The 107,971-nt window shown below is 57.6% G+C and carries 132 protein-coding genes (1 of these 132 cut by a window edge); 66 read left to right on the forward strand and 66 right to left on the reverse strand.

Translation table 11 applies throughout. The features are described 5' to 3' along the window. Positions 1 to 182, forward strand: a 182-nt coding sequence (locus AC2FI8_RS15940; protein ID WP_496780105.1) for a hypothetical protein, incomplete at its 5' end; no start/stop codon positions are given. A gap of 8 nt (positions 183 to 190) precedes the next feature. Here the strand turns inward: AC2FI8_RS15940 and AC2FI8_RS15945 are convergent. Both AC2FI8_RS15945 and AC2FI8_RS15950 read right to left on the reverse strand, forming a co-directional pair. Then, the gene (locus tag AC2FI8_RS15945; RefSeq protein WP_496740310.1) at positions 191 to 784 is read right to left on the reverse strand and encodes a hypothetical protein; all 594 of its coding nucleotides are present in this window, start codon (positions 782 to 784) and stop codon (positions 191 to 193) included. Positions 785 to 881: 97 nt separating this feature from the next. Next, positions 882 to 3,230, reverse strand: coding sequence for a DNA topoisomerase IV subunit A (locus AC2FI8_RS15950; RefSeq protein ID WP_496780106.1), 2,349 nt, complete (start codon positions 3,228 to 3,230; stop codon positions 882 to 884). Between the two features lie 202 nt (positions 3,231 to 3,432). Between AC2FI8_RS15950 and AC2FI8_RS15955 the strand changes: the two genes are divergently transcribed. From AC2FI8_RS15955 to AC2FI8_RS15980, 6 genes are all read left to right on the forward strand, one after another. Next, on the forward strand, positions 3,433 to 4,044 hold the full coding sequence (locus AC2FI8_RS15955; protein WP_496780108.1) for an SH3 domain-containing protein: 612 nt from the start codon (positions 3,433 to 3,435) through the stop codon (positions 4,042 to 4,044). Between the two features lie 69 nt (positions 4,045 to 4,113). Next, positions 4,114 to 4,941 carry an SDR family NAD(P)-dependent oxidoreductase gene (locus AC2FI8_RS15960; RefSeq protein WP_496767163.1) on the forward strand — a complete coding sequence of 276 codons (828 nt, stop codon included), beginning with the start codon at positions 4,114 to 4,116 and terminating at the stop codon, positions 4,939 to 4,941. A gap of 80 nt (positions 4,942 to 5,021) precedes the next feature. Then, positions 5,022 to 5,225, forward strand: a complete 204-nt coding sequence (locus AC2FI8_RS15965) for a twin transmembrane helix small protein (protein WP_058273252.1) — start codon at positions 5,022 to 5,024, stop codon at positions 5,223 to 5,225. After that, positions 5,226 to 5,798, forward strand: a complete 573-nt coding sequence (locus AC2FI8_RS15970; protein WP_058278922.1) for a cob(I)yrinic acid a,c-diamide adenosyltransferase — start codon at positions 5,226 to 5,228, stop codon at positions 5,796 to 5,798. Positions 5,799 to 6,062: 264 nt separating this feature from the next. Beyond that, a complete protein-coding gene (locus AC2FI8_RS15975; protein ID WP_058278923.1) occupies positions 6,063 to 6,821 on the forward strand; it encodes an electron transfer flavoprotein subunit beta/FixA family protein in 759 nt (252 codons plus the stop codon). After that, positions 6,821 to 7,750, forward strand: a complete 930-nt coding sequence (locus tag AC2FI8_RS15980) for an electron transfer flavoprotein subunit alpha/FixB family protein (RefSeq protein WP_496737205.1) — start codon at positions 6,821 to 6,823, stop codon at positions 7,748 to 7,750. Before AC2FI8_RS15975 ends, AC2FI8_RS15980 begins: the two co-directional genes overlap by 1 nt. Positions 7,751 to 7,810: 60 nt before the next feature. Here AC2FI8_RS15980 and AC2FI8_RS15985 read toward each other — a convergent pair whose 3' ends face one another. Continuing rightward, complete coding sequence (locus AC2FI8_RS15985; protein ID WP_496780110.1) at positions 7,811 to 8,632, reverse strand: DUF6473 family protein; 822 nt, start codon at positions 8,630 to 8,632, stop codon at positions 7,811 to 7,813. 162 nt (positions 8,633 to 8,794) lie between these two features. On the opposite strand from AC2FI8_RS15985, the gene AC2FI8_RS15990 reads away from it, so the two are divergent. Further along, the gene (locus AC2FI8_RS15990; protein WP_496780111.1) at positions 8,795 to 9,670 is read left to right on the forward strand and encodes a 3-hydroxybutyryl-CoA dehydrogenase; all 876 of its coding nucleotides are present in this window, start codon (positions 8,795 to 8,797) and stop codon (positions 9,668 to 9,670) included. 50 nt (positions 9,671 to 9,720) lie between these two features. Here the strand turns inward: AC2FI8_RS15990 and AC2FI8_RS15995 are convergent, their stop codons facing one another. From AC2FI8_RS15995 to AC2FI8_RS16025, 7 genes are read right to left on the reverse strand one after another with little or no spacing between them, the layout of a single operon-like run. Next, on the reverse strand, positions 9,721 to 10,620 hold the full coding sequence (locus tag AC2FI8_RS15995) for a lysophospholipid acyltransferase family protein (protein WP_496780113.1): 900 nt from the start codon (positions 10,618 to 10,620) through the stop codon (positions 9,721 to 9,723). Between the two features lie 39 nt (positions 10,621 to 10,659). Further along, positions 10,660 to 10,929: an HPr family phosphocarrier protein gene (locus tag AC2FI8_RS16000; protein WP_058273259.1), complete on the reverse strand. Its 270-nt coding sequence runs from the start codon at positions 10,927 to 10,929 to the stop codon at positions 10,660 to 10,662. A gap of 17 nt (positions 10,930 to 10,946) precedes the next feature. After that, entirely contained in the window at positions 10,947 to 11,339 is a 393-nt protein-coding gene (locus tag AC2FI8_RS16005; protein ID WP_170561187.1) for a PTS sugar transporter subunit IIA, read from the reverse strand. Further along, entirely contained in the window at positions 11,336 to 12,217 is an 882-nt protein-coding gene (rapZ, locus tag AC2FI8_RS16010; protein WP_496780115.1) for an RNase adapter RapZ, read from the reverse strand. Before rapZ ends, AC2FI8_RS16005 begins: the two co-directional genes overlap by 4 nt. Further along, positions 12,214 to 12,684: an HPr kinase/phosphorylase gene (locus tag AC2FI8_RS16015; protein ID WP_496780117.1), complete on the reverse strand. Its 471-nt coding sequence runs from the start codon at positions 12,682 to 12,684 to the stop codon at positions 12,214 to 12,216. The genes rapZ and AC2FI8_RS16015 overlap by 4 nt, the downstream gene beginning before the upstream one ends. Before the next feature lie 3 nt (positions 12,685 to 12,687). Continuing rightward, a complete protein-coding gene (locus tag AC2FI8_RS16020; protein ID WP_496780119.1) occupies positions 12,688 to 14,397 on the reverse strand; it encodes a sensor histidine kinase in 1,710 nt (569 codons plus the stop codon). Between the two features lie 32 nt (positions 14,398 to 14,429). After that, positions 14,430 to 15,134, reverse strand: coding sequence for a response regulator transcription factor (locus tag AC2FI8_RS16025; RefSeq protein ID WP_496727077.1), 705 nt, complete (start codon positions 15,132 to 15,134; stop codon positions 14,430 to 14,432). Between the two features lie 348 nt (positions 15,135 to 15,482). Between AC2FI8_RS16025 and AC2FI8_RS16030 the strand changes: the two genes are divergently transcribed. From AC2FI8_RS16030 to AC2FI8_RS16040, 3 genes are all read left to right on the forward strand, one after another. Further along, entirely contained in the window at positions 15,483 to 17,081 is a 1,599-nt protein-coding gene (locus AC2FI8_RS16030) for a phosphoenolpyruvate carboxykinase (RefSeq protein WP_496767165.1), read from the forward strand. Between the two features lie 369 nt (positions 17,082 to 17,450). Continuing rightward, positions 17,451 to 17,741: a hypothetical protein gene (locus AC2FI8_RS16035; protein ID WP_058273655.1), complete on the forward strand. Its 291-nt coding sequence runs from the start codon at positions 17,451 to 17,453 to the stop codon at positions 17,739 to 17,741. 111 nt (positions 17,742 to 17,852) lie between these two features. Then, positions 17,853 to 18,317: a hypothetical protein gene (locus AC2FI8_RS16040; protein WP_496727075.1), complete on the forward strand. Its 465-nt coding sequence runs from the start codon at positions 17,853 to 17,855 to the stop codon at positions 18,315 to 18,317. Here the strand turns inward: AC2FI8_RS16040 and AC2FI8_RS16045 are convergent. Further along, positions 18,314 to 19,078 carry a sulfite exporter TauE/SafE family protein gene (locus tag AC2FI8_RS16045; protein WP_496727074.1) on the reverse strand — a complete coding sequence of 255 codons (765 nt, stop codon included), beginning with the start codon at positions 19,076 to 19,078 and terminating at the stop codon, positions 18,314 to 18,316. The genes AC2FI8_RS16040 and AC2FI8_RS16045 overlap by 4 nt on opposite strands. 145 nt (positions 19,079 to 19,223) lie before the next feature. Here AC2FI8_RS16045 and AC2FI8_RS16050 point away from each other — a divergent pair, with 145 nt between their 5' ends. The 3 genes from AC2FI8_RS16050 to AC2FI8_RS16060 all read left to right on the forward strand — a co-directional run bounded on the left by AC2FI8_RS16050 (position 19,224) and on the right by AC2FI8_RS16060 (position 22,129). Beyond that, positions 19,224 to 20,915: an acyl-CoA dehydrogenase family protein gene (locus tag AC2FI8_RS16050; RefSeq protein WP_496727073.1), complete on the forward strand. Its 1,692-nt coding sequence runs from the start codon at positions 19,224 to 19,226 to the stop codon at positions 20,913 to 20,915. Between the two features lie 217 nt (positions 20,916 to 21,132). Further along, positions 21,133 to 21,687, forward strand: coding sequence for a hypothetical protein (locus AC2FI8_RS16055; RefSeq protein ID WP_496780121.1), 555 nt, complete (start codon positions 21,133 to 21,135; stop codon positions 21,685 to 21,687). 49 nt (positions 21,688 to 21,736) lie between these two features. Next, on the forward strand, positions 21,737 to 22,129 hold the full coding sequence (locus AC2FI8_RS16060) for an META domain-containing protein (protein ID WP_496780123.1): 393 nt from the start codon (positions 21,737 to 21,739) through the stop codon (positions 22,127 to 22,129). On the opposite strand, the gene recO is transcribed toward AC2FI8_RS16060, so the two are convergent. Further along, positions 22,113 to 22,838: a DNA repair protein RecO gene (recO, locus tag AC2FI8_RS16065; protein WP_496780220.1), complete on the reverse strand. Its 726-nt coding sequence runs from the start codon at positions 22,836 to 22,838 to the stop codon at positions 22,113 to 22,115. The genes AC2FI8_RS16060 and recO overlap by 17 nt on opposite strands. Positions 22,839 to 22,963: 125 nt before the next feature. On the opposite strand from recO, the gene AC2FI8_RS16070 reads away from it, so the two are divergent. After that, the gene (locus AC2FI8_RS16070; RefSeq protein WP_496727070.1) at positions 22,964 to 23,269 is read left to right on the forward strand and encodes a hypothetical protein; all 306 of its coding nucleotides are present in this window, start codon (positions 22,964 to 22,966) and stop codon (positions 23,267 to 23,269) included. A gap of 28 nt (positions 23,270 to 23,297) precedes the next feature. Here AC2FI8_RS16070 and AC2FI8_RS16075 read toward each other — a convergent pair whose 3' ends face one another. The 3 genes from AC2FI8_RS16075 to era form a co-directional block, all read right to left on the reverse strand. Then, positions 23,298 to 23,621, reverse strand: a complete 324-nt coding sequence (locus AC2FI8_RS16075) for a SemiSWEET transporter (RefSeq protein ID WP_496780125.1) — start codon at positions 23,619 to 23,621, stop codon at positions 23,298 to 23,300. 105 nt (positions 23,622 to 23,726) lie between these two features. Next, positions 23,727 to 24,056, reverse strand: a complete 330-nt coding sequence (locus tag AC2FI8_RS16080; RefSeq protein ID WP_496740295.1) for a DUF1491 family protein — start codon at positions 24,054 to 24,056, stop codon at positions 23,727 to 23,729. Then, complete coding sequence (era, locus tag AC2FI8_RS16085) at positions 24,053 to 24,961, reverse strand: GTPase Era (protein ID WP_058273275.1); 909 nt, start codon at positions 24,959 to 24,961, stop codon at positions 24,053 to 24,055. The genes AC2FI8_RS16080 and era overlap by 4 nt, the downstream gene beginning before the upstream one ends. 157 nt (positions 24,962 to 25,118) lie before the next feature. Between era and AC2FI8_RS16090 the strand changes: the two genes are divergently transcribed. Continuing rightward, positions 25,119 to 26,495, forward strand: a complete 1,377-nt coding sequence (locus AC2FI8_RS16090; RefSeq protein ID WP_496780127.1) for a multicopper oxidase family protein — start codon at positions 25,119 to 25,121, stop codon at positions 26,493 to 26,495. A gap of 27 nt (positions 26,496 to 26,522) precedes the next feature. On the opposite strand, the gene AC2FI8_RS16095 is transcribed toward AC2FI8_RS16090, so the two are convergent. The 10 genes from AC2FI8_RS16095 to folK form a co-directional block, all read right to left on the reverse strand. Next, on the reverse strand, positions 26,523 to 26,999 hold the full coding sequence (locus AC2FI8_RS16095; RefSeq protein ID WP_496727065.1) for a hypothetical protein: 477 nt from the start codon (positions 26,997 to 26,999) through the stop codon (positions 26,523 to 26,525). A 156-nt stretch (positions 27,000 to 27,155) separates the two neighbouring features. After that, on the reverse strand, positions 27,156 to 27,833 hold the full coding sequence (rnc, locus tag AC2FI8_RS16100; protein ID WP_058273658.1) for a ribonuclease III: 678 nt from the start codon (positions 27,831 to 27,833) through the stop codon (positions 27,156 to 27,158). Continuing rightward, positions 27,830 to 28,669, reverse strand: a complete 840-nt coding sequence (gene lepB / locus AC2FI8_RS16105; RefSeq protein ID WP_496767178.1) for a signal peptidase I — start codon at positions 28,667 to 28,669, stop codon at positions 27,830 to 27,832. The genes rnc and lepB overlap by 4 nt, the downstream gene beginning before the upstream one ends. Before the next feature lie 57 nt (positions 28,670 to 28,726). After that, on the reverse strand, positions 28,727 to 29,146 hold the full coding sequence (gene acpS / locus AC2FI8_RS16110) for a holo-ACP synthase (RefSeq protein WP_496780129.1): 420 nt from the start codon (positions 29,144 to 29,146) through the stop codon (positions 28,727 to 28,729). Further along, a complete protein-coding gene (locus tag AC2FI8_RS16115; protein WP_496767180.1) occupies positions 29,143 to 29,766 on the reverse strand; it encodes a LysE family translocator in 624 nt (207 codons plus the stop codon). Before AC2FI8_RS16115 ends, acpS begins: the two co-directional genes overlap by 4 nt. Further along, positions 29,763 to 30,509 carry a pyridoxine 5'-phosphate synthase gene (locus AC2FI8_RS16120; RefSeq protein ID WP_496780131.1) on the reverse strand — a complete coding sequence of 249 codons (747 nt, stop codon included), beginning with the start codon at positions 30,507 to 30,509 and terminating at the stop codon, positions 29,763 to 29,765. Before AC2FI8_RS16120 ends, AC2FI8_RS16115 begins: the two co-directional genes overlap by 4 nt. Further along, positions 30,502 to 31,200 (reverse strand): DUF2062 domain-containing protein, encoded by a 699-nt coding sequence (locus tag AC2FI8_RS16125; protein ID WP_058273282.1) that lies wholly within the window; start codon positions 31,198 to 31,200, stop codon positions 30,502 to 30,504. The genes AC2FI8_RS16120 and AC2FI8_RS16125 overlap by 8 nt, the downstream gene beginning before the upstream one ends. 16 nt (positions 31,201 to 31,216) lie before the next feature. Beyond that, a complete protein-coding gene (locus AC2FI8_RS16130; protein WP_058278948.1) occupies positions 31,217 to 33,349 on the reverse strand; it encodes a RelA/SpoT family protein in 2,133 nt (710 codons plus the stop codon). Between the two features lie 26 nt (positions 33,350 to 33,375). Beyond that, positions 33,376 to 33,729 carry a DNA-directed RNA polymerase subunit omega gene (gene rpoZ / locus AC2FI8_RS16135; protein WP_010437681.1) on the reverse strand — a complete coding sequence of 118 codons (354 nt, stop codon included), beginning with the start codon at positions 33,727 to 33,729 and terminating at the stop codon, positions 33,376 to 33,378. 94 nt (positions 33,730 to 33,823) lie between these two features. Next, complete coding sequence (gene folK / locus AC2FI8_RS16140) at positions 33,824 to 34,381, reverse strand: 2-amino-4-hydroxy-6-hydroxymethyldihydropteridine diphosphokinase (protein WP_496740284.1); 558 nt, start codon at positions 34,379 to 34,381, stop codon at positions 33,824 to 33,826. Positions 34,382 to 34,535: 154 nt separating this feature from the next. Between folK and AC2FI8_RS16145 the strand changes: the two genes are divergently transcribed. The 7 genes from AC2FI8_RS16145 (at position 34,536) to AC2FI8_RS16175 (ending at position 39,022) form a co-directional block, all read left to right on the forward strand. After that, positions 34,536 to 35,108 carry a LabA-like NYN domain-containing protein gene (locus tag AC2FI8_RS16145; protein ID WP_058278950.1) on the forward strand — a complete coding sequence of 191 codons (573 nt, stop codon included), beginning with the start codon at positions 34,536 to 34,538 and terminating at the stop codon, positions 35,106 to 35,108. Between the two features lie 193 nt (positions 35,109 to 35,301). Continuing rightward, on the forward strand, positions 35,302 to 36,252 hold the full coding sequence (ispH, locus tag AC2FI8_RS16150; protein WP_496767182.1) for a 4-hydroxy-3-methylbut-2-enyl diphosphate reductase: 951 nt from the start codon (positions 35,302 to 35,304) through the stop codon (positions 36,250 to 36,252). After that, entirely contained in the window at positions 36,249 to 36,701 is a 453-nt protein-coding gene (locus AC2FI8_RS16155; RefSeq protein WP_496723284.1) for a DUF3429 domain-containing protein, read from the forward strand. The genes ispH and AC2FI8_RS16155 overlap by 4 nt, the downstream gene beginning before the upstream one ends. Continuing rightward, a complete protein-coding gene (locus tag AC2FI8_RS16160; protein ID WP_496780133.1) occupies positions 36,698 to 37,285 on the forward strand; it encodes a class I SAM-dependent methyltransferase in 588 nt (195 codons plus the stop codon). Before AC2FI8_RS16155 ends, AC2FI8_RS16160 begins: the two co-directional genes overlap by 4 nt. Then, positions 37,278 to 37,745 carry a ribonuclease HI gene (gene rnhA / locus AC2FI8_RS16165; protein ID WP_108861286.1) on the forward strand — a complete coding sequence of 156 codons (468 nt, stop codon included), beginning with the start codon at positions 37,278 to 37,280 and terminating at the stop codon, positions 37,743 to 37,745. Before AC2FI8_RS16160 ends, rnhA begins: the two co-directional genes overlap by 8 nt. Further along, positions 37,742 to 38,365 (forward strand): trimeric intracellular cation channel family protein, encoded by a 624-nt coding sequence (locus AC2FI8_RS16170; RefSeq protein ID WP_058273289.1) that lies wholly within the window; start codon positions 37,742 to 37,744, stop codon positions 38,363 to 38,365. The genes rnhA and AC2FI8_RS16170 overlap by 4 nt, the downstream gene beginning before the upstream one ends. A 54-nt stretch (positions 38,366 to 38,419) precedes the next feature. Then, entirely contained in the window at positions 38,420 to 39,022 is a 603-nt protein-coding gene (locus AC2FI8_RS16175; protein WP_496780136.1) for a COG3904 family protein, read from the forward strand. A gap of 6 nt (positions 39,023 to 39,028) precedes the next feature. Here the strand turns inward: AC2FI8_RS16175 and AC2FI8_RS16180 are convergent, their stop codons facing one another. The 5 genes from AC2FI8_RS16180 to def (AC2FI8_RS16200) are packed head-to-tail and all read right to left on the reverse strand — an operon-like array spanning position 39,029 to position 41,453. Beyond that, a complete protein-coding gene (locus AC2FI8_RS16180) occupies positions 39,029 to 39,265 on the reverse strand; it encodes a GlsB/YeaQ/YmgE family stress response membrane protein (RefSeq protein ID WP_058273291.1) in 237 nt (78 codons plus the stop codon). Position 39,266: 1 nt separating this feature from the next. Beyond that, a complete protein-coding gene (locus tag AC2FI8_RS16185; RefSeq protein ID WP_058278955.1) occupies positions 39,267 to 39,521 on the reverse strand; it encodes a hypothetical protein in 255 nt (84 codons plus the stop codon). Between the two features lie 14 nt (positions 39,522 to 39,535). Then, positions 39,536 to 40,441 carry a methionyl-tRNA formyltransferase gene (fmt, locus tag AC2FI8_RS16190; protein ID WP_496780138.1) on the reverse strand — a complete coding sequence of 302 codons (906 nt, stop codon included), beginning with the start codon at positions 40,439 to 40,441 and terminating at the stop codon, positions 39,536 to 39,538. A gap of 2 nt (positions 40,442 to 40,443) precedes the next feature. Continuing rightward, the gene (def, locus tag AC2FI8_RS16195; protein WP_496780140.1) at positions 40,444 to 40,938 is read right to left on the reverse strand and encodes a peptide deformylase; all 495 of its coding nucleotides are present in this window, start codon (positions 40,936 to 40,938) and stop codon (positions 40,444 to 40,446) included. Beyond that, positions 40,935 to 41,453, reverse strand: a complete 519-nt coding sequence (gene def, locus AC2FI8_RS16200; RefSeq protein WP_058278958.1) for a peptide deformylase — start codon at positions 41,451 to 41,453, stop codon at positions 40,935 to 40,937. The genes def (AC2FI8_RS16195) and def (AC2FI8_RS16200) overlap by 4 nt, the downstream gene beginning before the upstream one ends. Before the next feature lie 94 nt (positions 41,454 to 41,547). Here def (AC2FI8_RS16200) and AC2FI8_RS16205 point away from each other — a divergent pair, with 94 nt between their 5' ends. Beyond that, complete coding sequence (locus AC2FI8_RS16205; RefSeq protein ID WP_496780142.1) at positions 41,548 to 42,720, forward strand: MalY/PatB family protein; 1,173 nt, start codon at positions 41,548 to 41,550, stop codon at positions 42,718 to 42,720. A gap of 36 nt (positions 42,721 to 42,756) precedes the next feature. On the opposite strand, the gene AC2FI8_RS16210 is transcribed toward AC2FI8_RS16205, so the two are convergent. Next, the gene (locus tag AC2FI8_RS16210) at positions 42,757 to 43,110 is read right to left on the reverse strand and encodes a hypothetical protein (protein ID WP_496740277.1); all 354 of its coding nucleotides are present in this window, start codon (positions 43,108 to 43,110) and stop codon (positions 42,757 to 42,759) included. Positions 43,111 to 43,321: 211 nt separating this feature from the next. Between AC2FI8_RS16210 and AC2FI8_RS16215 the strand changes: the two genes are divergently transcribed. Next, positions 43,322 to 44,311 carry a glutathione S-transferase family protein gene (locus AC2FI8_RS16215; protein ID WP_496780144.1) on the forward strand — a complete coding sequence of 330 codons (990 nt, stop codon included), beginning with the start codon at positions 43,322 to 43,324 and terminating at the stop codon, positions 44,309 to 44,311. Here AC2FI8_RS16215 and AC2FI8_RS16220 read toward each other — a convergent pair. Next, positions 44,293 to 44,655 (reverse strand): response regulator transcription factor, encoded by a 363-nt coding sequence (locus AC2FI8_RS16220; RefSeq protein ID WP_108861296.1) that lies wholly within the window; start codon positions 44,653 to 44,655, stop codon positions 44,293 to 44,295. The genes AC2FI8_RS16215 and AC2FI8_RS16220 overlap by 19 nt on opposite strands. Before the next feature lie 182 nt (positions 44,656 to 44,837). On the opposite strand from AC2FI8_RS16220, the gene AC2FI8_RS16225 reads away from it, so the two are divergent. From AC2FI8_RS16225 to AC2FI8_RS16235, 3 genes are read left to right on the forward strand one after another with little or no spacing between them, the layout of a single operon-like run. Further along, positions 44,838 to 45,803 (forward strand): threonine-phosphate decarboxylase, encoded by a 966-nt coding sequence (locus tag AC2FI8_RS16225; protein ID WP_496780146.1) that lies wholly within the window; start codon positions 44,838 to 44,840, stop codon positions 45,801 to 45,803. Next, on the forward strand, positions 45,800 to 46,720 hold the full coding sequence (gene cbiB / locus AC2FI8_RS16230; RefSeq protein ID WP_496780148.1) for an adenosylcobinamide-phosphate synthase CbiB: 921 nt from the start codon (positions 45,800 to 45,802) through the stop codon (positions 46,718 to 46,720). The genes AC2FI8_RS16225 and cbiB overlap by 4 nt, the downstream gene beginning before the upstream one ends. 11 nt (positions 46,721 to 46,731) lie before the next feature. Then, positions 46,732 to 47,895 (forward strand): lytic murein transglycosylase, encoded by a 1,164-nt coding sequence (locus tag AC2FI8_RS16235; protein WP_496780150.1) that lies wholly within the window; start codon positions 46,732 to 46,734, stop codon positions 47,893 to 47,895. A gap of 46 nt (positions 47,896 to 47,941) precedes the next feature. Here the strand turns inward: AC2FI8_RS16235 and AC2FI8_RS16240 are convergent, their stop codons facing one another. From AC2FI8_RS16240 to AC2FI8_RS16260, 5 genes are all read right to left on the reverse strand, one after another. Then, positions 47,942 to 48,280, reverse strand: coding sequence for an acyl-CoA thioesterase (locus tag AC2FI8_RS16240; RefSeq protein WP_113791500.1), 339 nt, complete (start codon positions 48,278 to 48,280; stop codon positions 47,942 to 47,944). 224 nt (positions 48,281 to 48,504) lie between these two features. After that, complete coding sequence (locus AC2FI8_RS16245) at positions 48,505 to 48,855, reverse strand: hypothetical protein (protein WP_496727045.1); 351 nt, start codon at positions 48,853 to 48,855, stop codon at positions 48,505 to 48,507. A gap of 54 nt (positions 48,856 to 48,909) precedes the next feature. Beyond that, complete coding sequence (locus tag AC2FI8_RS16250; RefSeq protein WP_496780152.1) at positions 48,910 to 52,365, reverse strand: chromosome segregation SMC family protein; 3,456 nt, start codon at positions 52,363 to 52,365, stop codon at positions 48,910 to 48,912. Between the two features lie 139 nt (positions 52,366 to 52,504). Beyond that, a complete protein-coding gene (locus tag AC2FI8_RS16255) occupies positions 52,505 to 52,900 on the reverse strand; it encodes a hypothetical protein (RefSeq protein ID WP_496767209.1) in 396 nt (131 codons plus the stop codon). Between the two features lie 45 nt (positions 52,901 to 52,945). After that, positions 52,946 to 54,145, reverse strand: a complete 1,200-nt coding sequence (locus tag AC2FI8_RS16260; RefSeq protein ID WP_496698514.1) for an aminotransferase-like domain-containing protein — start codon at positions 54,143 to 54,145, stop codon at positions 52,946 to 52,948. A gap of 156 nt (positions 54,146 to 54,301) precedes the next feature. Between AC2FI8_RS16260 and AC2FI8_RS16265 the strand changes: the two genes are divergently transcribed. Continuing rightward, the gene (locus AC2FI8_RS16265; RefSeq protein ID WP_496780154.1) at positions 54,302 to 55,072 is read left to right on the forward strand and encodes an FCD domain-containing protein; all 771 of its coding nucleotides are present in this window, start codon (positions 54,302 to 54,304) and stop codon (positions 55,070 to 55,072) included. Positions 55,073 to 55,075: 3 nt separating this feature from the next. On the opposite strand, the gene AC2FI8_RS16270 is transcribed toward AC2FI8_RS16265, so the two are convergent. The 7 genes from AC2FI8_RS16270 to AC2FI8_RS16300 form a co-directional block, all read right to left on the reverse strand. Next, the gene (locus AC2FI8_RS16270) at positions 55,076 to 55,858 is read right to left on the reverse strand and encodes a class I SAM-dependent methyltransferase (RefSeq protein WP_496780156.1); all 783 of its coding nucleotides are present in this window, start codon (positions 55,856 to 55,858) and stop codon (positions 55,076 to 55,078) included. Positions 55,859 to 55,861: 3 nt separating this feature from the next. After that, positions 55,862 to 56,722, reverse strand: a complete 861-nt coding sequence (locus tag AC2FI8_RS16275; protein ID WP_496780158.1) for a hypothetical protein — start codon at positions 56,720 to 56,722, stop codon at positions 55,862 to 55,864. A gap of 268 nt (positions 56,723 to 56,990) precedes the next feature. Then, positions 56,991 to 57,551, reverse strand: coding sequence for a F0F1 ATP synthase subunit B (locus AC2FI8_RS16280; protein WP_496780160.1), 561 nt, complete (start codon positions 57,549 to 57,551; stop codon positions 56,991 to 56,993). Positions 57,552 to 57,556: 5 nt separating this feature from the next. Then, positions 57,557 to 58,108 (reverse strand): F0F1 ATP synthase subunit B', encoded by a 552-nt coding sequence (locus AC2FI8_RS16285; RefSeq protein WP_058278974.1) that lies wholly within the window; start codon positions 58,106 to 58,108, stop codon positions 57,557 to 57,559. 86 nt (positions 58,109 to 58,194) lie between these two features. Further along, on the reverse strand, positions 58,195 to 58,419 hold the full coding sequence (locus tag AC2FI8_RS16290) for a F0F1 ATP synthase subunit C (RefSeq protein ID WP_005981269.1): 225 nt from the start codon (positions 58,417 to 58,419) through the stop codon (positions 58,195 to 58,197). 48 nt (positions 58,420 to 58,467) lie between these two features. Then, the gene (locus AC2FI8_RS16295) at positions 58,468 to 59,226 is read right to left on the reverse strand and encodes a F0F1 ATP synthase subunit A (protein WP_058278975.1); all 759 of its coding nucleotides are present in this window, start codon (positions 59,224 to 59,226) and stop codon (positions 58,468 to 58,470) included. A 2-nt stretch (positions 59,227 to 59,228) separates the two neighbouring features. Further along, positions 59,229 to 59,561, reverse strand: a complete 333-nt coding sequence (locus tag AC2FI8_RS16300; RefSeq protein ID WP_058273313.1) for an AtpZ/AtpI family protein — start codon at positions 59,559 to 59,561, stop codon at positions 59,229 to 59,231. A gap of 231 nt (positions 59,562 to 59,792) precedes the next feature. Between AC2FI8_RS16300 and AC2FI8_RS16305 the strand changes: the two genes are divergently transcribed. Next, entirely contained in the window at positions 59,793 to 60,128 is a 336-nt protein-coding gene (locus AC2FI8_RS16305; RefSeq protein WP_058273314.1) for an ArsR/SmtB family transcription factor, read from the forward strand. A 2-nt stretch (positions 60,129 to 60,130) separates the two neighbouring features. On the opposite strand, the gene AC2FI8_RS16310 is transcribed toward AC2FI8_RS16305, so the two are convergent. The 4 genes from AC2FI8_RS16310 to AC2FI8_RS16325 all read right to left on the reverse strand — a co-directional run bounded on the left by AC2FI8_RS16310 (position 60,131) and on the right by AC2FI8_RS16325 (position 62,781). Then, the gene (locus tag AC2FI8_RS16310; RefSeq protein ID WP_496767225.1) at positions 60,131 to 60,544 is read right to left on the reverse strand and encodes a universal stress protein; all 414 of its coding nucleotides are present in this window, start codon (positions 60,542 to 60,544) and stop codon (positions 60,131 to 60,133) included. 106 nt (positions 60,545 to 60,650) lie between these two features. Next, complete coding sequence (locus AC2FI8_RS16315; protein WP_496767227.1) at positions 60,651 to 60,929, reverse strand: hypothetical protein; 279 nt, start codon at positions 60,927 to 60,929, stop codon at positions 60,651 to 60,653. A gap of 62 nt (positions 60,930 to 60,991) precedes the next feature. Further along, the gene (locus AC2FI8_RS16320; protein WP_496780162.1) at positions 60,992 to 61,906 is read right to left on the reverse strand and encodes a DMT family transporter; all 915 of its coding nucleotides are present in this window, start codon (positions 61,904 to 61,906) and stop codon (positions 60,992 to 60,994) included. After that, complete coding sequence (locus tag AC2FI8_RS16325) at positions 61,903 to 62,781, reverse strand: LysR family transcriptional regulator (RefSeq protein WP_058273318.1); 879 nt, start codon at positions 62,779 to 62,781, stop codon at positions 61,903 to 61,905. Before AC2FI8_RS16325 ends, AC2FI8_RS16320 begins: the two co-directional genes overlap by 4 nt. Positions 62,782 to 62,899: 118 nt before the next feature. On the opposite strand from AC2FI8_RS16325, the gene AC2FI8_RS16330 reads away from it, so the two are divergent. Both AC2FI8_RS16330 and AC2FI8_RS16335 read left to right on the forward strand, forming a co-directional pair. Continuing rightward, positions 62,900 to 63,481 (forward strand): FMN-dependent NADH-azoreductase, encoded by a 582-nt coding sequence (locus AC2FI8_RS16330; protein ID WP_496780164.1) that lies wholly within the window; start codon positions 62,900 to 62,902, stop codon positions 63,479 to 63,481. 71 nt (positions 63,482 to 63,552) lie between these two features. Then, positions 63,553 to 64,293, forward strand: a complete 741-nt coding sequence (locus AC2FI8_RS16335; protein ID WP_496780166.1) for an aspartate/glutamate racemase family protein — start codon at positions 63,553 to 63,555, stop codon at positions 64,291 to 64,293. Here AC2FI8_RS16335 and AC2FI8_RS16340 read toward each other — a convergent pair whose 3' ends face one another. Further along, entirely contained in the window at positions 64,294 to 64,824 is a 531-nt protein-coding gene (locus AC2FI8_RS16340) for a prolyl-tRNA synthetase associated domain-containing protein (protein ID WP_496780167.1), read from the reverse strand. An 89-nt stretch (positions 64,825 to 64,913) separates the two neighbouring features. On the opposite strand from AC2FI8_RS16340, the gene AC2FI8_RS16345 reads away from it, so the two are divergent. The 13 genes from AC2FI8_RS16345 (at position 64,914) to AC2FI8_RS16405 (ending at position 72,956) form a co-directional block, all read left to right on the forward strand. Then, positions 64,914 to 65,432 (forward strand): hypothetical protein, encoded by a 519-nt coding sequence (locus tag AC2FI8_RS16345; RefSeq protein WP_496780169.1) that lies wholly within the window; start codon positions 64,914 to 64,916, stop codon positions 65,430 to 65,432. A gap of 161 nt (positions 65,433 to 65,593) precedes the next feature. Further along, positions 65,594 to 67,099: a signal recognition particle protein gene (gene ffh, locus AC2FI8_RS16350; protein WP_496767238.1), complete on the forward strand. Its 1,506-nt coding sequence runs from the start codon at positions 65,594 to 65,596 to the stop codon at positions 67,097 to 67,099. 41 nt (positions 67,100 to 67,140) lie between these two features. Further along, positions 67,141 to 67,653, forward strand: a complete 513-nt coding sequence (locus tag AC2FI8_RS16355) for a GNAT family N-acetyltransferase (protein WP_496780171.1) — start codon at positions 67,141 to 67,143, stop codon at positions 67,651 to 67,653. After that, the gene (locus AC2FI8_RS16360; protein WP_496767241.1) at positions 67,650 to 68,201 is read left to right on the forward strand and encodes a GNAT family N-acetyltransferase; all 552 of its coding nucleotides are present in this window, start codon (positions 67,650 to 67,652) and stop codon (positions 68,199 to 68,201) included. Before AC2FI8_RS16355 ends, AC2FI8_RS16360 begins: the two co-directional genes overlap by 4 nt. Then, entirely contained in the window at positions 68,198 to 68,749 is a 552-nt protein-coding gene (locus AC2FI8_RS16365) for a GNAT family N-acetyltransferase (protein WP_496780173.1), read from the forward strand. The genes AC2FI8_RS16360 and AC2FI8_RS16365 overlap by 4 nt, the downstream gene beginning before the upstream one ends. Next, positions 68,746 to 69,042, forward strand: a complete 297-nt coding sequence (locus AC2FI8_RS16370; protein ID WP_170561253.1) for a chorismate mutase — start codon at positions 68,746 to 68,748, stop codon at positions 69,040 to 69,042. Before AC2FI8_RS16365 ends, AC2FI8_RS16370 begins: the two co-directional genes overlap by 4 nt. Before the next feature lie 42 nt (positions 69,043 to 69,084). Beyond that, complete coding sequence (rpsP, locus tag AC2FI8_RS16375; protein WP_170350323.1) at positions 69,085 to 69,474, forward strand: 30S ribosomal protein S16; 390 nt, start codon at positions 69,085 to 69,087, stop codon at positions 69,472 to 69,474. Positions 69,475 to 69,486: 12 nt separating this feature from the next. Continuing rightward, positions 69,487 to 70,122 carry a 5,6-dimethylbenzimidazole synthase gene (gene bluB, locus AC2FI8_RS16380; RefSeq protein WP_496780176.1) on the forward strand — a complete coding sequence of 212 codons (636 nt, stop codon included), beginning with the start codon at positions 69,487 to 69,489 and terminating at the stop codon, positions 70,120 to 70,122. A gap of 6 nt (positions 70,123 to 70,128) precedes the next feature. Then, positions 70,129 to 70,278, forward strand: coding sequence for a hypothetical protein (locus AC2FI8_RS16385; protein WP_496767250.1), 150 nt, complete (start codon positions 70,129 to 70,131; stop codon positions 70,276 to 70,278). Beyond that, a complete protein-coding gene (gene rimM, locus AC2FI8_RS16390; RefSeq protein WP_058278985.1) occupies positions 70,271 to 70,774 on the forward strand; it encodes a ribosome maturation factor RimM in 504 nt (167 codons plus the stop codon). The genes AC2FI8_RS16385 and rimM overlap by 8 nt, the downstream gene beginning before the upstream one ends. Continuing rightward, positions 70,774 to 71,589, forward strand: a complete 816-nt coding sequence (locus tag AC2FI8_RS16395; RefSeq protein ID WP_496767252.1) for a hypothetical protein — start codon at positions 70,774 to 70,776, stop codon at positions 71,587 to 71,589. Before rimM ends, AC2FI8_RS16395 begins: the two co-directional genes overlap by 1 nt. Then, positions 71,586 to 72,395, forward strand: a complete 810-nt coding sequence (gene trmD, locus AC2FI8_RS16400; protein WP_496780179.1) for a tRNA (guanosine(37)-N1)-methyltransferase TrmD — start codon at positions 71,586 to 71,588, stop codon at positions 72,393 to 72,395. Before AC2FI8_RS16395 ends, trmD begins: the two co-directional genes overlap by 4 nt. Positions 72,396 to 72,593: 198 nt before the next feature. Further along, complete coding sequence (locus AC2FI8_RS16405) at positions 72,594 to 72,956, forward strand: hypothetical protein (protein WP_147235301.1); 363 nt, start codon at positions 72,594 to 72,596, stop codon at positions 72,954 to 72,956. Here the strand turns inward: AC2FI8_RS16405 and AC2FI8_RS16410 are convergent. Further along, positions 72,953 to 73,756, reverse strand: coding sequence for a glycoside hydrolase family 25 protein (locus AC2FI8_RS16410; protein ID WP_496780181.1), 804 nt, complete (start codon positions 73,754 to 73,756; stop codon positions 72,953 to 72,955). The two genes, AC2FI8_RS16405 and AC2FI8_RS16410, sit on opposite strands and share 4 nt — an antisense overlap. A gap of 378 nt (positions 73,757 to 74,134) precedes the next feature. Here AC2FI8_RS16410 and rplS point away from each other — a divergent pair, with 378 nt between their 5' ends. Together rplS and rpmE are read left to right on the forward strand one after the other, a co-directional pair. Next, positions 74,135 to 74,518, forward strand: a complete 384-nt coding sequence (rplS, locus tag AC2FI8_RS16415) for a 50S ribosomal protein L19 (RefSeq protein ID WP_058273331.1) — start codon at positions 74,135 to 74,137, stop codon at positions 74,516 to 74,518. Between the two features lie 11 nt (positions 74,519 to 74,529). Further along, positions 74,530 to 74,751, forward strand: coding sequence for a 50S ribosomal protein L31 (gene rpmE / locus AC2FI8_RS16420; protein ID WP_010437577.1), 222 nt, complete (start codon positions 74,530 to 74,532; stop codon positions 74,749 to 74,751). Positions 74,752 to 74,830: 79 nt separating this feature from the next. Here rpmE and AC2FI8_RS16425 read toward each other — a convergent pair whose 3' ends face one another. From AC2FI8_RS16425 to AC2FI8_RS16435, 3 genes are all read right to left on the reverse strand, one after another. Beyond that, complete coding sequence (locus AC2FI8_RS16425) at positions 74,831 to 75,295, reverse strand: GNAT family N-acetyltransferase (RefSeq protein WP_496780183.1); 465 nt, start codon at positions 75,293 to 75,295, stop codon at positions 74,831 to 74,833. 59 nt (positions 75,296 to 75,354) lie between these two features. Further along, positions 75,355 to 76,950, reverse strand: coding sequence for an MFS transporter (locus AC2FI8_RS16430; RefSeq protein ID WP_496780186.1), 1,596 nt, complete (start codon positions 76,948 to 76,950; stop codon positions 75,355 to 75,357). Positions 76,951 to 77,031: 81 nt separating this feature from the next. Further along, positions 77,032 to 77,919 (reverse strand): AEC family transporter, encoded by an 888-nt coding sequence (locus AC2FI8_RS16435; RefSeq protein ID WP_496780188.1) that lies wholly within the window; start codon positions 77,917 to 77,919, stop codon positions 77,032 to 77,034. A 217-nt stretch (positions 77,920 to 78,136) separates the two neighbouring features. Between AC2FI8_RS16435 and AC2FI8_RS16440 the strand changes: the two genes are divergently transcribed. Beyond that, positions 78,137 to 78,946, forward strand: a complete 810-nt coding sequence (locus AC2FI8_RS16440) for a division plane positioning ATPase MipZ (protein ID WP_496727013.1) — start codon at positions 78,137 to 78,139, stop codon at positions 78,944 to 78,946. Between the two features lie 321 nt (positions 78,947 to 79,267). Continuing rightward, complete coding sequence (locus tag AC2FI8_RS16445; RefSeq protein ID WP_108861328.1) at positions 79,268 to 80,734, forward strand: uracil-xanthine permease family protein; 1,467 nt, start codon at positions 79,268 to 79,270, stop codon at positions 80,732 to 80,734. 77 nt (positions 80,735 to 80,811) lie between these two features. Here the strand turns inward: AC2FI8_RS16445 and AC2FI8_RS16450 are convergent, their stop codons facing one another. Beyond that, positions 80,812 to 82,056 (reverse strand): adenylate/guanylate cyclase domain-containing protein, encoded by a 1,245-nt coding sequence (locus AC2FI8_RS16450; protein ID WP_496727012.1) that lies wholly within the window; start codon positions 82,054 to 82,056, stop codon positions 80,812 to 80,814. A 60-nt stretch (positions 82,057 to 82,116) separates the two neighbouring features. Beyond that, the gene (locus AC2FI8_RS16455; RefSeq protein ID WP_496780190.1) at positions 82,117 to 82,569 is read right to left on the reverse strand and encodes a MarR family winged helix-turn-helix transcriptional regulator; all 453 of its coding nucleotides are present in this window, start codon (positions 82,567 to 82,569) and stop codon (positions 82,117 to 82,119) included. Between the two features lie 57 nt (positions 82,570 to 82,626). On the opposite strand from AC2FI8_RS16455, the gene hmgA reads away from it, so the two are divergent. From hmgA to AC2FI8_RS16490, 7 genes are all read left to right on the forward strand, one after another. Further along, the gene (gene hmgA, locus AC2FI8_RS16460; protein ID WP_496780193.1) at positions 82,627 to 83,982 is read left to right on the forward strand and encodes a homogentisate 1,2-dioxygenase; all 1,356 of its coding nucleotides are present in this window, start codon (positions 82,627 to 82,629) and stop codon (positions 83,980 to 83,982) included. Positions 83,983 to 84,004: 22 nt separating this feature from the next. Then, a complete protein-coding gene (fahA, locus tag AC2FI8_RS16465) occupies positions 84,005 to 85,261 on the forward strand; it encodes a fumarylacetoacetase (protein WP_496767268.1) in 1,257 nt (418 codons plus the stop codon). Between the two features lie 10 nt (positions 85,262 to 85,271). Next, the gene (locus AC2FI8_RS16470; RefSeq protein ID WP_496780195.1) at positions 85,272 to 86,222 is read left to right on the forward strand and encodes an MBL fold metallo-hydrolase; all 951 of its coding nucleotides are present in this window, start codon (positions 85,272 to 85,274) and stop codon (positions 86,220 to 86,222) included. 137 nt (positions 86,223 to 86,359) lie between these two features. Further along, positions 86,360 to 87,970, forward strand: a complete 1,611-nt coding sequence (locus AC2FI8_RS16475; protein WP_496780197.1) for an FAD-dependent oxidoreductase — start codon at positions 86,360 to 86,362, stop codon at positions 87,968 to 87,970. 5 nt (positions 87,971 to 87,975) lie between these two features. Then, positions 87,976 to 88,173, forward strand: coding sequence for a DUF2783 domain-containing protein (locus AC2FI8_RS16480; protein ID WP_496780199.1), 198 nt, complete (start codon positions 87,976 to 87,978; stop codon positions 88,171 to 88,173). Positions 88,174 to 88,192: 19 nt separating this feature from the next. Next, on the forward strand, positions 88,193 to 88,831 hold the full coding sequence (gene maiA / locus AC2FI8_RS16485; RefSeq protein ID WP_496780201.1) for a maleylacetoacetate isomerase: 639 nt from the start codon (positions 88,193 to 88,195) through the stop codon (positions 88,829 to 88,831). An 87-nt stretch (positions 88,832 to 88,918) separates the two neighbouring features. Further along, positions 88,919 to 89,260 (forward strand): DOPA 4,5-dioxygenase family protein, encoded by a 342-nt coding sequence (locus AC2FI8_RS16490; RefSeq protein WP_496780203.1) that lies wholly within the window; start codon positions 88,919 to 88,921, stop codon positions 89,258 to 89,260. Here the strand turns inward: AC2FI8_RS16490 and AC2FI8_RS16495 are convergent. Then, positions 89,257 to 90,885 carry an acyl-CoA synthetase gene (locus tag AC2FI8_RS16495; protein WP_496780205.1) on the reverse strand — a complete coding sequence of 543 codons (1,629 nt, stop codon included), beginning with the start codon at positions 90,883 to 90,885 and terminating at the stop codon, positions 89,257 to 89,259. The two genes, AC2FI8_RS16490 and AC2FI8_RS16495, sit on opposite strands and share 4 nt — an antisense overlap. Before the next feature lie 218 nt (positions 90,886 to 91,103). On the opposite strand from AC2FI8_RS16495, the gene AC2FI8_RS16500 reads away from it, so the two are divergent. The 3 genes from AC2FI8_RS16500 to AC2FI8_RS16510 all read left to right on the forward strand — a co-directional run bounded on the left by AC2FI8_RS16500 (position 91,104) and on the right by AC2FI8_RS16510 (position 94,117). Further along, a complete protein-coding gene (locus AC2FI8_RS16500; RefSeq protein ID WP_496780207.1) occupies positions 91,104 to 92,501 on the forward strand; it encodes an aminotransferase family protein in 1,398 nt (465 codons plus the stop codon). A gap of 161 nt (positions 92,502 to 92,662) precedes the next feature. Beyond that, positions 92,663 to 93,124 carry a hypothetical protein gene (locus tag AC2FI8_RS16505; protein WP_496767282.1) on the forward strand — a complete coding sequence of 154 codons (462 nt, stop codon included), beginning with the start codon at positions 92,663 to 92,665 and terminating at the stop codon, positions 93,122 to 93,124. 174 nt (positions 93,125 to 93,298) lie between these two features. Continuing rightward, positions 93,299 to 94,117, forward strand: a complete 819-nt coding sequence (locus AC2FI8_RS16510; protein ID WP_496767283.1) for a DUF2189 domain-containing protein — start codon at positions 93,299 to 93,301, stop codon at positions 94,115 to 94,117. A gap of 131 nt (positions 94,118 to 94,248) precedes the next feature. Here the strand turns inward: AC2FI8_RS16510 and rplT are convergent, their stop codons facing one another. The 5 genes from rplT to pyk all read right to left on the reverse strand — a co-directional run bounded on the left by rplT (position 94,249) and on the right by pyk (position 98,705). Beyond that, positions 94,249 to 94,614, reverse strand: coding sequence for a 50S ribosomal protein L20 (gene rplT / locus AC2FI8_RS16515; protein WP_058273348.1), 366 nt, complete (start codon positions 94,612 to 94,614; stop codon positions 94,249 to 94,251). A gap of 14 nt (positions 94,615 to 94,628) precedes the next feature. After that, positions 94,629 to 94,829, reverse strand: a complete 201-nt coding sequence (gene rpmI, locus AC2FI8_RS16520) for a 50S ribosomal protein L35 (RefSeq protein ID WP_010443552.1) — start codon at positions 94,827 to 94,829, stop codon at positions 94,629 to 94,631. Between the two features lie 182 nt (positions 94,830 to 95,011). Then, positions 95,012 to 96,562 carry an alanine/glycine:cation symporter family protein gene (locus AC2FI8_RS16525; protein ID WP_496780208.1) on the reverse strand — a complete coding sequence of 517 codons (1,551 nt, stop codon included), beginning with the start codon at positions 96,560 to 96,562 and terminating at the stop codon, positions 95,012 to 95,014. Positions 96,563 to 96,576: 14 nt separating this feature from the next. Then, entirely contained in the window at positions 96,577 to 97,014 is a 438-nt protein-coding gene (locus AC2FI8_RS16530; RefSeq protein WP_058273350.1) for a universal stress protein, read from the reverse strand. A 245-nt stretch (positions 97,015 to 97,259) separates the two neighbouring features. Beyond that, positions 97,260 to 98,705 (reverse strand): pyruvate kinase, encoded by a 1,446-nt coding sequence (gene pyk / locus AC2FI8_RS16535; RefSeq protein ID WP_496726999.1) that lies wholly within the window; start codon positions 98,703 to 98,705, stop codon positions 97,260 to 97,262. A gap of 132 nt (positions 98,706 to 98,837) precedes the next feature. Between pyk and AC2FI8_RS16540 the strand changes: the two genes are divergently transcribed. From AC2FI8_RS16540 to AC2FI8_RS16550, 3 genes are all read left to right on the forward strand, one after another. Then, positions 98,838 to 99,575: an N-formylglutamate amidohydrolase gene (locus tag AC2FI8_RS16540; protein WP_496780210.1), complete on the forward strand. Its 738-nt coding sequence runs from the start codon at positions 98,838 to 98,840 to the stop codon at positions 99,573 to 99,575. A 65-nt stretch (positions 99,576 to 99,640) separates the two neighbouring features. Further along, on the forward strand, positions 99,641 to 99,880 hold the full coding sequence (locus tag AC2FI8_RS16545; protein WP_108861343.1) for a DUF6868 family protein: 240 nt from the start codon (positions 99,641 to 99,643) through the stop codon (positions 99,878 to 99,880). A 77-nt stretch (positions 99,881 to 99,957) separates the two neighbouring features. Continuing rightward, on the forward strand, positions 99,958 to 100,272 hold the full coding sequence (locus tag AC2FI8_RS16550) for a DUF1244 domain-containing protein (RefSeq protein WP_496767290.1): 315 nt from the start codon (positions 99,958 to 99,960) through the stop codon (positions 100,270 to 100,272). Positions 100,273 to 100,315: 43 nt separating this feature from the next. On the opposite strand, the gene AC2FI8_RS16555 is transcribed toward AC2FI8_RS16550, so the two are convergent. The 3 genes from AC2FI8_RS16555 to dgcN all read right to left on the reverse strand — a co-directional run bounded on the left by AC2FI8_RS16555 (position 100,316) and on the right by dgcN (position 103,229). After that, positions 100,316 to 101,176, reverse strand: coding sequence for a D-amino-acid transaminase (locus tag AC2FI8_RS16555; protein WP_496780212.1), 861 nt, complete (start codon positions 101,174 to 101,176; stop codon positions 100,316 to 100,318). Positions 101,177 to 101,187: 11 nt separating this feature from the next. Beyond that, positions 101,188 to 102,153: an N-acetyl-D-Glu racemase DgcA gene (dgcA, locus tag AC2FI8_RS16560; protein ID WP_496726995.1), complete on the reverse strand. Its 966-nt coding sequence runs from the start codon at positions 102,151 to 102,153 to the stop codon at positions 101,188 to 101,190. 74 nt (positions 102,154 to 102,227) lie between these two features. Further along, positions 102,228 to 103,229: an N-acetyltransferase DgcN gene (gene dgcN, locus AC2FI8_RS16565; RefSeq protein ID WP_108861347.1), complete on the reverse strand. Its 1,002-nt coding sequence runs from the start codon at positions 103,227 to 103,229 to the stop codon at positions 102,228 to 102,230. Positions 103,230 to 103,524: 295 nt separating this feature from the next. Here dgcN and AC2FI8_RS16570 point away from each other — a divergent pair, with 295 nt between their 5' ends. Continuing rightward, the gene (locus AC2FI8_RS16570; protein ID WP_496726994.1) at positions 103,525 to 104,484 is read left to right on the forward strand and encodes an L-malyl-CoA/beta-methylmalyl-CoA lyase; all 960 of its coding nucleotides are present in this window, start codon (positions 103,525 to 103,527) and stop codon (positions 104,482 to 104,484) included. 41 nt (positions 104,485 to 104,525) lie between these two features. Here AC2FI8_RS16570 and AC2FI8_RS16575 read toward each other — a convergent pair whose 3' ends face one another. Then, positions 104,526 to 105,101 carry a PA14 domain-containing protein gene (locus tag AC2FI8_RS16575; protein WP_109312215.1) on the reverse strand — a complete coding sequence of 192 codons (576 nt, stop codon included), beginning with the start codon at positions 105,099 to 105,101 and terminating at the stop codon, positions 104,526 to 104,528. A 115-nt stretch (positions 105,102 to 105,216) separates the two neighbouring features. Then, the gene (locus AC2FI8_RS16580; RefSeq protein WP_058273360.1) at positions 105,217 to 105,669 is read right to left on the reverse strand and encodes an Lrp/AsnC family transcriptional regulator; all 453 of its coding nucleotides are present in this window, start codon (positions 105,667 to 105,669) and stop codon (positions 105,217 to 105,219) included. 73 nt (positions 105,670 to 105,742) lie between these two features. Here AC2FI8_RS16580 and AC2FI8_RS16585 point away from each other — a divergent pair, with 73 nt between their 5' ends. From AC2FI8_RS16585 to AC2FI8_RS16595, 3 genes are all read left to right on the forward strand, one after another. Continuing rightward, entirely contained in the window at positions 105,743 to 106,339 is a 597-nt protein-coding gene (locus tag AC2FI8_RS16585; protein WP_496780214.1) for a LysE family translocator, read from the forward strand. A gap of 236 nt (positions 106,340 to 106,575) precedes the next feature. Continuing rightward, a complete protein-coding gene (locus AC2FI8_RS16590) occupies positions 106,576 to 107,259 on the forward strand; it encodes a hypothetical protein (RefSeq protein ID WP_496726992.1) in 684 nt (227 codons plus the stop codon). 101 nt (positions 107,260 to 107,360) lie between these two features. Next, positions 107,361 to 107,971 carry the 5' portion of an acetyl-CoA carboxylase carboxyltransferase subunit alpha gene (locus AC2FI8_RS16595; protein ID WP_108861352.1) on the forward strand. It continues 352 nt past the right edge of the window, so 611 of the gene's 963 nt are visible here — the first part of the coding sequence; it begins with the start codon at positions 107,361 to 107,363; its stop codon lies beyond the right edge, outside the window.

Here is a 107,971-nt window from a genome sequence, read left to right on the forward strand (position 1 = left end):
GTCTTGCCGTGGTCAACGTGGCCAATCGTGCCGATGTTGACGTGCGGCTTATTACGCTCAAACTTTTCCTTTGCCATTCCTCAGGCGCCCTTTTGCGATTTGGGGGACCCTTAGTCCCGTGGTTACATCTGCGCGCGCGAGATATTTGGTTCAAAGGGGAAAATCAAGCACATCCTGCGTGAAAAGCTGGTTAAGACGCCGGATTTTGGGTGACCTCGACGGAATCCAGCGGCTGGATCAAGTCCGGGCGCCGGTCAAACCAGCCATTGTCCTTGTGTTCCTCGGCAAGCCATTCCTCGACACGATCGGCAACCTTGAGCGCCAGGCCATCCATTTGCTCTTCTCTGGTGCGCGAGTGACCAGATCCCGTGAGTGCACTTTCACCGGTCGTGTCTTCTAGCACCTGAAACTGTTTTCCTTTGGCCAGGAACTCTTTTTTGCGCACGTCATAGACGTTAACCAGGACAATTGCCGTGCTTTTGGGATTGTAGATCACGGGCACACCCGGAGGTGCCAACATGTAGCCTTCCAGGCTGATACCAATGTCGTATTCCTGAGCGCCCTCATATCGGCCAAGCCGAATATTCACGGCGTTCTGAATGGCGTCTTCCCACTCTTTGGGCGTCGCATCCCGCGACACCGGCCCCTGCCGGGCCTTTTCGGCAAATGCGTAGTTGACGCGCAGTTTGAATTCGCCCAGCGATTCAGGCTCTTCGTAAACCTGTGTCTGCGTGCACGCGCCCATCAGGGCCAGTCCGGTAATCAGGGTCAAAGCTCGCAACATGTTCTCGTCTCGATATGCCTGTTTTTCTTTGATCTAGCGCAACGATACCGCTTGTGCCATGCCGTATCGGCAGAAATCCACTTGCAAGCGCGCTTACTCACAAAAATTTATAGTCGCGTGGGAAACCATAAGGCGCTTTTTTCCCAACGCTGGCCCGTTTGGCCAGCCACTGTGACATGTCCGCCTCGTGCCGGGTCTTGTCGCCACCCATGGACCATTTCAGGCCCTCTTCCCAATTGAAGGTGGTGATGTCGGACAGGCCACCATCCAGTTCCAGTGTGCCCTGCCGACCGCGCGCCATGTTGTATTTCTGCAGACGTACACCCTTGCCGCGCCCCATTTCCGGCAGCTCTTCCACTGGGAACACAAGGAACTTGCCGTTCTGCGACACGACCGCGACGTGATCGCCCGAAACGGGTTTACAGATCATCGCCGTCTCGTCAGCTTTGACGTTCAGCACCTGCTTACCGTTGCGGGTCTGGGCCAGCACGTCATCCTCGGGTACCATGAAACCGTTACCCGCGTCTGACGCCACCAACAGCTTGCGCCCAGGTTTGTGGATCAGGATGTCGATGATCTGCGCCTCGTTCGGCAGGTCGACCATCAGGCGCAGCGGTTCGCCCATACCGCGCCCGCCCGGCAGATTGGCGGCGCTGAGCGTGTAGAATCGCCCGTTCGAGGCAAATACCAGCAAACGGTCAGTCGTCTCAGCGTGGAATATGAAACGCGGGCCGTCGCCGTCCTTGAACTTTAACTCGCGCTTCAGGTCGATGTGACCCGTCATGGCACGAATCCAGCCCATCTGAGAGCAGACGACCGTGATCGGTTCTTTGTCGATCATTGCCTCAAGCGGTACTTCTTCAACCTGCCCGGCCTCGGCGAACTGAGTCCGGCGGGCGCCACCTTCATAGTCTTTGCCAAAGGTCTTCTTGGTCTCTTTCAGCTGCTCGGCGATTTTGGCCCATTGCAGGGCCGGGTCAGCCAGCAAGTCTTCGAGATTGGCGCGTTCCAGCATCAATGCGTCGCGCTCACGAACTAGTTCCATCTCTTCAAGACGGCGCAAGGACCGCAGACGCATGTTGAGGATCGCATCGACCTGAACCTCGGACAATTCGCCCTCGCCCGGCTTGGGCGAGACATAGTCCGCCTCGCTGGTGGCACGGACGTGGTCGATGCCCCAATCCTCGCGCATCAGCGCAGCTTTGGGGTCGTCGTCGTAGCGGATGATGTCGATCACGCGATCCAAGTTCAGGAAGGCGACGATAAAGCCTTCCAACACCTCCAACCGGTGGTCGATCTTGGCCATACGGTGACGCGAGCGTCGCAGCAACACTTCTTGCCGGTGATCAAGGAAAGCGCGCAGCACTTCCTTCATCGAGCAGACCTTGGGCGTCACCCCGTCGATCAGCACGTTCATGTTCAGGCTAAACCGAACCTCAAGATCAGAGTTGCGATAGAGCATCCCCATCAACACCTCGGGGTCCACATTCTTGGACCGTGGTTCAAGGATCAGGCGGATATCATCGGCGGATTCGTCGCGCACATCGGCGAGGATCGGGATTTTCTTGGTCTGGATCAGCTCGGCGATCTTTTCGATCAGCTTGGATTTCTGAACCTGATACGGAATCTCGGTGACAATGATCTGCCACTGGCCGCGGCCCAGATCTTCGACCTCGAATTTGCACCGCAGGCGGAACGATCCGCGCCCGGTGCGATAGGCCTGTGCAATGTTCTCAGGTGGCTCGACGATAATGCCGCCGGTCGGGAAGTCCGGCCCCGGTACATAGTTCAGCAACGTATCATCGCGCGCATCCGGCACCTTGATCAGATGCAGGCAGGCATCACACAGCTCGGCAATATTGTGGGGCGGGATGTTCGTCGCCATTCCCACCGCGATCCCGCTGGACCCATTGGCCAACAGGTTCGGAAACTGCGCCGGCAACACGACCGGCTCGGACAGCGTGCCATCATAGTTGTCGCGGAAATCGACGGCGTCTTCGTTCAGCCCTTCAAGCAACGCTTCGGCCACGATGGTCATCCGCGCCTCGGTGTAACGTGAGGCCGCAGGGTTATCACCGTCGATGTTGCCAAAGTTACCCTGCCCGTCGACCAGCGGGTAGCGAACGTTGAAATCCTGCGCCAGACGCGCCATCGCGTCATAAATCGCGGCATCGCCATGCGGGTGATAGTTACCCATCACGTCGCCGGAAATCTTCGCGGATTTACGGAACCCGCCCGTTGCGCTGAGTCGAAGCTCGCGCATCGCATAGAGGATTCGCCTGTGCACAGGCTTCAGCCCATCGCGCGCATCAGGCAAGGCCCGGTGCATGATGGTGGACAGCGCATAGGTCAGATAGCGTTCGCCAATCGCGCGGCGCAGCGGTTCAGCTATCTCGCCCCCATTGTTGGGGACCTCCATATTGGGGTCGTCGATCGTATCGTTCATATATGATGTGATACGCCGCAAGCGCGCGCTGGTAAAGCAATCAGCTTAGATTTTGCTGGGGACAAGTCGCGCTTTTTGCAACAGGGGGAGACAAGTCCCGGAATTCCCCCGGTTTTCGACTCGGACCGCGAAATATGGTAGGCTGTCTTCATTAGACTGCTGCCAATTTCTTGTACCTAACGATTGACCTGGGGGATGCGCCATGACGCGCCTTATTATTTTGACTTTCACTGCACTTGGCTGGTGTTTTTACGTTATGAGCGGCGGACCAGATTTCGAGCCGCGCGGCTTGCGAAGCGATCAACCTGTGCGCGTTGCCTCTGTATCCCAGCCTGCGGCAGTAGCACCCGCTCGGGTTGAAGAACTTGTGACCAATGTGGCCGTACGGGCACCATCGGTGCGTGCACAACCCCAACCTGAAACCGAAGAGATCGTGCAGATCGTGGCCGAACCCGCCAGCCTTCAATCTCTGTCCGGCATCTCGGTGTTCGATGATCAGAGCGCAAACATCACGCTTGCTTCGTTGGAAGACGGTGTAGCGGGTTTGCGTCAGACCGATGAAGCGCCCCTGCCGGAAACATCAGAGGCCGCGGCGATTCCCGAACCTGAAAAAGACATCCGCGAAATCTCAGGAACGCGGGTGAACATGCGCGATGGGCCCGGCACCATATACCCAATTGTCGGCAAAGCGGCCATCGGACAAAAGGTCGAAGTACTGAGCGATTCCGGAACCGGCTGGCTGCGCCTGCGCGTGTTGCCCGCGCAACAGGTTGGTTGGATTTCCGCCTCACTGGTTCGAAAAGTTCAAAACTGACGCTGCACCGTCATTGTCCTGCCCCGTACCTCGCAATAGTTATGACCTGAATTGAGGGTCAGGAAGATCATGCAGAAAACCATTCTTATCACCGGCTGCTCGTCCGGCATCGGTCTGGACGCGGCACACGGTATGCGTGCGCGCGGCTGGCGTGTCTTTGCATCCTGCCGCCAGCAGCGCGATTGCGACCGGCTGCGCGCGCAAGGCTTTGAAAGCCCGCGCATCGACTATACCGACGCCGCAAGTATCGCCTCGGGCCTGACCGAAGTGCTTGAGGCCACCGGAGGCACCCTGGATGCGCTGTTCAACAACGGAGCGCACGGCTTGCCCGGCGCAGTTGAAGATCTGCCGACCGAAGGGCTCCGTGTGATATTCGAGGCCAACTTTTTTGGTTGGCATGAACTCACCCGACTGGTGATTCCAGTCATGCGCGCGCAAGGACATGGGCGAATCGTTCAGAATTCGTCGGTTCTGGGCCTGGTGGCCTTCCCATGGCGCGGCGCATATGTCGCCACAAAATATGCCATTGAAGGCCTTACCGACACGCTGCGTCTGGAACTTGCCGGAACGAACATCAAGGCCATTCTGATCGAACCCGGCCCAATCACGTCGAAAATCCGCGAGAATTCGATCCCCTTCTTTGAACGTTTCATCAACTGGGAGAACTCGGCCCTGCGCGAAAAATACGAGGCTTCTCTGTTGAAAAGACTGTACGAATCCTCAGGCCCGGATCGTTTCGAACTGCCTGCATCAGCGGTGACCGACAAGCTGGCCCATGCGGTTGGATCAAAAAGGCCGCGCGCGCGCTACTATGTCACCACGCCAACCTACATCGCCGGGTATCTGCGCCGCCTTTTGCCCACCCGCACCATCGACCGCATTCTGTCGGACGTCTGAGGCGAAATTACCCGTTCGCTTTTCATGTACATGAGGCTAGATGATAGCCTAACGAAACAAGAAACGCGGACGGTGTGCTTATGGACCTTTTGATGGTCATTTTGCTGTTGGCCATGGCGGCGGTCGTCGTCGTGCTGGCGATCGGCATCTCCAATTTCGGCAAAAGCGGCAAAGCTGCTGCGATGAAAAGCAACAAGATGATGCGCCTTCGCATCCTGTTCCAGTTCATTGCCGTGGTGCTGATCGTGCTCTACGTCTACCTGCGCGGACAAGGAGCTCAATAAATGGTCGTTCTGAACAAGATTTACACCCGCACCGGCGATGATGGAAAAACTGCGCTGGGCAACGGCGAACGGGTCGCCAAGTATTCTGGTCGCGTGGCCGCGTATGGGACCGTTGACGAACTGAACGCTTTTGTTGGCGTTGCTCGGACCGAGGCGGAAGGCGACGTCGATGCCGCCCTGGCGCGCATTCAAAACGACCTGTTCGATCTGGGCGCAGATTTCTGTCGCCCCGACATGGAAAAAGACGCCGAGGCGGACTACCCGCCCCTGCGCATCGTTGCATCTCAGATCGATCGGTTGGAGGCGGAGATTGACGTGATGAACGAAACGCTAGAGCCGCTGCGCAGCTTCATCTTGCCCGGCGGGTCGCGTCTGGCAGCGAATCTGCATGTCTGCAGAACCGTATCCCGCCGCGCCGAACGTCTGGCGGTCGAGCTGACCAACATGGAACCCGTGAATGCAGTCGCGGTAAAATACCTCAACCGTCTGAGTGACTGGTTTTTTGTCGCCGCCCGCTGCGCCAACGAAAACGGCACTGCGGACGTTTTGTGGGTACCAGGCGCGAACCGCTGAAGGCGACGCGGGATCCGGCGAACCCTGCACCGACCAACAAAGCAAATCTCCAGCCAAACGGGTGGGGCCCAAAGCTCTGGCACCGGCCACCAAAGCAATAAAATTTCACGCCGTTGCGTCAAAATACATGAAACGCGACGTCTCAAGTTCATGACGTGACGATTTTGCCCTGTTGCAGCGTGAACTGAGACGCTATTCAGTCCCCCGAGAGCATTGGTGGAGTCGCTTCGCGGCTTACCGTTTTTTGTGAGGAGCAAGCGCAAAATGAAGGTACTCGTGCCTGTCAAACGCGTGATTGACTATAATGTGAAAGTTCGCGTGAAAGCGGACGGTAGCGGTGTTGATCTCGCCAATGTCAAAATGTCGATGAACCCGTTCGACGAAATCGCTGTGGAAGAAGCGATTCGCCTGAAAGAAGCAGGCAAGGCTGACGAAATCGTTGCGGTTTCGATTGGCGTCAAGCAATCGCAGGAAACCCTGCGCACCGCACTGGCCATGGGCGCTGACCGCGCCATTCTGGTTGTTGCCGCCGATGACGTCCATCAAGACATCGAACCGCTGGCCGTTGCCAAGATCCTGGCCAAAGTGGTCGAGGAAGAGCAACCCGGCATCGTTTTGGCTGGTAAGCAAGCGATCGACAACGACATGAACGCTACCGGTCAGATGCTGTCGGCCCTGCTGGGCTGGTCGCAAGGCACCTTCGCGTCCGAGCTGGACATCGAAGGCGACAGCGCCAAGATCACCCGTGAAGTAGACGGCGGCCTGCAGACCATCAGCGTCAAGATGCCGACCATCGTCACTGTTGACCTGCGCTTGAACGAGCCGCGCTATGCGTCTCTGCCGAACATTATGAAGGCGAAGAAAAAGCCGCTGGACGAGAAAACCGCCGCCGATTACGGCGTCGACGTCACACCGCGTTTGGAAGTTGTCAAAACCGAAGAGCCGCCGGCACGTGCTGCTGGTATCGTCGTCGGCTCGGTTGATGAGCTGGTCGAGAAACTCAAAGAAGCGGGGGCTGTGTAATGGCTGTTCTTCTTCTCGCAGAAGTCAACAACGGCGAACTGGCGATGGACGCCACCGCCAAGGCTGTCACTGCCGCAAAGGCACTGGGTGACATCACCGTTTTGGCCGCGGGCGGTTCTGCCGCTGCTGCCGGTGAAGCCGCCGCCAAAATCGACGGTGTGTCCAAGGTACTGGTTGCCGAAGACGCCTCGCTGGGTCACCGCCTGGCTGAGTCGACCGCGGCCCTGATCGTCGGTCTGGCTGATGGCTATGAGCACATCGTTGCGCCTGCCACCACCGACGCCAAGAACGTGATGCCGCGCGTTGCAGCCCTGCTGGACGCGATGGTGATCTCGGATGCATCCGGCGTGGTTGACGGCTCGACTTTTGAGCGTCCGATCTACGCGGGCAACGCGATCCAGACCGTGAAATCGAACGACGCCAAGAAAGTCGTCACCTTCCGTACCGCGTCCTTTGACGCGGCTGGCGAAGGCGGCTCGGCCGCAGTCGAGACCATCTCGGTCGGCGAAAACCCGGGCCTGTCTTCGTGGGTCGAGGACAAAGTTGCCGCGAGCGACCGTCCGGAACTGACTTCGGCTGGCGTTGTTGTCTCGGGCGGCCGTGGTGTCGGCTCTGAAGAGGACTTCAAACTGATCGAAGGTCTGGCTGACAAGCTGGGCGCCGCTGTTGGCGCATCGCGCGCCGCCGTGGACTCGGGCTATGCACCGAACGACTGGCAGGTCGGTCAGACCGGTAAGGTAGTTGCACCCGACCTCTATGTCGCGATCGGCATTTCGGGCGCGATTCAGCACTTGGCTGGTATGAAAGACTCGAAAGTCATCGTTGCGATCAACAAAGACGAAGAAGCGCCGATCTTCCAGGTTGCGGATTTCGGACTGGTTGCAGATCTGTTCCAGGCCGTGCCTGAACTGACCGAGAAACTCGGCTAACCGCTGGCCTAGCTTTTTCATCGCGAATTTTGGAAAGGCCCGCCAATTGGCGGGCCTTTTTTAATGCAAATTGCGTATAGGCCCCATCAAAGCTGCCGCAATCGCCCGATGGGCAGCTGGGCCAATCATGTGCTCTGCCATTGGCTGTTGCAGTGTGCCGAACAACATATCCTCGATCTCATCAGACTGGCCGCACACATGTGTTTTGACGTCGACGATATCCGCGCAGGGTTTGCCAACGGTTTTGATCATCTGATCCGTTACGCCGACATTAGCGCTGTCAATATGATGCGCGCCCAGTTCTCCTCGAAAGACGTGTAGGCGCAAGAGGATCACCGGACTTTCCAGGCTTTGAAGAAATTTACCGATCTTCCGAACCCAGTTTCGGCGCAATTCGTCCAGAACAACTTCGATGCGTGCGTCGCGAACCTTTTCCAGGCAGCTCATCAGGTGGCGAACGAAATGAACCTCGGTGAAGTCGATTTCGGGATACAGGCTGATCAAATCCTTCGTTGGCGCCAGAAATCGGTCATTGCGCCTGGAATGAACGCGATAGAAATGGTTGGACTGTCCAAGAAGCCCTGGCGCCTGCATGACGCACAGATCTGCGCCTCTTAGCAAATTGCACAACCCCATGTCATCGCACAACGCGTCAACGCCGCTGAACAGGCATCCAAAGTTCAGAACGCGTCTTTCAAGCCGGTCTTCGAGAATAGCTGAAAATGGTTGGTCGACGAATCGCCCAAATGTCTCATCCCCGCCGACGCAGGCCGCGTAAGGTTGATCCAGAACACGCCGAGCGCCACGAAACCACAGCCGCGATCCGTCATATTGGCATACCTCATGCCCGGGTCCCCCCGAGCCTGTTTGATAATAGCTCATATCACTCACCCATTTTTCACCCGGTTGCCATCTTGCAGCCGCAAGTCTTGAGAAAATCCTAATGTGCGCATTTGAAGCAAAATCGATCGGTCTGATCCCCTTGCCGCCCGCCCCGATCTGTCGATACTGTCGCCATATCTCGAGACACAAAGGCACCTGAACATGGATGTAAAATCGGTCGGAGTGATTGGCGCAGGTCAGATGGGCAATGGCATTGCTCATGTTCTGGCGCTGGCAGAGTATGACGTTCTGCTGAACGATGTCTCGCAGGACGCGCTGGACAGCGCCGTGGCGACGATTGAAGGCAATCTGGCCCGACAGGCATCAAAAGGCAAAATCTCGGACGAAATGATGCAAGCCACGCTGAGCCGGATCAACACGACGTTGGAGCTGCCCCAGTTGGGTCAGACCGATCTGGTGATCGAAGCCGCGACCGAGCGGGAAGCAATCAAACAGGCGATTTTCGAAGACCTGCAGCCGCATCTTCTACCCCATACGATTCTGACATCCAACACGTCCTCAATCTCGATTACCCGCCTGGCCAGCCGAACGGATCGGCCCGAACGCTTCATGGGGTTCCACTTTATGAACCCGGTGCCCGTGATGCAGCTGGTCGAGCTGATCCGGGGGATTGCCACGGATGAAGAGACGTTCAACTCGTGTAAAGCGGTTGTGGACCGGCTTGGTAAAACCGCAGCAAGCGCGGAAGACTTCCCGGCCTTCATCGTGAATCGCATCCTGATGCCGATGATCAATGAGGCCGTATATACTCTTTACGAAGGGGTCGGCAGCGTGCAGTCGATTGATCAATCGATGCGGCTAGGCGCAAACCATCCGATGGGCCCGCTGGAACTGGCTGATTTCATTGGGCTGGACACATGTCTGGCGATTATGAACGTGTTGCACGACGGGTTGGCAGACACCAAGTATCGGCCCTGCCCACTGCTGACAAAATACGTCGAAGCCGGCTGGCTTGGCCGTAAGACCGAACGCGGGTTTTATGATTACAGAGGTGAAACACCGGTCCCAACGCGCTAAAGGGGCCCAGCCCCCTCGCCCGGGATATTATGAGCCAAATGAAGAGCGGATCAGGAATCGCGTGATTTACCAAGCGCCATTGTGCGTTTTCTGAGCCACGCCATGAAACCGCGCGGATCACTTTCCAGCAGCTTCATATCCTCGTCCGAAATCGGCTCGCCAATCACCGGAGATTGCGGCTTGTTGCAAGAGCGTACGATTTCATGCAGCAGCAGCCCCTGTCTTAGGATCGGCGACAGCTTGTTGGCAATCTGATAGGCGCGTGAATTGCTGCCCGGAAAGAAGATCGGAACCACCTGCGCGCCGGATCGGCGGATCATTTTGGCGGTAAACACATTCCATTCCTGCTCTTGCGCAGGACCGAACCAGTCGTCCGAGGACATCACCACACCTGACGGGAACAGAGCAACAACGCCACCTTCCTTCAGGTGTTCCATCGCCTTGCCGCGCATCTCAAGCATTTTGGTTTGCGCTTCGGGGTCGTGTGGAAAGGGAACCGGGATCATGAACGAGGTCGCCGCCTCGTCCAACCCGGTCAGGACAGAACGGGTCAGGATACGATAGTCATTGCGAACCTGTCCGATCAGTTCCGCCAGAATCATACCGTCGACCATGCCATGCGGGTGGTTGGCCACGACAACTACGGGTCCGGTTTTCGGGATATTTGCAAACTGTTCCTTCGGAGTAGTGAGGTTGATGCCCATAACCTCAAGCGCGCCGCCCCAGAACCGCTGGCCGCGATAGTATTCGTTCTTCTTCTCGAACTTGTTGACCATCCGCAGGATAGTCAGCTTACCCGTACACCATTCAATGGCGCGGATGGCTGTAGACGTCCAGACATCGTCGAAGGAGTTCGCGTAGGTCAGGGTTCTGCGATCATAGATTTCGCCCTGATCTTCTGCCCCGTCCACCACCGGGCCTGTCTTGGTCTCGTGCGTCGTTTGCGCCAATTCCTGGTTTTCCCGTTCTTCGTATCGCGACTGGCAGGATCAGAACCCTTCCCCGAACTTTCCGTTCACAAGGGTTTCTAATGCATCCGCCAACGCCTCAGCATCCGGTCCGGACGTCTCGACGTCAATAGTCGTTCCGCGAGACGCTGCCAACATCAAAAGACCCATGATGCTGTCCCCTGATGCAGAAAGCCCGTCTTTGGACACCTCTGCCTGGGCGTCAAACCCCTCGACCACTTCGACCAGCTTAGCCGAGGCGCGGGCGTGCAGGCCTTTTTCATTGATTATTTTCAAGCTTCGGTTGGTCATTCTTAATCAATCCGGTCTTAATCCAACGTCACGTTTTGGGCATTGATATACTTGCGTCCAGCCTCCATAGCCCGCCGAACCGCATCCCCGATCGGCAGGTGGCGACTTTTGGCCAATTTTATCAGCATAGGCAGATTTGCACCGTAGAGGATACGGCGGTCCTGCGGGGTGCAGGCCTTCAGACTCAGATTCGACGGGCTGCCGCCAAACAGATCCGTGACAACAACCACGCCGTCGCCGACATCCACACCGTCAGCGGCGGTGCAGATTTCCGACTGCTTGGCTTCCCGGTCGTGGTCAGCCTCGATCGAGATTGCGGCCAGGCCCGGTTGCTTTCCGACAACATGCTGCATTGCGGCCAGATATTCCTGAGCCAGCCCGCCATGTGCTACGAGTACGATCCCGATCAATCCGGCCTCTCATTCAACGATCGACGTTCCATTTCGCGGTGCCTAATTGCCACTTGCTGCCCCTCCTGTGCAAGGGCCTTTGCGACCGCTTCTGCGGTTGCGACCGATCTGTGTTGCCCTCCGGTACACCCAAATGCCACCGAAAGGTGCGCTTTGCCTTCGGCGCGGTAAGCGGGCAACAACAATTTCAGCAGATCGACAACGCGGTCGAAAAACGGCGCGTAATTCGCGTCAGACTGTACATAGCGCGCCACGTCCGGGTTTCGACCATCTTCGGCCCGCAATTCCAGACGCCAATAGGGGTTGGCCAGAAACCTGCAGTCAAAAACCATGTCCAACCCATGCGGCAAGCCGCGTTTGTACGAAAAAGACTCGATGGATACCGCCAGATGTCGGCCGCCTTCTGGAGCGAACCAATGCTCGACCTCCTTGCGCAACTGGTGAACGTTGATCTGGCTGGTGTCGATCAGAATGTCGGCAATTTCACGGATCGGGGCCAACAGCTCTTTTTCCTGCAGCACACCGGCTTCAGGACCTGCATCGGCCGCAACGGGATGGCGTCTTCGGGTTTCCGAGAACCGCTGCAGCAGCACTTCGTTTCGGCAATCAAGATAGAGAACCGTAAGCTCGACCTGCTCGGTCCGCCGCAGCCGCATAACAAGATCAATGAACCCAATGGTCGAGAAATCGCGATTTCGGGCATCGATGCCCAATGCCATGGGCCGATCGTTTTCCGGACCGTCCAACAAGCGCATCAAAAGGCCCATCGGCAAATTGTCGATGGCCTCGAACCCCAAATCTTCAAGCACACGGATCGCCGTCGTCCGCCCAGCGCCCGAAGGACCGGTGATCAAAACGATCCGCCGCTGTTGTTTCATTTTCTGGGCCATTCCGGGTTTACGCGCCCCATTTTCATCAGTTGCATCAATGCTGAAGCAAAATTGGGGACGCCGCTACCGCGAAGCAAGGGGATTGTTTGCCTCAGGGCTCGGATCGAGATCGGATCTGGCAAACGTGCTTCTTCCCTTTGGTCCAGATCCACCACATATCGCAAATCCACGGGTCCCACCGGTGATGCGTGTAGCAACCCGATGCCGCGGGCCTCAACAACGCCGCGGATATTCGGGGCCGCATCAGCGGTCACTTCACCGCCGCTATTGTGTAAAGCCACGCGGTCATCACCGACAAGTTCGGCACCCAGCGCCATCATCTGCAAGACCAGCGCGGATTTTCCCGCCCCTGCCGCGCCAACAATCAGCAGACCGCGCCCGCCGACAGCCACACAACTGGCGTGGAGTATGGCACTGTCCTGTTCTTCCAAATCATAAATTGACGGGGCGTTCATAATTTACACAGGCAACCCGACAACAAATCGCGCACCCAGCGGGTCCGAGGTGATATCAGCGTCGGTTGGTCGGATGTTTTCGGCCCAGATCACACCACCATGTGCTTCGACAATCTGCTTTGAGATTGCCAGCCCCAGGCCCGAGTTGTTTCCAAAGTGCTCGGCGGGACGCTCGGAATAGAACCTTTTGAAGACCTTGGTCAGGGCCTGTTCAGGAATGCCTGGGCCGGTGTCTTCTACCACGACCAGCACCCTGTTTTCGCGCCGTCGGACCCAGACACGGATCGCATCGCTGTCCTCGCAGAACGAGGTGGCATTGGTAATCAGGTTGACAAAGACCTGCGCCAGTCGCGCCTCCAGCCCGTTGATTATGATCGGATTGGACGGCAGATCGGTTATATAGTCGATGCCCTTAGCCCGCGCATCTTCACCCAGATACTGGCTGATATTGCCAACCAGCTTCACCAGATCAAACGGCTGTTCTTCTTCCTTGACCAGTTCGGCATCCAGACGGGACGCGTTCGAGATATCGCTGACCAGACGGTCCAGACGGCGAACATCATGTTCGATCACACCCATCAGCTTTTCACGTTGGTCATCGCGTTTGACCATTCGTAACGTGCCCACGGCAGACTGAAGGCTGGCCAGAGGGTTCTTGATCTCATGCGCGACATCAGCGGCGAACTGTTCGTTCGCGTCAATTCGGTTATAAAGCGCGGTGACCATACCCCGCAGCGCGCGGCTGAGCAGACCGATTTCATCCGGACGCGCGGTCAGGTCTGGGATGCGGATACGGCCGGGGTTCACTCCGGCGCCCCGGTCCTTACCCAGTTCGGCGGCCGCCGCAAGATCCGCCAACGGGTTTGCGATGGTTGAGGCGAGAACAAGGCTTAGTCCGATCGACACAAGAAGCGCGACGACAAACATCTGAAGGATGCGCTCCTGCTCGCGACGGGCGAGGGCGTCAATCTCTCCGGATGGCCCGGCCATGGCAACGGCCCCTACCGCGACGCCATCTTGCAGGATCGGGGCGGCTGCAACAATGACCGTTTCGCCAAAGTCATCCTTGACGGCCTGCACCTGCATCTGCCCCTGCAGCGCGCCGGGAACTATGGTCTGTACCCGTTGCGCCAGGGTAGGCGCTTCGCTGGGTTCTGTGGCGGAGAACACACGCGACAAGCCCGTCCACACGGCGTTCAAGGCGTCGCTGATCAAGGTACTGCCGGTCTGAACCTCGGACTCGGACGCCAACAGCGCCTGCTCGGATGCTGCGCCACGCGCCCATCCAATCAGAGTTCCCCGTTCGTCATAGACAAAGACCTCGCCCCCTTGGGGCAATGTAAGGCCCTCCAGCGTGTCCTTTACGTCCAGTGTGCCGGCATCCTGTGACAGGCCGGATGCTGTCTGGCGCAACTGTGCTTCGAACACGTTGCTGACCAACTGCGCATCCCCGATCAGATTGCGCGCGGTCTGCTGAACCTGCTCATCACGGGAATCGTCCAGATACAGCAACCCGGTGACAAGGATCACCAAGGCGATCAGGTTGAGCGTGATGATCTTGCGCGCAAGCGGCGAGCCGCGCATTGCAAACAAGCCGCGGCGGCGGCGCGCGTGCCGAAGTTCGGCTGACTCGGGATCCTGCGGGATGACCCAATCATCCCCCAGAACGACATCACCGTCCCGCAATTCGCTGGCTTGTTCCGTATCGCGCACGAGACTTGGTTACCCCTAGTTTTTGGCCACGCCTATTCTTCGTTGTACCTGTACCCAATTCCGTACAGTGTTTCGATCGCCGAAAACTCAGGATCTGCGGCGCGCATTTTCTTGCGCAGTCGCTTGATGTGGCTGTCGATCGTGCGATCATCCACATAGACCTGATCATCATAGGCTACATCCATCAGCTGATCGCGGCTTTTGACAAAGCCCGGTCGCTGAGCCAACGCTTGCAACAACAGAAACTCAGTTACGGTCAAAGAAACGTCCGAGCCCTTCCAGCTGACCGCATGGCGCAGAGGATCCATCCGCAGATCGCCGCGTTCCATAACCTTGGCGTCACCTGTGTTGGCGGTTGCCACATCGCCAGTTGTCGCCTCTTGCCGGCGCAGCAGCGCGCGGATGCGTTCAACCAGAAGACGCTGGGAAAAGGGTTTCTTGACGTAGTCGTCCGCGCCCATGCGCAGGCCAAGAACCTCATCTATTTCGTCATCTTTGGAGGTAAGGAATATCACCGGCATCTGAGTTTTCTGCCGCAGCCGCTGCAACAGATCCATCCCATCCATCCGCGGCATCTTAATATCCAGAACAGCCATATCAGGCAGTTTCTTGTTGAAAGCGTCCAGCGCCGCCTGCCCATCATTATAAGTTTCAACCTCGAACCCTTCGGCTTCGAGTGTCATGGATACGGACGTCAGAATATTTCTGTCGTCGTCCACCAATGCAATCTTCGACATCGGGTTAACCCCTATTCCTGCTCACTCACGCAATAATTCGCTTATTAGTAGGGCATCTTTGTCGTTTTTATGGCCGCGAATCAATCCGTATCTGCGAATCGTGAGATTGTTGTCACACAGATGCGGCAAAAAAGCCGTTAATGCGCGCGGAAAAACGCCTTGTTTTCCGACAGGAAATTAGTGGTGGCGCTAAACTTTAACTTGGTTGCGCTAACTGCGCCAAACCGTCCTGTTCATGCCCCAAACGACCATGTTAAGACCCGCCCATCCGCCGGTTTTTCCCGGTATACTGCCCCAAGTGCGCCCCCCGGCCCAACCGCCGACGCGCCGCCACAGGAGAAGAAACGCATGACATCTGGACGGGTTAACCCGCAATTCCGCCTCGAAGATCAGGGCATCGAGGGTCTGGGCAATGTCTATTACAACTTCATGGAACCGGCGCTGATCGAAGAAGCGCTGAAGCGCGGCGAAGGCACTCTTGGCAATGGCGGCGCATTCCTGGTCACCACCGGCAAATTCACCGGCCGTTCGCCCAAGGACAAACACGTCGTCAAAACCGACAGTGTTGCCGACACAATCTGGTGGGAAAACAACGCCGCGATGACCCCCGAAGGGTTTGACGCGCTGTATGCCGATATGATCGAGCATATGAAGGGCCGTGACTACTTTGTGCAGGATCTTGTCGGCGGCGCCGATCCCGCCTATTCGATCAATGTGCGCATGGTCACCGAACTGGCATGGCACAACCTGTTCATCCGCCACTTGCTGCGCCGTCCGGATCGCGAAGATCTGGAAGAGTTCATTGCAGATTTCACCGTCATCAACTGCCCCAGCTTCCAGGCCGACCCGGCCAAGCATGGCTGCCACAGTGAGACCGTGATTGCGCTGAACTTCGACCGCAAGCTGATCCTGATTGGCGGCACCGAGTACGCGGGGGAGAACAAAAAGTCTGTCTTCACCCTGCTGAACTACATGCTGCCCGAAAAAGGCGTAATGCCGATGCATTGCTCGGCCAACCACGCCGTTGGCAACCCGGTCGACACCGCGGTGTTCTTTGGCCTGTCCGGCACTGGCAAGACCACCCTGTCGGCAGACCCTGCCCGCACGTTGATCGGCGATGACGAGCATGGCTGGTCGGATCGCGGCACCTTCAACTTCGAAGGCGGTTGCTATGCCAAGACCATCAATCTGAACGCCGAAGCCGAGCCGGAGATCTACGCGACCACCAGCAAATTCGGTACTGTGATCGAGAACATGGTCTTTGACCCCGAAACCAAGGAATTGGATTTCGAGGATGACTCGCTGACTGCAAACATGCGCTGCGCCTATCCGCTGGAGTATATCTCGAACGCCTCGAGCAGCGCGCTGGGTGGGCATCCCAAGAACATCATCATGCTGACTTGTGACGCATTTGGTGTCCTTCCTCCGATCGCGCGGCTGACCCCAGCACAGGCGATGTATCACTTTCTGTCTGGCTTCACCTCGAAAGTAGCGGGTACAGAGCGTGGCGTCACCGAGCCTCAGCCCACCTTCTCAACCTGCTTCGGCGCGCCCTTCATGCCGCGTCGCCCGGAAGAATACGGCAACCTGTTGCGCGACAAGATCGCCCAGCATGGTGCGACTTGCTGGCTGGTGAACACTGGCTGGACAGGTGGTGCCTATGGTGTCGGCAGCCGTATGCCAATCCGCGCGACCCGCGCGTTGCTGACAGCTGCCTTGGAAGGATCGCTGCGCGACGCCGAATTCCGCAAGGACGCCAATTTCGGATTTGACGTCCCGGTCTCCGTGCCCGGTGTGGCCGAAGTTCTGCTGGATCCGCGCCGCACCTGGGATGATCAGGCCGCATTCGACAAGCAAGCGGAAAAACTGGTGCAGATGTTTGCAGAGAACTTTGAGCAGTACCTGCCCTTTATTGATGATGACATCAAAGCCGTAGCAATCGGTTGATATCCAAAGGGGGCGGTTTTCGCCCCTTTTCTTTTCTCCGGGCGAGTAACCTTTCTGCAATCTTCCTGTGGTTGTATAATGCACCAAGCATATACAAATTCATTGCCCGCTGCAGCAGATTGCAGTACTTCACTGTGTCATTATGACGTAAAAGCCCGGCGCTTGCGCACCGGGCGGGAAGTAAAAAGACCTTGGGGACACTCAATAAGCGCGCACTCACATTCGCGATTTGAGCAACCTAATCAGGTATCTAGTTTAATCCATCGGGGATGGGTGTCAATATGAGACATGCTGGAAAAATTCTGTTTCAGCGAGTTTCTAACTTTCGCTCCAGCGCGAAAGGCGGCAAGGAAAACAACAGGTAGGCAAATGACGGAAATCTCGAAACTGACCGAACTTCGCAAACTGATGCAAAGTATGGAACGGACCCTTGGACTGGAACAACTCTCTCCGGTTGAGCGTGACATTTACTACGCGGCCGAAGAATTGTCGAAAGCCGATCAAGAAGTCCGCACCTTCGGTCTGATCGAGCACACCCTTGTTCAGAGCGTCTCGCGCCCGACATTCTTCCGCGCGCTGAAATCGCTGGTTCAAAAGGGCTATCTGTCCCAAAGCGGCAATGCCAACCGGGGGCGGTATATCGTACATGCGCCCAGGTGACACCGCCAACCTGCGTGTTGATGGCTAATCATCGTGCGCAGATGGGCCTCTGACACTTTCTTCGCCTCACTGGCTTACATAGTTGCATCATTCCTCACCTTTGAGGTCTTGATGCCGCTGCAAAACGTGTTCTTTCCGGAATATCCAAGCCGGGCCAGCCTGCTGTTCCTACCTCACGGGGTTCGGGTCCTAGCGGCGTGGCTATTAGGGTGGCGTGCGATTTTCGCATTGTTGCCGGGCGTCTTTGCAGTCTTTGCATTCCTGGGGGGTGCGGATGTCTTTTTGCCCAGCCGCTTGTTGGCAATTGTCATCGCGGTCACAACGGTTCCCACCGTGTTCTACTTGCTCAAGTGGGCAGGTTGGGACTTGTTCCCCAGACCCGATCGCAAACCCTGCTGGTTGTGCGTCATGGGTGTCGGCGTGATCACGTCGTTCTTGGCATCCGCTATGACAAACATGAGTTTTGGCAGCGCAGGGGTAGAGTACATCGCCTTTCTGATCGGCGATATCTCAGGGCTGTTTTTCCTGATGCTGGGGCTTTACTTCGCGTTTCGGTATATGGACCGCAGAACTTAACCCATCAGACCGCGGCGCAGCAGGTTCAATCCAGCGGCCAACAGCACAACCAAAGTTACTTTGCGAAACAACGCCTGATCGATTCTCGATTGCAACTGCATACCCACCCACATCCCGATCACTGCTGGAGCGATCAGAGCAGCCGAGAACGGCGCCGTGTCGGCCCGCAGGATACCTGATCCCATATGGGCGACCATCAAGGCAATTGCGCCCAGCCCATAGATAACCCCCTGTACCCGCATTTGCACGGCTTTCGGTGTGTTCAGGGCCGTCAGGTACGCCACCGTTGGCGGCCCCCAAATACCAGACATACCGCCCACAAATCCTGCGACGGCCCCAATGAGAACCTCAACACGGGCCGATGGTTCTTTCAGCACCAGTTTCACACCCAGGACCTGGATCAAGGCAAAGAAGGTGATTGGAACGCCGATCATCAACAGGAAGGTCGATGTCGGCACCAAAGTGACCAGCTTGGCTCCGGCCAGAAGGAACACCAAGCCCACAATCAGAAATATACGAAACTCCCTGACCGACGACACGGCCGCGGAAACACCCTGTCCCAAAGCCTGAAAGACATTAGTTACCAGTGTCGGAAGGATCAGACCCGCGATGGCCAACTCGGGCGGCAGAAAGACACTCAACCCTGAAACCATAACCATCGGCATGGCAAAACCGACGATACCTTTGACCCACCCTGCCAGAAACGCAACGCTCAGAGCCAGCAGAAGATCCTGTGGAGGTAATAAAGAAAACAATGTCATGGCCCCCTGATATCATTCCTGACGGGCGCTGCACTGCAAAAACGTTCGAGAAATATTAGAACTTTTTCGCAACGTAATACGTATTTTTGTTGCGCTGCACGTGCAGCATGATATGACCAAACGACACGAGAAAAGGACACGATTCATGGCCCATGACGGACAGGATATGACCCAGATGACAACACCTGCGATTTTGCCCGATCTTCTGACGCTGACCCGTGCGGCCGCACCCGCCGTTGAAACAGTGTTCGAGCGTGCGCGCGAGTCGGTGCGCGGTATGGTTTCCGCCGATGGCCGTGTTTCCGGTGCCTTGATCGAAGCCAATCAAACCGCCGCCCATGGCTTGTCATGGCTGGCCACGTATTCTCAGTCGCTGAAACAGATGCAACGCTGGGCCGAAACGCTGGAGGCCGATGGCAAGTTCGGCGAGATCGAACAATTGCTGCACCAAATCGCCTTTGGCGAATACCTGCACCAGGTTGCAGGCGGCATTCCGATGAACCAGGGCGAGGTTGTCCGCCTTCAGGATATGGGTCTGGGCTGGGACGCGCTTTCCGGTTTTCAGATCCCCGAAATTCAAACACTGATGGCGCAGGCCAATTCTCAGGCCGCCCGCAGCCGTCTGGTCAAGCTGATGGAAGATCAGGCCGGTGCCACCATGTTCGGTGCCTCGGGTCTGGACGAAGAGCTTGAGATGATCCGTGACCAGTTCCGCCGCTATGCGGTCGAAAAGGTCGAACCCTACGCCCATGACTGGCACCTCAAAGATGAACTGATCCCGATGGAAGTCATCGAGGAACTGGCCGAAATGGGTGTCTTTGGCCTGACCATCCCCGAAGAATTCGGCGGGTTCGGCCTGTCCAAAGCCTCGATGTGCGTCGTGTCCGAGGAACTGTCACGCGGCTATATCGGCGTGGGCTCTCTTGGTACACGCTCCGAAATCGCGGCCGAGCTGATCATCGCGGGCGGCACCGATGAACAAAAAGCCAACTGGCTGCCAAAACTGGCCAGCGCCGAAATTCTGCCGACCGCAGTTTTCACCGAACCAAACACCGGCTCGGATCTGGGCAGCCTGCGTGCACGTGCGGTCAAGAACGCGGACGGTGACTATGAGATCACCGGCAACAAAACCTGGATCACCCACGCGGCGCGGACCCATGTGATGACGCTGCTGGCCCGGACCAACCCGGACACCACCGATCACCGCGGTCTGTCCATGTTCCTTGCGGAGAAGACGCCGGGCACAGATGAGAACCCTTTCCCCACCCCCGGCATGACCGGCGGTGAGATCGAAGTTTTGGGCTATCGCGGCATGAAGGAATACGAGCTGGGCTTTGACGGTTTCAAAGTCAAAGGCGAGAACCTGTTGGGCGGTGAAGAAGGCAAAGGCTTTAAACAGCTGATGGAAACCTTCGAAAGCGCACGCATTCAGACCGCCGCCCGCGCCATTGGGGTCGCCCAAAGCGCGCTGGATATCGCGATGCAATACGCGCAGGATCGTAAGCAATTTGGCAAGTCGCTGATCAACTTCCCCCGCGTGTCCGGCAAACTGGCCATGATGGCGGTCGAAATCATGATCGCACGTCAGCTGACATATTTCTCGGCCTGGGAAAAAGACCACGGTCATCGCTGCGACCTTGAGGCCGGTATGGCCAAGCTGCTTGGCGCTCGTGTGGCCTGGGCTGCGGCTGACAACGGCCTGCAGATCCATGGCGGCAACGGGTTCGCTCTGGAATACAAAATCAGCCGCGTTCTGTGTGACGCGCGCATTCTAAATATTTTTGAAGGGGCTGCCGAAATTCAGGCACAGGTTATTGCACGGCGTTTGCTGGGCTAACCGGAATTAGGTATCCCGTTTCCCCAACTAGACCCGGCCTTGCGCCGGGTCATTTTCTTTATTCCGTACCCCAGTTTGAAATTCATGCCATCCGATCTGTGACCAGATAGAGACCTTTTCTGATCCTTGACCGAAAAAACTTCCCCCTTTGCTTTTTGTTGAAACCCCTTTAGGGCACGCTGCGACCCAGACCGGGCCCAAGGATGGTGATGACAGAATGACCCGACTATTATTTGCGCTTTGGGCGACCGTTGCAGCCCTGATACTGGGCGGATGCGCCACAACCCAACCTGTGGCGGGCTACACCGAGATGGACGAGCTGGCACTGGCGATCGAAAACCTTGGCCCCCAAGTCGATCCCGCCGAGGCGCAAAAGGCCGCCAACATCGCCTACACCTATTCGCAGCAACTGAAGCGGGATTGGAACGTCACAGACCCGGCGATTATCCACAACGCCAAGGTCATCAACGGGTTCCGGGAAAAGGGGTTGTGCAACGACTGGGCGCAGGCGATGAGCCGCCGCCTGCAGAAGGAAAACTTCCGCACTTTGGACATCCACTGGGCCACCTCGCCGCCAACCGCATTCCGGATCATCCACCACTCGGCAGCAATAAGCGCCAAGGGCGATACGATGAAGGACGGCATCATCCTCGACCCATGGCGCAACAGCGGTGCGTTGTTTTGGGATCAGGTAAGCGAGGACACCAGATACAACTGGAGGCCACGCCTGGACGTTCGCGAAGAACTTATCAGCGGCGAGATCCCGTACTGAGCTGGCTTCGCCGGTTCCCTCGGCACCGGTAAGAAAGTAAGACACCCGTATGATACGCCTGATCCTGACACTGCCCCTGATTGCTCTGTTTCAATGCGACAGGGACGAATCTGTTGCCGCCTACGGCGCCGCGGACCAGACTTGGGTGCTGCAGGAAATCGACGGACAGCCTTTCGAGGCCATCGCCATGTTGCGGTTCCCCGAAGAGGGCAAGATCGCGGGTAACGCCCCTTGCAACAGCTATAGCGGAACCCTGAACGCGCCCTACCCCTGGTTCGAGATTATGGACCTGACCGCAACACGTGCGGCCTGTGCCGGGCTTGAGGCCGAAGGCTTCTATTTCGCTGCGCTGATTGCGATGACGCAGTCCGAAGTATCCGGCGACCTGTTGATACTGCGCAATGATGACGGGCACGAAATGGTGTTCAAAGCCGCCGAGTGAACTGATCCACAAATCTTGCCCGCGCATCCGGCAAGGGGTTATGCCCCAGGGACGGGGCAAGATGGTGTTCCAGAAAGTAACCGGTGGTTTTCAACCCTGCGGCAATCTCAGCGTCCGGCGCTTGCCCCTCACCGCGCAAACAGGGTGGCAGGGGCAACAGCTTATCCGCCCATTCGCCAGCACCATCGGCGCTAACGGCTCGACCAGTCTTGGGGGAGACATAGACCAACCCATCCGCCGCCCCTGTCACAGCACAGGCCGACAGGTCCAGGCCAAAGCCCAGTTCTTCAAGCAACGCCAATTCCCAGCGCAGGTAAGCTAGCGGCCAGATTTCGTCCTGCCCCAGCAGATCCAACAACTGTTCGGTCTGTTTGTAGATCGCTGGATGCGGTTCACGCTCGGGCAGGCAAAAGGACAACAGCGCAACGGACGCGTTCAATCCTGCCAACGCCATCCGACCCGAAAATGCCGCTGCTGCACGTGAACGCAAAGGTTCAACCTGAAATGTGCCAAGGTGTTCTTCTAACCGCGCGCGCCATAAAACATCTATTTGCGCGCCGGGCTGCAGGATGGGGGCAATTTTGCGGCTGGTGCCACCGCGTACGACGCCTGCATGACGACCGTGGCCTTCGGTGAAGACCTCGATTATCGCCGCTGTCTCGCCATGACCGCGAGAGGTCAGAAGTATGCCGTGATCACGCCAGTCCAATTGGGCCTCGCACTGTTTGCCTTGCTCAACTTGACCCGGCATTGCGGGAAGCCGCAACCGCGAATACTTGACTCGCGGGCATTCCTATACTTAATTAACAATATTGTTAAACAAGAGGCCAGATCATGCGAGGCATCACAATCTCATACCGTTATGACGGTGATGAAGCCGAATGGCAGACCACTATCCGCACCTTTATCGAGGCGATCGACGCCGATCCTGAGGCGGCCGGAAAATTCACCTATCAGGTTGCGGTCGCTGATGACGGAAAGTCCCGGGTTCATTGGGGCCGCTGGGACAGCGCTGAGACATTGGCCCACGTGCAGTCGCAACCCTATTTTCAGGCCTTCGCACCCAAAGTAAAGCAATTCGCCGGTGAGACATTGACCACCACCGGGCACGATATCACGCTTAAAAGCAGCGGTTGGTGACGTCTTGGCACCGGACTGTGGCGGCCGGTCAAAACGTTAAACCGGCGTGGATCAGGATGCCCAGAACCATCAGGAGGTTCAGCACCATCGATATACCGTTGCCCAAATAGATGGGCAACTTGCCGACCGCCAGCCCGTAGGCGAACCAAAGGAATGACAGCGCAGCATAGAGCGACCAAGACAGCAGAGACTGGCCGGTCGCGTGTTGCGAATGCGTGAAGTACAGCTTGATCAGCTGCGGCAACGTGGCAAAAGGGCCGACAACGCCAATGAAGACCATGAAGCCCTCAAACCGCTGCATCCAATGCCCAAATTCTGATTTTTCAAGCTTTTCAGCGAGTGTTTCGGCCACACACACCCCCATAATTTGTTCAAACGGTACGGCGATCCTCACCGACATAGTATAGGGTAAAATAGACGTTTTGACCCGAGTGACCAAGACCCGTTGAACCGCGGGCTAGTCCAACCCCTCTTCACCCAACAGATGCCGGCCTTGCCGGTCTTCGACTTCAATCACCCAGAGGTCCGGATCAAAACTGCGTTGCCGGGTGATGGCGTCGTCAACCTCTGCTTCGACGCCGGAGGAAAGCTCGACCCATTTGCGTTCACCGCTCATCAGATCAAAGCTGCGTTGGAACGCCACGGCGTGCCCGTCCAGAGTGTTCAATTTGACAAGCACTGCACCCGCCGTATCGTCGCCATGGGCTACGACAAACGCCGGGATTTCCTGAAAACGCAGCCGCGCCAGATAGGCGTGGACCCAGAAATCAGCCGTCAGGCGAGTCATGCATTACCGTCTTTGAAATCCAGACCCATTTCCGAGTAACGCTCGGATTCCTCGAGCCAGTTCGGACGCACTTTGACCTGCAGAAACAGATGTATCTTACGGTCCAGGAACTCTTCCAGTTCCGCCCGCGCGGCCTGGCTGACCGCTTTGATCGTCTCGCCCTTTTTGCCTAGCACGATGCCCTTGTGACCATCGCGCATGACATAGATGATCTGGTCGATCTTGGCAGAGCCGTCTTTGCGCTCTTCCCAGTTTTCGGTCTCGACCGTCAGCTGATAGGGCAACTCCTGATGCAGGCGCAGGGTCAGTTTCTCGCGCGTCATCTCAGCCGCGATCATGCGCAGGGGCAGATCGGCGATCTGATCTTCGGGATACAGCCACGGGCTTTCGGGCAATTCCGCAGCCAGCCATTTGCGTAGATCCTCAACGCCATAGCCCTTTTCGGCGGAAATCATAAAGGTTTCGGAAAACGGGTAGCGTGCGTTCAGGTCACTTGTTAGGGCCAGCAGCACCTCAGACTGGACCTTGTCGATCTTGTTGATCGCCAGCGCAACCTTTCGGCCCTGCCCGATCTCTTCCAGACCTTCGAGGATACGTTCTACCCCTTCGGTGATGCCGCGATGCGCCTCGATCATCAGAACGACGACATCTGCATCCGCCGCTCCGCCCCAGGCCGCGGCAACCATGGCGCGATCCAAACGACGACGCGGTTTGAACAGGCCGGGTGTGTCTACAAAGACCAGCTGCGCATCGCCTTCCATTGCCACACCGCGAATGCGGGTACGGGTCGTCTGAACCTTATGCGTCACGATCGAAACCTTGGCCCCGACCATGCGGTTCAGCAGGGTGGATTTGCCTGCGTTGGGCTCTCCGATCAGGGCGATAAATCCGGCGCGTGTGGTCATGTGTCTGGCGTTCCTGGTTGCAAGTGCGCACCCCTATAGCAGAAAGGCCGCGCGGGCCAGAGGGATTTGTCGCATTGCGGTCATGCAAAATCGGTGGCACGCCTAATCCAGGCCGCGCCAAATCCAGCCAGGCGACCATCGGAAAATGAGGCAAGACATGAAACGTCGCGAGTTTCTTTTGGGCAGCGGGGCCGCTGCCGGCGCGCTGGGTCTGGGCGGTTTCGGGTTGGCGCAAGGCACGCCGGAGTTGACCATTCAACCAGCAAGCTTTGCCCTGCGGGATACGGTGACGACCGGAATGGTCAGCCTGTCCTCTAACGCACCGCCGCCGGTATTGTACGGCAAGCAAGGGGAAGTGATGTGGCTGCCCGTGCGCAATACCCTGTCGGAATACACGGCAATGCACTGGCACGGGATGCGGATCGCGAACAACATGGACGGGGTGCCTTACCTGACCCAAATGCCATTGGGTGAAGGTGAGGCCTTCACCTATGAATTCACTCCGCCCGATGCAGGCACCTACTGGTATCATCCACATTGCATGACGATGGAGCAGATGACCCACGGCCTGACGGGCGTCATGGTCATTGCCGAACCCGAAAACCCCGGTTTTGACAGCGAACAGGTGATCAACCTGCGCGATTTTCGGCTGGACGATGATGGTGCGTTTTTACCCGCCTATACCCAGCGCGGCGCCGCACGGGCCGGGACCTTTGGCAATGTCCACACTGCCAATTGGCTGCAAGGGCCTATCTACGATCACGCCGCAGGCAGTCTGGTGCGACTGCGGGTGGTGAATACGGACACAACGCGCATCTACAAATTACATCTTGAGGGTGGCGATGCGCGGATCATCGCGTGGGATGGCCATCCGCTTGAGATCAGCATTCCAATGCCCAGCGCAGATGAGCCACTTCTGGTGGGACCAGGTCAGCGCGTGGATTTTGCGGTTGCAATGCCCGGCGACGAAGGGAGCAACGTTGCGCTGATGGCCAAACTGCCCGGTCAGCCGCACAGACCTATGGCACAGCTGCGCGCGATTGGATCATCGGCGGCACGGGACCTGCAAGAATTGCGCCCTCTGCCATTAAACCCGGTGTCCAAACCCGATCTGACCAACGCCGAGCTGCACGAGTTTGTTTTTGGTTGGACCCCCGAAGGAGGTCAGCCCAACAATGGATCCTGCGGCTCGCTGGGGTATAACTTCTGGTCCATCAATCGCAAACCATGGCCCGGTGACGCGGCAAAGGGTGTCGGTCCGCTCGCAACGTTGGAAATGGGCAAAACCTATGTCTTGCGACTGCGAAATGAATCCCCGAACCTGCACCCGATCCACCTGCACGGGCTGGCGTTTGTCCCGCTACGGTCGAACCTGCGACAACTGCCGCCCCTGATGACCGACACGATGCTGCTGCTGAAGGACGAGGTGGCCGAGATCGCGCTGGTCGCCGATAACCCGGGCGACTGGACATTTCACTGTCATGTCATAGAGCACCAGAAGACCGGGCTAACAGGATTTATCCGAGTGGTATGAGGGGCGCACTAGACGCCCCCCTTTGACTCATCCGTTCTGACGTTCGATCAGGCGCAGAACGGCAACCATGACGATCCCGTAAAAAACATGCCCGATCAACGCGACCCAGGTGATCGCCGAGAAGTTCAGGAAAGTCGGCAATCCGGACAAGGTGGTGATCCCGCCCAGGGCAAAAACCCAAAGGCCAAACCCATAGATGGCCGAGGCGACGAACATATGAACCGGGCCAAGGACCTTAACCCAGATCGGCTTGAAGATCAGAAACCACCCCATCGGGTAGGCAATCAGACCCACAAGGTAGAAATGCACGAAGAAACCAAGGAAGGCATTGCTGGGCAAGCCGAGACTGGCCAGCAGGCTTTGGGCCAGTCCTTCGGGCGACAGATTGGCCCAGCCGATGCCGGGGCTGACAACCTGCCCCCAGAAATCGAAGGCGATCGTGGCGATAAAACCGGCGATGAACAAAAAGCCGATATTCACGGTAGTCAGTTTTGCGTTTTGCATGGAAATGCCTCAACTCATTGTATCAATTTCGCTTTGCTCGCTTGTTCTTAGACATGCGCCAAAGCGGATGATGTTCAGATACGACTGCGACCCGAGGTCTGCCATAGGCCTCAAGTTAGATTGAGAATTGTGACATGTTCGGGCTGTCGAGGGTTGCTATTTCAACTGATCCAGTAGCGCCTTTGCGGCGGCTTGTTCCGCCTGACGTTTCGACCCCGCCGTTGCCTGCGCTTCGGTCCCGTCCTGCAACCGAGCCGCAATAGTAAACACCGGGGCGTGATCGGGGCCGCTGCGCTTGACCTCGACGTAAGCGGGCGGCTTTTGCCCGCGCGCCTGCGCCCATTCCTGAAGCGAGGTTTTGGCGTCGCGCGCATCCGCTTCAACGTTGTGGACGCGATCCCCCCACAGTCGCAGGATGACGTCGCGCGCGGCCTCGAAACCGGCATCGCGATAGATTGCGGCGATTACAGCCTCCATCGCATCACCCAGCAAGGCCTGTTTGCGGCGCCCGCCTGACAGCATCTCGGACCGGCCCAGTTTCAGCACCACGCCAAGATCGATCTGCCGGGCCACATCAGCGCAGGCCTCTTTGCGGACCAACGCGTTGAACCGAGGAGCCAACTGCCCTTCTGATGCTTTTTTGTCGGCCTCCAACAGCGCGGTGGCCATGACAAGACCCAAAACCCGATCGCCCAGAAACTCCAACCGCTGATTGTCAGGTCGTGTCGAGGACGAGACCGATCCATGGGTCAGGGCGCGCACCAGCAGTTCAGGGTTCGAGAATTCGTATCCCAGACGCTGCTGGAACGCCTTTATCTCGGTCGAAAGCTTCAATTGACCGCCTTGAAGAAGCGATCCCCGCGCCACGTCCAGAAGAACAGCATCGACCGGCCAGCGGATGAGAACAGGATGCGATCAGCCCGCCCGATCAGGTCTTCGTAAGGCACATAGCCGACGCCGCCTGCGGATTGCGGCACGCGACTGTCGCTGGAGTTGTCGCGGTTGTCACCCATGAAAAAGTAATGGCCTTCGGGAACCGTGTAGATGCCGGTATTGTCAGCCGCCTGATTGCCGATGTTCAGCACTTCGTAAGACACACCGTTTGGCAGTGTTTCGATCATACGCGATTTTTCGCAGACACCGCCAAAGCCGACAGGACCGTTTTCGCAGCGCGGGCGCAGACCTTGCGAGCCTTGTGGTTCGGCGACTTCGGTGAATACACCATCGGGTTCTTGTTGCACTGGCGTACCGTTCAGAATGATCTGACCGTCCCGTACTTGAATACGGTCCCCGGGCAGACCGATCAGACGTTTGATGTAATCGCGGCCGCTGACCGGGTGGCGGAAAACAATGACGTCACCGCGTTCGGGGTCGCCGCCCCAGATACGAGTGTTTTCATCGCTCTGCATCCAGCCGCAGAGATCTTCGGCGTCAACATTCAGGCCGACGCTTGGGATGATCAGGCTGGGGCAAGACGCGTAGGAATAACCGTAAGACATTTTGTTGACGAACAGGAAATCCCCGATCAACAAGGTGGGCTTCATCGAACCCGACGGAATCCAGAATGGCTGGAACAGGATCGTGCGGAAGACGCCCGCGATCAGCAGGGCATAGACGATGGTTTTGATCGTCTCCCAAACGGCGTTACCTGTTTTGGCTTCCTCGGCCATACTGCTCTCCGGTCGTTTATTCGTTGGGGTGCTACATGCGGGTCGGTTGGGGGCAAGTCAAGACTGCGCAGGCGCATCGTGAAGCGGACGCGCCTCGATCACCACGAATGCCTGTGCCCAAGGGTGATCGTCGGTCAGGGTGACGTGGATAATCGCCTCATACCCTTCGGGCGTCATCTCTTTCAGCCGATCTGCCGCCCACCCCGTGACATGCATCACAGGCTGACCCGTGCGCAGATTGGTCACCGACATGTCCTTCCAGGCGATGCCCATGGCCAAACCGGTGCCCAGCGCCTTGGAGCAAGCCTCTTTCGCGGCCCAGCGTTTGGCGTATGTTCCCGCAACATCAGCGCGACGTCCCGCTTTGCTCTGTTCGATTTCGGTGAAGACACGATTGCGGAACCGATCTCCGAACCGATCCAATGTGCCCTGAATGCGGTCGATATTTGCAAGATCTGTGCCGATGCCGAGTATCATGACAGCCGCACAGTCAAAATCTTGTAACTCGCGACCCCAAAGAACCCGGCAAAGGCGAAGTCGAACCACCGGCGAGCGCGGCGGTAGGCCTGCACCATACGCTCGGAGGAAAAGAGGAAGGCGTAGCCGATGAAGATCAACAACGATCCTGCGTAAAGCATGGCGAAATAGCCCAGCAACATCGAAAGGCTGGCATCATTCGGGGCGACGATGGCATAGATCGAGCCCCAGCTCAGGATCGCCTTGGGGTTGGTCAGGTGGATAGCTGCGCCCTTTGCAAAGATTGTGCGTAGTGAGCCGGCCACCGGGTTGCCGATAGCAACTTCATCAGACGTCAGTGCTCGGCGCAGCGCTTTGAACGCCAACCAACCCAGATAGGCCACACCAACATAGCGGATGACCTCGAACACCCAGACATTGGCCAGCATGATTGCTGATAGGCCCAGCGCTGCGGCGATGCCCCAAGCGGCAGAGCCTGCGCAAATGCCCAAGGCAAAGACCAGGCCGGCGCGGCGACCTTCGTTCATTGCCGTTCCGGCAATCCCCATTGTTGCAGGCCCCGGAGAGCCACCGGCCATCAGCCAGGCAAACCAGATCGCAACAAATCCGGGTGTGATCATCCGCGCGCCTCATCCATTAGACGCCGCATCTCGGCCATGGCAGGCGTGAGGCCGCGAAAGATCGCCTCGCCAATAAGGAAGTGGCCGATATTCAGCTCGCGCACTTCGGGGAATGCCGCGATCGGTTGTACGGTGTCATAGGTCAGGCCGTGACCCGCGTGCACCTCAAGGCCCAACGAATGGGCAAAAGCGGACATTTCGCGCAGAGCTTCCAACTCACTGTTGGCCTTGTCCGCGTGGCCCTCAGCCATGGCATCGCAATAGGCACCGGTGTGCAGCTCGATCACTTCAGCGCCGATACGATGCGCCGCCTCGATCTGGCGCTGATCAGCAGCGATAAAGATCGATACACGACACCCGGCATCGCGCAGCGGAGCGATAAAATGAGCCAGTTTGTTTTCCTCGCGCGCGACTTCCAGCCCGCCTTCGGTGGTTCGTTCTTCGCGCTTTTCAGGGACGATGCAAACGGCATGCGGCTTATGCCGCAAGGCAATTTTCTGCATCTCGGGCGTCGCGGCCATCTCAAAGTTTAACGGCACCGACAGGACCTCCATCAGGCCATCGATATCAGCGTCCGAGATATGGCGACGGTCTTCGCGCAGATGCGCGGTAATGCCGTCAGCCCCGGCCTCTTCCGCCAGCTTGGCGGCACGCAGCGGATCAGGATAGGCCCCGCCCCGCGCGTTGCGAACCGTGGCCACGTGGTCGATATTTACGCCAAGACGCGTGTGGTTGTCAGACATCGCTCGAATCCTTCTTAAGGCCCTGGTCAGAACCTAGGGCATTCATCAATGGAACGGCAGGCTTAGTTTCGGCCAAGCGTTTGATTTCGTCAAACTTTGCCTTGATCTTGTCGCGACGGCGCTGCTGATAGGTGCGGATCAGCGGCAAGCTGAGATAGGAGCAAATTACACCCGCCAAAATGCCCGGAAGAACGCCGCCAATCATGTAGGGAAAGAACACCTCGTTATAGAAGATGCTGAGCCCATGCCAGTCCGCGACACGGTCGGTGAACATGGCAATAAAGTTGTTCTTCAGATCACCCATTGCATCTGTGAACTTGCCCATTAGACCATGCGTGTCGCCTTTGTGGAACTTGGTTCCCAGCAGGAAATGCCCGGTCTGCAGGCAAACCACACCGATTGGCACATAGGTGAGTGGGTTGCCAAAGAATGTTCCACTCAGAGCCGCCAGAATATTGCCGTTCAGCAAGCGCGCCACCACAGCAGCGACCAGAAAATGCAATCCGTAGAACGGAGTGAATGAGGCAAAGACGCCTGCCCCGATTCCACGCGCAATGCGCTCGGGGGAATCCGGCAGCCTACGAACACGATGCTTTACATAGTGAAAGGCCCGCGTCCATCCACCACGGGGATAGACGAATTCAGACGCGATCTGGACAGGTGAGCGTCGGTCTCGGCGCTTAAATACCACTCCTGATCACCCCTTCTCAGCCAGCCGCTACTGCGGTTTTGGTCCTGTCCCTATAGCGTTCGACCGCTGCAACGTCGCTTTCGGCCTCAAGCATAAGCATCAGCGAATGCAACTGTTCCAGGTCACGCAATTCGACACTGACCAGAAGGCGGTAAAAATCCGGTTTGCGGTCGACAAATTCCAGATTCGAAATATTGGCCTTTTTCTCGCCTATCAACGTACAAATGCGCCCTAGCACCCCCGCATCATTGCCAATCGTGACGTCCAGCGTCGCACCATGAACGGCCGGGTGCGTGCCAGAATGCCAGTGGAGATCAACCCAGCGATCTGGTTCGCTTTCGAACTCGGACAGGCGGTCGCAATCGATTGCGTGCACCACAACGCCCTTGCCGCGATAGGTAATGCCGACGATGCGTTCGCCGGGCAAAGGCTGACAACAGGGCGCGCGGTCGAATTTCTGGCCGGGTTCAAGGCCGATCACCGCGCGGCGCGGAGAAATGGCATCACCGTCATCCTGGGTAAGTTCAGGGTAAACGGCGCTGACCACATCATGCGCCGTCAGCTCGGCGCTGCCGAGACGCGCCAGCAATTCATGACGATCCTTCAGGCGCAGGTGTTTCGCCGCGGTATCCAGCGCTTTGTCGGTAGCCTTTCGACCGACATGTTCGAAACCGGAACGCGCAAGTTCCTTGCCCAGCTTGATGAACCGCTCGCGGTCGACCTCGCGCAGCGCACGCCGAATGGCGGTCCGGGCCTTGCCGGTCACCGCAATCTCAAGCCACGTTACCTGAGGCGTCTGGCCGTCAGCGGTAATTACATCCACCGACTGACCATTCTTGATCCGCGTCCACAGTGGCACACGGATGCCGTCCACCTTGGCGCCAACGCAGGCATGGCCAATGCGGGTATGGATCGCATAGGCGAAATCAATCGGCGTTGCCCCACGCGGCAGCTTGACAACATCGCCCTTGGGCGTGAAGCAAAACACCTGGTCCGAGTACATTTCCAGCTTGACCGCTTCGAGGAAATCTTCGTGATCTTCCTCACTGTCGAACTGTTCAGTCAGGTTCGCAATCCACTTGGCCGGATCAACGGCAAATGGGTTTTCCGAGCGGACACCGTCGCGGTACGACCAATGCGCCGCAACGCCGGTTTCTGCCACATCATGCATCTGACGGGTGCGGATCTGAACCTCGACCCGTTTCCCGTCGCGGCCGGAAACTGTTGTGTGGATCGAGCGATAACCGTTCGATTTCGGCTGGCTGATATAATCCTTGAACCGACCCGGCACCGCGCGCCAGCGCTGGTGAATGGCACCCAGCGTCCGGTAACAATCTTCCTCGGACCGGGTAATGATGCGAAAACCGTAGATGTCGGACAGGCGCGAAAAGCCCTGATCCTTTTCCTGCATCTTACGCCAGATCGAATAAGGCTTTTTGGCGCGACCAAACACTTCGGCTTCGATGCCCGCCTTTTCCAGCTCGTGCCGCATGTCGCCGGTGATCCGGTGAATCACGTCGCCGGTTTCACGTTGCAAGGTGATAAAGCGGCGAATGATCGACTGGCGACCTTCGGAATTCAGAACGCGGAAAGCAAGATCCTCAAGCTCTTCGCGCATCCACTGCATACCCATGCGACCCGCGAGCGGCGCATAAATATCCATCGTCTCGCGTGCCTTCTGCACCTGCTTTTCCGGGCGCATTGCCTTGATCGTGCGCATGTTGTGCAGACGGTCAGCGAGCTTGACCAGAATAACCCGCAGATCCTTGGACATGGCCATGAACAGCTTACGGAAGTTCTCGGCCTGTTTGGTTTCGCGGCTGGACAGTTGCAGGTTGGTCAGTTTGGTGACGCCGTCGACCAGCTTGGCAACCTCTTCCCCGAACAGTTCGGACACTTTGCCATAATTGGCTTTGGTGTCTTCGATCGTGTCATGCAGCAACGCTGTAATGATCGTCGCATCATCCAGGCGCTGTTCGGTCAGGATGGCGGCCACGGCAACGGGATGTGTGAAATAGGGTTCGCCTGAATGGCGGAACTGACCGTCATGCATCTGCTTTCCGAACTCATAGGCTCGGGCGATGCGGTCAGCATTTGTCTTGGGGTTGTAGTTGCGGACCAGCGCAATCAAGTCGTCTGCAGAAATCATCCGGTCCGCACCTTCATCTTTGGGGCTTACCCCTGGCCTTGAGCCTCCATCAGAGCGCGAAGCAGCTTCTCTTCCGACATATCGTCATCGGCCGGTTTGTCCGATTCCGCACCCATCAGCAGAGCCATCTGATCTTCTTCCGGCTCATCGACCTCAATCTGGGTCTGGTTGGCCTCGATCAGGCGCTCGCGCAGTTCATCCGCGCTTTGGGTTTCGTCCGCAATCTCGCGCAGCGACACGACGGGATTCTTGTCATTGTCACGGTCGACGGTGATCGGGCCGCCGGCAGAAATCTCGCGCGCACGATGGGCGGCAAGCATCACCAGTTCAAACCGGTTAGGAACCTTGTCTACGCAATCTTCAACCGTCACGCGGGCCATGGGGCGCTCTCCGTTACTGAATCCATGTCAGGAAGAGGTTTATCTAAGGGCGAATCCCCGCCTTGACAAGCAAGAAATGCTGCAAATGCACCGTTCACACAGCCGTGACTGCCGCAATATCCGACGCGGGCAGGTCTGCCAGCATTTCGGTTACCGTCCGGCCCAGCACCGGATGCCGCCAATCCGGGGCGACGTCCGCCATCGGAACAAGGACGAAAGCACGATCCTGCAGGCGCGGATGTGGAATAATCAGCCGGTCCGGCGCCTTTTGCGTCTGCTCCTGTGCTGGCAGGGTCAGCCAGCTGTCAAATTCGGTGCGATCTGGCAGAACCAGATCATCATAGCAGACCAGATCCAGATCCAGCGTTCGCATACCCCATCGCTGCACCCTTTCGCGCCCAAACTGATGCTCAATCTGGTGAAGCAGGTGCAACAAATCGGTCGGCGTCCTGTCCGTTTCGATCAAAGCAGCCGCATTGACGTAGTCAGGCCCGGCACCTGCCGGGAAGCACGGGGTCTCAAAAAAACGGCTGACGGCACGAATCACCACCCCGTGACGCAAGATCGCGTCAAGTGCGCTTTGAAGTGTCACCTTGGGGCCAATACCTCTCAATTTGAGATTTGCTCCCAGCGCGATAACCGCTTTTGACATAGATTTGTACGTTCCATTCACTATATTCGGCGAATTGCATACTTGCGATACGACCGAAATGGCCTAATTATAGAAGATCAGCGCGCCGCCTATTTTTCAAATACCCACTCACGTAACACCACGGCGCTCTGTATTGTACCGGAAGGACCTATTTATGTTCTATAAAGACGAACGGCTAGCGCTGTTCATCGACGGCTCGAATCTTTATGCAGCCGCAAAAGCACTGGGGTTTGACATCGACTACAAATTGCTGCGCCAGGAGTTTATGCGCCGCGGCAAGATGCTTCGGGCTTTTTACTATACGGCGCTATTGGAAAACGACGAGTATTCCCCGATCCGCCCCTTGGTTGACTGGCTGCATTACAACGGCTTCACCATGGTGACAAAACCGGCGAAGGAATACACCGACAGCATGGGGCGTCGGAAAGTCAAAGGTAACATGGACATCGAACTGACAGTCGACGCTATGGAACTGGCACCACGTGTCGATCATATTGTGCTGTTTTCGGGCGATGGGGATTTTCGCCCGTTGATTGCCAGCCTGCAGCGTCAGGGCGTGCGCGTTTCGGTGGTTTCGACCATCCGCAGCCAGCCGCCGATGATCTCGGACGAGTTGCGCCGCCAGGCCGACAACTTCATCGAGCTTGAGGACCTGCGCGACGTGATCGGGCGGCCTCCGCGTGAAATGCCCATGGAGCCACGCAGCGTTGCTGCGGGTGGACAGTAAGACCGGGCCACTCACCAAACCCGGGGGAAGAAATTAGCGCGGTCAGGCTGTACCAACCTGACCGCGCTTCTTTAACTAAAAGCAGGTACTGAAACACCTGCTGGCTAGCAGTGATTCATGTCATATCAATGACAATGTCCTGTCTGGACCATAGCCGGGAAAAGACTTACCTGTGGCCTATGGAGACCAAGACATGACCAAGCCGCCCCTTACCCTATACCTCGCCGCGCCGCGCGGGTTCTGCGCCGGTGTCGACCGGGCGATCAAGATCGTCGAAATGGCGCTGCAGAAATGGGGTGCCCCGGTGTATGTGCGGCATGAAATTGTGCACAACAAATTCGTCGTAGATGGTCTGCGCGCCAAGGGGGCCGTTTTTATCGAAGAGCTGGACGAGTGTCCTAACGACCGACCCGTTATTTTTTCAGCGCATGGCGTACCGAAATCCGTTCCCGCGTCGGCGGCCCAGCGCGAGATGATCTATGTCGATGCCACCTGCCCGCTGGTCTCCAAGGTTCATGTGGAGGCTCAGCGCCATGCTGAGGCCGGATTGCAGATGATCATGATCGGGCACAAGGGCCATCCGGAAACCATCGGCACCATGGGCCAGTTGCCCGACGGCGAAGTGCTGCTGGTTGAAACCGTCGATGACGTGGCCTCGGTTCAGGTACGCAATCCGGAAAAGCTGGCATTTGTCACCCAGACGACGCTTTCGGTGGATGACACCAAGGATATTATCGCAGCCCTCCAAGTCCGGTTCCCGGCCATCGTTGGCCCGCATAAGGAAGACATCTGCTACGCCACCACCAACCGGCAAGAGGCCGTCAAAGCCGTGGCTCCAAAATCGGATGCTTTGCTTGTTGTTGGCGCACCGAACTCTTCGAACTCACGCCGACTGGTCGAGGTTGCGGCCCGCGCCGGGTGCAACTATGCGCAATTGGTGCAGCGCGCCCACGATATCGACTGGCGGGCGCTGGAAGGCATCTCAACCATCGCCATTACCGCAGGCGCGTCAGCACCCGAAGTGCTGGTGAATGAGGTGATTGACGCTTTCGACACCCACTATGACGTGACGGTTGAACTGGTCGAAACCGCCGTCGAAAATGTCGAATTCAAAGTGCCCCGCGTCCTGAGGCAAACCGCATGAGAGGCGTCCCCAGGGCGCCGTTGGTTCTGGCGCTGGCGGGGTTGATCCCGTTCATTTGGGGCGCGCTGACCTCCTTGAACGGCGATTTGCAGGATTGGGGCAGGCAAGAGCTTGGGTCGCGGTTCGTCGGACCGTATATTCAACTGTTCTACGGCTCTGTGATTTTAAGTTTTATGTCCGGTGTTCTGTGGGGGTTCGCCACCAAGACCTCGGGCAGCAAGGCAGCGACATGCTATGTACTGTCTGTCCTTCCGGCACTTTGGGCGTTTTTCATGACCGGTGGTGGACCTGTTGAGGCGGGCATCAACTTGATGTACGGCTTCGCCGGTTTGCTGATGCTGGACGCGATATTTGCATATTGGCGGCTGACCCCAACATGGTGGCTGAGGCTGCGCGTTCTGCTGACAGCCATCGTCCTGATATGCCTTGCCGTAGGAGTGTACCTGTGACCGACCGTCAGACAATTGACGCCTACACCACGCGTGTTGCCGAGTACCTGAGCGTCCCATTGCCGCCCGAACAGATCGAGGCCCGCATGGCCTTTGCCGAAGCGGTTGCGCCGGGCGGCTATGTGCTTGACCTCGGCTCGGGCCCCGGTGCGGACAGTATGTTCTTCCTGCGTGAGGGGCTGCGGGTTCGGGCATTGGATGCGACGCCGGCCTTTGTGGAACACGCCCGCGAAAATGGCGTGGATGCGTATGTCGGTACATTTGACGATGTGACCGAAACGGCCGCGTTTGACGGCATCTATGCCAGCTTTTCGCTGCTGCATGCCCCTCGCAAGGATTTCCCGCGCCATTTGGCGGCCATCCACCGGGCACTCAAGCCTGAGGGTATCTTTTTCCTTGGTCTGAAACTGGGAACCGGTGAACACCGCGACGACATTGATCGCTATTACACCTATTTCTCACAGACCGAGATCGAAGAGGCGCTGGCCGAGGCAGGGTTCACAATTGACCGGATTACAACCGGAGTGGGCAAAGGTTTAGCCGGGTCTTATGACGGCTTTATTCTGGTGATCGCCCATGCCTGAGTTGTTTGCCTATACCGATGGTGCCTGTTCGGGCAATCCTGGCCCGGGGGGCTGGGGCGTGCTGATGCGCGCAATGGACGGCGAAAAAGTCCTGAAAGAACGCGAGCTGAACGGCGGCGAAGCTGAGACCACCAACAATCGCATGGAATTGCTGGCCGCAATCAGCGCGCTGGAAACCCTGGAACGGGCCTCGAAGATCACTGTGGTGACCGACAGCGCCTATGTAAAAAATGGCGTGACCGGCTGGATTTTCGGTTGGAAACGCAACGGCTGGAAGACCTCGAACAAGAAACCGGTCAAGAATGTCGATCTGTGGCAGCGACTGGATGAGGCACAGGCCCGCCATGACGTGACCTGGGAATGGGTCAAAGGCCATGCTGGCCATCCCGAAAACGAAAAAGCCGACGAGCTGGCCCGCGCGGGCATGGCCCCGTTCAAACCAAAAAAGGCGCAAACGTGAGCGGTCTGGCACTGCTCGACTATGCCTCAGTTCTGGTTTTTGCCCTGACAGGCGCATTGGTGGCCAGCCGGGCACAGCTGGATTTGGTAGGCTTCGCCTTTATGGCCTGCCTGACTGCTGTGGGCGGCGGAACCGTCCGCGACCTGCTGCTGGACCGGCATCCGGTGTTCTGGGTCGGCCAGCCAGACTATATCCTGATCGCCACAGCGGCTGCCGTGGTTGTGTTTTTTACTGCTCATTTGGTGGAAAGCCGATACAACTTGCTGGTCTGGCTGGACAGTTTCGCCCTGTCGATTGCCGCAGCAGCAGGTGCTGGCGCAGCCTTGTCGCTGAACCAATCCGGTGTGATCGTTGTGCTGATGGGCGTCACAACGGGCTGCCTTGGCGGCTTAATGCGGGACGTGGTCTGCAACGAAGTGCCACTGGTCCTGAAACAGGGTGAGCTCTACGTCTCTTGCGCGTTTGCCGGGGCTTTTGCCGCTGTGATCGCGACCCGACTTGGTTTCGACGAGCTGGCCACACTGGCCGCATGTGCGTTGATCTGCTGGGCATTGCGGGCGGGATCATTGGTGTTTGGCTGGCGGCTTCCGGTTTACAAGGCGCGCCCGCCGCGGCAATAAATGGGTGCAAAATGTTCGATCTGCATTTCCTGTGCCACAGAAGTGAGAACTGAAATGAAAATCACTTTCCCCGTTTTTGTCGCCTCACTGGCTCTTCTGGGTGCGTGTGCAGAGCGATACGACGCGGTCAGCTTCGTTGTACAGGGCGACGAAATCGTTGCTTCGGGGGCTATTGATCACACAACACTCAGCGCTTTTGAAGAAATCACTGCGGCAAATCCCGAGATCAAGACCCTTGTACTGCAGAACATCGAAGGCTCGGTCGATGATGATGCAAATGTCGTTTTCAGCCGCGTTGTGCGAGACGAAGGGTTCGATACTGTGGTGCCCTCAAACGGCTTGGTCGCCTCTGGTGGCACCGATCTGTTCCTGGCCGGCAATCGACGCACTCTGGAACCTGGCGCATGCGTCGGGGTTCATAGCTGGGGCGGCGGCGGATATGTGGCTGCCAACCTGCCCGAAAACCACCCCGAGCACGATCGCTATCTCGACTATTTCAATGATATTGGTGTCGACCCGGCCTTTTATTGGTTCACGCTTGATGCAGCGTCCGAGGACGAAATGCACTGGATGTCAGCAGAGGAAGCCAATCGCTTCAAAATGGCGACGCGCAATTCGAAATCGTTGGGATCAACAGTGATTTGCGACGAGCGGTAGCCACGCTCAACGTCGTAGATAGGTCTGCCAGATCCAGATCACCAGCAGAGCCCCCAGAACGGCACCCACAAAACCGGACAACCATCCTGCCACGGTGATCAAGGCCCGCAACAGAAATCCGCCAACCAGTGCACCAACGATGCCAATCAACATGGTTGTGGGGATGTTGGCCTCGATCCGCATTAAACGGGTGGCCAGGAACCCTGCGGCGGCTCCGATGACGATCAGGGCGATAACAGGCATGTCACTTCCTCCAATGGGTCGGCACGATGATCAGCGCGCCGACGGATGACACAATAGCGTTCAATCCCGGGGACCCAAAAGCAAGGTTAAACCCGAACATCCTGCCAAACATGATCTGAGCAAAGAAAAACAGAAAGGCGCCGCCGATACAAATGATGATAGATTGCAGATAGCCGTTTCGGGTAAACCCGGTTTTTTCCGCGAGGCTTCCAACGACGGCTGCGATTAACACCGTCCCCATCAAAGTCATGTACAAGTCTGTTATTCCTTCTAAATCCGACTTCCCTTGGCCACAGGCCAGCCCCGCAGAAAGGTTTCCTTATCCTGTGCGCCTTTGCCCGCCCGTTGCAGGCGCAACAGATCAACGGCACCCTCGCCGCAAGCTACTGTCAAGGCATCGTCCAGAGCTTCGCCGGGTACGCCCTGCCCCTCGGCCAGACGCGACGCCAGTAGTTTCACGCGGTCTCCGTCAATCTCGGTCCAGGCACCTGGGAACGGGGACAGACCGCGGATCTGCCGGTCCACCTCTGCTGCGGGCCGGGACCAGTCAATCCGTGCCTCTGATTTGTCGATCTTGGCGGCATAGGTCACACCGACCTCGGGCTGCGGCTCGGGCGTCAGATTCGGCAGGTCATGCAAAGCCCCAACGATCAGTTTGGAGCCCATTATCGACAGCCGGTCATGCAACTGGTCGGTGGTTTCCTCGATCCCGATATCGGTTGCTTCGCGCATAAGAACCGGGCCTGTGTCCAGACCGGCCTCCATCTGCATGATGCAGATACCGGTTTGCGCATCGCCGGACATGATGGCGCGATGGATCGGGGCCGCCCCGCGCCAGCGCGGCAACAGGCTGGCATGGATATTCAGACATCCCTGGGCAGGCGCGTCCAGAATGGGCTGCGGTAGGATCAGGCCATAAGCGACCACCACAGCCACATCTGCGTTCAGTGCAGCAAAGGCATCCTGTTCATCTGACGATTTCAGAGACACCGGATGGCGGACAGTCAGGCCTAACGCTTCGGCCCGTGCGTGAACCGGTGTCGGTCGGTCCTTTTTGCCCCGACCAGCCGGGCGCGGGGGCTGGCAATATACGGCGACGATATCATGACCCGCCTCAACCAGCGCATCCAGCACAGGAACCGAAAAGTCGGGTGTACCCATGAAAGTGACGCGCATCTCTACCCCTGCTTTTTGGCTTTGCGCAGCAGCATGTCCCGTTTGACCTTGCTGAGCCGGTCGAAATACATCTTCCCGTTCAGATGATCGATCTGGTGCTGTACGCTTGTGGCCTCGATCCCGACAAAGTCGCGGCGATCCACCATGCCCTGTTCGTTCAGAAACTTGACCGTCACCGCGCGCGGGCGTTTCACCTTGGCCGAGACACCGGGCAGGTTCGGGCTGGCCTCATCATGTTCACGCAATTCGATTGAGCTGTGCAGGATTTCTGGGTTCGCCAAACGCACAGCCTTACCGCGTTCGACCGAGCCGTCCACCACAGCCAGCCGCAACATGACACCGATCTGCGGTGCGGCAAGGCCAACACCGGGCATCGCCTCCATCGTGTCGATCATGTCGTCCCAAATGGCTCGGATTTCATCGGTGATCTCGGCGACGTCCTCCGCCTTGGTGCGCAGGCGTTTATCGGGCCATGGCAGGCAGGTGCGAGCGGTCATGCGCGGGCCTGCTCGCGCTTTAGTTTTTGCATCTTCCGCGTGATCATCTGCCGTTTCAGCGGCTTGAGATAGTCGATGAACAGCTTGCCGTTCAAATGGTCGATCTCATGCTGAACACAGGTCGCCCACAGGCCGTCGAATGTTTCCTGTTGCAAGTTCCCATCCTGGTCAATCCACGTGACATCAACCACTTTGGGGCGCGTGACTTCGGCGAATTGCTCGGGGATCGACAAGCAGCCTTCTTCGTAGACATTGGTCTCATCGGACGAGGCGATAACCTCGGGGTTGAACATGATCAACGGACGCGGGGCTTCGCCCTCTTCCTTAATGCAGTCCAACACGATCAACCGATCCAGCACGCCGATCTGAGGCGCGGCCAGACCAACGCCAGGCGCGTCATACATCGTCTCCAGCATGTCGTCTGCCAGCTTGCGCAGCTCGTCGCTGATATCTGCCACAGGCGCGCAGACCTTTTTCAGGCGGGGGTCGGGATGGATCAGGATATTACGTTTCATGGGGTTGATTTAGGCCATCCCGCACTGCACCGCAACGCCCCCCTTGCACCCGCTGGAATTGTAGCTAGCTTTCGTCCGGACAGATGGAGCAGACATGACTTTCAACGACCTGATCGACCGCCGGGGAACCAACAGTTCAAAATGGGATAAGATGGAGCAAATCTACGGTGTGCCCCCGCAGGACGGGCTGGCCATGTGGACGGCAGATTCCGATTACCCAACAGCGCCTTGCGTAATTGATGCGGTTCGAAAAACGGCTGACCATGGGGTCTTTGGGTATTCGTGGATTCACCCGGAATATCTGGCATCGATTCAGTGGTGGATGAAGAACCGCCATAGTTGGGACATCGACACCGATTGGGTGCTGACTTCACAGGGGTTAGGCAATGCGATCGCCCTGTCTCTGGATGTCTGGAGCGAACCCGGCGACGGCGTCGTCATCTTCAGCCCCGTCTACCATGAGTTTGCCAACAAGGTGAACAAATCGGGACGTCGCGTTGTCGAGTGCCCGCTAGTTCGCCAAGGCGAAACCTATGGCCTGGATCTGGACGACGCTCAGTCGCGTCTGGACGGGTCGGAAAAGCTGTTGCTGTGGTGCTCGCCGCAAAACCCCTCGGGCCGGGTGTGGACACCGGATGAACTGCGTGCCGTGGCCGCATTCGCCGAACGTAATGGGTTGATTTTGGTCTCGGATGAGATCCACCACGATCTGGTTTATCCTGGCAATACGTTCGTGCCGATGGATGTGGCTGCGCCGGATGCGCGGCCGTGGACCGTGACCCTGACTGCGGCGTCCAAGACATTTAACATCGCCGGTCAACGCACCGGTAACATGATCATTCCGGACCCCAAACTGCGCGCGGCCATGCGGCACCGCATTCAGACGCTGGACTATGACCCCAGCGCGTTGGGCGTGGCGATGATAACTGCCGCCTATTCGCCCGAGGGTGCGGCATGGGTTGACGAACAGGTCGCGCATCTGGCGGGCAACTGCCAGGTCTTTGACGCAGCAATCGCCGAGATCCCTGGTCTGTGGTCCATGCCGTTGCAGGCTACTTATCTGGCTTGGGTAGAATTCTCAGGAACCGGCATGACCCATGAAGAGTTTGTCCGCCGCCTGCGCGAAGATGCCAAAATCGCAACGTCCTCAGGCCCCGGTTTCGGCGCAGGGGGTGAGACCTTCGAACGGTTCAACCTGGCTACTCAGCGTGCGCGGGTCGAAGAGGCATGCGAACGGCTAAAGCGCGCATTTGCTGATTTGCAGTGAACGAGGCGGCCAACGGCAATGTCGTTGGCCTTGCCCTCAATCCTTGTGCCCAATTAACGCAATCGGCGCGTCCGGCGCGCGGTAGAAATCCAGCGGAGCCTTGTCGGCAGCGGCCGTGCTGCGCTTGAATTCGTATCGCATCTCGCCTGCTTCATCCTCATCCGCGATGATCAGACATTGGTACAGGTGGTTGGCGCCATCATAGATGTCGACGAGCCCGCGCAGTCGCGGCGTGGTTTCAGCTTCAACCGTAAAGCCATCTTTCCACAATCGAAGAATTTTATAGGAATTGTCGCCAATTTCGACACGCAGGCGGCTGGTTTTCTTCAAACCGGCGATTCGGGCCGCATCCAATTCGGCAGTAATTTCCTTTGAAACATACGTACTCATAAAAATTTCCCCCAACAGAGTACTCTATTGTGAGGCGCAAATTGTAAAAATCCAGTGAACCCGGTCACAGTCAGCGCCGAGAAATCAATTTGTTGCACAGAAATCCCAATCCAACTTGTGCGTGTGCGCAGGCAGATTGCGCGCGTCCTCGCATAGGAACGGCACTTGCGACCGCCTATGTTTGGCTAAATCGCTTTTCGGAGGGCATGAGATGGGCCTGTTGGTCGACGGTAAATGGCACGACACCTGGTATGATACCAAATCCACTGGCGGCGCGTTCAAACGCAGCGCCGCGCAGTTCCGCAACTGGCTGACTACAGATGGCAGCGCCGGACCATCGGGCAAGGGCGGGTTTAACGCTGAATCCGGGCGCTATCATCTTTACGTAAGCCATGCCTGCCCCTGGGCACACCGAACTCTGATCTTCCGGGAACTGAAGGGTTTGACCAGTCACATCTCTGTTTCTGTTGTGCATTCCGACATGCTGGATAAGGGCTGGACCTTTGAGACTGATGGCAATGGGGCAACCGGGGACACTCTCTATGGTCTGGACTTTGCCCACCAGATTTACACCAAGGCCGACACTTCTTATTCGGGCCGGGTCACAGTGCCGATCCTGTGGGACAAGAAACAGCAGACGATCGTTTCGAACGAAAGCTCGGAAATCATCCGCATGCTCAATTCGGCCTTTGACAGGATCACCGGAAATACCGATGATTACTGGCCCGAGACAATGCGGGATGAAATCGAAGAAGTGAACGCGCGCATCTATTCCAACGTCAACAACGGCGTCTACAAGTCAGGCTTTGCCACCAGCCAACAGGCCTATGACGCCGCCGTGGATCCGCTGTTTGAAACACTGGACTGGCTGGAAGACCGTTTGACTTTAAACCGTTATCTGATGGGTGATCGCCTGACCGAGGCTGACTGGCGGTTGTTCACGACGCTGATCCGGTTCGATCCCGTCTATCATCTGCATTTCAAATGCAATCGGCGGCGGCTGATCGATTATCCGAATCTTTGGGCTTATACGCGCGAGTTGTATCAATGGCCGGGCGTCGCTTCGACGGTGAATATGCATCACATCGTGCGCCACTATCACTATAGCCACGAAAGTATCAATCCGCATCGGATCATCCCGACCAACCCGGTTTTGGACTACATGGAACCGCACGGGCGTGGTCAGCGGCCCGCCGCGTAATGTTCAACCATCGCCGCTAGATCTTCTGGCGGCGTGCCGCTTTGCACATAAGCGCACGCGTTTGGACTGTGGGCAAAGATCGAACCGTCTGAAAAAAAGGTGGTGTTGGTAACAAAGATCACTCGCGCCTCGGGGCGGCGATAGCTGGCGAAATCAGCCACTGCCAACGCACTGCCATTTTCCAGCACCAGATCCAACACGATGATATCGAAATCCGTGCCATACAACGCAAGGATCGCAGCCTCTTGCCCGGCAACAAGCGTCACTTCGGCGCCTTGCCGTTCCAGATGTCTTTTCCAGACCCGACCAAGGTCGGGGTTACTCTCAACAATCAGTACATTCATTTGCAACAACCTCGGCACTTGGTAGAGTGTGCGGTGCCGACCCCCGTGGTTTGTGATCACGCTTATTCCTTAACAAAGCGTTAATGGTGCCGGTCATCCGGGCCGATCACGCGGATTTGCTTGTGTAAGCGGCGAAAATCCGCTTGAAGCACAACAAACACGCAATTCCGGCGAGAACATCGATGGCAAGCCCAAAGGCAGATTTGAACCCCCGTGCCGCGCGCGACCATGGCGGCGGGCTGGACGGTGCTATCGCCCGGTTCGGCGGGCCACGCGACAACTGGCTGGACCTGTCCACCGGCATCAACCCACACCCGTATCCGGTGTCGGGACTGACCCCATCGGATTGGGCCGCGCTGCCGGATCACGGTGCGTTCGAACGGCTGTCTGCCGCAGCACGCCAGTTCTGGTCCGTTCCAGATGGTGCAGCGATTCTGCCCGCGCCCGGCGCTTCAGCAGTAATCGCCCGCATGCCCGCACTTGCTGCGACGGGTCGGGTTCAGATCACAGCACCTACCTACAACGAACACGCGGCAGCTTTCTCCGCGCAGGGTTGGACAGTTCAATCGAACGGCCCAGCCGAGGCGCGCGTCCTTGTGCACCCGAATAATCCGGATGGACGTATCTGGACCGTAGAGGACGCCGATGCCCCGCTGACCGTGATTGATGAGAGTTTTTGTGACGTTTGCCCTGACGCATCCCTAATTCATCTGGCCGAGCAGCCCGGTGTGATCGTGTTGAAAAGTTTCGGCAAGTTCTGGGGTTTGGCCGGGCTACGACTGGGATTTGCGATTGGCCGCCCTGACCTGATCTCAAAGCTGAACGATCTGACCGGGCCGTGGTCCGTCTCTGGCCCTGCCCTTCGGATCGGGGAACAGGCGCTGCAGGACACAGACTGGGCCAAGGCGACCCGTCAGCAATTGGCGGATGCGACAGATCGGTTGGACGGTCTCGTCACGGGCAAAGATGCAAAACTAGTCGGCGGCACAACATTGTTCCGCCTTTATGACGTCGACGATGCTGCCGCTTGGCAGGCCAAGCTGGCCCGCGCCCATATCTGGAGCCGTATATTCCCCTACTCAAACACCTATCTGCGCCTTGGTTTGCCGCCCGCAGACGGGTGGAGCCGGCTTGAGGCCGCGTTGTGAGCACAGCTTTCCTGCTGGTTTGCGCCATGTGTCTGGACGCGGCGCTTGGAGAGCCAGATTGGCTCTGGTCGCGCATTCGTCATCCGGCAGTGATGATCGGCACTGTCATCGGCTGGTTGGACCTGCGCCTGAACCGCGGAACGAATAGGCGCTTGAAAGGCGTGGCCATCGTGCTGCTGCTGATCTTTGGCGCAGTGATTCTGGGCCGCGCGCTGACCCTGTTTGGGCCGGTGATCGAAATCATCCTTGCCGCAATTCTGCTGGCACAGAAGTCACTGGTGACCCATGTCCGCGATGTCGGTGACGGGCTGCGCACCTCCTTAACCGAGGGCCGCGCCAAAGTCGCCATGATCGTTTCACGCGATACGCGGGACATGACCGAGGCGCAGGTCGCGCGATCTGCGATTGAGAGCGCTGCCGAAAATCTCAGCGACGGCGTAATTGCGCCCGCCTTCTGGTTTCTGGTCGCGGGCCTGCCGGGGTTGCTGATCTACAAGGCGGTCAACACCGCCGATAGCATGATCGGCTACCGGACAGAAAAGTACCGCGACATTGGCTGGGCCGCCGCGCGTCTGGACGATGTGTTGAACCTGATCCCTGCCCGTTTGACCTGCGTGATGATCGTGGCGCTTTCTGGTCAATGGACGCGCTGGCCGGAAATGGTCGCGGATGCAAGCCGCCATATTTCTCCCAATGCCGGTTGGCCCGAGGCCGCGATAGCGCGCGCCTTAAACGTCGCCCTTGCCGGGCCGCGCAGCTATGACGGACAGGTCCGCGATCTGGCCTGGGTCAACGGTGATGCGCCACGTAACATCGGCGCGCCGGAGATTTTCCGCGCATGTGACATACTTTGGCGGGTTTGGGGGCTTGCGCTGGGCTTCGTGTCGGTGTGGGTTGGGGTCAGCTTTATTTTCTGACGGACCCTAAAATGCGTTTACTCTCGGGCATCCTTGCCGCCACCCTGTTTGCCTCACCTGCACTGGCCCAATGCGGCGGCGGGTTCGCTTCCTTCGTGAAGGGTCTGAAGGCCGAGGCCATTCAACAAGGGTTCGACGAATCCACCGTGAACAGCTTTTTCAAAGGTGTTCAGCAGGACAGCGCGGTTCTAAAGGCGGATCGGGCGCAAGGCGTGTTCCAAATACCGTTCATCGATTTTTCCCGCCGCCTGATCTCGCAGAACCGGATAGATCGCGGCAAATCCATGTCTCGCAAATACGATGCGGTGTTTGACCGGATTGAGCGGGAATATGGCGTGTCGCGCGGTGTACTGCTGGCATTCTGGGCGTTCGAGACCGACTATGGCGCGGTACAAGGTGACTTCAACACCCGCAACGCTCTGGTCACTCTGGCGCATGACTGCCGCCGCCCTGAGCTGTTCCGCCCACAGGTTTTTGCGGCCATCGAGCTCTATAGCCAAGGGGATTTTGACCCCAACCGCACAACTGGTGCCTGGGCAGGTGAGATCGGCATGGTGCAGATGTTGCCCCGCGACATTCTGGAAAATGGCGTGGACGGGGATGGCGACGGCAAGGTCTCGCTAAAAACCTCAGCCCCGGATGCGCTGATGTCGGGCGGCAAGATGCTGTCGCATCTGGGCTGGCGTCCGGGTGAACCCTGGCTGCAGGAGGTAACTGTTCCCGCCCAGATGGACTGGTCCCTGTCTGGCCCCGGCAAGTCGCGGTCCGTATCTGAGTGGCAGGCGATGGGCATTCAAGCGCGCAGCGGATCTCTGGCCAATCTGCCCGCGTCGCTGATCCTGCCACAGGGTCGCAACGGCCCTGCATTTTTGGCCTACCCAAACTTTGACGTCTATTTCGAATGGAACCAGAGCTTTGTTTATGTCCTGACTGCCGCCTATTTCGGCACGCGGTTGGAGGGAGGGCAAATCTACGACGCAGGTTCCCCGCCACAAGGCCTGTCGGGTGCGCAGATGAAGCAGCTGCAGACAAAGTTACAAGCGCGTGGGCATGATGTAGGCAAAATAGACGGCATCCTCGGTGCGGGAACGCGCGCAGCTGTTCAGGCGGAACAAGCCCGACTGGGGCTACCAGCAGATGCGTGGCCGACTGCAGAGTTGTTGAACAGCCTCTGACGCAACGCTCAATTGTCGGCCGGGGCGTATTTGCGCCCCGACCGACTTATGTCTCGTCAAATACCGGTCGCGGCGCACCATTTTCGTCCAACGCAACAAATACGAAATCCGCATCCGTGACCTTTTGCGCCTTTTCCGAATACCTCGGGCGGGCCCATGCATCCACGTGAATGCGCATCGATGTGCGCCCAACTTTCAACAGCGTCGCATAAAGTGTGACTTCATCCCCTACCTTAACCGGACGCAGGAATTGCATCGCCTCAACCGACACAGTCGCACCACGCCCTTGCGAAACCCGCCCGGCCATGTTTCCGGCAGCTAAATCCATCTGCGACATCAGCCACCCGCCAAAAATATCCCCTGAAGGGTTCGTGTCTGCCGGCATCGCGATACTTCGGATCACCAGCACACCATCGTCCTGCTGACGCCCATGAGAGCTGCGTTGTTTTCCAAGAGCCAGTGTGTCTTTGGATGCTTCGCTCACTTACTTTTCCTTTTTTGGCCACCGCGGTCTGCGCACCTCTGTCGCCCCATGATCTTATTGCATGCCCAGGCAATCACAAACACAATGCCAGATGCTGTTTTGAATGCGCTGGGAAGTCTGCCGAATTACTCGGGCCGGACCGGGTATCGGTTGCCTTTCTCGTCAATCAAAACCAAACGCTTACCGCTGCGTACATAGAGATCACAGCGGCTGAATCCGTTTCGATAGGCAATGCAGACGCTGCCGTCATCGGCGATGGAATATGTCCCGAACGCGGATTCCCCGCTGGCGTAGGTAAAGGAATAGGCCCCACCAGCAGAAAACTTGGACTGTCCGTCGTCATAGAAGGTCAGCGTTCGCCCCGCCAGGGCATCCAGATCGGCAGATGAAAGCGGGACATCTCCGGGTTTTGTTGGCCATTCCGCCGCCACAACCGGGCTGGCAGTCAACAGGGCAAGGATCAGATATCGGGTCATACGGCCACCTTAACCCGCCACCGGGCGATTGGGGCATAACGTTGCAGTGAACGATCAGGCGACCATCTGTTCGGCCTTTTTCAGATCGACCGAAACCAATTGACTGACGCCCTGTTCCTGCATGGTCACGCCAAACAACCGATCCATCCGCGCCATGGTCACCGCGTGGTGGGTGATGATCAGGAACCGAGTGTCCGTCTGGCGGCACATTTCGTCCAGCAAATCACAGAAACGGGTGACGTTGGCGTCATCCAGCGGCGCGTCGACCTCATCCAGCACACAGATCGGCGCGGGGTTGGCGAGGAAGACGCCAAAGATCAGCGCCGTGGCGGTCAGGGTCTGTTCACCGCCCGACAACAGGCTAAGCGTCGACAGCTTCTTGCCTGGCGGTTGGCACATAATTTCCAGTCCGGCATCCAGCGGATCATCGCTTTCAACCATGACCAGATTGGCCTCGCCACCGCCGAACAGATGCTTGAACAACATGGCGAAGTTAGAATTCACCTGTTCGAACGCAGTCAGCAGACGCTCACGACCCTCGCGGTTAAGACTGGCGATGCCGCTGCGCAGGGCCTTGATCGCCTCTTCCAGATCGGCCTTTTCGCTGTTCAGTGTGTCAAACTCTTCCTGAACTTCTTTGCTGTCTTCTTCGGCGCGCAGGTTCACCGCACCCATTGCGTCTCGTTGACGCTTGTGGCGGTTCACTTCGGCCTCCAGCGCGTCGGCGGCAGGCATCTGGTCGGGGTTCACATCCAGTTGGTTCAGCAACTGGTTCGGCGTCAGCTGCTGGTCTTCAGCGATCCGCTCAGCGGCGGCCACGACGCCTTCCTTGGCTGCGTCACAGCGCGCCTCGGCCGCCGCGCGGGATTCGCGGGCTTCCGACGCCAAACGTTCAGCCTCACGCTCGGCCAACACAACCTCGCGCTGCTGCGTTTCAGCCTCGGCAAGCTTGTCGGCGGCCTCGGCGCGCCGGGCCTCGGCTGTTTCGATCAACTCGTTCAGTTCTTCACGCGCCTCGGCGATCTCACCCGGGGCGGCCATCGCCTCAGACAGTTCCCCCTCAGAGCTTTCCTTGCGCTCGACCAATTCCGAGATACGTTTTTCTGCTGACTCCAACCGGTGCCGCCACCCACTGAGGTCCTTTGTCACTTCTTGAGCCCGCCGCGTCCGCGCCTCGCCTTCGCGGCGCAGCTCATCATGGGATGAACGATGGGTCAGCATGGTGATCCTTGCGGCCTCAACCGTTTGCTTGATGTCCTCGACCTGCGCACGCGCGCTATCGACATCACCCAGGCCATCCAGCGCTCCCTCGGCCTCGCGCAGTTGCGCGCGGGCTGACATGGCATCTTCCTTGTGCCGGTCAACAGCAAGGGCGAGAGTTTCCAGCTTACCCTGCGCCAGATTGCGGTCGGCCTCGGCCCGGCTCAGCTGACGCGCGGTTTCCGCCATCCGCTGGTCGGCTGCTCGGCGGGCTTCGCGGGCCCGGCGGTCTGCTTCGGTGACGTCCGCCAATTGCTGCGACAGCGCTTCATGCGCGGCGCGGGCACCATCAGCCTGCGCTTCGGCGCGGGTAAGTTCCTGTTTCAGAGCTTCAAGCTTGTTGAGCTGCTCCAACCGCAAGGCTGCAGCGCTTGGCGCATCCTCGGCCCATGCCCGAAATCCATCCCAACGCCACAAGTCACCTGAACGGGACACCAGACGCTGCCCCGGCTTCAATGAGGCTTGCAGCTGCGCGCCCTGATCCGCATCAACCAACCCGATCTGAGCGATCCGGCGGCTCAGACGGTCTGGGCCCGAGACATGCAGCGCCAATGGTTCGGCCCCGTCGGGCAAGGGCTGATCTGCATCATAGCCCGAAACTTGTACCCAGCCCGACGGTCCGTCGGCGTCGACCAACGGTGTACGCAGGTCGTCAGCCAGTGCCGCCCCCAGCGCCTTTTCATAACCGGGCTCGACCCGCAGCAGATCCAGAACCTGCCCGCCTTCGGCCGTATCCCGTTCGACCAGTTTGGCGAGGGCCGATGTCTCAGCGCGGATTGCACCCAATTCACCCTCTGCCTCGGATCGCTGAGCGCGCGCCTCGGCCTCGCGCGCCTGCGTTTCGTTGCGCAATTCATCTGCCGCAGCCAGCGCTTCTTCGGCGGCCTCTGCAGCCTCGCGCGCTTCTTCCTCGCCTTCCTGCGCTTGTTCGTATGCTTCGCTGGCGCGGGTCAAAGCATCTCGGGCTTCGTCTACTGCACCACGGGCTTTCTCTTCCTCACCCTCGGACCGGGCCAGTGTCTTACGGCTGTCTTCGACCAATCGTTGCGCCGACTGGTGACGGGCTACAAGACGCGCCATATCCTCGGTTTCCTGCGACAAGTGATCTTCACGATCCTGCAGCACAGATGCGGCTTCGCGCGCGATCTCGGCGGCCTTAGCCACTTTGTCGTCATGCCCTTCTGCCGCTTTGGCCAGTTCGCGTGCTTCCCATTCCAGACGCTCGATCATCTGGCCCGCGTCCCGGTTCAGGCCGGTTTCGCGTTCGATATCGTTGGCCAACTGCTGAATTCGGTTGGCCAGCGTCTCGATCGTCTGACGCGCGCGGGTTTCTTGATCAGCCAGCTGATCACGCTGCACCTGCTGACGTTGCAAGACGGCGGCGGCGATTGCCTCCTCCTCGCGCAACGGTGGCAGAGTTTCCTCGATTTCAGACCGCTTGGCGCTGGCTGCGCGCGCTTCGGCCTCGGCACGGGAAGCTTCGGTGATCCGCTCGCGCAGCACGTCCTCGGCTTGCTGGCGGGCCATGTCGGCCTCTTTCCAGCGGCGATAGAGCAGCATGCCTTCAGCCTGCCGTAGTTGCTCCCCAATCTCACGGTACCGCGAGGCCTGACGGGCCTGACGCGCAAGCTGCGCCAATTGGGTGCCAAGCTGTTCAAGAACGTCATCCACACGGGTCAGGTTGGATTCGGTGCCCTTCAGCTTAAGCTCCGCCTCGTGGCGGCGCTGATAAAGGCCCGAGATACCGGCCGCCTCTTCCAGAATGCGGCGACGCGCGCGGGGCTTGGCGTTGATCAGCTCGGCAATGCGGTTCTGCCCCACCAGTGCAGGTGAATGCGCGCCGGTCGAGGCATCGGCAAAAAGCATCTGGACATCGCGCGCCCGAACATCTTTGCCGTTGGTCTTGTAAGCGCTGCCGACATCGCGGGTGATGCGACGCACAATTTCCAACTGATCGCTGTCATTGAACCCCGAAGGCGCCAAACGTTCCGAGTTATCCATCGTCAGGACAACTTCGGCAAAATTTCGGGCCGGACGCGTTGCGGCCCCGGCAAAGATCACATCCTCCATCGCGCCACCGCGCATGGATTTGGGGCGGTTTTCGCCCATTACCCAACGCAACGCTTCCAGAAGATTGGACTTGCCGCAGCCATTTGGGCCCACCACACCGGTCAACCCATCCGCGATAATCAGATCGGTCGGGTCAACAAAGCTTTTGAAGCCGGTGAGTTTAAGTTTGCTGAACCGCAAAGGCCGCTCGTCCCATGATTCCTATATCTGGAAGTCTGCGCAACCCATTGGGGGTGAGTCAACGGAGTAACGCAGGATATGGGATTTCATGCCAAGTTATCCACAATATCTTGCCAAAATACGCAAAAAAGCGCGTATCTCAGTAAGGAGCACACTCAAAAACCTGATAGCCATGGTCTTCGTAGTAGCCATAGTCGGAACATTCATAGGGACCGCGAAGAAGGCTGCCGAAAATCAGCTTTTTCCCAAGTTCCCGGTCGCAACCCAGAATGCCCACAGTGACCGCAGCGTCGCCCAGAACATCCAGCAACGGGCAACCCGACACCTGTGCCATAGCCAGTGCGGCCCGGTCGCGTATGGGGCCAAGGCGCGGAGCATATTGAGAATTGATGCGTACAGCCTCAGCCAGTTGATCGCGGATCCGCACGTCAAATACACTGCCGTTCACCGCCACACGGGTCGCAGGCACATCGCGAAAGTGGGGCGTGCCGGCCGAGCAAGCGGCCAGCACTAGGAGGGACAGATACCGGATCATACCCCCAGCATTGCGCCATCAAGGTTAACAAAACCTTTCCGCCGGTCAGGCGCGCAGAACCTCGCCCAATCGCTGAATACCTTCGCGGATTGCATCCTCATCCGAGTTTGAGAAACTCAGCCGGATCGTGTTGGTCCCGCTGCCGTCCGGGAAAAAGGCTCCACCCGGGACAAAGGCGACTTTGACCGTGTCCAACGCCCGGGCTAACAGTTCGGCCCCGTTTGTACCGACCGGCAATGTCAACCACACGAACATGCCGCCTTCGGGCCTGGTCCACTGCACGCCATCGGGCATATGGTCCTGCAACGCCTGCAACATGGCGTCGCGGCGGGCACCATAGACACGACGCAGCATCGGGATATGCGTGTCGAAACAAGCCCGTGCCACCTGGTCAATGGCCATCTGGTTGATGGTCGCCGAATGAAGATCGGCAGCCTGTTTCATCAGCACCAATTGAGAAATCACCGGCTTTGCCGCCACGACCCAACCAACCCTCAACCCCGGTGACAGGGTTTTCGAAAAGCTTCCGCAATAGATCGTGCGGCAATCTTCAATCGACCCTTTACGCGCCAATTCCAGTGCCAGAACTGAGGGGATGGCATCCCCGTCATAACGCAGGGCCTGATAGGCGCCATCCTCGATCACCGCACAGTTCAACTCATCTGCCAGATCCAGCAGCGCCTCCCGCCCCCGCAGATCCACGGTTTCGCCTGTCGGGTTGGCGAAGTCGGGCGAGAGATAGGCGAATTTGACCGCGCCTTCGCCCGCTGACGCCGCGTATTCTGCAGCGCCCCGGTTGCCATTGATGCTGAGCCGGTCAAAACGCGGTTCATAGGCATTGAATGCGGCCAATGCGCCCAGATAGGTCGGCCATCCGACCAGCGCAGTATCGCCCGGCGACAGATAGAGTTTACCCAGATAATCTAGTGCCTGCTGCGAGCCTGATGTGATCAGGATGTTCTCAAGCCCGCATTCCACTCCGATAGAACGCATGTGGTCGACGAGCCATTCCCGCAGCGGGACGTAACCCTCGCTGACGGAATATTGCAGCGCCTGGGCCTGCTGATCCGGGCCTAACGCAGCTTGAAAGGCGGTCGCGAACCCTTCGGCTGGAAACAACGCGGGATCGGGGATGCCGCCTGCAAACGAGATGATCCCCGGCTGATCCAACAGCTTTAACAATTCGCGTATCTCAGACGCTTTCATCCGGGATGCCCGCGTGGCGAACAATTCGTGCGTAGACATGAGTCTCCTCCGCTCTCATTCACGGCCAGCGTAGAGAGGAACAACATAAAGTCAATAATACTGACCTAATTTTTTCTAACCACGTGAACCCGAATTCTTGAACCTCGCAGCCATCCATGGTCATGTCAGTTGACCAATTTCCGGAATGACGCCTGTATGCCTTTTCAAAAAGTTCAGACCGAAAAGCTTTCAATCGCGGTGGTTCGCCAGATTGAGCTGCTGATCCTGCGCGGCATACTGCGCCCCGGCGAACGTCTGCCCGCCGAACGCGAATTGGCCGAGCGGCTGGGCGTATCCCGGCCATCCCTGCGCGACGCGATCGCAGACCTGCAAAGCCAAGGGTTGCTGACAGCCAAGGCAGGGTCCGGCATCTATGTGGCCGAGGTTCTGGGCTCAGCCTTCTCCCCGGCGCTGATCCGGCTGTTCGGCAGCCATGACGAGGCGGTATTCGATTACCTCTCGTTCCGGCGCGACATGGAAGGGTTGGCCGCCGAACGCGCGGCCCGGTTGGGGTCGGACAGCGACCTGAAGGTGGTACAGACGATTTTTGCAAAGATGGAAGCCGCCCATACCAGCAATGCGACCGAAGATGAGGCGCAGCTGGACGCGCAATTCCACATGGCTATCATCGAGGCCAGCCATAATGTGGTCATGTTGCATATGATGCGGTCAATGTTCGATCTGTTGCGGCAAGGCGTGTTCTATAACCGCCAGATGATGTTCCAGCAGCAAACGACGCGCGAGGCCATCCTGGACCAGCACCGCGCCATCAACACCGCGCTTCAGGCACGCGACCCGGCCGCTGCCAGATACGCAGTTCAAGAACACCTGAGCTTTGTTGAACGCTGCATGTCCGATCAGCAAAAAGCAGAAAGAAACGAAGAAATCGCTCAGCAACGCCTTCAGCACGAGGCAGGCACACTGTGATCGTCAACGTTTGAGTTGCATCGACTTTACGCGTTGCTTCATGTCTTCATAGTCCTGTTGCGTCAGGCTGGCACGACGAAACGCTTTTCGAATTCTCCATTGCTGCCACCGGCTGGGCCACGTGAGGCTGTCCAGAGTAGTGAAGGCATAAAGGTCTCCACGTAGGTGAACTTTCCGCATCCCCAACTGCTCAGCCATATAATCCAGGCTTTGCTCAGAGAAAAAGCTGATGTGTTGGCCCGTCTCAAAAGCCCAGTACCACCAGTCGCGCGGCGGTAGATCCTTTGGATCGAAGCAAGTTGCCGAAAAAAAGAGCGTTTCGAAACCAAATTTCGTGCGCGCCTCTTTTATGTGCGAAAGCGGATCCGGCAAATGTTCAAGAACTTCAAAGGCCGTCGCAACTGCATATGTTCCATCATCCGCCTCGAATCCGCGCGCCAACAGATTTTCGGCATAGGGGTCGGACCAGTGAAAATTCAGTCCAATGTCCCTTAGGCCGCGAACAAACAGACCATAGCCTCCGCCAATGTCGATCCCTCGGGCATCTTCAAGACCACTCGCTCGCATAGCTGTTGACACACGGCGCAGGTTCGACAGGTTTCGGACAACGATCCCTGTATCCGTCAACGCGATGGCGTCGCTATACGCTTCTTCCAGCCATGTCGGGTTTTCTACCCAGATATAACCGCAGCTTTCATCCAGAAAGTACTTTGCCGGGTGTCGCCCGATCACATCGCTTTCAAAAAGCAACACTCCAAGTTGCCCGGTGATTGGAGAATAGGGCATTGATCACGTTGCTCCGCTCGAAAGGTCTTGTAGGTTCGGTGGAAATGGTGCTCCGCTGCCTTCACCAAGATGCTCTTGCGGCGCGATAGTCGTCAATGCTGGATCGATATAGAGTCTGGCGCCTCGCGTACGCATTTCCTGATGATACAGGACATGTTCACAGACCAGCCGGTTCTCCTCATCTCGGCATTTATATCTCAGGCCTCGTAGCGCTTGAGTTTTATAAAGGCCGGCCCCCGCAAATGCGCTGTCGACAGGTATAAGTCGGCAATCTTCTGGAATATGAAACTGACGGTCATGGATCATGGTCTTCAAGAGGTTTCGGCGCCATCTTCGTTTACCAAACAAAGGTTTACGCGCGTTGTGTATCTGTTGCCAGACATCCTGTTCGCACCACCCCCGGCAGCGCAAGGCATATAGGTCGTAGTAGGCAGGCCTCGAGTTTGCAAAAACCGCTTCCCACTGAATATCCGAACGCTTGGCCGCTGCTAAAACAGCTTCGGGATTCAGACAGATGTTCGGCCCGTCTAAATCCAGTATCAGAGTCAGGTGGTTGTCACGACCATTCTTTTCGAGAGTTTCAAGTATAGAATTTCGAGCAGCGGTGATACGCTCGACACGTTCAGAAATGTCCGAGATCACACCATCCAGCCGAATGATCTGAACCTCGGTAATCCGGTTCGCGTATTCAGACAGGATCTGATCGGTGTCATCGGTATTGTCATTGGTGGCAATGATGACCGAGTATTGCCCTACCCGTTTCGACAGGTCTTCGATCCGATGGATCGTTTCTTTCAGAGCCGAACCCCCGTTACGCACCGCGCCGACAATGTTCATGGAAACTGTGTTGTCTGTGGCTGGCACGGTCACTCTTTTCCTGTTTCCGGATTTCAGTTTTCTACTTCATCCGACCTTGTTCTGTGCAATCCCAGAGCCTCCGGAAAGGAAGGTAGACGCACTATGGCTCTGTCATAAAACGCCCAAACAACGCCTTCGCATCCGTCAAATCACAATTCGGATCCGCTGCACAAGTGACTAGACTAGGATCGCGCGTCGTCCCTGTAGAAAACAAATGACCCGAAAGCATGCGGCTTCCGGGTCACTTCTGTTACTCGTCTGCTATCTGTCGGTGTCAGTGCAGTTTGTCACCAACATCCGCAATCGCTGCGTCGATCAGTTTGTTCGCCTGTGCGGCCGTCATCTGCTTGGCCAGAACTGCGTTGGCAGCCGATACCGCAACGGTGATGGCCTGATCACGGACTTCCTTGACAGCTGACGCCTCAGCAGAAGCGATCTGGTCCTGAGCTGCTGCCAGACGGCGGGCGATGGATTTCTCCAAATCGACCTTTGCCTGTTCTGCCGCCAGGATAGCGTCTTCCTTGGCTGCAGCCACGATGGCATCCGCTTGGGTCTGCACTTCACGCTGCTTGCGCTCGTACGAGGCCAACAGGCTGCGTGCCTCTTCATGCAGGGCGCGGGCTTCGTCCAGTTCGGACTTGATGCCATCGGCGCGATTGTCCAGCGCGCCACCGATCATGCCCGGTACCTTGAAGTAGAACAGGACCGCGATGAAAACGATGAAGCCGAGAGTGACCACAAAGTCGGTGTTGCCAAGCGAGAAGAACGGGCCGCTTGCAGCCAGCGCAGGGCTAGCGGCACCGACGGTCAGGATAAGGGCAAGAGTATTCCGCATGTCACTTATCCTTTCGTCTGCGCGTCAATTGCACTGTCGATGGCTTTGGCATCTGCCTCGCCGCCCAGTGCTGTGACCAGTTCAGCTGCCGTATCCTTGGCAACCACTTGAATGCTTTCCAGCGCACCGGCACGGATATCGGCAATAGCCTTTTCCGATTCAGCCGCCTTTGCAGCGATTTCCAAGTCTGCCTTGGCAATCGCGTCATCCAGACCTGACTGGATTTCCGCGCGGGCTTCCGCTGCGATACGCTGTGCCTCAGAACGGGCATCGGCCAGCGCCTTGTTATAGGCCTCTTCAGCCTCGACCGCTTTGGCCTTCAGATCTTCGGCCGCAGCCAGGTCATTTGTAATGGTCCCCTGACGTTCCGCCAGGATTGCCGCGATGCGGGGCAAGGCCACGCGAGACAGGACCAGAAAGATGACGACCAGCGTGATGACCAGCCAGAAAATCTGGTTGGGAAACCAATCGAAGCAGAGCTGCGGCATACCGATGGCCGAGCCGTAGGCGTCGACGCAGGTGCCAGCTACTTCTTTGGCAAGGGGTTCAGTCGCCATGATGTCCTCCGTCGGAACGTTGTCTTTACAACAGGTGGGCCGCTATGGCTTGGGCCCACCTGCGCGTAAGGATCAGGTTCCGCAGATTAGACGGCGAACATCAGCAGCAGCGAGACCAGGAATGCGAAGATCCCCAGGGCTTCTGCGAATGCGATACCGATGAACAGGGTTGCGGTCTGCGAAGCAGCCGCCGATGGGTTGCGCAGGGCGCCGGCCAGGAAGTTGCCTGCAACGTTGCCCACCCCGATTGCGGCTGCGCCGGAACCGATTGCTGCCAGGCCTGCGCCGATGTGTGCGAGATCGCCTTCCATGATGTTTCTCCTTACGAATTGGAAGTTTCGATGTTTGGGTATCGGACCTTAGTGCGAAGGATGCAGCGCATCTTTCAGGTAAACACAGGTCAGAATGGTGAAGACGTAGGCCTGAATAAAGGACACGAGGACCTCGAGGCCGTACATTGCGGTGATCGCCAGAACGGACACCGGTGAGATCACGGCAATCGCGGCAAAGCCTGCGAAAACCTTGATAACCGCGTGGCCTGCCATGACGTTACCGGCAAGACGAATGGAGTGGCTGACCGGACGCACGAAGTACGAGATCAGCTCGATGATCGCCAGGACAGGGCGCAGTGCCAGCGGTGCGCTGGACACCCAGAACAGACCCAGGAAGCTTGCGCCGTTCTTGACGAAACCCAGAACGGTTACGGTCAGGAACACTGCCAGCGCCAGCGGGATGGTCACGGCGAAATGCGATGTGGTGGTGAAAGACATGGGCAACATGCCCAGGAAGTTCGCGCAGACGATGAACATGAACAGGGTCATGACATAGGGGAAGTACTTCACGCCTTCTTTACCGCAAATGTCTTCCAGCATCTTGTAGATGAAGCCATAGGCCAACTCAGCAACAGACTGCATTCGGGTCGGAACAATGGCACGTTTCGAGGTGCTGAGAACCAGCAGGGCAAAGATCGCCGCAATAGCCAGAAACAACCACAGAGTCACGTTGGTCGGCGTGTACCACGCAATCGCACCGTCACCGAAAAGCGGTTTAACGATGAACTGATCCATCGGATGGAAAACCAGGCTGCTGCCTTCTGCTGCGGTGGTCTCAGTTGCCACGTTCAGTCCCTCTCGTCCTTATCGGCCGCCTCAGCAGCCGCTTGTTTCTCCTGAACCTCTTTCGCGCTGCGGAGCATAACCTTCACGCCCGCGACAAGGCCCAGCAATGTGAACAGCACCAGGAAGATCGGGATTGTCCCGAGCAGGCTGTCCAGCCCGTATCCGATGCCAAATCCGATCCCAAGACCGGAAACCATTTCGATGACCATCCTCCAGGCAAGCTCGCCCCCGGACACGTCAGCATCCGCACGAGGCTTTGGCGCTTTGGCCTTTTTCGCCGCTGTGATCTTGGCCTCCAGCTGCGCCATACGCTGCTTTTGGTCATCATCGGTCACGGGCAATTCCCTCGCACAGTCTTGGGTAGGGTGCTAAGGGGCGCAAGGCACAGAGTCAACGGTGTTAAATGTCTGACTTTCCGCAGGTTAAGTAATTGAATTTACGCAATTTATTCATGTAATTGAAGCACCATTAAAATGTCCCGATCCATCGGCGTGCGTAAAAACCACTCAATTCGTATATTCAACCAAATGGTTGACCAAAACCGGGCGCTGTGATTGAGCGATAGCATGTCCAATGACCTCGATACCGTTTTCGCGGCCCTCGCCGACCCGACCCGCCGCGCCATCCTTGCAATGCTGCTTGAGGATGATATGGCCGTCACCGACGTCGCCGACCCGTTCGAGATGTCGCTAGCCGCGATCTCGAAACATCTGATCATTCTGACCAAGGCCGGGTTGATCAGCCAGGAAAAGCGCGGGCGGGTGAAGTGGTGCAAACTGGAACCGGATGCGCTGCGCGCGGCATCTGTCTGGATGCAGGGGTTCGGTCAGTTCGAACCGGTCAATTTGGATGCGTTTGAACGTTTTCTGGAAGTCGAACTGCCCGCAACAGACGATCCCTAGACCTATCTAACGACAAACACCGATACTTTGGCGTGTTTGGCCAGATATCCGGCATGGCTGGAAAAAATGTGGTCAGTGATACGCGGTGCGTGCGTTCCAACAACGATCAGGTCGGCCCCAATCTCTTCAGCGGCGCGGGTCAAATCACCGTCGACCTCTGCAGCTACATCTACCGAGTGGATGTTGCGCGCTGAAACCTCGGAGCCACTCTGCTCGGTAAGTTGATCCACAATGGCTTGCAGCTCGACGCTGATCTCCGCGTCTGAATGCGTGACGTCGCCCGGCTGGGTTCCGGTCACGCTGACGATCGTGATCCGGGCGTTTTGCCATCTCGCCATTTGCGCCGCGACATCCAGAGCTTTGCGAATTTCCGGCGGCAGATGAATATCGACCGGGATCATAATGTGATTAAACATGGCATCTTCCTCCTGCCGCCGATGTTAGCGGGCTCAGGAATAGAGCACTTTGATCTGTCTCATGTAGATGACTCCGACCATTTCATCCGGTTCGGCCGGTTCCCAGCTAGCCTTCCTGACTATACTCGACGCCGATGATCACACCCGTTGCATCCGCAAGACACAACCACGGTGCCTGAGCGCCAGTGACCTCAATTGTCGTGATTGTTCCGGTCGGTACCGATTCAGTCGAAATCGCGTTGACGTCAGCGGCCTGAACACCCGTCTCAGCCGATACCAGCGCCTCACAACTGCCTTGAAGGTCGGTCTCCGACGACCCCTGCCCCCCTCCTTGCGTACAGGCGGATAACATCGCACCGACGACAAATAGAATAGCTTGCTTCATCATTCCCTCCGGGATGGTTCATCAGACCCGAGGGTTGTTAGATTACGGCCAAAAGACAAGGGTCATTCCGAGACCGGCGCAGTGTCTTTCGCAGGTTGCTCTTCGCTTTTGAGCAGCAGAACAAGCGCGATCGCGGTTAAAACGACACCGACCAGCACCATGACGGTTGGCGCAGGCCGCCCAAGCGCGATCTCCCACAGGATCACCCAGCTGGGGATCAGATAAGTGTAGGCCATAACCTTGGCCGACGGCAGGCGTAGCGCTGCAAACTGGACCAGAACGAAACTGGAGGCCGTTGCGAAGATAGAAAGATACAGCAGACTGACCCAGACGATCAGCGGCAGGTTCGCCCAATCGGTTGCACGGATGTCTGACCAGCCGACCACCGTCAGGATCACACAACCAGCAACCAGTGTTCCAAATGTAAACACGACTGCGGGCTCGCCCCGGTTCAATTTACGCACCATCGGCGTGTAGATTGCATGCGCCATGCAGCCCCAGAAAAAGATGATCTCTCCGCCACCGATCTCGAAGGCGCGAAAGGACTGCCAATCGGCGCGAAAGATAACCCACAAAGCCCCGGTAGCCCCCACCGTCAGGGCAAAAGCCATGCGCGGCGTGGTGATCTGGCGCAGCAGAACCCATCCGGCGATGGCCGACATGATCGGCGTCAGGGTGAAGACCGCGGATGTGCTGACCGGATCGGCGGTTTTCAGGCCGTAGAACATAAGAACAAAGTAAGTGGCGAACAGCCCGCCCAAAACAGCGTATCGCCACGGCGCGTGCGCAGCGCTGCGCGGCAACCCGGTGGTGGCAAGCGCCGCAATGCCGATGATGACGGCCGCAATCAGAAACCGCCCGGCTGTAATCGCCAACGGTGCAATCTGGTTGGCAACAATCGATCCCAACGAGAAACTACCCGCCACCAGCAGAGTGAATGTGATCATTGCCAAATGACCACGCCCCTGCGGTGTCACGAGAGCCAACCTTTGGATTCTTTCTTAAGGAACGATAGGAAGGCCTGCACTTTGGTCGTGCGATGCAGATCGACATGGGTCACCAGCCAAAGTTTGCCGAACCATTCGGGCAATGGCTCAATAACTTCGACCAACTCCGGATCGCGCGATGCCTCCCACCGCGCCATGAAACCAATCCCTGCCCCGGCCAGAACCGCCTCGCGCAAGCAGAAATTGTTGGTACAGCGGAATGCGATGGCCTCGGCCGGGACAGTGGCACGCAACCACTTGGAAAACGGAGCGCGGCTGTTTTCATCGTCCGTGCCGACAAACAAGTGGTCTGCAAATTCGTCAATGCTCGCTGGTTTGCCTCGGCGTTCGATATATGACTTGCTGGCAAACAAGCCGACCTCCTGTTCGATAAACGGCTGCACAACATTGTCAGGTTGGTCCGGGGCGGCACCCGCACGGATGGCCACATGCGCCTCGCCGTATTCCAGGCGGAACAAGCGGTCCCCGGTCAGGTAACGTACAATCAGACCCGGGTGCATTGATTGAAACTCGGACAGGGCGGGAACGACCAAGGGCGCCAGCGAGGCCAGAGACGTCACAACCAATTCGCCCGACACATCATCGCCACGCCCTTTCATTCGGCCCACCAACTGATTGAACTGATCTTCGGTGGCCTGAGCCACGCGCAGAAGGTCCTCTCCGGCATCGGTTGGGGTATAGCCACGGGCGTGGCGCTGGAACAGCTTAACGCCCAGCCGCGCTTCGATCGCGTCGATATGGCGGATCACGGTGGCATGGTGAACGCCCAAGATTTCGGCCGCGCCGCTGACGGTGCCCATCCGAGCGACCTGATACGCGGTTTTGACTTCGTCCCAATTATCCATGCTCAAGCCTACTGTGCAAAATCCAACAATACCTGTTGGTATATCTGCGTTTCGTTCGCTGACGCAACACTCATATTGGGACCGGAAGCAGATTCCCCGCCAAAAAGGAAACCCTGACATGACCAAGACCATCCTGCATATCGACGCCTCGGCCCGCCGCACCGGATCCGCCACCCGTGACCTTTCCGGCCAGATTATCGGGCACCTTGGCGCCGGACGCATTATCCGCCGCGATCTTGCCAGCCCCCTGCCCCTGCTGACCGAAGACTGGATCAACGCCAACTTCACCCCCGCCGATCAACGTGACGAGGTTCAACGCGATCTGTTGGCCCTGTCCGACGAGTTGGTTGGCGAGCTGCAAAACGCCGACACCATTGTCATCGGGCTGCCGATCTACAATTTCTCGGTGCCTGCGGCCTTCAAGGCCTGGATCGACCTTGTCGCCCGCGTGGGTCTGACCTTTGCCTATTCGGAAACCGGCCCCAAAGGCCTGCTGGAAGGTAAGCGCGCCGTGCTGGCGATCGCGTCCGGCGGCACCGAGATAGGGTCTGAGATCGACTTTGCCACCAACTATGCCAAGCACGTTCTAGGATTCATCGGCATCCACGACGTCGACGTGATTGCGGCTGACAAGATGGCGCTGGATGCGGACGCCGCGTTGGCGAATGCCCAAAAAGCGGTAACTCAACTCGCCGCTTGATCCACCTCTGGCCTTTACCTTGTGAAACGTCCAGTCTGCCTTAAGCGAGATTTGCAGACTGGGCGTTCATCATGAAGAAAATCGGCATTCTGGGCGGTGTGGGCTGGGCCTCGACCGTGGATTATTACCGAGCGATCGCAGAAGGGGCCAGCAGGCACTTTGCCAATCGCGGCCACAGCTCGCCCCTGCCGATCCCGCCCATGACAATCGAATCCGTTACGCAGGCCAAAACACGCGCCCTGCGGGGAACCGCCGGAGACGAGGCCAGTTGGTCCGGGTTCGACGCGGTGTTTCGCGAGGCGCTGTTAACACTTGAAAACGCGGGCTGCGACTTTGGCATCATCGCCTCGAACACTCCGCACGCGCGGCTGCATGCGATCCGGCAAGGTATCACCATGCCCATTCTCAGCATTTTCGATGCAACGGCTGAGGCCACGGCATCTGCCAAGGCGTCCACAGCCCTGGTTCTGGGAACGACAGTGACCATGCAGGCCAGCAATTATTCAGACCGATTGGCCGCTGAAGGGATCACTGCAAATGATCGCTTGCCCGAAACGGAAATTGCCGAGATGCAGGCTATGATCGACAGTGACTTCTACGGCGGCGCATCAGACACGGCGCGCGCTCGTTTACTAACATTCTGCGACAGGCACGCAAAGCCGGGAACCGCGATCTTGCTGGCGTGCACCGAACTGCCGCTGGCCTTTCCCGACCACCTGGATGACCCTGTTTTTGAAGCTGACGGCCACCTGTTCGTCAATCCGTCCGCCGCCCATGTCGCCGCAACCCTCGAAGAGGCGCTGAGCGATTGATCACGGCAGCCAGGTGGTCTCGCATCCGATCTGATCGAAGAATGCCATCAGGTCATCGCGTGTCATGGCGACAGTCCGGTCATTTACCAATGGATGCATATAGATGACGTCCGCCGTTTGCGCGGCGGCGTCCATGAAGAACCGCACATCGTTTGACGCCCCGTTGATCATGGCCAGCGGACTGACCGCGCCGGGGCGGATGCCAAGGTTCTGAAACAGCCGATCCGCCGATCCAAACGACAGATTACCGATCCCCAGCTCTGTGCCCAACGCCTTAAGATCAATCTCGCGGCTTTGTTCCAGCGTCACCAGATAGTTCCGCTTTTTCTTGTCGCGCAGGTACAGGTTCTTGAGGCGCAAGGTGTTTTCGCCTGGTACCAGGAATTGCTCTTCAACGCCTTTGGCATCCTCAACCGTGCGCAGGGGGATATGCGTGTGCAGACGATAGCTCAGCCCCCCGTCATCCAGCCGCTGCAACAGCGCGTCTGAACTGATCGGCAGCGTGTCTTGAAAAGCGGATGACGCATCCATGGGTACCTCCTCGTTTGAGGCGCTAATCGCGCAATGCGCTGACAGATTCAAGCCACGACAGGCCTGAAAATCGATGCTAGCGTGCCGCCATGAAAGTCACGCGCAATTCTCCGAACCAACTGATCTTGTCCGATACGCCATGGTTTATCGGCATCACGCTGGTCTTCTTCATTCTGGCTTTTGTCGGCGCGGGCCTGTTCATGGTCAGTGAGGGCGGTGAGGGCATCTTGTTCGGCATCTTCTTTGCCCTATTCGGCGGTGGGATGGGTCTTGGGGCCTTCTGCGCCTTTGTGCGCCGCGTTCAGGTTATCTTGGACCGGAACAAAGACAAAATAATGATCCGCAGGCAGTCCGTCTTTGGCTATGATACCGTCGAGCATTTGCTTGCAAACTTGTCCCATGCGGAGATCGAAAGCACGGCATCGAGAAGCAATAAGGGGACATCCACCCTATATCGGCCTGTGCTAATATTGGACAAGGGAATGAGCGAGGGCCGGCATCCCATCGTCGAGGCATTCTCAAATCGTCGGGGTGCGCATCGGCTGGTTGATGCGGTCAATGACTGGCTTCCTGCGCGCAAGGTTGACTCTGCCAGCCGATCGGCCTAAAGCCCAACCCAACATCCGGAAGCGTCTGATCTTCCGGTCCCTTGAGTCGTTCAGGGATCGCCCCCCACCAGCGTGTTACGCCCGTGGGGGCGTTTGTGCATTTAACCGGCGCATCCTATCTAAGGCACGCCACCAGATAACCGGCATAGGAGGCCGAAGGCATGTTTGAAAATCTATCCGAACGCCTTTCTGGCGTCTTTGACCGGCTGACCAAACAGGGTGCCCTGTCCGAAGAGGACGTCAAAACCGCTCTGCGTGAGGTTCGGGTTGCGCTGCTTGAGGCAGATGTCTCGCTGCCGGTAGCTCGAGAATTCGTCAAGAAAGTGCAGGATCAGGCCACCGGTCAGGCGGTGACCAAGTCGATTACCCCCGGACAGCAGGTCGTCAAGATCGTGCATGACGCGTTGGTCGACACCCTGCGCGGTGAAGAAGATCCAGGTGCGCTGAAGATCGACAACCCTCCTGCCCCGATCCTGATGGTCGGCCTCCAGGGCTCGGGTAAGACGACCACAACCGGTAAGCTGGCGAAGCGCCTGAAAGAGAAAGAGGGCAAAAAGGTCCTGATGGCCTCGCTCGACGTCTATCGCCCGGCCGCGATGGATCAGTTGGCCGTTCTGGGCACGCAGGTTGGCGTTGACACCCTGCCGATTGTGCCGGGCCAGAAGCCCGTTGATATCGCCAAGCGCGCAAAGCAGCAGGCCACGCTGGGCGGCTATGACGTCTACATGCTGGATACCGCTGGCCGTCTGCATATCGACGAAGTCCTGATGGACGAGGTCGAGCAGGTCCGAAACGCGGTTGATCCGCGCGAGACCCTGCTGGTCGTCGACGGCCTGACCGGTCAGGTCGCTGTTGAAGTCGCCGAAGAGTTCGACGCCAAAGTCGGCATCTCCGGCGTGGTCCTGACCCGGATGGACGGCGACGGGCGCGGTGGTGCGGCGCTGTCGATGCGTGCGGTCACTGGCAAGCCGATCCGCTTTGTCGGTCTGGGTGAGAAGATGGACGCGCTCGAAACCTTCGAGCCGGACCGTATCGCCGGTCGTATTCTGGGCATGGGCGACATCGTTGCCCTGGTCGAAAAAGCCCAGGAAACGATGGAGATGGAACAGACCGAGCGCATGATGAAGCGCATGGTCAAAGGTCAGTTCAACATGAACGACCTGAAAATGCAGCTGGAACAGATGATCCAGATGGGCGGCATGCAGGGCATGATGGGCATGATGCCCGGCATGGGCAAAATGGCCAAGCAAGTCGAAGAAGCAGGCATGGATGACAAGGTGCTCAAACGCCAGATCGCCATGATCCAGTCCATGACCAAACGCGAACGCGCCAACCCGCAACTGCTGCAAGCGAGCCGTAAGAAACGCATCGCCGCCGGTTCGGGCATAGAGGTCAGCGACCTCAACAAGCTGCTCAAGATGCACCGGCAGATGTCCGACATGATGAAGAAGATGGGCAAAATGGGCAAAGGCAAGATGCTGAAACAGGCCATGAAAGGCATGTTCGGCAAAGGCGGACCCTCGCCCGAGGACATGGCCGCGGGTATGGATCCCAAAGCGCTGGAACAGGCCGCCAAGGCGATGGGCGGCAAGATGCCCGGTATGCCTGGCATGGGCGGCGGCATGGCTCTGCCTCCGGGTCTGAGCGGTTTCGGAAAGAAAAAGTGACGCCAGCACGCTGCACCCAGCCCCCGTCCGGAAAGGCGGCGATGGCAGCAGCGCAATATCGCGCGGCCTTGCCGGTCATTCAGACCCGGCGGCTGGTCCTGCGTGCGCCCACTTTGGACGACCTGCCGGTGTGGACGTCAGTCTGTGCAGAAAGCTTTGGCGACACTGAGCAAGAAGCCTGGACCGAGTTTTCCTACTATACCTCCGGCTGGCTTCTGCATGGTCATGGCCTGTTCTCGGTCACCCTGAAAGATGGCGGTCAGGTCATTGGCTTCGTCATTCTGGGCTTGGAATGGGACGATCAAGAACCCGAGCTTGGCTATGTTTTCAGCGCCGAATACCGCAAGCAAGGCTACGCCATTGAGGCCTGCACTGCCGTTCGCGACTTCGGTTTTGACCTGCTCGGGCCCGGCCAGTTCGTCAGCTATGTATCGGCATCCAACGTCCGCTCGAATGCGCTGGCTCAACGCCTTGGTGCGTCCCGTGACGCCATGGCTGAGAGCGCCTTTGGCGCAGACCAACATGTCTGGCGCTATGGCGAGGTGCAGGCATGACACTTTCCATGGCGATCCCGACGCTGGAAACCGAGCGCCTGATCATGCGTGCCCCCTGCGAAGCTGACTTCGCAGCCGAGGCCGAGTTCTTTGCCAGCGATGCCTCAAAATTCGTCGGCGGCCCAAAACGCCCGGACGAAACTTGGCGCGCAATGGCGATGCTGCTGGGTCACTGGGCCATGCGCGGATATGGGTTCTGGGGCGTCGAAGAAAAGGGCACCGGCACCTATGTCGGCCATGTGGGCCTGTGGTTCCCCCATAGCTGGCCCGAGCCCGAAATCGGCTGGACGTTGATGAATAACGCCACCGGCAAAGGTTACGCGACCGAGGCCGCTCTGGCCGCGCGTGCGCATGCCTATGATGTGCTGGGGTGGGAAACGGCGATTTCTCTGATCGACCCGGACAATCTGGGCAGCAAGGCCGTGGCCGAAAGGCTGGGCGCGCAGTTTGATTATACCTACGAACACCCGGGTTTCGGTACAATGCAGGTCTGGCGGCACCCTGCGCCGGCCGATCTGGTGAATGGCGGGATCGAGGCCTACGCATGACGTCGTACACCATCCCCACCGTTGAAACAGGAAACCTGATCCTGCGGGCACCACAAGAAGGTGATTTGCCCGCAATGACGGCTTTCTTCGCGTCGGAACGCAGCCGTATGGTCGGTGGGCCAAAAACGCCGCTGGAGGTATGGCGGTCGCTTTTGGGCCGGTTCGGGCACTGGGCCATCATGGGTTACGGCGGTTGGCACATCGTTGAAAGGGCAAGCGGCGCGTTTGCAGGCTGGACCGGGATCATCAACGCCCCGGGCTGGGATGAGCCGGAATTGGGTTGGGTCGTTTTCGACGGCTTCGAAGGCAAGGGCATTGCATACGAAGCTGCGATGGCTGCCCGCGCCTATGCCGCCCAACACCAGGGGGTGAACGGTCCGATCTCATACATCGCCCACGCGAATGACCGCTCGCGCGCATTAGCCGAACGTCTTGGTGCCACTTATGAGCGCGAAGGCGAGGTTGTCGGCGAACGCTGCCAGGTTTGGCGGCACCCGAAACTCGATACTACTGACACCGCTTTGACCGCTGAGAGGACCGGCCAATGAACAACCCTGTGACACGGGCTGCGACGTTGCTGAAAGAGCATCGCGAAAGCATTGATCGGCTGGACGCGATCCTTGTCTACACGTTGGGCGAGCGGTTCAAGCACACCCAGGCCGTTGGCAAGCTCAAGGCCGAACACGAACTTCCCCCGTCCGATCCCTCGCGCGAGGCCGCGCAGATCGCACGGTTAGAAGAACTGGCGAAAGAGGCCGATCTGGACCCCGATTTCGCCAAGGCTTTTCTGAATTTCATCATTCAGGAAGTCATCCGACACCACAAGAAACACCAGAACTAAACCGGTGAACCACCGGATACGCCATTCAAAGGAGATACCACCATGGCAATGAAAATTCGTCTCGCCCGCGGCGGCTCGAAAAAGCGTCCTTTCTATCGCATCGTAGCGGCTGACAGCCGTATGCCCCGCGACGGCCGTTTCATCGAAAAGCTGGGCACCTACAACCCGCTGCTGCCGAAAGACAGCGAAGAGCGCGTGAAAATGAACATGGAGCGCATCCAGTACTGGCTAGACCAGGGCGCACAGCCCACCGACCGTATCGCACGTATGCTGGAAGCTGCCGGCACCCGCGACAAGGCGGAGCGCAACAACCCCAACAAGGGTACCCCGGGCAAGAAAGCTCAGGAACGTGCAGAAGAAAAAGCTGCAAAGGCTGCTGAAGCTGCCGAAGCGGCGGCTGCGCCGGCTGAAGAAGCAGCAGCAGAAGAGTAAGCAGGTCGGCGCGTGCAGGATCAGGACTTCACCGACGATTTTCGCACGCAGTTCGAACTGTTGATGCGGCTCCGGCGCGATGTGCGCCGGTTCCGCACCGATCCCGTGGACGAGGCGGTGCTGACGCGCTGTCTCGACACATTTCGATTGGCCCCTTCAGTGGGGCTGAGCGAACCCTGGCGCGTCATTCGCGTCGAAAGCGAAGCGGCGCGTGCCGCAGCGCTGGAGAATTTCCAAAACGCCAACGAAGAGGCCCTTGCGGGATACTCGGGGGACAAGGCGCTGAAATATAGCCGCCTCAAGCTGTCCGGCATGCAGGAAGCGCCTGTTCAGCTGGCTGTTTTCTCAGACGAGACGACCAACAAAGGTCTGGGGCTAGGCGCGGGCACGATGCCCGAGATGCGCCGCTATTCCGTCGTTGCCGCAATCACCTTGTTTTGGCTCGCTTTGCGGGCCGAGGGGTTGGGTCTGGGCTGGGTCTCGATCCTTGATCCAGAACAGATGAAACGCGATCTGGCTGTGCCTGACGATTGGTCTCTGGTCGGCTACTACTGTGTGGGCTGGCCGGAAGAAATGTCTGAAAGACCCGAACTTGAGCGTGCCGGCTGGGAACAGCGCAGCGCCCGGTTGCATCTCGAAACGCGGTAAAGCCAGATGTTCGGACTGATACGACTTCCCATCCTGTTGCTGATCGCTTTTATTGTGGGCGTGTTCTTTGAGCGCAATAACCAACGCGAGGCATGTGCCTCGCTTGGAGACTGGCAGGACGGATTATGTGTAACGACGGAAGAGCCAAATGACTGATCTGATCTGCGTGGGCAGCGTTGCGGGGTCTTACGGCGTGCGCGGCGAAGTGCGGCTAAAGAGTTTTTGCGCCATCCCAGAGGATATCGAGACCTATTCGCCCCTAACTGACGAAGACGGCAAGGAACGCTATCCGCTGGTCCTGACCCGCCCAATCAAAAACGGCTTTGCGGCGCGTTTGGGTGGGATCGAGACCAAAGAACAGGCAGACGCCATCAACGGCCTCCGCCTGTTCGCGCGGCGTGATCAGCTGCCATCATTGCCTGATGACGAATTCTATCACACCGACCTGATCGAGCTTGAGGTCTACGACACCGGCGGAACGCTGCTGGGTCGTGTGAAGTCGGTACAAAACCACGGCGCCGCAGATCTGCTGGAACTGCACGGGCCGGGGTTGAAAGGCACCGTTTTTCTGCCCTTCACGCTTGAGGTTGTTCCAACCGTGGATCTGGACAAAGGCCGCATCATCGCAGACCCGCCCGAGGGGCTGATCTGATGCGACGCGTTCTGCTGCATCTGGGGCTACACAAGACCGGAACCACTGCAGCTCAGTCGTTTCTGTATGAAAACCGCGAGTTGATCTGGCCACATTTTGCACTGTTGCTGCCTTACAAGACGCGCAAATTGGGGCTGTCAGGTGCTGCGACCCGCCACTCCATCTATGGAACCGTGGGAACGCTGTCCGAATTCAGCTCGCAGGCCCGAGAGTATCTGGCCACGCGGAACTTCGGCACGAAACGTGGCCTGATCGTCAGTGAAGAGAATTTCAGCGGCCTGCGACCCAGCCGCAATATCGAACAGGGGTATGCAGCTACACCCGATCTGGCCGCTTGTCTGGTGGACGCCGTCCGCGATCGGTTCGAGGATCAGGAGGTCAATATCACGATCTACCTGTCCCTGCGCCAGCGCGGAGCGTGGTTGCGCAGCCTGTGGGCTCACGATCTTCAAAGAACCCGTGAAGTCCAGGATTTCGAAACCTTCCGCACGAACATGGATCACCTGCCCCCGCTCGAGGAAACGGTCTCGGAAATTCGCAAGAAACTGCCGTCGGTCACCGTGATCCAAGAGTGGCTGGAAGAGACGCATTTGCGCCGCTTTGGTCCCGGTACGCCTTTTGCCGAATTCCTGAACTTGCCTCGGGAAAAAGCGCAGCTTTTGGTGCCGCCCACAAAATCCAACAGCAGGCTGCCGGAAAGCGTGCTGGCCGAATTGCTGACGCTGAACCGATCCCATCTGGACGAAGCTGAGCTGACCCGGCAAAAAGCGCTGGTAGTAGAGCGGGCAAAGAACGCGATGGTCGGCACAATATGACAGACAAGCCAGGCAAATCTCACGGACGCAAGGCAATCCGACCCACGCTGAAGCCGCGTGAATTGATGACTCCGACACCTGACCTGCACGGGGTCTGGAAGGCGAAAATCATCACCCTGTTCCCTTCGGCCTTTCCCGGCGTTCTGGGCGAAAGCTTGACAGGCAAAGCCCTGCAAGAAGGGTTGTGGCAGTTAGAGACCGTGGATCTGCGCCAGTTCGGCGTTGGCAAACATCGCAATGTCGACGACACGCCGGCCGGCGGCGGCGCGGGTATGGTGTTGCGCGCAGACGTGCTGGGTGAGGCAATCGAACACACAATGGCTGGTGTGCAAGGCAACTGGCCGTTGATCTACCTCAGCCCGCGCGGTCGCCGGATGGATCAACGTATGATGCAAAACCTCGCACGCTGCGACGGTATGACCTTGCTCTGCGGTCGGTTCGAAGGCGTCGATGAACGCGTGTTGGAACATTACGGCGTTCAGGAAGTCAGCCTTGGGGATTTCGTGATGACCGGCGGCGAGATCGCAGCCCAGGCGCTGATTGACTCAACTGTGCGGTTGATTCCCGGCGTATTGGGCAACCAGGCCTCAGCCGAAGACGAGAGCTTTTCCTCGGGTCTTTTAGAGCACCCGCAATACACCCGACCCGCAGATTGGAAAGGCCGTCCGATCCCCGACATTCTGATGTCTGGTCATCATGGGCGCATTGCCGAATGGCGGCACCAGATGTCTGAAGAGATCACCCGCAAGCGACGCCCTGATCTGTGGGAACGCTATGAGGAATCCGGGGACGACACACAGGATTGATACCCCGAGTGTGGCTTGTATGCAGCACGTTCCTGTATTTAGCGAACACCACTTGAAGCTGATGTTCTGAAAAAATACTCATCTTGAAGATATTGCAAAATGCGATTTCAATTCAACGCATAACAGGCTGCTAAATGAAAAAAAATCATATGCTTAGCTGTGCTTGCCCTTTCAGCTTGCACAACCAAGCCTCTTGAGATGGCAGTGCCCACTCAGGCGGGCCATAACCTGCACTCCGCAAAGGTCGCCGTGCAATCATGCGCCACCGAGGAAGATATTGGGGGCAACAGCGCGGTGATTGGTGGATACGCCACGAATATCCTGCTGTGGGGCGTGATCCTTGGCCCCATCGTTACGGCGCCCTTCGACGATAAGCTTCGCTCACAGGGTGAAATTGACCAGGTGCACCGCTGCATGACCGAACTTGGCTTCGAGCGACGCGAACTGACTGATGGAGAGCGGTTCTGGCTGCATCACACATCTGGCCAAGAACGGGTACGCCGTCTGGATCACCTTGTGGCGGGAGGAACCATTGAAACTTATGGGGCACCAAGCGGCTAAGTGCCCCCCGCCTTCCATCTGGCCCATATCTCAGGCGGGCCGTTGAATGTGTTGATGTCCACTTCCCCCTGAACGCCAGGAACCAAACCCGTGCCCGTATACTGCCAAAACCGCCACGCGGCCTTGGGGTAAACGTTGCGCGGGTGCCCGGCGACCGACCGCAGCCAGAATTCCGTCTTGGGCAGGCGGGCGATATCGGTGTCACCGTAGAAATCCACGGTCGTATAGACGATCGGGCGGCGGCCATAGTGGCGTTCCAGGATATCAAGGAACCGCTTCGCCTCGGACCGGACGGTGGCGCCATCGGGTCTGATGGTGCAGGTCTTGGAATGTGGCGTCCATTCCATATCCAGCACATGCGGCAGGTCGGCACCTCGGGGCACGTTCTCGATGAACCATTTTGCCTGCTCATGCGCCGGTCGGCAAAAATAGTAATAGTGATAAGCCCCCCATGGAACACCGGCGGCTTGCGCGCCGCGCCGGTGATCATCAAACAAAGGGTCGGCTACGTCCCCCCCCTCGGTCGCCTTGATGAATACGAAACTGACACCGGAGGACTTGGCCCTGCGCCAGTCAATCGGACCCTGCCATCGCGAAACATCGAGCCCGTGAACCGGATAGTGCCCCGGATGCCGGCCTTCCCACTCATGCGGCTTGGCATCCCCAAAGCTTGGAAAAATGACCGAAGGCGACGTGGTGCTCAGAAATGCCTTTGGTTCAACCTGTTGGGGCGGCGGGCTGCTGCGACCGCAAGACAGGGTCGCGAAGGCCATAACAGCCAGCATCAATGCTGTACGCATGGTATGTTCCTGTTCCAAATTTCTGCTCTTATAATTCCCTCTAGAATGCCCGATCTGCCTGACAAGGCAACGGTGTTGTTGACAAGCGGCGAAAACCTACCACTCCGCCCCGATCTTTATAGAGATTCAGGCTTGATCCCTGCGCACAAAGCCCGTAAAGCAGCGCAATCCGGTGCCGCGACATGCGACTCCGGTGTTTTGGTTTGCATCATGGCGTGACGCCCGGCTTTCTTCGGCCACGGCGCGGCAGGGCAGACCAGGCATAAGGAACATTCGATCTGACCTCTGGCGGGCTGTTCGCAGGACCCGGTGAAGACCAAGAGCTCTCAGGCCGTGCTCAACTTCGTGGACCAACCACGAGCAGATAGGAGAAATGCGATGGACCTGATCGCACAGCTTGAGGCGGAACAGATTGCCGCCCTGGGGAAGGACATCCCCGATTTCAAAGCCGGTGACACCATCCGTGTCGGCTTTAAAGTGACCGAAGGGTCGCGCACCCGTGTGCAGAACTACGAAGGCGTCTGCATCGCCCGCAAAGGTGGCAACACCATCGCCGGTGCGTTCACCGTTCGCAAAATTTCGTTTGGCGAAGGCGTAGAACGTGTGTTCCCGCTGTATTCGACCAACATCGACAGCATCACCGTTGTCCGCCGTGGCCGCGTCCGTCGCGCCAAACTGTACTATCTGCGCTCGCGCCGTGGTAAATCCGCGCGTATCGCAGAAGTCACCAACTACAAGCCCAAGGCTGGCGCCGAAGCGTAAGGAACGGAAAGATGAAAAAAGACATCCATCCCGATTATCACGTCATCGACGTCAAAATGACCGATGGCACCGTGGTTCAGATGAAATCCACCTGGGGCGCCGAAGGCGATCAGCTGGCTCTGGAAATCGACCCCTCTGTGCACCCCGCATGGACCGGTGGTTCGTCGCGCCTGTTGGACGCTGGCGGCCGTGTGTCGAAGTTCAAGAAGAAATACGAAGGTCTGGGCTTCTAAGCCTGACCCGTTTGAGATGCGAAAGGCCGCCCACCGGGGCGGCCTTTTTTGTGCGTAGAACGTTGCCAAAAATAAGTGGCTAAGCCAGTCGCATGATCAACTCGACCTCTCCATCGACAAGCCGGCCAGTCGGCGCAAACCCGAACGATTGATAAAGCGGCAGCGCACTGCCGGGTTCGTCGACGACGCTGATCACCAGATTAGAGCGACCCTTTTTCAAAGCCACGGATTTTGCAAAATCCAATGCGGCCATTCCATAGCCCCGGCCCTGACGAGATTTGTCGACCATCAGCCGCCAGATATAGACGCCATCTGGGTCATCCCCGTCATCCAAATCTGCGTCGGGATGCGCCATGTCGATTATGGCAAGCAAACCCACCGCATCGCCGCCATCCCAAATGCCATAGATTTCTGACCCCGGTTCGAAGATCGACTGCGCCATCGTCATTAGATTTGTCGCGACAAACCCTGCCTGATCTTCGCGCACAGACAATGCCGCCAAAGGGCGCAAGGTTTTTTGAGAGAGTAACGCAAACTCAACCATGGAGACCTACTATCACAGTCATATTTCTAGTAGAAGAATTGCCAACAGTTGAAGCGAACTCAACTCTTCGCACGCGTCAGCTCGGCTGCGCTGTGTACGGGCGGAACCGGGCCCCGAAGCAACATCAGCGCCAAAGCCATCCCGACTAGAGCCGCCACCGCGGCAACAAGCATCGCGCTGTCAAAGGCGTTGTCCTGCAAGTCCCGAAGGGCCTTGGCCAAAGCGCTGCTAGTTTCAGGATCCATTTTAGCGATCAGTTGTTGGATTTGACTCGGCGTCCCATGGGTTAGGGCATGGGCCAGATCTTCTCGCTGGTCGGACCCGGCGGGCAAAGCATTCATGACCTCGGAAATACCTCTGCGGGTCGTTATCGCTTCGGCCAACCCTCCGACTACGGCGCCCAGTGTCGCGCCAAAATACAGGCAGGCGTTAATCACCCCGGATCCCTGCCCCACATGCTCTTCCGGCAACACGCGCAGACCGAGCCGGGGTAAAAGTGAAAAACAGATACCTAATCCAATGCCGACGATCATCAGCTTCCACCAGATCTCAGCATATTGGGTGGAGTTCGAAGTTGTCATCAACAGCAAGAACCCACAGGCCATCGCCCCCAAGCCGATCGCGATAGGCCATTGAAAGCTGTAGGGCGCCAGAAACCGGGGTGCGGTGACCGAGATCACGAACATGCTGAGGCTAAGCGGCATGATCGCCAAACCTGCGCCGATGGGCGAATAGCCGAAGGCATCCGGGGATTGAACGAACGTGTTGAAGTACACAAAGAAACAGAACAGCGTGAAGCCGGTGAAGAACATGCCAACGGCGGCCATGAAATAGCGCGGATGCTTGAAGTATCGTAGCTCGATCAACGGATCGTCGCTGCGGCGGGATACGATGACAAGGATGATTGTCGCAACCGCAGCGACTCCCAGCGGCATCAATGTCATCGGCGTAGCCCACCCGCTGCTTTCGCCATTGCTAAGCGCGAAGGACAGCGGGCCAAGGAACAACAGCAGCGCAAAAGCACCCGGATAGTCAAACTTGGCCCCGGCCTGACGTGTGTCCGGCACGTATCTGCGCCGGCTGACATGTAGCCCAATCAGGAAGGCGAACATCAGCAACACCAGATCGGTCGCAAACACTGCGCGCCAGCTGATGTAGTGGGCAAAGGCTCCGCCGACGATCGGCCCGACGCCAATGGCAAGACCGACAATTGCACCCCATGCGCCGGTGACACCTGCACGCTGTTCTTCAGGTGTGGCGGCGGTGAGCAATGACAGAGATGTTCCAAACAAGGCCGCAGCCCCTGCACCCTGCGCCCCGCGCCCAAACAAAAGCATCGCGCCATCTTGCGCAAGCAGGACCGAGGCGGACCCAATGCCAAAGACAATCATACCAGCAAAGAACACGCCCATCTTGCCGGTGATATCGCCCAACCGGCTGACGATTGTGACCAGCGTAGCGCTGGCCACGGTATAGGTTGCCATCACCCATTGCAGACCGGATGGTGTCAAATCGAACTCGGCCTTGAGGTTCGGCAGGATGGTCGCGACGGCCGTTGTGTTAAACCCAACAACCATCATGCAGATGGCCGTCATCGCCAGCACAACGCGGGCACCCCCCTCGTGTGTTGGGTCAGAAGACGTCTTGTCGGTCATAATTCCACCCCAAAACTCATTGTTCTTAAATGCAATTAATCAGCAGTTTAGCGATTTTTGTCGCTGGGCATAGGGTCGGCTTTAGATCCAGTAGGACAGAGCAAGCGGCAGGACGATGATCGTGGCCAGCGTCGACACAAGAATGAAACCAGCAACATCCGGCCCGTATTCCGGAACGTGCTGGTCAATGAACAGGTAAGTCGCAACCGAGGACGGCATCAGGCAACACAGGATCACCGCGCCACGCTCAGCTCCGGTGAAACCGAACACCCATACCAAAGTGCTGGCGATTGCAATCGCCATGACCAGATGCAGAACGGTCAACAGCACCGCCCGGCCCAGGCTTTTGATCCGCAACGTCGCCAGCGTATGACCCAATGTCAGCAGCATCAACGGGATCGACAGCCCACCAAGAATGTCGAAGGATTTTGCCAACGGCTGAGGCAAGCTTGATCCGCTCGCCATAAGGATCAGCGATAGGATCACTGCATAAATAATCGGGGACGTGACGAGCTTTCTGGGCGAAAACTCCCCCGCCGGGATCCACATTCCGATGGTGAAAATGCTGATCAGCACCACCACGACAAATCCCATCGTATAGGCCATTCCCGCATCACCCAACGCAAGCAACGCGATAGGCAGTCCGACATTGCCCACGTTCCCATGCATCAGCGGTGTCAAAAAGGCCCGAACCGGCAGACGCATGGCTTTCAGTGCCAGAAATCCCAACACTCCGAACCCCGCAATGGCCAGCGCTGCGGCCGTCATGACGTCCAGAAAGGTGCCAACCGCAACTTGGGTCGTGGACAGATGCGAGATGATCAGCGTCGGGTACCCAACGCGTGAGACGATCCCACCGATGACTTTGTTGTCGAACGGCGCCTTGATCACAGCAAGGGCATAGCCGATCCCGGCACAGATCAGCACCGGCAGAACCACGTTCAGAACGTTCAAAAACAGATGGTCCAACCGGTTCCCCTATCGCCAAACCCTGATTTGAACTGTGAAACACCCCATCCGCTTTGACAAGCACGCGTCCTAACCAACACACCCGGTTGAGTTTTCCAAATTAGAGCCTGATATTGCCCTTCGATGGCGCTTGGGGTTCTTCCATTCCCGGCCTCCACAACATATAGTGGGTCGCAACAACGTGTGGTTAAGCACGGCGGGACGTGGGAATACAAGCATGGCACATATTATCGTAGTGGGGAACGAGAAGGGCGGCGCAGGCAAATCGACCGTGTCGATGCATGTAGCGACCGCACTAGCGCGATTGGGTCACAAGGTCAGCACACTGGACCTTGATCTTCGGCAGCGCAGCCTTGGCCGGTACTTTGAGAACCGCGGTAATTTCCTGAACGGGTCCGAGGTCACTTTGCCTAGCCCTCGCCACCACGATCTGCCCGAGATTGATGCCGCCAAGCTGAAACCCGGCGAAAACATCTATGACCACCGCTTGTCAGCTGCCGTGTCCGAGCTGGAAAGCGACAGCGATTTCATCCTGATCGACTGCCCCGGATCGCACACACGCCTAAGCCAGGTGGCACATTCGCTGGCCGATACGCTGATCACGCCACTGAATGACAGCTTTATCGACTTTGACTTGCTTGCACGGATCGACTCGAAGGGCGAAAAGATCCTAGGCCCGTCGGTCTATTCGGAAATGGTGTGGAACGCGCGTCAGTTGCGCGCGCAGGCGGGACTAAAACCCATCGACTGGGTGGTCGTGCGCAACCGCGTCGGCACCCAGCGCATGGTCAACAAGGAAAAGATGCAGCGCGCGATTGAGATGCTGTCCCAGCGCATCGGCTTCCGCGTCGCCTCGGGTTTCTCCGAGCGGGTTATCTTCCGCGAGCTTTTCCCACGCGGCCTGACCTTGCTGGACCTCAAGGATATCGGGGTCAAACAGCTGAACATTTCGAACATCGCTGCACGGCAAGAGCTGCGCGACATGATGAAAGAGCTTAACCTGCCGGGCGTAGAGATCGACTTCTAACTGCCACGTTCGGGCGTTCCAGTCCCAGCGCTACTATACCTCGCTAAAATCGTAGATCGGGTGCGCCCCTGCCCTTTTGGGCAATGAGTTTTGACAATACCGGCAGCCTGACGCTTCAGCGTCGAGTTAGGGCTGACTCTGGACCGCCATTGGTTTCTTTACCAAAAATACAACCATCCAAAACACCTTTTTGGTATTTTTGATAATCCCAGCTATCTGCTTGCTCTAATAATAGACAACTTTGAATGGATCAGGATGTGAATTCCACACCAGGCTATCAAAGGACAGGACGCCAAAGCGCGCGTTTACGGGAGGACAGCCATGACCGATTCATCCATTGGGACGCCGGAGCAACTCCGCGATCCAAATTACTTTCCAGCCATATACCGGGCCGTGCCGTTGGGGATTCAGCACGTGCTTGCAATGTTCGTGTCAAACGTTACTCCGGCGATTATCGTCGCTGGCGCGGCGGGCTTTGGCTTTGGCTCAAACAGCCCGGATTTTCCCGAATTGCTGTACCTGATCCAGATGTCGATGCTTTTCGCCGGTGTTGCCACGCTGTTGCAAACGGTAACGCTTGGCCCGGTTGGCGCGGCGCTTCCGATCGTACAGGGCACATCATTCGCCTTCATTCCGATCATGATCCCTCTGGTTGCCGGAAAAGGCGTGGACGGTCTTGCCGCCCTGTTTGGGGGCGTGATTATCGGTGGCTTGTTTCATGCCCTGTTGGGCACGGTAATCGGCAGGATACGCTTTGCATTACCGCCTCTGGTCACCGGATTGGTTGTGACGATGATCGGTCTTGCACTGGTAAAGGTCGGCATCGAATACGCGGCCGGAGGCGTACCAGCCAAAGCATCGGGTGCGGAAAGTTATGGTTCATTGTCCAGCTGGACACCTGCGCTGATCGTTGTGTTTGTCACGCTGGGGCTAAAGTTCTTCGCGCGTGGCATGCTTTCCGTTTCGGCTGTCCTGGTCGGTATTTTGGTGGGCTATGTTTATTGCCTACTGGTTGGGAAGCTGCCCGTTGAAGTGATCTCAGGCTCGTGGGAACGCTCTGCGGCTTTCGCACTGCCGCAGCCTTTCAAATACGGTTTCGAGTTCTCGTTCGCCGCAGTAATCGGTTTCTGCCTCATGGCCTTTGTCTCTGCGGTTGAGACGGTCGGAGATGTCTCGGGAATCACCAAAGGTGGCGCCGGTCGCGAGGCGACCGACAAAGAGATTCAGGGGGCCACATACGCGGACGGTTTCGGCTCTGCCATTGCGGGTGTCTTTGGCGGCTTCCCGAACACCTCGTTCAGCCAGAATGTCGGTCTGATCGCTATGACCGGCGTCATGAGCCGCCACGTGGTCACCATTGGTGCCATTTTCCTGATTGTGTGCGGTCTGGTGCCGAAGGTCGGCGGGTTGATCCGAACGGTTCCGATCGAAGTGCTGGGCGGCGGCGTCATAGTCATGTTCGGCATGGTTGTCGCCGCAGGCGTATCCATGTTGTCGGATGTTGTGTGGAACCGTCGCAACATGGTGATCTTTGCGGTTTCGCTTTCGATTGGTCTGGGGCTTCAACTCGAAGTCATGAACGTGGCGCCCGGATCGGCAAATGCGCTGCAGCACCTGCCCGACACCCTGCGGGTCCTGGGCGCGTCAGGCATCCTTCCAGCTGCGTTCATCGCTATTGTGCTTAACCTGATCCTGCCAGAGACACTCGCTGATGAGGCGACAGAAGAAGTCTCAGGGGGTATGGCCGGCCACGGGCGCGGCGCGTTGGTTAAGGACGATCACGTCTGAGCCAGAAACCATTGCCTGGGCCTGTTCACAAATGGATAGGCCCAAGCCGTGATTAATTTCGGCCACAAAACGCAAACTTAATCCCGTGCGTCATTCGCCTTGTAAACCGTAAACAGTTCCTTCGGTTCCGGCACTCCACGCAGCATGTAACGACCTACAGAGACCAGCTCTGACGCGGCAGGTCGTGCAGCCTTAGCCACATCGTCCGAGATCAGGATCCGTTGCCCAAGTGATCGGTGCATTCCGGCAATCCGCGCGGTCTGGTTGACGGTCGGGCCGATGACGGTGAAGTCGAGGCGGTTCTCAGAACCAATATTGCCGTACAGAATCTCACCCGCGTGCAGGGCCAGCGTATAGTTCGACACAGGTAGGCCATCGGCAGAACGTTGTGCGTTCAGTTTCGCCATCGATGCCTCCAATTCGGCGACGGCCGCCAATGCCGCACGCGCATCCGCATCAATCTCGCCTACATCGAACATGGCCATCAACCCGTCGCCCATGAACTTGAGGATGCTTCCGTCGCATTTGTGGACCACGTCTATCGCAGCGGCCAGATACTCGTTTAGCATCTCAATAAGGGCATCGCCCGGCAGCTCTTCGGACAGGCTGGTGAACCCCTCAAGGTCAAAGTTCCAGATCACTGCATCGATCTGCTGAAGCGACCCGCGCCTGATCTCGCCGGACAAAACGCGCCGACCGGCATCACGACCCAAATAGACGCGCATCAGGTCCTTTGATATCCGCTGGTTGTTTGCCGATTTCAAAGCCAATCCGAGATGCGGCAGGGCTGTATTGATCAGCGCCAGATCGCTGTCCTTGAACCCCTCGGGCGCGTTTGACGTCCAGGACAACAATACACCGTTCACCGCCTTTTTGGCGTCCTTCGGCTGATTATGAGTCGGAATGTCAAAGGACACACCCGTCGCGTAATATTCAGTGGCGCCATGTTCGCGCAGTTCATTCAGCAAGGGAAATCGGCTTGGTTCGTTCTGATCCACCAACCGTTCGTGCACAACGCTTTCGCCTTCGTTCAGAACAGCAAACAGAGGGCTAGCACGCCATTGATCGCTGGGTTGTTCAGAGTATTCGAACTTTTGATATTCCCCGCCCTTGCCGTAATACCAGCTATAGCCGGTTCCGCCATAAATCGGGTGCAGGGTCGATTGGGCCGCGTGAAATCGCATTAGTGGAACGCCCAGTTCCACCAGGCGATTGCAGTACTCCTCCAGCAGTTCTTCTTTTTCGACACCCTCAAGCCCGCGCGCCACCAGCCAGTTGATCAGATCGCTTGATTTTGCCGTATCGGCATCCAAGGTCGTCATGTTTTGTCCCATTTTTGTTCTGGGCTTCATCTGGGAATTGAGGCGGTGAATTACCAGTGGTCAATCCATATGCGCCAGACGCCGAAGCATTTTGCGCAACAGTTCTGCTTCGTCCCGGGAAAACAGGCCAGCAAGCTTTGTATCATAGGCCTCGGCCACCAAGCGCAAATCCCTGTAAACCGTCTGACCTGCGGATGTCAGCGTCAATTGTTCAACCCGGCGGTCGGATGTGTCGCGATTACGGGCTAAGTATCGGCGCTGTTCCAGTTTCGAAACTGCACGGCTGACCTTGGTTTTGTGAATTTTGGCGCGCTCACCTATTTCTTTCGCAGTCATCTCGCCGTAATTTCCCAGATGAAACAAGACGCGCCATTCGGTGCGAAGCATTCCGAAACGGTCCTTATAGACCTGCTGAAACTCCAGCGAACTTTCTTCGGCTGCACGGTTCAGCAGATACGGCAGGAATTCCTGCAGATCAAAGTCATCTTTTTTGGCAGATTTGTCCTGAGTCATGCTTGTTAGTTACAAAATCAACTATTACTCGACAAGCAGCAATTGGAGGAACACAGGATGAACCATCCGACGGATCCGCACAAAATGACGCAAGCCGGCACGCCCGTTGGCACGCAAGCAGGCTATATGCCCGGCTTTGGAAATGATTTTGAGACGGAAGCCCTGCCCGGCGCATTGCCGCAGGGTATGAACAGCCCGCAGCGTTGCAACTACGGTCTTTATGGTGAACAGCTTAGCGGCACGGCTTTTACAGCCAATCCGCCCGAACGCACGTGGTGCTATCGCATTCGCCCGTCGGTCAAGCATTCGCACCGTTATGAAAAAATCGAACTACCACATTGGAAATCCGCGCCCTGCGTTGACCCGGACGTGATCAGCCTTGGCCAATATCGCTGGGACGCAGTGCCTCATTCCGATGACGGGCTGACATGGCTGACCGGCATGCGCACCATGACAACGGCGGGGGATGTGAACACGCAGGTGGGCATGGCCAGCCACATCTATCTGGTCACCGAATCTATGGAGGATGACTATTTCTTCTCAGCCGATTCCGAGATGTTGGTGGTGCCACAGGAAGGTCGCCTGCGGTTCGCGACCGAACTCGGAATCATTGATCTGGAACCCAAGGAAATCGCCATTCTCCCCCGTGGCCTCGTGTACCGTGTCGAGGTGCTGGAAGGCCCGGCGCGCGGATTTGTCTGCGAGAACTACGGCCAGAAGTTCGAATTGCCCGGCCGCGGTCCAATTGGGGCCAATTGCATGGCCAACCCACGCGATTTCAAGGCTCCGGTGGCGGCGTTTGAAGACCGCGAGGTGCCTTCGACCGTGACGGTCAAATGGTGTGGGCAGTTCCATACCACAAAGATCGGCCAAAGCCCGCTGGACGTGGTGGCGTGGCACGGGAACTACGCGCCCTACAAATATGACCTGCGCACCTACTGTCCGGTCGGTGCAATTCTATTCGACCATCCCGATCCGTCGATCTTTACTGTCCTCACCGCGCCCTCGGGGCAACCAGGCACGGCCAATATCGACTTTGTCCTGTTCCGCGAACGCTGGATGGTGGCCGAGGATACTTTCCGCCCGCCCTGGTATCATAAGAACATCATGTCTGAGTTGATGGGCAACATTTACGGCCAGTACGACGCCAAACCGCAGGGGTTTGTTCCGGGCGGCATGAGCCTGCACAACATGATGTTGCCGCATGGGCCGGATCGGGAGGCGTTTGAAAAAGCATCAAACGCCAACCTCGGGCCAGACAAGCTGGACAACACGATGTCCTTCATGTTCGAAACCCGTTTCCCGCAGCATCTGACACCATTTGCAGCCAACGAAGCCCCGTTGCAGGATGACTACATCGACTGCTGGACGTCGCTTGAGAAAAAGTTCGACGGCACACCGGGCAAAAAGTGACACCCAAAAGAGGTCTGAATACATGCCATTGATGAAATCCTGGGTGGCCTCGGCCAATGAGGCCGATAACCCTTTTCCCCTGAACAACCTGCCTTACGGTGTTTTCTCGACCGAAGGCGGCGATCCGCGCTGTGGCGTCGCGATTGGTGACATGATCCTGGATGTCACCGCCGCTGAGACCAATGGTCTGATCGAACTGGCCGACGAGCCGCTCTTTGACCTGCCTTTCTGGAACCCGCTGATGGAGGAAGGTCCTGCCGTCTGGGCTGCATTGCGCAACCGCCTGACCGCATTATTGGCCGAAGGCGCCGAAGAACAGGCGCAGGTTGAACCGTTGCTTATTGCTCAGATCGACGCCGAAATGCACATGCCTTTCGCCGTCAGCGAATACACCGATTTCTATGCCGGACGTCACCACGCGCAAAACGTCGGCACCATGTTCCGCGGACCGGAAAATGCCCTTCCGCCAAACTGGTTGCATATCCCCATCGGGTATAACGGCCGGGCTTCATCCGTTGTCGTGTCGGGGACCGATATCCGTCGGCCCTGGGGCCAGCTCAAGTCGCCCGACCATGACATGCCCGCTTTTCTACCTAGCCGTCGTTTTGACATCGAGCTTGAGATGGGCGCGATTGTCGGTACACCCTCGGACGGACCCATCTCGGTTCAGGAGGCCGACGACAACATCTTTGGCTACGTTCTGCTGAACGATTGGTCCGCACGCGATATTCAGGCCTGGGAATATCAACCCTTGGGGCCGTTTCAAGCCAAAGCCACAGCCACTTCGATCAGCCCGTGGATTGTGACAAAGGCGGCACTGGAACCCTTTCGCTGCGACACGCCTGCGCGTGAATTCGAGTTATTGGATCACATCAAAGACTGCGGTCCGATGCTGTATGACATTGATTTGGAGGTCACGATGGAGCCCGACGGCAAGGACGCCACAGTCATTGCCCGAACAAATTACAACGAAATGTACTACTCGGCCGCCCAACAACTGGCACACCATTCGACCTCAGGCGGCCCAATGAACACGGGCGATCTGCTTGGGTCTGGCACGATTTCCGGTCCAACAAAATCAGAGCGGGGCTCGCTGTTGGAACTCAGCTGGGGCGGAAAGGAACCGCTGACGCTGGATACCGGTGAAACCCGCACTTTTATCGAGGACGGTGACACACTGACCCTGACAGGTGCTGCCAAGGGCAAAGGTTACACCATCGGGTTTGGCGACTGTGTCGGGACCCTGCTGCCCGCCCTTGAAAACCCATACGCCCGATAAGGAACTCATCATGTCCAAGGCATTCGCGTCCCAAGGGGACATGTCGGAAAAGAAGATCTCTTTCACGGAGGTCGGCGAGGGCCTTTATGCCTTCACCGCCGAAGGCGATCCGAATTCAGGCGTCATCATCGGCGATGATAGCGTCATGATTGTCGAGGCGCAGGCGACCCCGCGCCTGGCCAACAAGGTGATCGAATGTGTGCGGTCCGTCACCGACAAACCGATCACCCACGTTGCGCTGACCCACTACCACGCGGTTCGCGTACTGGGTGCCAGTGCGCTTGGTGCGCAGCAGGTCCTGATGTCGGACATGGCGCGCGCCATGGTCGTTGAACGCGGGCAAGAGGACTGGGACAGCGAGTTTCAGCGTTTCCCCCGCCTGTTTGAAGGCCATGAAAGCATCCCCGGCCTGACCTGGCCCACCACCACATTCAGTGACACGATGACGGTTTATCTGGGTAATCGTCGGGTCGATCTTATGCATTTGGGCCGCGCCCACACCGCAGGTGATATCGTCATTCACGTACCCGACCAGAATGTCATGTTCACCGGTGACATCGTCGAATACCACTCGGCCTGTTATTGCGGTGACGGGCATTTCAGCGATTGGGGCGATACGCTGGATGAAATCAAGTGGTTCGACGTCGATGCCATCGCACCTGGTCGCGGAAACGCCCTGGTTGGCAAGGACATGGTCAATGCAGCGATCGAAAACACTCGTGACTTTGTCGAAAGCACCTACCGCCCGGCTGCGAAAGTGGCGGCACGCGGAGGATCTCTGAAAGAGGCATGGGATGCAGTGCGCGCAGAGTGCGATCCGAAATTCGCCGATTACGCGATCTACGAACATTGCCTGCCTTTCAATGTCGCCCGCGCCTATGACGAAGCCCGCGGCATTGACACGCCCCGTATCTGGACCGCCCAGCGCGACTTGGAGATGTGGGAGGCCCTGCAGGGCTGAAGAAGACGAGCAAACTTGATCCAGATCGTTTTGCACAGGGGAAATAGGTGGAATCATAGGGCAAGGCCTTCTGGCGCGTGCGTGCCAGAGGGCGGGATCTAGTGCGCCCACGGCGCCTGAGTATCGGGGGAGAGCCCATGAACAATATTTTCGAAGTTCCACTCTATGCCTATCAACGCAGCCCGGATCAGGACACGGCAAGCTCGGTACGACACAAGGTTATCGTGATTGGTGCCGGCCCGGTTGGGTTGGCCGCGGCCATTGATCTGGCCCAGAAAGGGGTCCCCGTCGTCGTGCTGGACGACAATGACAAGGTTAGTTTTGGCAGCCGAGCGATCTGCTTTTCACAGCGGTCTCTGGAAATCGCCGACCGTCTGGGCGCCGGGGTTAAGTTGGTCGATAAAGGCGTGCTGTGGGATGCCGGCAAAGTCTTTTTTGACAACCGGCAGGTCTATGAGTTTCACCTGCAACCCGACGCGGGCTATGCGCACCCCGCCTTCATCAACCTGCAACAATACTATTTTGAAAAAGCGCTAGTTGAACGGGTACGGGAACTGCAGGCCGAGGGCGCGCCGATTGAAATTCGCGGCCAGAACAAGGTCGAAGCCGTCGGTACCCACAACGATCACGTCAAGCTTGAAGTCGAAACTCCCGAAGGCCCCTATAACGTTGAGGCGGATTGGCTGATTGCCTGTGACGGTGCAAACTCGCCAACCCGCCGCATGCTCGGCTTGGATTTCGAAGGCCGCGTATTCGAAGACAACTTTCTGATCGCTGACGTGGTGATGCAGGCGGACTTCCCGACCGAACGCTGGTTCTGGTTCGACCCGCCGTTCAATCGCGGACAGTCTGCCCTGCTACACAAACAACCCGACAACGTGTGGCGGATCGACCTGCAACTAGGAAGGGACATCGATCCCGAGCAGGAAAAACAACCTGAAAACGTGATCCCCCGGCTTAAGGCGATGTTGGGCGAAGAGATCAATTTCGAACTTGAATGGGTCTCGATCTATACGTTCCAATGCCGTCGGATGGAGCGGTTCCGCCATGGTCGCGTTTTGTTTGCTGGCGACAGCGCTCATCAGGTCAGCCCCTTTGGCGCGCGCGGGGCCAACTCTGGCCTGCAGGACACAGACAACCTGTGCTGGAAACTAAAGATGGTTATTGACGGCGACGCGCCCGAGCTTTTGCTGGACAGCTACAACCGCGAACGGGTCGAAGCCGCTGATGAGAATATACGCATGTCCACCCTATCGACGGAATTTATCACGCCCAAATCCGATATGTCGCGTCTTTTACGGGATGCGGTTTTGGACCTCAGCGAGCACTACGCGTTTGCGCGCCCGCTGGTCAATTCCGGCCGGTTGAGCACACCATGCGCATATTCCGGATCATCGCTGAGTTCTGCGGATGCTCTGACCGGGCCAGAGATCACGCGCCCCGGTTCCGCCTGCCCCGACGCGCCTTTGGGTGATGAATTTTTGCTGCCCAAGTTGGCCGGAAAATTCACGCTGCTGACGATAGATGCGGATGCACCCGACACTATCGAAGAGGGCGGTGTACAGGCGACGCGGCTGGCCCTGTCGGTCAAGGATGACCTGTCTTTGGAGTTGAAGCGCAGGTATCTGGGTGATGCCACAGGCGCGGTGTACCTGATCAGGCCTGACCAACACGTTGCAGCCCGTCGCGACACGTTCGAAGAAAACGCATTCCGGCAGGCGATCCGCCGGGCAACAGGTAAGGAGTGAGCGACATGACCGATCTGATCCTTTCCCCCAATCTTGAAAATGCCGACGGTTTCTATGCCGATTTGGTGGCGGCGCATGATGGGCTGGTCAAAGCCGACAGCGACGCCCTGAATGCACGTCTGGTTCTGGTCCTGGCCAATCACATCGGCAATGCAAATATATTGTCTAGCGCCCTGAAAGCCGCCACGCTGAAGGACACCTGACGAACTGAGGAGATCGATGATGAGCGGCGTGGTGTTGTATGACTTTTGGCGGTCTTCGGCCAGCTACAGGGTGCGCATCGCACTGAACCTGGCTGGGATCAGCTATCGAGCCGCTTCAATTGATCTGACAGCGGGCGAACAAAGGTCCGGCAACCACTTGGCGCGTAATCCACAGGGGCTGGTCCCCGTGCTCGAGATTGACGGGCTGCGGTTGACACAATCTCTGGCCATTATCGACTATCTTGACCAAACGCGCGGCCTTGGACTGTTGCCTCCGGAACCGGCGGCCCGGGCGCATGCGCTGGCTTTGGCGCAATCCATCGCGGTTGATGTGCATCCGGTCTGCAACTTGTCCGTCGCGCAGTATGCGACCGCGCTGAGTGATGGTGCTGACGGTATGCCCGGTAACTGGATGCGCCATTTCATTCGCCCCGGCCTTCTGGCTTTTGAGGCGCTTCTCGAGGGTTTCGAGCAAGCGCCCTATTGCACCGGAACCAAGCCCGGACTGGCCGATGTTTGTCTGGTCCCGCAAATGTATAATGCGCGCCGTTGGGACGTGGATTTATCGGATTTGCCGCGCAGTCTAAGCGCCGAGGTCGCTTGTGCCGAACATCCAGCCTTTGCCGCAGCCCACCCAGACTTCCACGCACCCTCTTGACCTGGCGCACAGAGCCTGTGTGACGGCGCGAGTGGCAATACCATTTGCAGCGCCATATCTTGTTCGAAACGTATGCAAGAGGCCCCAATGTCAGAGATCACCGGCTATCACGCCCATGTCTATTACGACGCAAATACGCAAGCCATTGCCCGACAGGTCTGTGAAGAGGTGGCCGGCCTGTTTCCTGTTCAGATGGGGCGCATGCATGCCAAGAATGTAGGCCCCCACCCGCGATGGAGCTGCCAGCTGGGCTTTGGCCCGGACGCGTTCGATCAAGTCATGCCGTGGCTGATGCTGAACCGTCGAGGCTTGACCGTTTTCACCCACCCCGAAACCGGCGACCATTTGGCGGATCATCGGGACCGGGCCATCTGGATGGGTGAAATGCTGGATCTTGATCTGTCGATCTTTGACAAGGTGGGCGCTTAAGTCAGCGCCTTTGCCTGATCCCGCAATTTGAACTTTTGGATCTTGCCAGTCGAGGTCTTGGGTAAAGGTCCAAACACCACCGTTTTGGGGGCCTTAAAATGGGCCATGTTTTCCCGACAGAAGCCGATGATATCCGCGTCGCTCGCCTGTGCGTTAGGCTTTAGTTCAACGAACGCACAGGGTGTTTCACCCCACTTGTCGTCCGGGCGCGCGACCACGGCTGCCTCCATAACGGCCGGGTGTTTGTAAAGGATATCCTCAACCTCGACCGACGAAATATTCTCGCCACCTGAAATGATGATGTCCTTGGACCGGTCCTTAAGCGCGATGTAGCCATCCGGATGCATCACCCCAAGATCGCCCGAGGCAAACCATCCGCCTCGGAACGCTTTGTCCGTGGCGTCGGCGTTCTTCAGATAGCCTTTCATAACGACGTTGCCTTGCATGAAGATCTCACCCATCGTCTCGCCATCTGCGGGCACAGGTTCCAGCGTGTCCGGGTCGGCAACCATAAGCCCGGACAGGGCGGAGTAGCGGACACCCTGACGGACCTTAAGAGCGGCGCGTTCCTTGGCCTCTTTACCGTTCCATTCATCTTTCCACGCGCAGACAACGGAGGGGCCATAAGTTTCGGTCAAACCATATACATGAGTGACCTCGACACCCATGTTTTCCATGCTTTCGATCACAGCGGCGGGCGGCGGCGCGCCAGCGGTCATCACCTTGATCTCATGATCGAAATCCTTGAGGTGGTCGGGCGCATTGGCCAGCATGTTAAGAACAATCGGTGCTCCGCAGAAATGTGTTACTTTCTCATCCCGGAATGCAGCATAAATCGGTTCGTCCCGCACGGCCCGCAGACAGACGGAAACACCCGCATTGGCGGCCATCGCCCAGGGGAAACACCAGCCGTTGCAGTGGAACATCGGCAGGGTCCACAGATAGACCGAGTGCTTTGGCATATTCCAGTCCAGCAGGTCCGACTGTGCATTCAGCGCGGCCCCTCGGTGGTGATACACGACACCTTTCGGATTGCCGGTTGTACCTGACGTGTAGTTCAGCGTGATCGCGTCCCACTCGTCATTGGGTAGTGACCAGTTGAATTCAGGGTCGCCCTCGGCCAGCAAGGCGTCGTAGGTTACGCCGCCCAGTTTCTCACCACCGTCAAAGCTCGGGTCCTCAATATCGACGATCAGTACATCGTGATCCACCTGTTCCAGCGCCTCTTTGACCACGCCTGAGAACTCGGGATCGACCAGAAGGACTTTGGATTCTGCGTGATTCAGAATGAAGGCAATGATCGGTGCGTCCAATCGGGTGTTTATGGCATTCAGAACAGCGCCCGCCATCGGCACGCCAAAATGCGCCTCATACATTTCCGGAATGTTGGCCGCGATGATTGAAACCGTGTCGCCCGCGCTGATTCCGCGTGCGGACAATGCGCCTGCCAGCCGGCGGCAGCGGGCATAGGTTTCAGCCCATGTATAGCGACGCGCGCCGTAAACCACGGAAGGATAATCCGGGTAAATGTGCGCTGTCCGCTCGATAAAACTCAGCGGTGACAACGGTGTATAGTTTGCCCGACATTTGTCCAAATGACGCTCGTAGATGCTGGCTTGTGTCATTTGCTGACCCTCCCTCTGCGGTTCCGGCGAATTGAGCACAAAGTCGTTCCTCTGACAAACCCGTAAAAATACGGCGTGGCCATGGACTGGATTTACGGGATGGTGCAATCTGGCCCTATCTCCGACAGAGCTTTCGCGGTGATCTGAGCCATCGAAAACACAAAGCCGGGACGGCCCTTTTCGCCGCCCGCGCCCCAGCCATTCTGAAAGGACATGTCATGGACGGCACGTTCAACGAAAACGATCTCTCGCACGTGGTCGAAGCCGACCGCGCCCATATCTGGCACCACCTGCTGCAGCATAAGCCATTGGAAAGCAACGATCCGAAGATCATTGTCGAAGGCAAAGGCATGCGTGTCTGGGACCAGAACGGCAAAGAGCATCTGGATGCCGTGTCCGGTGGCGTCTGGACCGTTAACGTCGGCTATGGCCGCGAATCGATCTGTAAGGCGGTTCACGACCAGCTGATGAAGCTGTGCTATTTCGCCAATACCGCAGGGTCTATCCCCGGTTCGATCTTTGCTGAAAAGCTGATCAGCAAAATGCCGGGCATGAGCCGCGTTTATTACACCAACTCCGGTTCCGAAGCGAACGAGAAGGCGTTCAAGATGGTTCGCCAGATCGCGCACAAGCGCTATGGCGGCAAAAAAACCAAGATCCTTTACCGTGACCGCGACTATCACGGCTCGACCCTGGCAACCATGTCTGCAGGCGGTCAGGACGAGCGTACGGCGCAGTACGGCCCGTTCGCACCTGACTTCGTCCGCGTTCCGCACTGCATGGAATACCGCAAGCACGAGCTGGGCTTGGAAGACCTGTCCGGCGAGGCATTCGGCAAAGCAGCCGCGGACGCCATCGAAGAGGTGATCCTGCGCGAAGGCCCCGAAACCGTTGGTGCGCTGTGCCTTGAGCCTGTGACCGCCGGTGGTGGCGTGATTGAAGCGCCCGAAGGTTACTGGGAACGCGTGCAGGAAATCTGCAAAAAGTACGACATCCTGCTGCATATCGACGAAGTTGTCTGCGGCGTAGGCCGTACCGGCACCTGGTTCGGGTACCAGCAGTACGGGATCAAGCCGGACTTCGTGACCATGGCCAAAGGCGTTGCCTCGGGCTATGCGGCGATTGCCGTGATGGTCACCACCGAGGAAGTCTTTGACATGTTCAAAGACGACATGTCGGACCCGCTGAGCTATTTCCGCGACATCTCGACCTTTGGTGGCTGCACCGCCGGTCCAGCTGCGGCAATCGAAAACATGCGCATCATCGAAGACGAGAACCTGCTGCAGAACTGCATTGATATGGGCGACCGGATGTTGGGCAACCTGCAAGCGCTGATGGAAAAGCATGAAGTCATCGGCGACGTACGCGGCAAGGGCCTGTTCCTGGGTGCCGAACTGGTTTCCGATCGGGCCACCAAAGAGCCAATGGATGAGAAAAGGGTTCAGGCGGTCGTTGCCGACTGTATGGCGCAGGGCGTCATCATCGGTGCCACCAACCGTTCGATCCCCAGCCGCAACAACACGCTGTGCTTCTCGCCTGCACTGATTGCAACCGCAGACGACATCGACCAGATCACCGACGCGGTCGACGGCGCACTGGGTCGTGTATTCGGCTGAACCTAACTGAATACATCTGCCACCACTCACGCAATCACGGCAGATGAACTTAAACCGGCGCGCCACCCGCGCCGGTTTTTTGTGTTTACGCATATGGGTTTGTCAAATGCGTCTACTCCAGTACCCTGTAGTTATCACACCCCATGCAGGAGACGTGTCCAATGGTACTCAAGCTCATCCGAAGCCTCGCCGCCGTGGCCACCCTTGCGGTCACCACCCCTTCCAGCGCTGATGAAGGCAGCGGCTTTCCCCAGATCGTCGGCACCTGGCACGGCACCTATCTGGTGGCCTTCGCCAAATCGAACCCAAATCACGGGAAAGGTCTGCTGAAAACCGAGATGGAGCTGGAAGTCACCAAACTGGACGGCAATCTCATCACTGCCACCAACCGCTGGCGGCGTATCGGCGATGAAGAGTGGGTCGTAGAAGAAGCTATGGGCACTTTCAGTCTGGACGACCCCACCCGCTTTGTTCTGGCCGAGGCTGGGATTTCGGGCGAAGACGTCTCGGCGGGGATTTTCAACGGGGTCTACCTGGATGACGTGATCATGGTCACCTATGCCGGTCCGGGAACCGGCGTGGCGTTTGCGGCGCAGTTGGTGAAGAAAGACCCAAACAAATAGGCTTATGGCTCCGTTGAAATTAGCAAAACTCGCCAGCCAAAGTTTGGCCGCCATCCTTACTCTTGCCGTTATGCCGCCACTGATGCAGACTTGTTTCAGGAAGGATGTCTGCTTAACCGCATAGCAAGTTGGCAGACCACCCAGCGCGACACCATTCTTTGAGAGGAGTGTGTCATGGCATCCAAAACTACAGGGTCCACACCACCGGACAACATGACGCCGCAACATGCGGCCATGCCCCAAATCAACAAGGTAACTACAGGTGATGTCACCGAGTCGCTGAAGGCAGGGTTTTCCGACTTTCTGGCGCGCCCCTTCATGAGTGGGTTCTTCGGCCTGTTCTATGCGGTTTTCGGAATCCTGATGGTTTGGAGTCTGGTCTGGCTTGGAAAGATCTGGATGATCATTCCCGCCATTGTTGGATTCCCGCTGGTCGCGCCTTTCGCTGCCGCCGGGCTCTACGAAATGTCCCGTCGGTTGCAGAACGGAGAGAGGTTCGGCTGGTCAGAAATCCTGACTGTGATGGCCAATCAGCGCAAACGCGAAATGGGATGGATGGCCTTTGTCACCCTGTTCATTTTCTGGGTTTGGATTTACCAGATCCGGCTTTGGCTTGCGATCACCCTGCAAAACGCATCCTTTTCGGATTTTGAAGGGTTCTTGAATACCGTATTCTTCACGCCTCAGGGCTGGGCCTTCCTCGCCATCGGAACTTGCGTCGGCGCATTTCTGTCGGCGGTCCTTTTTTCGGTCACTGTCATTGCCATGCCCATGTTGCTTGACCGGGAAACCAATTTTGTTTCCGCCATGTTGACTTCTTTGCGCGTCGTCGCGGAAAGCCCGGGTGTCATGCTCACTTGGGCTGCGATCATCTCGGTTACCATGCTGTTGTCGCTGGTTCCGGCATTTCTGGGCCTGATCTTCACACTGCCGATCCTTGGCCACGCCACGTGGCATCTTTATCAACGGGCGGTACCACCAGCGCAGGAATAATCTATCCGAGCATCACCATGGACGTTATGCGCTTTAGTTTACCGAAGTGTTGCTGAGTTCACTTTCGGCTATCAATGAAAAAGGCCGCCCCAAACGGGACGGCCCTTCATTCACTGTCTCTCGAAAGAGGATCAAGCAGCCAGAGCGGCCTGAGCTTTGGCGACGATCGTGCCGAACGCTTCCGGTTCGTGCACGGCCAGGTCGGCCAGAACTTTGCGGTCCACTTCGATACCGGCCAAGGTCAGGCCGTTGATGAAGCGGGAATATGTCAGTGCTTCGTCATGCGAACGGACAGCAGCGTTGATACGCTGGATCCACAGCGCGCGGAAGTTGCGCTTGCGGTTCTTACGGTCGCGGGTTGCATACTGGTTCGCCTTATCGACGGCCTGACGGGCAACCTTGAAGGTGCTCTTGCGGCGGCCATAATAACCTTTGGCGGCCTTGATAACCTTCTTGTGACGGGCGTGAGTTACGGTTCCACCTTTAACGCGGGACATCTCTTAATCTCCTCTTAGCGGTCGTAGGGCATGTAGCCCTTGACGATCTTGGCGTCGGGGGCGGACAGGGTGGTGTTGCCACGGGCGTCGCGGATGAATTTCTTGGTCCGCTTGATCATGCCGTGACGTTTACCGGCTTGGCCAGCAAGGACCTTACCGGTCGCAGTCACCTTAAAGCGCTTTTTGGCGCTCGACTTTGTCTTCATCTTAGGCATTTCCGTCTCCTTTCGGGGTTCGGTTTCAGACGCGACTCGGCATGCCATCTCGGCCGGTCACGCGATCAGAAGCGCCGTTTACGCAAGTTCGACTATACTGGCAAGGGGGTTTGGACCAGAATCTGCGCTTTTTACAGGCTGATCAGGCACCGGGGCGACAAAGGCCGCCCCGGTGGTTTGATTTAGTGTTCGAATTTGCGGATTTCGCCAGTCTTTAGTCGACTCGCATAGCTGGCCAGTTCTTCACGCACCACCTTCATCAGGAAGTAGAGCGCAAACACGTTCACGACCGCCATCGCAAAGATTGCCGCATCCGAGAAGTCGATGACAGGGCCAAGATTGGCCGCCGCGCCGATAACAACGAAGATGCAGAAGATGACCTTGAACACCAGCTCCTTGGCGTGGCCTTCCCCGAACAGGTAAGTCCAGGCCTTGAGGCCATAGTAGGACCAGCTGATCATGGTTGAGAAGGCAAACAAGACCACCGCAATCGCCAGTACATATGGGAACCAGCTGAAGGCACTACCAAAGGCTGCCGAGGTCAGGCTGACGCCCGAGTTGCCATCAACAGTCGCAATAGCATTGCCCGCTTCGTTCAGCATGTAATTGCCGGTCTCCGGATCGACGATCAGCTGCTGGGTGATGATGATCACCAGCGCAGTCATCGTACAGATCACAACCGTGTCGATGAACGGCTCAAGCAACGAGACGAACCCTTCGGTGATCGGCTCTTTGGTCCGAACAGCCGAGTGCGCAATCGCCGCAGAACCCACGCCCGCTTCGTTCGAAAACGCGGCACGCCGGAAGCCCTGGATCAGTGCCCCGACCATACCACCAGCGACGCCGAGGCCGGTGAAGGCACCTGCGAAAATCTGGCCGAACGCCCAGCCGATTTGATCAGCATTCATGATGATAATCACCAATGCCGCGGCCACATACAGGATGCCCATGAACGGAACGACCTTTTCGGTCACCCGTGCGATGGATTTCAGGCCGCCCACAATGACAAGGAACACGATGATTGCAAAGACAACCCCTGTGATCCATCCGGGATAGTCGCCCGTGATGCCCGCAATCTGTTGGTGAGCCTGATTGGCCTGGAACATATTGCCCCCGCCCAGCGCGCCCAGAATACAGAAGATCGAGAACAGGACGGCCAGAATCTTGCCTCCAGGCAGGCCCAGCTCGTCAAAGCCCTTGGACATATAGTACATTGGGCCACCGGAAACGGTGCCATCTTCGTATTCGTTACGGTATTTCACACCCAACGTACATTCGGTGAATTTCGACGCCATGCCTAACAGGCCCGCGACAATCATCCAGAAGGTGGCTCCCGGTCCGCCAATGCCTACGGCGACCGCCACACCGGCGATGTTACCAAGACCAACTGTCCCCGACAGCGCCGTGGCCAGAGCCTGAAAGTGGCTGACCTCACCCGCGTCATTGGGATCGGCGTAGTCGCCTTTGACAAGGCTGATCGCATGGCCAAAGAACCGCAGCTGCACAAAGGCAAAGTACAGCGTGAAGACAGTCGCCGCGACGACCAACCAACCCACGATCCACGGGAAACTGGTTCCCGGAAACGGCGCAAAAATAAAGCTGACAAATGGACCGGTGAAATCGGCAAATGCCTGATTGATCTTGTCGTCCAGCCCGGGCGCCTCTTGCGCCATCGCAGGAGCGGCGATCAAGGCGGCGATTACAGCCAGCCAGAGATGTTTCAACATAGTCATTCTCATCCCTCCCGTCAGTTCACAACAGTGACTGGCACATCGGCGTGCATAACCAGATTTTGGGTCGAGCTGCCAAACAAGCGTTTCTTGAATCCATCGGCCGAGGCGCGCCCGACGATGATCTGCGAGCCGCCATTCTCAACGGTGATTGCGTTCAGAGTTTCGGCCACGTCGCCATGACGCACGATGCCCTGCACTGTGTAACCATCTGCGGTCAGAGCCTCGACAGCCGGGGTAACAATCCGGTTCGTCGCAAGTTCGATTTCTTCTTCACGCCGCTTGTGCCGCAATGCGTTCTCTTCTGGGGTTTGAAAAGTAAATGGGGACCATTCGATGACATAAACAACCAGCAATTCACACGTGCCAATTCGGCCAGCCAGATCCTTGGCAAAGGCGATGGCGCGTTCTCCGGTTTCTGTCCCGTCCAGTCCAATGACAATTTTCGTTGTCATGACGTTCCTCCAATAATTTTGGTTATGCCGGGACCCGTGCCCCCGGCAGGGCAGCCGGAACCTGGAACTTATTAAGTGGACCGCCCATGCGCCCGAGTATCCCGGAAAAACCCCAAAAAACAGAGAGTTATCTTATGGGCGCAAGCAATAATTCGCTATATTGTTGAAATTGTTGTTACTTTTCCGCCTAAAATTTAGGCGTATCGGTTTGATACTATGTTTCGCCGAGCCCGGCATTGCTGTCATCAGCCGGGATCGGTGTTATAGATCAGCCGTTCATCACAGGGTGCGATGCGCAAAATATTGGTCGTTCCCGGTACGTTGAAAGGCACGCCAGCAGTCACCACGATCTGATCGGCTTCGGATGCGAACCCACCGGCACGGGCCGCACGGGCCGCGTTGACGACAGCGCCTTTGAACCGCTCAAGCTCGGGCGTCATCACGCAATGACAGCCCCAGCTCAGACACAGACGCCGCGCGGTTCCCGTGGCAGGCGTCATCGCGATGATCGGAACGCCTGGACGTTCGCGGGCGGTCAGCAGCGCGGTGGTGCCGCTTTGGGTAAAACAGCAAATCGCCTTGATATCTGTTTTTTCTGCAATCTCGCGCGCGGCAGCAACGATACCATCGGCAATAGTAGTCCCCTTTGCCGTCCGGGACGCTGCGATAATCTGCGTGTAGGTCGGGTCGGCTTCGACCTCGATTGCAACCTTGTTCATGGTTTGCACGGCCTCGATTGGGTACGTACCCGCAGCGGATTCCGCGCTGAGCATGATCGCATCCGTGCCTTCGTAGATTGCTGTCGCCACATCCGAGACCTCGGCCCGGGTTGGCATCGGGCTTTCAATCATGCTTTCCAACATCTGAGTGGCCACGATCACAGGCTTAGCCGCCCCACGGCATTTGCGGACCAGTCGTTTCTGGATCGGGGGCACCGCCGACACCGGAAGCTCGACACCCAGATCGCCGCGCGCGACCATGATCCCATCAGAGGCATCCAGAATATCGTCGAATGCCTCGACCGCTGCAGGCTTTTCGATCTTCGACAGGATGGATGCACGCCCATCTGCCAGCGCGCGAGCCTCAAACACGTCCTTGGCGCGCTGCACAAAGCTGAGCGCCAGCCAATCCACGCCCAGTTGGCAGACAAACTCCAGATCATCACGGTCCTTGGCCGACAAGGCGGCCAGGGGCAGCACCACATCAGGAACGTTCACACCTTTGCGGTTCGAGATCGAACCGCCGACCTCAACGGTGCAATTAGCGAAATCCTGGCCACAGTCCTGCACGGTCAGGCGGATTTTGCCGTCGTTGACCAGAAGGCGCGCACCCGGCTCCAACGCGGCAAAAATCTCGGGATGCGGCAGGCAAACGCGGTTGATATCTCCGGGCGCAGGGTCCAAGTCCAGACGGAAGGCCGCGCCTTCTTCAAGTTCTTCTGCGTCGTTGGCGAACACCCCGACACGCAACTTGGGTCCTTGAAGGTCAGCCAGAATTGCGATTGGCCTGTCCAGATCTTTTTCAATCTGTCGGATGATCCGGTGGCGTTCGCGGATCTCATCATGGCTGCCGTGACTCATATTCAGGCGGAAGACGTCTGCGCCTGCCTCGTACAGCGCGCGGATCATGTCATAGTCATTTGACGCCGGTCCCAGCGTCGCCACGATTTTCACATTTCTCAGGCGTCGCATTGGTCTGGCTCTCCTAACGTCTTCTCTTGATTCTGCGCAAATGTTACCGCAAACATTGCTCCGCCTGCTTATTGCGCAATTCCCTTTTCAAAGCAACTGCCCTAAACCTGCGACAAACTAGATGACAGGCTTATGACGTATTCCCCGTTTTTTATCCACGGCGCGGATCGGCCCTCGCGCTGGCTGATCACATGCGACCACGCATCCAACTTGGTTCCGCCCGAAATCCACGGTGGCGATCTTGGCCTACCTCGTGAAGATATGGAACGCCACATCGCTTATGATGTAGGTGCCTACGAGGTGTCAAAACATCTGGGTGAGCTTTTGAATGCACCCGTGATCGCGGCCAATTTTTCCCGCCTCGTGATTGATCCGAACCGCGGCGAAGATGATCCGACCCTGTTGATGAAGCTCTATGACGGGTCGATCATTCCCGGCAACCGGCACGCCGATGCGGCAGAACGAGAGCGGCGGTTGAACATGTGCTATCGCCCGTATCATGACGCGCTGGCGCAGATGGCCGCGTTGCCGCATGCGGTGATCGTGTCGATGCACTCGTTCACGCGGCAATTAAGGGGTCGTGATCCCCGCCCGTGGCATATTGGGGTTTTGCATACTCCGGACGAACGGTTCTCGGGCCCGTTGATCAACCGTCTAGAGGCCGAGGGTGACCTTTGCGTCGGCGTTAATGAACCCTATACCGGCGTGCTGCCCGGTGATGCCATTGACAAACACTGTACCAGTTTTGGTCGCCCCAACGCACTGATCGAGCTGCGCAATGACCTGATTGCCGAACACGCGGGACAGCGAGAATGGGCCGAGCGGCTAGCCCCTATCCTGCAGGACGCACTGGGCGAAAGCGGGTTGTGACAAATGCCCTCACGTCATTGTGAGAACCCGCCCCAGACCCCATATTATTGGGAAAGGAGGCCACAATGACTCAGGAGTTTCTGACGTCCGTCTTTGGCTGGATGGCTGTGCTTAACATCGCGGTTCTGCTGTTCACCACAGTGATGATCTTGCTGTTGCAGGATTGGATCGCAGGCATCCACGGCAAGATGTTCCAGATGGAGCGCCCCGCAGTGAAACGGGCATATTTCCGGTATCTGGCCAACTACAAGATTTTGACACTGATCTTCTGCATCACTCCTTGGCTGGCATTGAAACTGGCCTGATACGCTGATCGTTGAAACATCGCCCTTTGGCCGCTAGGTCATTTACAGCACGTATTTCTGTCATCCGGAGCCAGACCATGCACAAGCAAACCGAAATAGAACTTCAGGCAGCCGCATTCCGTCGCTTGCAACAGCATCTGATGGAGGACCGCACCGATGTGCAGAACATCGACATGATGAATCTGGCCGGGTTCTGCCGCAACTGCCTGTCGCGATGGTATCAGGAAGCCGCCAATGAAAAAGGCATCGAGATGGGCAAGGATGAAGCCCGTCAAATTTTCTATGGCATGACCATGGATGAATGGAAAGCCAACTACCAGACCGACGCCAGCCCGGAGAAGCAGGCCGCCTTCAAGGTCGCGTTCGAAGAGAATGTGACGAATAAGGGCTGACGCCCAAAACGAAAGAGGCCCGCCAACCTGGCGGGCCTTTTGTTTAGATTGCGACCTTGCGGCTTTCGTCCAGATAAATCTCTCGCAAACGCTTGGCGATTGGCCCCGGCGTACCGTCGCCCAGCGTAACCCCGTCAATCTCAACCACGGGCATGACAAACGCACTGGCCGAAGTTGTAAAAGCCTCATCCGCTTCCTTCGCCTCATCAATGGTGAACAGGCGTTCTTCCACTTCCATCTGCGCCTCGGCGGCCATACGCAGGACGGCCTTGCGGGTGATGCCGTGCAGAATGTCGTTCGAAAGCGGGCGGGTGACGATCTTGCCGTCCTTTACGTAGTAGGCGTTGTTGCTGGTGCCTTCGGTCACATAACCGTCCTCAATCAACCACGCATCGTCACAGCCTGCCTTCTTGGCCAGCATCTTGCCCATCGACGGGTACAGCAGCTGAACGGTCTTGATGTCGCGGCGGCCCCAGCGGATGTCTTCGATCGAGATGATCTTGGCGCCCTTCTTGGCGGCTGGGCTATCGGCCAAGCCGGGCTTGTTTTGAGTGAACAGCACAAGGCTGGGCTTGGTATCTGCGGGCGGGAATACAAAATCGCGGTCGCCATCCGAACCGCGGCTGACCTGCAGATAGACCAGCCCTTCTTCGATGCCGTTCAGCTCTACCAGCTTGCGATGAATTTCCAGCAACTCATCCTTTGTGCAGGGCTCAGCCATCTCCAGCTCATCCAGAGACCGTTTGAGGCGTACTGCGTGACCTTCGAAATCGATCAGCTTTCCATCCAGAACACTGGTGACCTCATAGACGGCATCTGCAAACAGAAAACCACGGTCAAAGATGGATACTTTGGCCTCGGTCTCAGGCAGATATTCGCCATTTACATAAACGGTGCGGGTCATGTCTTGTCTCCTCAGCCCCAGAGGTCCGCTTTGGGCGGGTGCACTCCGGCATCATCAAAAATCAGCGGGTTGTCGCGGTCTTCGGCCAGCAGAAGCGGGCCGTCAAGGTCTGTTACCATTGCGCCCTGTGCCAACAGTGTCGCAGGTGCCATAGCCAAAGAGCTTCCGACCATGCATCCGACCATCACGCGATAGCCTTCAGCAAGCGCCTGTTCCCGCAGGGCCAGCGCCTCTGTCAGGCCGCCCGTTTTGTCGAGCTTGATGTTGACCACATCGTACTTGCCCTTGAGTGCAGGCAGGCTTGTGCGATCATGACAGGACTCATCGGCACACACCGGCACGGGGCGCTCCATCCCGATCAGCGCGTCATCTTCACCGGCGGGCAAAGGCTGCTCGACCAGGGCCACACCCAATCGCACCAGATGCGGGGCAAGGTCCGCGTAAACACCAGCGGACCAGCCTTCGTTTGCATCGACGATGATCGTGGCATCTGGTGCACCTGCGCGCACGGCCTCCAGCCGGGGCATGTCATCCGGCGTTCCCAGCTTGATCTTCAACAAGGGCCGATGCGCGTTGACGGCAGCCTGTGCCTGCATCTTTTCCGGCGTATCGAGCGACAGTGTATACGCAGTGATCTCTGGTCCCGGAACTGGCAGCCCGGCCAGATCCCAGGCGCGCTTTCCGGCGCGTTTTGCCTCCAGATCCCAAAGGGCGCAGTCCACCGCATTCCGCGCCGCGCCTGCAGGCAAAAGGTCCATCAGGCTGTCGCGGGTAAATTCAGCAGGCAAAGCTGCGATCTCGGCCTCGACCGAATCCAGCGTTTCATCATACCTGGCATAGGGCACGCATTCGCCCCACCCCTGATGGGTACCGTCAGAAATCCGAACCGTCAGCACCCTGGCCTCGGTCCGAGACCCACGCGAGATCGTAAAAACCTGCGCCAGCCGAAACATGTCACGAGAAACTTCTACCTGCACGCGCCAGCTCCTTCATCTTTTTCAAAATACTCTCGCCGAAGGCGGACAAGCCCGCCTCCGACGCGCCGCTTAGATCACAGTGCGGCCAGCGCATCCACCAGCTTACCCGAACCAAAGCGGAACGGGTCAGTCGCAGGCAGGCCCATTTCCGCCTCAACCTTGGCCAGGTATGCGGTGGCGTCCTCTTCGGACATATGCTGGGTGTTAACCGAAACCCCAACGACCTCACATGCCGGATTCGCGACCTTTGCCAGTGCCAGCGCCGTGTCGCGCAGCGCTTCCAGTGTCGGCAACTGATAGGTCGGCAGCCCGCGCATATGCTCTCGGGTCGGTTCGTGGCTCAGGATCAGCGCATCGGGCTGGCCGCCGTGGATCAGCGCCATGGTCACACCGGAATAAGACACGTGGAACAGCGACCCCTGCCCTTCGATCAGATCCCAGTGGTCATCATCATTGTCAGGTGTCAGCCATTCGACCGAACCCGCCATGAAATCCGCGATGACCGCGTCCAATGGCACGCCGTCCCCGGTGATCAGGATGCCGGTCTGACCGGTTGCGCGGAAGGTCGACTTCATGCCGCGCTCGCGCATTTCGGCATCCATTGCCATCGCAGTATACATCTTACCGACCGAGCAATCGGTGCCAACGGCCAGGCAGCGCTTACCTTTGCGCTTGATACCATTTGCAATCGGATACTCGACCGATGGCACACGAACATCGTGCAGCTTGCGGCCAGTGGCCTCGGCAACGGCAACCAGATCGGGTTCGTCACACAACAGGTTGTGCAGGCCCGAGGCGAGGTCAAATCCTTCCTCGAGCGCCATCACCAGAACTTTCTTCCATTCCTGGCTGATCACGCCGCCACGGTTGGCCACGCCGATGACCAGCGTCTTGGCGCCGGCTTCTTTCGCTTCGGTCAGGGACATGTCGGTCAGGCCCAAATCAGCCTTACAACCTTCCATACGGTACTGGCCGACGGCATTTTCAGGACGCCAGTCCTTAATGCCAACTGCCACTTTGGCCGCCAATTGGTCGGGCGCATCGCCCAAAAACAGCAGGTACGGTGTCTCGATCATTGCGGTTCACTCCTTTGATTCTGGCGCAATCTAGGGGACGATTTCCACGAGTGTTTCGCGTTTTCGCCTGACAACGCCCCGTCACGTGGGAAATTTTTGCGCCATTCCTTTAAGTAGCGCACTAATTTTTCAAGTTTTTAAAGCGATTAAACTTTAATCGCTGTTTTGACCCAGCATTGCGGCAATTGCTGCGATTGCATTGCCGCACCTGCACAAAGATGCTTGCTATGGCTTGCGCAATTTAATACCTCATGAGGCAAGAAAATCGTAATTTCCTTTCTCGCACGAGGTCCAGATGAGCTTTCGCATCCAACCCGCCGCCCCCGCGCGCCCCAACCGTTGCCAGTTGTTCGGACCGGGATCAAACACCAAGCTGTTCCCGAAAATGGCCGCGTCGGCCGCTGACGTAATCAACCTCGACCTTGAGGACTCGGTCGCGCCGTCGGACAAGGACGCCGCGCGCGCAAATGTGATCGAAGCGCTGAACACCGTCGATTGGGGCAACAAATACATGTCCGTGCGCATCAACGGGCTGGACACGCCCTATTGGTACCGCGATGTGGTGGACCTGCTGGAACAGGCCGGCGACCGGCTGGATCAGATCATGATCCCCAAGGTCGGCTGCGCGGCAGATGTCTACGCCGTAGACGCGCTGGTCACCGCCATCGAGCGCGCCAAGGGCCGTACAAAGCCCGTCAGCTTTGAGGTCATCATCGAATCTGCGGCTGGCGTTGCGCATGTCGAAGAGATCGCGGCCTCGTCTCCACGCATGCAAGCGATGAGCCTGGGTGCAGCAGATTTTGCAGCCTCGATGGGGATGCAGACCACCGGTATCGGCGGCACGCAAGAAAACTATTACATGCTGCGCGAAGGCGAAAAGCATTGGTCCGATCCGTGGCATTGGGCGCAGGCTGCCATTGTTGCGGCATGCCGGACACATGGCGTTCTGCCCGTGGACGGACCCTTTGGCGACTTCTCAGACGACGAAGGTTACATCGCGCAAGCGAAACGTTCGGCTACCTTGGGCATGGTTGGTAAATGGGCGATCCACCCCAAGCAGATCGCGTTGGCCAACCTGGTCTTCACCCCGTCGGACGAAGCCGTGTCCGAGGCACGCGAAATCCTGGCTGCGATGGAGCAGGCCAAAGCCAATGGCGAAGGCGCAACTGTTTACAAAGGCCGTCTGGTCGACATCGCCTCGATCAAACAGGCCGAGGTGATCGTGGCGCAGGCCGAATTGATCGCCGCGAGCTGATCTAATTGAATAAGGCGCCCTTAGGGGCGCCTTATTGGGGCCTACCGGCCAAAGACGTCGTTAGGCGTCCATGTAAAACGCTCACCCTTTTTTCCTGACTTCATCATCAGGCAAGATGTACCGAGCTTCTGAAAATAGATTATCTTCAGCGGATACCAACCCGCCTTCGGCACCTCTACTTCGGTTCGTTGATTGGCCTCACACCCCTGAATACTATTGACTTTGCCGATCTGCTGCCCGCCGACCCAGGCATCGATCCCATCGTTTGACCATGTCTCCAACTCGTATACCCCCGGTGAGTCAAAGCGCATGTAACCGGTGATTTCTGCGGCGACATTATAGTGGTGGTCGAATGTCAAAACATCCTCGCCTTCGTTTGTATCCCTATAATCCAAACCGATCAGCGGCTGCCCCGGCTGAGCCTTAGGCAGCAACTGCTTGGCATGAGTGAGGTTGCGGATTTTGCGCTGAGTACCAGTTCCCACATATTTTACATTCAATCCCGCTTTTGGACTGGGTTGCGGACTGGCGGGCTGCAATTTGAGCGGCGCGGCCACTGCTGAACTGGCGATAAACGCCGCAGCTGCTATCAGCGCTCCAATGCGAACAAATTTCATTATCTTCTCCCTGTGTGTGGCCTGTTGGGGTTGTTCCCCTTCGATCAGGTCCTTGAGAAGACACTAGGCTGTGAAAATTCACCCGGCAAGCCGGTTGAAGATCACAATTCCAACGTCAGGCGCGCATATCCTTGGGTGAATCCATCACCACATAAGACGTGATCGACGTCACATGCGGCAGTGTTCCCAGAACTTCGGTGTGGAATGTCTTGTAGGAAGGCAAGTCCGCGCATTCCACGCGCAACAGGTATTCGATGGTCCCCGTGATATTGTGGCATTCGACCACTTCCGGCACACGTTGTAGGGCGCGTTCGAACCCTTCCTGTGCAGCTTTGGTATGTTCTCCCAGCCCAACGCCGATATAGGCGACAAATCCGACGCCAATCTCGGATGGGTTCAGGACTGCGCGGTAACCCGAGATTACACCCGAACGCTCCAGCTCCTGCACGCGGCGCAGGCAGGCAGAAGGAGACAGCCCCACCCGGTCGGCCAGATCCAGATTACTGATGCGGCCGTCTTGTGATAGCTCTCGCAATATTTGCTGATTTATGTGGTCAATTTTCGCCATTGATTGCGATATTAGTGAGATCACGCATTAAAACGCAATTTCATTTGTTCAGTTTGCAGCAATTATCCAACTCATGACCTACGATATCCTTCTGGCCTTGATCGCCTTTGCTTTTGTCTCGTCCATTACGCCTGGACCCAACAACCTGATGCTGATGGCGTCAGGGGCTAATTTCGGATTTCGCAAAAGCATCCCGCACATGCTGGGGATCGGGCTTGGGTTTACCTTCATGGTGCTATTGGTCGGCACCGGCCTCGTGCAGCTGTTCGACAGATATCCGATCAGCTATACGGTGCTGAAATTCGCCTCTGTTGCGTATCTTCTGTTCCTTGCTTGGAAAATCGCGCATACCGCCCCGGCGAAGGGGCAAAACACGACAGGCACGCCGATGACGTTCCTGCAGGCAGCAGCCTTTCAGTGGGTCAACCCCAAGGCCTGGGCCATGGCCCTGACAGCCACAACCGCCTACACACCTGATCAGACCCTTCAGGCGATCATTGTGGTGGCCCTTGTTTTCGGAGCAGTCAACCTGCCCTCGGTCAGCACATGGACCATTCTGGGCCAGCAAATGGCGCGCATCCTGACGAACCCACGCGGGTTGATGGTGTTCAACTGGACAATGGCGGCTTTGCTCGTCGGCTCGCTCTACCCGGTTCTATACCCGAACTGAGCAATTTAAGCGGCAGGTTTTCAGTCAGATTATCATGAACGTGGGCCAAAACACGCAGAACGCGGCCTTCATAACGGGTCGTCATCAGCATCCTTTCTATTTGCCCGCCTAGGGATGCATATTCTGCGGCCACATATCTTGCTGAATTCAAATCGGAATACACAGGTAAGAATGTTATACTGGGCGTATAACTCACGAGACCAATAGATTTTTCAACATGGTAAATGAGGACCAATATGAACAATCCATCTCGCCCGCTCCGCCAAATTCTGTTTGCCGCCATCCTTGCCGCAATACCGGCTATTGCGCAGGCCGATGACGTCCAGACACAAACCATGATTTCTGAACGTGTCAGCCAGCATAACCCGGCGCCCGAAGCCTATATCAAGGATCGCCCAATCCTGGGTTGGCAGCTGACCAGCGATGACTTCGACGCCATCCCCGACGCGATACGCGAAAACCTCGGTTCGGTTGATGGCACCAGTTACGATCAGGCTTACCTGACCGAGAACACCGGCTCGATCATTGCGCTGCAGTTCCGCAAGGATGGCCCAGACTTCTACATCATCGGCAAAAGCACGTTTGACGAGGCCTACGAGCTGGTTTCGCTGGACAGTGTTGCCGCCAAGAATACGCGCCTGATCGAACGGCTGGACATGGCCCCTGAGGTCAAGGCGATGTTCGAAGATCAGGCGCCCGGCATTGTTGGCGCGCTCAAGACAACACCGGTTGATATGCTGCGCCTGTCTGATCTGGGATATGCAAAAAGCGATGCTCTGACCATTCAGGCCCCATGGGGCGAACAGACCAAACCCGAAGGCGCAGACGCATTTCTGGTCTGGGACAGCGGCGAGAACCAGTACTACATGGTGAACGCTGACGACGACGGCCTTCCGACCAGCTACGTACCTGTGAAGTGACCCATACCGGCGCGGCCCTTGATCGGGGCGCGCTTTACCTTGTGTTGCATTCCTCTGACAGCAAGTTCATATAGCAATGAACTTCCGCGTTGAGAGGCGTCATGACCCAGTATCTGGATTTCGAAAAACCCCTGGCCGAGATCGAAGGCAAGGCCGAGGAACTGCGCGCGCTGGCCCGTGCCAACGAAGAGATGGACGTGGCCGAAGAAGCCGCTGCGCTGGACGCCAAGGCTGCCAAGCTGCTGGACGAGCTTTACGGTGACCTCACTCCGTGGCGAAAATGTCAGGTCGCGCGTCACCCTGAACGCCCCCATTGCCAGGATTACGTGGCAGAACTGTTTACCGAATTCACACCGCTAGCGGGTGATCGCAACTTTGCTGACGATCTGGCTGTGATCGGTGGCCTGGCCCGTTTCGACGACCAGCCCGTCATGGTGATCGGGCACGAAAAAGGCTCGGACACCAAATCTCGGATCGAACGGAATTTCGGCATGGCCCGCCCTGAAGGTTATCGCAAGGCCGTACGCCTGATGGAAATGGCTGGACGTTTCGGTCTGCCCGTCATCACTCTGATCGACACGGCCGGTGCATATCCGGGCAAAGGTGCCGAGGAACGCGGCCAGTCCGAGGCCATCGCGCGGTCGACCGAAATGTGCTTGAAGATCGGCGTGCCTTTGGTGTCTGTGATCATCGGCGAAGGTGGTTCAGGCGG

It is taken from the genome of Ruegeria sp. CDSB029, assembly GCF_059611125.1.

Bases quoted from the DNA above. Each gene is read 5' to 3' on its own strand.
- AC2FI8_RS15945 (WP_496740310.1), bottom strand. From the start codon at position 784: ATGTTGCGAGCTTTGACCCTGATTACCGGACTGGCCCTGATGGGCGCG.
- AC2FI8_RS15950 (WP_496780106.1), bottom strand. From the start codon at position 3,230: ATGAACGATACGATCGACGACCCCAATATGGAGGTCCCCAACAATGGG.
- AC2FI8_RS15955 (WP_496780108.1), top strand. From the start codon at position 3,433: ATGACGCGCCTTATTATTTTGACTTTCACTGCACTTGGCTGGTGTTTT.
- AC2FI8_RS15960 (WP_496767163.1), top strand. From the start codon at position 4,114: ATGCAGAAAACCATTCTTATCACCGGCTGCTCGTCCGGCATCGGTCTG.
- AC2FI8_RS15965 (WP_058273252.1), top strand. From the start codon at position 5,022: ATGGACCTTTTGATGGTCATTTTGCTGTTGGCCATGGCGGCGGTCGTC.
- AC2FI8_RS15970 (WP_058278922.1), top strand. From the start codon at position 5,226: ATGGTCGTTCTGAACAAGATTTACACCCGCACCGGCGATGATGGAAAA.
- AC2FI8_RS15975 (WP_058278923.1), top strand. From the start codon at position 6,063: ATGAAGGTACTCGTGCCTGTCAAACGCGTGATTGACTATAATGTGAAA.
- AC2FI8_RS15980 (WP_496737205.1), top strand. From the start codon at position 6,821: ATGGCTGTTCTTCTTCTCGCAGAAGTCAACAACGGCGAACTGGCGATG.
- AC2FI8_RS15985 (WP_496780110.1), bottom strand. From the start codon at position 8,632: ATGAGCTATTATCAAACAGGCTCGGGGGGACCCGGGCATGAGGTATGC.
- AC2FI8_RS15990 (WP_496780111.1), top strand. From the start codon at position 8,795: ATGGATGTAAAATCGGTCGGAGTGATTGGCGCAGGTCAGATGGGCAAT.
- AC2FI8_RS16000 (WP_058273259.1), bottom strand. From the start codon at position 10,929: ATGACCAACCGAAGCTTGAAAATAATCAATGAAAAAGGCCTGCACGCC.
- rapZ (WP_496780115.1), bottom strand. From the start codon at position 12,217: ATGAAACAACAGCGGCGGATCGTTTTGATCACCGGTCCTTCGGGCGCT.
- AC2FI8_RS16015 (WP_496780117.1), bottom strand. From the start codon at position 12,684: ATGAACGCCCCGTCAATTTATGATTTGGAAGAACAGGACAGTGCCATA.
- AC2FI8_RS16025 (WP_496727077.1), bottom strand. From the start codon at position 15,134: ATGTCGAAGATTGCATTGGTGGACGACGACAGAAATATTCTGACGTCC.
- AC2FI8_RS16030 (WP_496767165.1), top strand. From the start codon at position 15,483: ATGACATCTGGACGGGTTAACCCGCAATTCCGCCTCGAAGATCAGGGC.
- AC2FI8_RS16035 (WP_058273655.1), top strand. From the start codon at position 17,451: ATGACGGAAATCTCGAAACTGACCGAACTTCGCAAACTGATGCAAAGT.
- AC2FI8_RS16040 (WP_496727075.1), top strand. From the start codon at position 17,853: ATGCCGCTGCAAAACGTGTTCTTTCCGGAATATCCAAGCCGGGCCAGC.
- AC2FI8_RS16045 (WP_496727074.1), bottom strand. From the start codon at position 19,078: ATGACATTGTTTTCTTTATTACCTCCACAGGATCTTCTGCTGGCTCTG.
- AC2FI8_RS16050 (WP_496727073.1), top strand. From the start codon at position 19,224: ATGGCCCATGACGGACAGGATATGACCCAGATGACAACACCTGCGATT.
- AC2FI8_RS16055 (WP_496780121.1), top strand. From the start codon at position 21,133: ATGACCCGACTATTATTTGCGCTTTGGGCGACCGTTGCAGCCCTGATA.
- AC2FI8_RS16060 (WP_496780123.1), top strand. From the start codon at position 21,737: ATGATACGCCTGATCCTGACACTGCCCCTGATTGCTCTGTTTCAATGC.
- AC2FI8_RS16070 (WP_496727070.1), top strand. From the start codon at position 22,964: ATGCGAGGCATCACAATCTCATACCGTTATGACGGTGATGAAGCCGAA.
- AC2FI8_RS16080 (WP_496740295.1), bottom strand. From the start codon at position 24,056: ATGACTCGCCTGACGGCTGATTTCTGGGTCCACGCCTATCTGGCGCGG.
- era (WP_058273275.1), bottom strand. From the start codon at position 24,961: ATGACCACACGCGCCGGATTTATCGCCCTGATCGGAGAGCCCAACGCA.
- AC2FI8_RS16090 (WP_496780127.1), top strand. From the start codon at position 25,119: ATGAAACGTCGCGAGTTTCTTTTGGGCAGCGGGGCCGCTGCCGGCGCG.
- AC2FI8_RS16095 (WP_496727065.1), bottom strand. From the start codon at position 26,999: ATGCAAAACGCAAAACTGACTACCGTGAATATCGGCTTTTTGTTCATC.
- lepB (WP_496767178.1), bottom strand. From the start codon at position 28,669: ATGGCCGAGGAAGCCAAAACAGGTAACGCCGTTTGGGAGACGATCAAA.
- acpS (WP_496780129.1), bottom strand. From the start codon at position 29,146: ATGATACTCGGCATCGGCACAGATCTTGCAAATATCGACCGCATTCAG.
- AC2FI8_RS16115 (WP_496767180.1), bottom strand. From the start codon at position 29,766: ATGATCACACCCGGATTTGTTGCGATCTGGTTTGCCTGGCTGATGGCC.
- AC2FI8_RS16120 (WP_496780131.1), bottom strand. From the start codon at position 30,509: ATGTCTGACAACCACACGCGTCTTGGCGTAAATATCGACCACGTGGCC.
- AC2FI8_RS16130 (WP_058278948.1), bottom strand. From the start codon at position 33,349: ATGATTTCTGCAGACGACTTGATTGCGCTGGTCCGCAACTACAACCCC.
- rpoZ (WP_010437681.1), bottom strand. From the start codon at position 33,729: ATGGCCCGCGTGACGGTTGAAGATTGCGTAGACAAGGTTCCTAACCGG.
- folK (WP_496740284.1), bottom strand. From the start codon at position 34,381: ATGTCAAAAGCGGTTATCGCGCTGGGAGCAAATCTCAAATTGAGAGGT.
- AC2FI8_RS16145 (WP_058278950.1), top strand. From the start codon at position 34,536: ATGTTCTATAAAGACGAACGGCTAGCGCTGTTCATCGACGGCTCGAAT.
- ispH (WP_496767182.1), top strand. From the start codon at position 35,302: ATGACCAAGCCGCCCCTTACCCTATACCTCGCCGCGCCGCGCGGGTTC.
- AC2FI8_RS16155 (WP_496723284.1), top strand. From the start codon at position 36,249: ATGAGAGGCGTCCCCAGGGCGCCGTTGGTTCTGGCGCTGGCGGGGTTG.
- rnhA (WP_108861286.1), top strand. From the start codon at position 37,278: ATGCCTGAGTTGTTTGCCTATACCGATGGTGCCTGTTCGGGCAATCCT.
- AC2FI8_RS16175 (WP_496780136.1), top strand. From the start codon at position 38,420: ATGAAAATCACTTTCCCCGTTTTTGTCGCCTCACTGGCTCTTCTGGGT.
- AC2FI8_RS16180 (WP_058273291.1), bottom strand. From the start codon at position 39,265: ATGCCTGTTATCGCCCTGATCGTCATCGGAGCCGCCGCAGGGTTCCTG.
- fmt (WP_496780138.1), bottom strand. From the start codon at position 40,441: ATGCGCGTCACTTTCATGGGTACACCCGACTTTTCGGTTCCTGTGCTG.
- def (WP_496780140.1), bottom strand. From the start codon at position 40,938: ATGACCGCTCGCACCTGCCTGCCATGGCCCGATAAACGCCTGCGCACC.
- def (WP_058278958.1), bottom strand. From the start codon at position 41,453: ATGAAACGTAATATCCTGATCCATCCCGACCCCCGCCTGAAAAAGGTC.
- AC2FI8_RS16205 (WP_496780142.1), top strand. From the start codon at position 41,548: ATGACTTTCAACGACCTGATCGACCGCCGGGGAACCAACAGTTCAAAA.
- AC2FI8_RS16210 (WP_496740277.1), bottom strand. From the start codon at position 43,110: ATGAGTACGTATGTTTCAAAGGAAATTACTGCCGAATTGGATGCGGCC.
- AC2FI8_RS16215 (WP_496780144.1), top strand. From the start codon at position 43,322: ATGGGCCTGTTGGTCGACGGTAAATGGCACGACACCTGGTATGATACC.
- AC2FI8_RS16220 (WP_108861296.1), bottom strand. From the start codon at position 44,655: ATGAATGTACTGATTGTTGAGAGTAACCCCGACCTTGGTCGGGTCTGG.
- AC2FI8_RS16225 (WP_496780146.1), top strand. From the start codon at position 44,838: ATGGCAAGCCCAAAGGCAGATTTGAACCCCCGTGCCGCGCGCGACCAT.
- AC2FI8_RS16235 (WP_496780150.1), top strand. From the start codon at position 46,732: ATGCGTTTACTCTCGGGCATCCTTGCCGCCACCCTGTTTGCCTCACCT.
- AC2FI8_RS16240 (WP_113791500.1), bottom strand. From the start codon at position 48,280: ATGCCGGCAGACACGAACCCTTCAGGGGATATTTTTGGCGGGTGGCTG.
- AC2FI8_RS16245 (WP_496727045.1), bottom strand. From the start codon at position 48,855: ATGACCCGATATCTGATCCTTGCCCTGTTGACTGCCAGCCCGGTTGTG.
- AC2FI8_RS16255 (WP_496767209.1), bottom strand. From the start codon at position 52,900: ATGATCCGGTATCTGTCCCTCCTAGTGCTGGCCGCTTGCTCGGCCGGC.
- AC2FI8_RS16260 (WP_496698514.1), bottom strand. From the start codon at position 54,145: ATGTCTACGCACGAATTGTTCGCCACGCGGGCATCCCGGATGAAAGCG.
- AC2FI8_RS16265 (WP_496780154.1), top strand. From the start codon at position 54,302: ATGCCTTTTCAAAAAGTTCAGACCGAAAAGCTTTCAATCGCGGTGGTT.
- AC2FI8_RS16270 (WP_496780156.1), bottom strand. From the start codon at position 55,858: ATGCCCTATTCTCCAATCACCGGGCAACTTGGAGTGTTGCTTTTTGAA.
- AC2FI8_RS16280 (WP_496780160.1), bottom strand. From the start codon at position 57,551: ATGCGGAATACTCTTGCCCTTATCCTGACCGTCGGTGCCGCTAGCCCT.
- AC2FI8_RS16285 (WP_058278974.1), bottom strand. From the start codon at position 58,108: ATGGCGACTGAACCCCTTGCCAAAGAAGTAGCTGGCACCTGCGTCGAC.
- AC2FI8_RS16290 (WP_005981269.1), bottom strand. From the start codon at position 58,419: ATGGAAGGCGATCTCGCACACATCGGCGCAGGCCTGGCAGCAATCGGT.
- AC2FI8_RS16305 (WP_058273314.1), top strand. From the start codon at position 59,793: ATGTCCAATGACCTCGATACCGTTTTCGCGGCCCTCGCCGACCCGACC.
- AC2FI8_RS16310 (WP_496767225.1), bottom strand. From the start codon at position 60,544: ATGTTTAATCACATTATGATCCCGGTCGATATTCATCTGCCGCCGGAA.
- AC2FI8_RS16315 (WP_496767227.1), bottom strand. From the start codon at position 60,929: ATGAAGCAAGCTATTCTATTTGTCGTCGGTGCGATGTTATCCGCCTGT.
- AC2FI8_RS16325 (WP_058273318.1), bottom strand. From the start codon at position 62,781: ATGGATAATTGGGACGAAGTCAAAACCGCGTATCAGGTCGCTCGGATG.
- AC2FI8_RS16330 (WP_496780164.1), top strand. From the start codon at position 62,900: ATGACCAAGACCATCCTGCATATCGACGCCTCGGCCCGCCGCACCGGA.
- AC2FI8_RS16335 (WP_496780166.1), top strand. From the start codon at position 63,553: ATGAAGAAAATCGGCATTCTGGGCGGTGTGGGCTGGGCCTCGACCGTG.
- AC2FI8_RS16340 (WP_496780167.1), bottom strand. From the start codon at position 64,824: ATGGATGCGTCATCCGCTTTTCAAGACACGCTGCCGATCAGTTCAGAC.
- AC2FI8_RS16345 (WP_496780169.1), top strand. From the start codon at position 64,914: ATGAAAGTCACGCGCAATTCTCCGAACCAACTGATCTTGTCCGATACG.
- ffh (WP_496767238.1), top strand. From the start codon at position 65,594: ATGTTTGAAAATCTATCCGAACGCCTTTCTGGCGTCTTTGACCGGCTG.
- AC2FI8_RS16355 (WP_496780171.1), top strand. From the start codon at position 67,141: ATGGCAGCAGCGCAATATCGCGCGGCCTTGCCGGTCATTCAGACCCGG.
- AC2FI8_RS16360 (WP_496767241.1), top strand. From the start codon at position 67,650: ATGACACTTTCCATGGCGATCCCGACGCTGGAAACCGAGCGCCTGATC.
- AC2FI8_RS16365 (WP_496780173.1), top strand. From the start codon at position 68,198: ATGACGTCGTACACCATCCCCACCGTTGAAACAGGAAACCTGATCCTG.
- AC2FI8_RS16370 (WP_170561253.1), top strand. From the start codon at position 68,746: ATGAACAACCCTGTGACACGGGCTGCGACGTTGCTGAAAGAGCATCGC.
- rpsP (WP_170350323.1), top strand. From the start codon at position 69,085: ATGGCAATGAAAATTCGTCTCGCCCGCGGCGGCTCGAAAAAGCGTCCT.
- AC2FI8_RS16385 (WP_496767250.1), top strand. From the start codon at position 70,129: ATGTTCGGACTGATACGACTTCCCATCCTGTTGCTGATCGCTTTTATT.
- rimM (WP_058278985.1), top strand. From the start codon at position 70,271: ATGACTGATCTGATCTGCGTGGGCAGCGTTGCGGGGTCTTACGGCGTG.
- AC2FI8_RS16395 (WP_496767252.1), top strand. From the start codon at position 70,774: ATGCGACGCGTTCTGCTGCATCTGGGGCTACACAAGACCGGAACCACT.
- trmD (WP_496780179.1), top strand. From the start codon at position 71,586: ATGACAGACAAGCCAGGCAAATCTCACGGACGCAAGGCAATCCGACCC.
- AC2FI8_RS16405 (WP_147235301.1), top strand. From the start codon at position 72,594: ATGGCAGTGCCCACTCAGGCGGGCCATAACCTGCACTCCGCAAAGGTC.
- AC2FI8_RS16410 (WP_496780181.1), bottom strand. From the start codon at position 73,756: ATGCGTACAGCATTGATGCTGGCTGTTATGGCCTTCGCGACCCTGTCT.
- rplS (WP_058273331.1), top strand. From the start codon at position 74,135: ATGGACCTGATCGCACAGCTTGAGGCGGAACAGATTGCCGCCCTGGGG.
- rpmE (WP_010437577.1), top strand. From the start codon at position 74,530: ATGAAAAAAGACATCCATCCCGATTATCACGTCATCGACGTCAAAATG.
- AC2FI8_RS16425 (WP_496780183.1), bottom strand. From the start codon at position 75,295: ATGGTTGAGTTTGCGTTACTCTCTCAAAAAACCTTGCGCCCTTTGGCG.
- AC2FI8_RS16430 (WP_496780186.1), bottom strand. From the start codon at position 76,950: ATGACCGACAAGACGTCTTCTGACCCAACACACGAGGGGGGTGCCCGC.
- AC2FI8_RS16440 (WP_496727013.1), top strand. From the start codon at position 78,137: ATGGCACATATTATCGTAGTGGGGAACGAGAAGGGCGGCGCAGGCAAA.
- AC2FI8_RS16445 (WP_108861328.1), top strand. From the start codon at position 79,268: ATGACCGATTCATCCATTGGGACGCCGGAGCAACTCCGCGATCCAAAT.
- AC2FI8_RS16450 (WP_496727012.1), bottom strand. From the start codon at position 82,056: ATGACGACCTTGGATGCCGATACGGCAAAATCAAGCGATCTGATCAAC.
- AC2FI8_RS16455 (WP_496780190.1), bottom strand. From the start codon at position 82,569: ATGACTCAGGACAAATCTGCCAAAAAAGATGACTTTGATCTGCAGGAA.
- hmgA (WP_496780193.1), top strand. From the start codon at position 82,627: ATGAACCATCCGACGGATCCGCACAAAATGACGCAAGCCGGCACGCCC.
- fahA (WP_496767268.1), top strand. From the start codon at position 84,005: ATGCCATTGATGAAATCCTGGGTGGCCTCGGCCAATGAGGCCGATAAC.
- AC2FI8_RS16470 (WP_496780195.1), top strand. From the start codon at position 85,272: ATGTCCAAGGCATTCGCGTCCCAAGGGGACATGTCGGAAAAGAAGATC.
- AC2FI8_RS16475 (WP_496780197.1), top strand. From the start codon at position 86,360: ATGAACAATATTTTCGAAGTTCCACTCTATGCCTATCAACGCAGCCCG.
- AC2FI8_RS16480 (WP_496780199.1), top strand. From the start codon at position 87,976: ATGACCGATCTGATCCTTTCCCCCAATCTTGAAAATGCCGACGGTTTC.
- maiA (WP_496780201.1), top strand. From the start codon at position 88,193: ATGAGCGGCGTGGTGTTGTATGACTTTTGGCGGTCTTCGGCCAGCTAC.
- AC2FI8_RS16490 (WP_496780203.1), top strand. From the start codon at position 88,919: ATGTCAGAGATCACCGGCTATCACGCCCATGTCTATTACGACGCAAAT.
- AC2FI8_RS16495 (WP_496780205.1), bottom strand. From the start codon at position 90,885: ATGACACAAGCCAGCATCTACGAGCGTCATTTGGACAAATGTCGGGCA.
- AC2FI8_RS16500 (WP_496780207.1), top strand. From the start codon at position 91,104: ATGGACGGCACGTTCAACGAAAACGATCTCTCGCACGTGGTCGAAGCC.
- AC2FI8_RS16505 (WP_496767282.1), top strand. From the start codon at position 92,663: ATGGTACTCAAGCTCATCCGAAGCCTCGCCGCCGTGGCCACCCTTGCG.
- AC2FI8_RS16510 (WP_496767283.1), top strand. From the start codon at position 93,299: ATGGCATCCAAAACTACAGGGTCCACACCACCGGACAACATGACGCCG.
- rplT (WP_058273348.1), bottom strand. From the start codon at position 94,614: ATGTCCCGCGTTAAAGGTGGAACCGTAACTCACGCCCGTCACAAGAAG.
- rpmI (WP_010443552.1), bottom strand. From the start codon at position 94,829: ATGCCTAAGATGAAGACAAAGTCGAGCGCCAAAAAGCGCTTTAAGGTG.
- AC2FI8_RS16525 (WP_496780208.1), bottom strand. From the start codon at position 96,562: ATGACTATGTTGAAACATCTCTGGCTGGCTGTAATCGCCGCCTTGATC.
- AC2FI8_RS16530 (WP_058273350.1), bottom strand. From the start codon at position 97,014: ATGACAACGAAAATTGTCATTGGACTGGACGGGACAGAAACCGGAGAA.
- pyk (WP_496726999.1), bottom strand. From the start codon at position 98,705: ATGCGACGCCTGAGAAATGTGAAAATCGTGGCGACGCTGGGACCGGCG.
- AC2FI8_RS16540 (WP_496780210.1), top strand. From the start codon at position 98,838: ATGACGTATTCCCCGTTTTTTATCCACGGCGCGGATCGGCCCTCGCGC.
- AC2FI8_RS16545 (WP_108861343.1), top strand. From the start codon at position 99,641: ATGACTCAGGAGTTTCTGACGTCCGTCTTTGGCTGGATGGCTGTGCTT.
- AC2FI8_RS16550 (WP_496767290.1), top strand. From the start codon at position 99,958: ATGCACAAGCAAACCGAAATAGAACTTCAGGCAGCCGCATTCCGTCGC.
- AC2FI8_RS16555 (WP_496780212.1), bottom strand. From the start codon at position 101,176: ATGACCCGCACCGTTTATGTAAATGGCGAATATCTGCCTGAGACCGAG.
- dgcN (WP_108861347.1), bottom strand. From the start codon at position 103,229: ATGATCGAGACACCGTACCTGCTGTTTTTGGGCGATGCGCCCGACCAA.
- AC2FI8_RS16570 (WP_496726994.1), top strand. From the start codon at position 103,525: ATGAGCTTTCGCATCCAACCCGCCGCCCCCGCGCGCCCCAACCGTTGC.
- AC2FI8_RS16575 (WP_109312215.1), bottom strand. From the start codon at position 105,101: ATGAAATTTGTTCGCATTGGAGCGCTGATAGCAGCTGCGGCGTTTATC.
- AC2FI8_RS16580 (WP_058273360.1), bottom strand. From the start codon at position 105,669: ATGGCGAAAATTGACCACATAAATCAGCAAATATTGCGAGAGCTATCA.
- AC2FI8_RS16585 (WP_496780214.1), top strand. From the start codon at position 105,743: ATGACCTACGATATCCTTCTGGCCTTGATCGCCTTTGCTTTTGTCTCG.
- AC2FI8_RS16590 (WP_496726992.1), top strand. From the start codon at position 106,576: ATGAACAATCCATCTCGCCCGCTCCGCCAAATTCTGTTTGCCGCCATC.